General features: G+C 66.1%; 108 protein-coding genes and 1 pseudogene (2 of these 109 only partly in view). 48 read left to right on the top strand and 61 right to left on the bottom strand.

The window, feature by feature from the left end; translation table 11 throughout:
- Nucleotides 1–951: the 3' portion of a low temperature requirement protein A gene (locus AC5RUM_RS04555; protein ID WP_494033801.1), read on the top strand. Its footprint begins 312 nt before the window's first position; only the last 951 of its 1,263 coding nucleotides appear in the window; its start codon lies beyond the left edge, outside the window; it ends in the stop codon at nt 949–951.
- Here the strand turns inward: AC5RUM_RS04555 and AC5RUM_RS04550 are convergent.
- From AC5RUM_RS04550 to gluQRS, 3 genes are read right to left on the bottom strand one after another with little or no spacing between them, the layout of a single operon-like run.
- The gene (locus AC5RUM_RS04550; protein WP_494033800.1) at nt 926–1,942 is read right to left on the bottom strand and encodes an NADP-dependent oxidoreductase; all 1,017 of its coding nucleotides are present in this window, start codon (nt 1,940–1,942) and stop codon (nt 926–928) included. The genes AC5RUM_RS04555 and AC5RUM_RS04550 overlap by 26 nt on opposite strands.
- Nucleotide 1,943: 1 nt before the next feature.
- Nucleotides 1,944–2,594, bottom strand: coding sequence for an HD domain-containing protein (locus tag AC5RUM_RS04545; protein ID WP_494033799.1), 651 nt, complete (start codon nt 2,592–2,594; stop codon nt 1,944–1,946).
- Nucleotides 2,595–2,620: 26 nt separating this feature from the next.
- The gene (gene gluQRS, locus AC5RUM_RS04540) at nt 2,621–3,502 is read right to left on the bottom strand and encodes a tRNA glutamyl-Q(34) synthetase GluQRS (RefSeq protein WP_494033798.1); all 882 of its coding nucleotides are present in this window, start codon (nt 3,500–3,502) and stop codon (nt 2,621–2,623) included.
- A 357-nt stretch (nt 3,503–3,859) separates the two neighbouring features.
- Between gluQRS and AC5RUM_RS04535 the strand changes: the two genes are divergently transcribed.
- Nucleotides 3,860–4,318 carry an Lrp/AsnC family transcriptional regulator gene (locus AC5RUM_RS04535; RefSeq protein WP_400580777.1) on the top strand — a complete coding sequence of 153 codons (459 nt, stop codon included), beginning with the start codon at nt 3,860–3,862 and terminating at the stop codon, nt 4,316–4,318.
- Nucleotides 4,319–4,505: 187 nt separating this feature from the next.
- Nucleotides 4,506–7,247, top strand: coding sequence for an FG-GAP-like repeat-containing protein (locus tag AC5RUM_RS04530; protein ID WP_494033797.1), 2,742 nt, complete (start codon nt 4,506–4,508; stop codon nt 7,245–7,247).
- 87 nt (nt 7,248–7,334) lie between these two features.
- On the opposite strand, the gene AC5RUM_RS04525 is transcribed toward AC5RUM_RS04530, so the two are convergent.
- Nucleotides 7,335–7,790, bottom strand: a complete 456-nt coding sequence (locus AC5RUM_RS04525) for an Lrp/AsnC family transcriptional regulator (protein WP_494033796.1) — start codon at nt 7,788–7,790, stop codon at nt 7,335–7,337.
- 104 nt (nt 7,791–7,894) lie between these two features.
- Here AC5RUM_RS04525 and AC5RUM_RS04520 point away from each other — a divergent pair, with 104 nt between their 5' ends.
- The gene (locus AC5RUM_RS04520) at nt 7,895–8,542 is read left to right on the top strand and encodes a LysE family translocator (protein WP_494033795.1); all 648 of its coding nucleotides are present in this window, start codon (nt 7,895–7,897) and stop codon (nt 8,540–8,542) included.
- A 12-nt stretch (nt 8,543–8,554) separates the two neighbouring features.
- On the opposite strand, the gene AC5RUM_RS04515 is transcribed toward AC5RUM_RS04520, so the two are convergent.
- The 5 genes from AC5RUM_RS04515 to AC5RUM_RS04495 all read right to left on the bottom strand — a co-directional run bounded on the left by AC5RUM_RS04515 (nt 8,555) and on the right by AC5RUM_RS04495 (nt 12,699).
- Complete coding sequence (locus AC5RUM_RS04515) at nt 8,555–8,914, bottom strand: nuclear transport factor 2 family protein (protein WP_494033794.1); 360 nt, start codon at nt 8,912–8,914, stop codon at nt 8,555–8,557.
- 70 nt (nt 8,915–8,984) lie between these two features.
- Nucleotides 8,985–9,947, bottom strand: a complete 963-nt coding sequence (locus AC5RUM_RS04510) for a hypothetical protein (RefSeq protein ID WP_494033793.1) — start codon at nt 9,945–9,947, stop codon at nt 8,985–8,987.
- Between the two features lie 26 nt (nt 9,948–9,973).
- Nucleotides 9,974–10,477 carry a DUF456 domain-containing protein gene (locus AC5RUM_RS04505; RefSeq protein WP_494033792.1) on the bottom strand — a complete coding sequence of 168 codons (504 nt, stop codon included), beginning with the start codon at nt 10,475–10,477 and terminating at the stop codon, nt 9,974–9,976.
- A 136-nt stretch (nt 10,478–10,613) separates the two neighbouring features.
- Nucleotides 10,614–11,819 (bottom strand): NAD(P)-dependent malic enzyme, encoded by a 1,206-nt coding sequence (locus tag AC5RUM_RS04500; protein WP_494033791.1) that lies wholly within the window; start codon nt 11,817–11,819, stop codon nt 10,614–10,616.
- 280 nt (nt 11,820–12,099) lie between these two features.
- Nucleotides 12,100–12,699 (bottom strand): TetR/AcrR family transcriptional regulator, encoded by a 600-nt coding sequence (locus AC5RUM_RS04495; RefSeq protein WP_494033888.1) that lies wholly within the window; start codon nt 12,697–12,699, stop codon nt 12,100–12,102.
- A gap of 574 nt (nt 12,700–13,273) precedes the next feature.
- On the opposite strand from AC5RUM_RS04495, the gene AC5RUM_RS04490 reads away from it, so the two are divergent.
- A complete protein-coding gene (locus AC5RUM_RS04490; RefSeq protein ID WP_494033790.1) occupies nt 13,274–15,241 on the top strand; it encodes an FG-GAP-like repeat-containing protein in 1,968 nt (655 codons plus the stop codon).
- 54 nt (nt 15,242–15,295) lie between these two features.
- Here the strand turns inward: AC5RUM_RS04490 and AC5RUM_RS04485 are convergent, their stop codons facing one another.
- Entirely contained in the window at nt 15,296–16,597 is a 1,302-nt protein-coding gene (locus AC5RUM_RS04485; RefSeq protein ID WP_494033789.1) for an MFS transporter, read from the bottom strand.
- A gap of 158 nt (nt 16,598–16,755) precedes the next feature.
- On the opposite strand from AC5RUM_RS04485, the gene rraA reads away from it, so the two are divergent.
- The 5 genes from rraA (at nt 16,756) to AC5RUM_RS04460 (ending at nt 23,406) form a co-directional block, all read left to right on the top strand.
- Nucleotides 16,756–17,265, top strand: a complete 510-nt coding sequence (gene rraA / locus AC5RUM_RS04480; protein ID WP_494033788.1) for a ribonuclease E activity regulator RraA — start codon at nt 16,756–16,758, stop codon at nt 17,263–17,265.
- A gap of 107 nt (nt 17,266–17,372) precedes the next feature.
- On the top strand, nt 17,373–19,028 hold the full coding sequence (locus AC5RUM_RS04475) for an MDR family MFS transporter (RefSeq protein ID WP_494033787.1): 1,656 nt from the start codon (nt 17,373–17,375) through the stop codon (nt 19,026–19,028).
- Nucleotides 19,029–19,218: 190 nt separating this feature from the next.
- Nucleotides 19,219–20,658 (top strand): sugar porter family MFS transporter, encoded by a 1,440-nt coding sequence (locus tag AC5RUM_RS04470; RefSeq protein WP_494033786.1) that lies wholly within the window; start codon nt 19,219–19,221, stop codon nt 20,656–20,658.
- Nucleotides 20,659–20,848: 190 nt separating this feature from the next.
- Nucleotides 20,849–22,309: an amino acid permease gene (locus AC5RUM_RS04465; RefSeq protein ID WP_494033785.1), complete on the top strand. Its 1,461-nt coding sequence runs from the start codon at nt 20,849–20,851 to the stop codon at nt 22,307–22,309.
- Between the two features lie 104 nt (nt 22,310–22,413).
- The gene (locus AC5RUM_RS04460) at nt 22,414–23,406 is read left to right on the top strand and encodes a pirin family protein (protein WP_494033784.1); all 993 of its coding nucleotides are present in this window, start codon (nt 22,414–22,416) and stop codon (nt 23,404–23,406) included.
- A gap of 27 nt (nt 23,407–23,433) precedes the next feature.
- Here the strand turns inward: AC5RUM_RS04460 and AC5RUM_RS04455 are convergent, their stop codons facing one another.
- The 3 genes from AC5RUM_RS04455 to AC5RUM_RS04445 are packed head-to-tail and all read right to left on the bottom strand — an operon-like array spanning nt 23,434 to nt 27,413.
- On the bottom strand, nt 23,434–24,597 hold the full coding sequence (locus AC5RUM_RS04455; protein ID WP_494033783.1) for a mannitol-1-phosphate 5-dehydrogenase: 1,164 nt from the start codon (nt 24,595–24,597) through the stop codon (nt 23,434–23,436).
- Nucleotides 24,597–26,627 carry a PTS mannitol transporter subunit IICBA gene (locus AC5RUM_RS04450; protein WP_494033782.1) on the bottom strand — a complete coding sequence of 677 codons (2,031 nt, stop codon included), beginning with the start codon at nt 26,625–26,627 and terminating at the stop codon, nt 24,597–24,599. Before AC5RUM_RS04450 ends, AC5RUM_RS04455 begins: the two co-directional genes overlap by 1 nt.
- Nucleotides 26,628–26,684: 57 nt before the next feature.
- Entirely contained in the window at nt 26,685–27,413 is a 729-nt protein-coding gene (locus AC5RUM_RS04445; RefSeq protein WP_400580706.1) for a TetR/AcrR family transcriptional regulator, read from the bottom strand.
- Between the two features lie 160 nt (nt 27,414–27,573).
- On the opposite strand from AC5RUM_RS04445, the gene ptsP reads away from it, so the two are divergent.
- Nucleotides 27,574–29,259 (top strand): phosphoenolpyruvate--protein phosphotransferase, encoded by a 1,686-nt coding sequence (gene ptsP / locus AC5RUM_RS04440; RefSeq protein WP_494033781.1) that lies wholly within the window; start codon nt 27,574–27,576, stop codon nt 29,257–29,259.
- Between the two features lie 123 nt (nt 29,260–29,382).
- Here the strand turns inward: ptsP and AC5RUM_RS04435 are convergent, their stop codons facing one another.
- Complete coding sequence (locus AC5RUM_RS04435) at nt 29,383–30,195, bottom strand: alpha/beta fold hydrolase (RefSeq protein ID WP_494033780.1); 813 nt, start codon at nt 30,193–30,195, stop codon at nt 29,383–29,385.
- A 94-nt stretch (nt 30,196–30,289) separates the two neighbouring features.
- Between AC5RUM_RS04435 and AC5RUM_RS04430 the strand changes: the two genes are divergently transcribed.
- Both AC5RUM_RS04430 and AC5RUM_RS04425 read left to right on the top strand, forming a co-directional pair.
- A complete protein-coding gene (locus AC5RUM_RS04430) occupies nt 30,290–30,715 on the top strand; it encodes a helix-turn-helix domain-containing protein (RefSeq protein ID WP_494033779.1) in 426 nt (141 codons plus the stop codon).
- 95 nt (nt 30,716–30,810) lie between these two features.
- Nucleotides 30,811–31,137 (top strand): hypothetical protein, encoded by a 327-nt coding sequence (locus AC5RUM_RS04425; protein ID WP_494033778.1) that lies wholly within the window; start codon nt 30,811–30,813, stop codon nt 31,135–31,137.
- A 24-nt stretch (nt 31,138–31,161) separates the two neighbouring features.
- Here the strand turns inward: AC5RUM_RS04425 and AC5RUM_RS04420 are convergent, their stop codons facing one another.
- Nucleotides 31,162–32,379: a PucR family transcriptional regulator gene (locus AC5RUM_RS04420; RefSeq protein WP_494033777.1), complete on the bottom strand. Its 1,218-nt coding sequence runs from the start codon at nt 32,377–32,379 to the stop codon at nt 31,162–31,164.
- A gap of 236 nt (nt 32,380–32,615) precedes the next feature.
- Between AC5RUM_RS04420 and ald the strand changes: the two genes are divergently transcribed.
- On the top strand, nt 32,616–33,734 hold the full coding sequence (gene ald / locus AC5RUM_RS04415) for an alanine dehydrogenase (RefSeq protein WP_494033887.1): 1,119 nt from the start codon (nt 32,616–32,618) through the stop codon (nt 33,732–33,734).
- 373 nt (nt 33,735–34,107) lie between these two features.
- Here ald and AC5RUM_RS04410 read toward each other — a convergent pair whose 3' ends face one another.
- On the bottom strand, nt 34,108–37,245 hold the full coding sequence (locus tag AC5RUM_RS04410; protein WP_494033776.1) for an efflux RND transporter permease subunit: 3,138 nt from the start codon (nt 37,243–37,245) through the stop codon (nt 34,108–34,110).
- 634 nt (nt 37,246–37,879) lie between these two features.
- On the opposite strand from AC5RUM_RS04410, the pseudogene AC5RUM_RS04405 reads away from it, so the two are divergent.
- Nucleotides 37,880–38,148, top strand: a pseudogene (locus AC5RUM_RS04405) (IS110 family transposase); the annotation flags it as partial.
- A 183-nt stretch (nt 38,149–38,331) separates the two neighbouring features.
- Here AC5RUM_RS04405 and AC5RUM_RS04400 read toward each other — a convergent pair.
- Together AC5RUM_RS04400 and AC5RUM_RS04395 are read right to left on the bottom strand one after the other, a co-directional pair.
- Nucleotides 38,332–39,432: a Gfo/Idh/MocA family protein gene (locus AC5RUM_RS04400; protein ID WP_494033775.1), complete on the bottom strand. Its 1,101-nt coding sequence runs from the start codon at nt 39,430–39,432 to the stop codon at nt 38,332–38,334.
- Between the two features lie 9 nt (nt 39,433–39,441).
- Nucleotides 39,442–40,068 carry a TetR/AcrR family transcriptional regulator gene (locus AC5RUM_RS04395; RefSeq protein WP_494033774.1) on the bottom strand — a complete coding sequence of 209 codons (627 nt, stop codon included), beginning with the start codon at nt 40,066–40,068 and terminating at the stop codon, nt 39,442–39,444.
- 121 nt (nt 40,069–40,189) lie between these two features.
- On the opposite strand from AC5RUM_RS04395, the gene AC5RUM_RS04390 reads away from it, so the two are divergent.
- Entirely contained in the window at nt 40,190–40,756 is a 567-nt protein-coding gene (locus tag AC5RUM_RS04390) for an NAD(P)H-dependent oxidoreductase (protein ID WP_494033773.1), read from the top strand.
- A 214-nt stretch (nt 40,757–40,970) separates the two neighbouring features.
- On the top strand, nt 40,971–41,903 hold the full coding sequence (locus AC5RUM_RS04385; protein ID WP_494033772.1) for a GerMN domain-containing protein: 933 nt from the start codon (nt 40,971–40,973) through the stop codon (nt 41,901–41,903).
- A 57-nt stretch (nt 41,904–41,960) separates the two neighbouring features.
- Here AC5RUM_RS04385 and AC5RUM_RS04380 read toward each other — a convergent pair whose 3' ends face one another.
- The gene (locus tag AC5RUM_RS04380) at nt 41,961–42,830 is read right to left on the bottom strand and encodes an isocitrate lyase/PEP mutase family protein (RefSeq protein WP_494033771.1); all 870 of its coding nucleotides are present in this window, start codon (nt 42,828–42,830) and stop codon (nt 41,961–41,963) included.
- A 111-nt stretch (nt 42,831–42,941) separates the two neighbouring features.
- Between AC5RUM_RS04380 and AC5RUM_RS04375 the strand changes: the two genes are divergently transcribed.
- From AC5RUM_RS04375 to AC5RUM_RS04365, 3 genes are all read left to right on the top strand, one after another.
- The gene (locus AC5RUM_RS04375) at nt 42,942–44,255 is read left to right on the top strand and encodes an aminotransferase-like domain-containing protein (protein WP_494033770.1); all 1,314 of its coding nucleotides are present in this window, start codon (nt 42,942–42,944) and stop codon (nt 44,253–44,255) included.
- Between the two features lie 112 nt (nt 44,256–44,367).
- Nucleotides 44,368–44,799, top strand: a complete 432-nt coding sequence (locus AC5RUM_RS04370; RefSeq protein ID WP_494033769.1) for a universal stress protein — start codon at nt 44,368–44,370, stop codon at nt 44,797–44,799.
- 286 nt (nt 44,800–45,085) lie between these two features.
- On the top strand, nt 45,086–45,424 hold the full coding sequence (locus AC5RUM_RS04365) for a hypothetical protein (protein ID WP_494033768.1): 339 nt from the start codon (nt 45,086–45,088) through the stop codon (nt 45,422–45,424).
- Nucleotides 45,425–45,481: 57 nt separating this feature from the next.
- Here AC5RUM_RS04365 and AC5RUM_RS04360 read toward each other — a convergent pair whose 3' ends face one another.
- The 5 genes from AC5RUM_RS04360 to hisC form a co-directional block, all read right to left on the bottom strand.
- Nucleotides 45,482–46,084 carry a phosphatase PAP2 family protein gene (locus tag AC5RUM_RS04360; RefSeq protein ID WP_494033767.1) on the bottom strand — a complete coding sequence of 201 codons (603 nt, stop codon included), beginning with the start codon at nt 46,082–46,084 and terminating at the stop codon, nt 45,482–45,484.
- A gap of 88 nt (nt 46,085–46,172) precedes the next feature.
- Nucleotides 46,173–47,690, bottom strand: coding sequence for a dihydrolipoamide acetyltransferase family protein (locus tag AC5RUM_RS04355; protein WP_494033766.1), 1,518 nt, complete (start codon nt 47,688–47,690; stop codon nt 46,173–46,175).
- Nucleotides 47,691–47,766: 76 nt separating this feature from the next.
- Nucleotides 47,767–48,747, bottom strand: coding sequence for an alpha-ketoacid dehydrogenase subunit beta (locus AC5RUM_RS04350; protein WP_494033765.1), 981 nt, complete (start codon nt 48,745–48,747; stop codon nt 47,767–47,769).
- The gene (pdhA, locus tag AC5RUM_RS04345; RefSeq protein ID WP_494033764.1) at nt 48,747–49,979 is read right to left on the bottom strand and encodes a pyruvate dehydrogenase (acetyl-transferring) E1 component subunit alpha; all 1,233 of its coding nucleotides are present in this window, start codon (nt 49,977–49,979) and stop codon (nt 48,747–48,749) included. Before pdhA ends, AC5RUM_RS04350 begins: the two co-directional genes overlap by 1 nt.
- Before the next feature lie 147 nt (nt 49,980–50,126).
- Nucleotides 50,127–51,245, bottom strand: coding sequence for a histidinol-phosphate transaminase (gene hisC, locus AC5RUM_RS04340; protein WP_494033763.1), 1,119 nt, complete (start codon nt 51,243–51,245; stop codon nt 50,127–50,129).
- A gap of 70 nt (nt 51,246–51,315) precedes the next feature.
- Between hisC and AC5RUM_RS04335 the strand changes: the two genes are divergently transcribed.
- Nucleotides 51,316–51,744 carry a phage holin family protein gene (locus AC5RUM_RS04335; protein WP_494033762.1) on the top strand — a complete coding sequence of 143 codons (429 nt, stop codon included), beginning with the start codon at nt 51,316–51,318 and terminating at the stop codon, nt 51,742–51,744.
- Between the two features lie 37 nt (nt 51,745–51,781).
- Here AC5RUM_RS04335 and AC5RUM_RS04330 read toward each other — a convergent pair whose 3' ends face one another.
- Both AC5RUM_RS04330 and AC5RUM_RS04325 read right to left on the bottom strand, forming a co-directional pair.
- Nucleotides 51,782–53,257 carry a hypothetical protein gene (locus tag AC5RUM_RS04330; RefSeq protein WP_494033761.1) on the bottom strand — a complete coding sequence of 492 codons (1,476 nt, stop codon included), beginning with the start codon at nt 53,255–53,257 and terminating at the stop codon, nt 51,782–51,784.
- Nucleotides 53,257–53,562 (bottom strand): hypothetical protein, encoded by a 306-nt coding sequence (locus AC5RUM_RS04325; RefSeq protein ID WP_494033760.1) that lies wholly within the window; start codon nt 53,560–53,562, stop codon nt 53,257–53,259. The genes AC5RUM_RS04330 and AC5RUM_RS04325 overlap by 1 nt, the downstream gene beginning before the upstream one ends.
- 258 nt (nt 53,563–53,820) lie before the next feature.
- On the opposite strand from AC5RUM_RS04325, the gene purB reads away from it, so the two are divergent.
- The 4 genes from purB to AC5RUM_RS04305 all read left to right on the top strand — a co-directional run bounded on the left by purB (nt 53,821) and on the right by AC5RUM_RS04305 (nt 57,219).
- Nucleotides 53,821–55,263, top strand: a complete 1,443-nt coding sequence (purB, locus tag AC5RUM_RS04320; protein ID WP_494033759.1) for an adenylosuccinate lyase — start codon at nt 53,821–53,823, stop codon at nt 55,261–55,263.
- 113 nt (nt 55,264–55,376) lie between these two features.
- Nucleotides 55,377–56,042: a histidine phosphatase family protein gene (locus AC5RUM_RS04315; protein ID WP_494033758.1), complete on the top strand. Its 666-nt coding sequence runs from the start codon at nt 55,377–55,379 to the stop codon at nt 56,040–56,042.
- 172 nt (nt 56,043–56,214) lie between these two features.
- Nucleotides 56,215–56,718, top strand: a complete 504-nt coding sequence (locus AC5RUM_RS04310; RefSeq protein WP_494033757.1) for a GNAT family N-acetyltransferase — start codon at nt 56,215–56,217, stop codon at nt 56,716–56,718.
- Nucleotides 56,719–56,784: 66 nt separating this feature from the next.
- Nucleotides 56,785–57,219, top strand: a complete 435-nt coding sequence (locus AC5RUM_RS04305) for an acyl-CoA thioesterase (protein WP_494033756.1) — start codon at nt 56,785–56,787, stop codon at nt 57,217–57,219.
- 89 nt (nt 57,220–57,308) lie between these two features.
- On the opposite strand, the gene AC5RUM_RS04300 is transcribed toward AC5RUM_RS04305, so the two are convergent.
- Together AC5RUM_RS04300 and AC5RUM_RS04295 are read right to left on the bottom strand one after the other, a co-directional pair.
- Nucleotides 57,309–58,340, bottom strand: a complete 1,032-nt coding sequence (locus tag AC5RUM_RS04300; protein WP_494033755.1) for an FAD-dependent monooxygenase — start codon at nt 58,338–58,340, stop codon at nt 57,309–57,311.
- A gap of 166 nt (nt 58,341–58,506) precedes the next feature.
- Complete coding sequence (locus AC5RUM_RS04295) at nt 58,507–59,469, bottom strand: SMP-30/gluconolactonase/LRE family protein (protein ID WP_494033754.1); 963 nt, start codon at nt 59,467–59,469, stop codon at nt 58,507–58,509.
- A 204-nt stretch (nt 59,470–59,673) separates the two neighbouring features.
- Between AC5RUM_RS04295 and AC5RUM_RS04290 the strand changes: the two genes are divergently transcribed.
- The 6 genes from AC5RUM_RS04290 (at nt 59,674) to AC5RUM_RS04265 (ending at nt 65,991) form a co-directional block, all read left to right on the top strand.
- Nucleotides 59,674–60,552 (top strand): amino acid-binding protein, encoded by an 879-nt coding sequence (locus tag AC5RUM_RS04290; RefSeq protein WP_494033753.1) that lies wholly within the window; start codon nt 59,674–59,676, stop codon nt 60,550–60,552.
- 253 nt (nt 60,553–60,805) lie between these two features.
- Complete coding sequence (locus tag AC5RUM_RS04285) at nt 60,806–62,170, top strand: MFS transporter (protein WP_494033752.1); 1,365 nt, start codon at nt 60,806–60,808, stop codon at nt 62,168–62,170.
- 81 nt (nt 62,171–62,251) lie between these two features.
- The gene (locus AC5RUM_RS04280) at nt 62,252–62,935 is read left to right on the top strand and encodes a GntR family transcriptional regulator (RefSeq protein ID WP_494033751.1); all 684 of its coding nucleotides are present in this window, start codon (nt 62,252–62,254) and stop codon (nt 62,933–62,935) included.
- The gene (locus AC5RUM_RS04275) at nt 62,932–63,774 is read left to right on the top strand and encodes an aspartate/glutamate racemase family protein (RefSeq protein ID WP_494033750.1); all 843 of its coding nucleotides are present in this window, start codon (nt 62,932–62,934) and stop codon (nt 63,772–63,774) included. Before AC5RUM_RS04280 ends, AC5RUM_RS04275 begins: the two co-directional genes overlap by 4 nt.
- Before the next feature lie 49 nt (nt 63,775–63,823).
- Nucleotides 63,824–65,254 carry an amidohydrolase family protein gene (locus AC5RUM_RS04270; protein ID WP_494033749.1) on the top strand — a complete coding sequence of 477 codons (1,431 nt, stop codon included), beginning with the start codon at nt 63,824–63,826 and terminating at the stop codon, nt 65,252–65,254.
- A gap of 8 nt (nt 65,255–65,262) precedes the next feature.
- Nucleotides 65,263–65,991 (top strand): maleate cis-trans isomerase family protein, encoded by a 729-nt coding sequence (locus AC5RUM_RS04265; RefSeq protein ID WP_494033748.1) that lies wholly within the window; start codon nt 65,263–65,265, stop codon nt 65,989–65,991.
- Between the two features lie 94 nt (nt 65,992–66,085).
- On the opposite strand, the gene AC5RUM_RS04260 is transcribed toward AC5RUM_RS04265, so the two are convergent.
- The 6 genes from AC5RUM_RS04260 to AC5RUM_RS04235 form a co-directional block, all read right to left on the bottom strand.
- A complete protein-coding gene (locus tag AC5RUM_RS04260) occupies nt 66,086–67,006 on the bottom strand; it encodes a diacylglycerol/lipid kinase family protein (RefSeq protein ID WP_494033747.1) in 921 nt (306 codons plus the stop codon).
- Between the two features lie 161 nt (nt 67,007–67,167).
- Nucleotides 67,168–68,541 (bottom strand): NAD(P)(+) transhydrogenase (Re/Si-specific) subunit beta, encoded by a 1,374-nt coding sequence (locus AC5RUM_RS04255; RefSeq protein ID WP_494033746.1) that lies wholly within the window; start codon nt 68,539–68,541, stop codon nt 67,168–67,170.
- On the bottom strand, nt 68,538–68,885 hold the full coding sequence (locus tag AC5RUM_RS04250) for an NAD(P) transhydrogenase subunit alpha part 2 (protein ID WP_494033745.1): 348 nt from the start codon (nt 68,883–68,885) through the stop codon (nt 68,538–68,540). Before AC5RUM_RS04250 ends, AC5RUM_RS04255 begins: the two co-directional genes overlap by 4 nt.
- Nucleotides 68,885–70,069 (bottom strand): Re/Si-specific NAD(P)(+) transhydrogenase subunit alpha, encoded by a 1,185-nt coding sequence (locus tag AC5RUM_RS04245; RefSeq protein WP_494033744.1) that lies wholly within the window; start codon nt 70,067–70,069, stop codon nt 68,885–68,887. The genes AC5RUM_RS04250 and AC5RUM_RS04245 overlap by 1 nt, the downstream gene beginning before the upstream one ends.
- Before the next feature lie 288 nt (nt 70,070–70,357).
- Nucleotides 70,358–71,434: an ATP-dependent DNA ligase gene (locus tag AC5RUM_RS04240; protein WP_494033743.1), complete on the bottom strand. Its 1,077-nt coding sequence runs from the start codon at nt 71,432–71,434 to the stop codon at nt 70,358–70,360.
- 100 nt (nt 71,435–71,534) lie between these two features.
- Nucleotides 71,535–72,050: an OsmC family protein gene (locus AC5RUM_RS04235; protein WP_494033742.1), complete on the bottom strand. Its 516-nt coding sequence runs from the start codon at nt 72,048–72,050 to the stop codon at nt 71,535–71,537.
- A gap of 148 nt (nt 72,051–72,198) precedes the next feature.
- Between AC5RUM_RS04235 and AC5RUM_RS04230 the strand changes: the two genes are divergently transcribed.
- On the top strand, nt 72,199–73,170 hold the full coding sequence (locus AC5RUM_RS04230; RefSeq protein ID WP_494033741.1) for a TIGR03885 family FMN-dependent LLM class oxidoreductase: 972 nt from the start codon (nt 72,199–72,201) through the stop codon (nt 73,168–73,170).
- Nucleotides 73,167–74,861: an alpha-amylase family protein gene (locus AC5RUM_RS04225; RefSeq protein WP_494033740.1), complete on the top strand. Its 1,695-nt coding sequence runs from the start codon at nt 73,167–73,169 to the stop codon at nt 74,859–74,861. Before AC5RUM_RS04230 ends, AC5RUM_RS04225 begins: the two co-directional genes overlap by 4 nt.
- Before the next feature lie 13 nt (nt 74,862–74,874).
- Here the strand turns inward: AC5RUM_RS04225 and AC5RUM_RS04220 are convergent, their stop codons facing one another.
- Complete coding sequence (locus tag AC5RUM_RS04220) at nt 74,875–76,617, bottom strand: glycoside hydrolase family 13 protein (protein WP_494033739.1); 1,743 nt, start codon at nt 76,615–76,617, stop codon at nt 74,875–74,877.
- 237 nt (nt 76,618–76,854) lie between these two features.
- Between AC5RUM_RS04220 and AC5RUM_RS04215 the strand changes: the two genes are divergently transcribed.
- Complete coding sequence (locus tag AC5RUM_RS04215) at nt 76,855–77,091, top strand: hypothetical protein (protein WP_494033738.1); 237 nt, start codon at nt 76,855–76,857, stop codon at nt 77,089–77,091.
- A gap of 5 nt (nt 77,092–77,096) precedes the next feature.
- Here AC5RUM_RS04215 and AC5RUM_RS04210 read toward each other — a convergent pair whose 3' ends face one another.
- From AC5RUM_RS04210 to AC5RUM_RS04195, 4 genes are all read right to left on the bottom strand, one after another.
- Nucleotides 77,097–77,384, bottom strand: coding sequence for a MoaD/ThiS family protein (locus AC5RUM_RS04210; RefSeq protein ID WP_309994074.1), 288 nt, complete (start codon nt 77,382–77,384; stop codon nt 77,097–77,099).
- 9 nt (nt 77,385–77,393) lie between these two features.
- Complete coding sequence (locus tag AC5RUM_RS04205) at nt 77,394–78,545, bottom strand: WD40/YVTN/BNR-like repeat-containing protein (protein WP_494033886.1); 1,152 nt, start codon at nt 78,543–78,545, stop codon at nt 77,394–77,396.
- A gap of 74 nt (nt 78,546–78,619) precedes the next feature.
- Entirely contained in the window at nt 78,620–78,913 is a 294-nt protein-coding gene (locus AC5RUM_RS04200) for a hypothetical protein (RefSeq protein ID WP_494033737.1), read from the bottom strand.
- Between the two features lie 147 nt (nt 78,914–79,060).
- Nucleotides 79,061–79,912, bottom strand: coding sequence for a LysR family transcriptional regulator (locus tag AC5RUM_RS04195; RefSeq protein ID WP_494033736.1), 852 nt, complete (start codon nt 79,910–79,912; stop codon nt 79,061–79,063).
- An 86-nt stretch (nt 79,913–79,998) separates the two neighbouring features.
- On the opposite strand from AC5RUM_RS04195, the gene AC5RUM_RS04190 reads away from it, so the two are divergent.
- Nucleotides 79,999–80,868 carry an EamA family transporter gene (locus AC5RUM_RS04190; protein WP_494033735.1) on the top strand — a complete coding sequence of 290 codons (870 nt, stop codon included), beginning with the start codon at nt 79,999–80,001 and terminating at the stop codon, nt 80,866–80,868.
- A gap of 76 nt (nt 80,869–80,944) precedes the next feature.
- Complete coding sequence (locus AC5RUM_RS04185) at nt 80,945–81,844, top strand: helix-turn-helix transcriptional regulator (protein WP_494033734.1); 900 nt, start codon at nt 80,945–80,947, stop codon at nt 81,842–81,844.
- Nucleotides 81,845–81,875: 31 nt separating this feature from the next.
- Here AC5RUM_RS04185 and AC5RUM_RS04180 read toward each other — a convergent pair whose 3' ends face one another.
- Entirely contained in the window at nt 81,876–83,060 is a 1,185-nt protein-coding gene (locus AC5RUM_RS04180; RefSeq protein WP_494033733.1) for a pyridoxal phosphate-dependent aminotransferase, read from the bottom strand.
- A 45-nt stretch (nt 83,061–83,105) separates the two neighbouring features.
- Entirely contained in the window at nt 83,106–83,306 is a 201-nt protein-coding gene (locus tag AC5RUM_RS04175; RefSeq protein ID WP_400576808.1) for a hypothetical protein, read from the bottom strand.
- A 165-nt stretch (nt 83,307–83,471) separates the two neighbouring features.
- On the opposite strand from AC5RUM_RS04175, the gene AC5RUM_RS04170 reads away from it, so the two are divergent.
- The 4 genes from AC5RUM_RS04170 to AC5RUM_RS04155 all read left to right on the top strand — a co-directional run bounded on the left by AC5RUM_RS04170 (nt 83,472) and on the right by AC5RUM_RS04155 (nt 87,310).
- Nucleotides 83,472–83,981, top strand: a complete 510-nt coding sequence (locus AC5RUM_RS04170) for a universal stress protein (RefSeq protein WP_494033732.1) — start codon at nt 83,472–83,474, stop codon at nt 83,979–83,981.
- Nucleotides 83,982–84,255: 274 nt separating this feature from the next.
- Complete coding sequence (locus AC5RUM_RS04165) at nt 84,256–84,615, top strand: metal-sensitive transcriptional regulator (protein ID WP_494033731.1); 360 nt, start codon at nt 84,256–84,258, stop codon at nt 84,613–84,615.
- A gap of 59 nt (nt 84,616–84,674) precedes the next feature.
- Nucleotides 84,675–84,905, top strand: a complete 231-nt coding sequence (locus tag AC5RUM_RS04160) for a heavy-metal-associated domain-containing protein (RefSeq protein WP_494033730.1) — start codon at nt 84,675–84,677, stop codon at nt 84,903–84,905.
- 71 nt (nt 84,906–84,976) lie between these two features.
- On the top strand, nt 84,977–87,310 hold the full coding sequence (locus tag AC5RUM_RS04155) for a heavy metal translocating P-type ATPase (RefSeq protein WP_494033729.1): 2,334 nt from the start codon (nt 84,977–84,979) through the stop codon (nt 87,308–87,310).
- 30 nt (nt 87,311–87,340) lie between these two features.
- Here the strand turns inward: AC5RUM_RS04155 and AC5RUM_RS04150 are convergent, their stop codons facing one another.
- Nucleotides 87,341–87,613 carry a DUF2277 domain-containing protein gene (locus AC5RUM_RS04150; RefSeq protein WP_400576819.1) on the bottom strand — a complete coding sequence of 91 codons (273 nt, stop codon included), beginning with the start codon at nt 87,611–87,613 and terminating at the stop codon, nt 87,341–87,343.
- Between the two features lie 212 nt (nt 87,614–87,825).
- Here AC5RUM_RS04150 and AC5RUM_RS04145 point away from each other — a divergent pair, with 212 nt between their 5' ends.
- A complete protein-coding gene (locus AC5RUM_RS04145; RefSeq protein ID WP_400576823.1) occupies nt 87,826–88,089 on the top strand; it encodes a hypothetical protein in 264 nt (87 codons plus the stop codon).
- 83 nt (nt 88,090–88,172) lie between these two features.
- Here the strand turns inward: AC5RUM_RS04145 and AC5RUM_RS04140 are convergent, their stop codons facing one another.
- Nucleotides 88,173–89,201, bottom strand: coding sequence for an EamA family transporter (locus tag AC5RUM_RS04140; protein WP_494033885.1), 1,029 nt, complete (start codon nt 89,199–89,201; stop codon nt 88,173–88,175).
- Nucleotides 89,202–89,307: 106 nt separating this feature from the next.
- Between AC5RUM_RS04140 and AC5RUM_RS04135 the strand changes: the two genes are divergently transcribed.
- Nucleotides 89,308–89,853, top strand: coding sequence for a CGNR zinc finger domain-containing protein (locus AC5RUM_RS04135; protein ID WP_494033728.1), 546 nt, complete (start codon nt 89,308–89,310; stop codon nt 89,851–89,853).
- Nucleotides 89,854–89,889: 36 nt separating this feature from the next.
- Here AC5RUM_RS04135 and AC5RUM_RS04130 read toward each other — a convergent pair whose 3' ends face one another.
- From AC5RUM_RS04130 to AC5RUM_RS04120, 3 genes are all read right to left on the bottom strand, one after another.
- Nucleotides 89,890–90,261 (bottom strand): hypothetical protein, encoded by a 372-nt coding sequence (locus AC5RUM_RS04130; RefSeq protein ID WP_494033727.1) that lies wholly within the window; start codon nt 90,259–90,261, stop codon nt 89,890–89,892.
- A gap of 85 nt (nt 90,262–90,346) precedes the next feature.
- The gene (locus AC5RUM_RS04125; protein ID WP_494033726.1) at nt 90,347–90,943 is read right to left on the bottom strand and encodes a hypothetical protein; all 597 of its coding nucleotides are present in this window, start codon (nt 90,941–90,943) and stop codon (nt 90,347–90,349) included.
- A gap of 68 nt (nt 90,944–91,011) precedes the next feature.
- Nucleotides 91,012–92,364, bottom strand: coding sequence for an MATE family efflux transporter (locus AC5RUM_RS04120; RefSeq protein WP_494033725.1), 1,353 nt, complete (start codon nt 92,362–92,364; stop codon nt 91,012–91,014).
- 199 nt (nt 92,365–92,563) lie between these two features.
- Here AC5RUM_RS04120 and AC5RUM_RS04115 point away from each other — a divergent pair, with 199 nt between their 5' ends.
- A complete protein-coding gene (locus tag AC5RUM_RS04115; RefSeq protein WP_494033724.1) occupies nt 92,564–92,998 on the top strand; it encodes a DoxX family protein in 435 nt (144 codons plus the stop codon).
- Between the two features lie 112 nt (nt 92,999–93,110).
- Nucleotides 93,111–94,094 (top strand): acyl-CoA thioesterase, encoded by a 984-nt coding sequence (locus AC5RUM_RS04110; RefSeq protein ID WP_494033723.1) that lies wholly within the window; start codon nt 93,111–93,113, stop codon nt 94,092–94,094.
- A gap of 9 nt (nt 94,095–94,103) precedes the next feature.
- Here the strand turns inward: AC5RUM_RS04110 and dnaB are convergent, their stop codons facing one another.
- Complete coding sequence (dnaB, locus tag AC5RUM_RS04105; RefSeq protein ID WP_400576841.1) at nt 94,104–95,483, bottom strand: replicative DNA helicase; 1,380 nt, start codon at nt 95,481–95,483, stop codon at nt 94,104–94,106.
- A 696-nt stretch (nt 95,484–96,179) separates the two neighbouring features.
- Between dnaB and AC5RUM_RS04100 the strand changes: the two genes are divergently transcribed.
- The gene (locus AC5RUM_RS04100) at nt 96,180–96,617 is read left to right on the top strand and encodes a hypothetical protein (protein WP_494033722.1); all 438 of its coding nucleotides are present in this window, start codon (nt 96,180–96,182) and stop codon (nt 96,615–96,617) included.
- 4 nt (nt 96,618–96,621) lie between these two features.
- Nucleotides 96,622–97,188 carry a hypothetical protein gene (locus AC5RUM_RS04095; RefSeq protein ID WP_494033721.1) on the top strand — a complete coding sequence of 189 codons (567 nt, stop codon included), beginning with the start codon at nt 96,622–96,624 and terminating at the stop codon, nt 97,186–97,188.
- A 51-nt stretch (nt 97,189–97,239) separates the two neighbouring features.
- Here AC5RUM_RS04095 and AC5RUM_RS04090 read toward each other — a convergent pair whose 3' ends face one another.
- From AC5RUM_RS04090 to AC5RUM_RS04080, 3 genes are all read right to left on the bottom strand, one after another.
- Nucleotides 97,240–97,593, bottom strand: a complete 354-nt coding sequence (locus AC5RUM_RS04090) for a TFIIB-type zinc ribbon-containing protein (RefSeq protein ID WP_494033720.1) — start codon at nt 97,591–97,593, stop codon at nt 97,240–97,242.
- A gap of 46 nt (nt 97,594–97,639) precedes the next feature.
- The gene (locus AC5RUM_RS04085; RefSeq protein ID WP_494033719.1) at nt 97,640–98,266 is read right to left on the bottom strand and encodes an FMN reductase; all 627 of its coding nucleotides are present in this window, start codon (nt 98,264–98,266) and stop codon (nt 97,640–97,642) included.
- An 88-nt stretch (nt 98,267–98,354) separates the two neighbouring features.
- On the bottom strand, nt 98,355–99,215 hold the full coding sequence (locus tag AC5RUM_RS04080; protein ID WP_494033718.1) for a PhzF family phenazine biosynthesis protein: 861 nt from the start codon (nt 99,213–99,215) through the stop codon (nt 98,355–98,357).
- A gap of 50 nt (nt 99,216–99,265) precedes the next feature.
- Between AC5RUM_RS04080 and AC5RUM_RS04075 the strand changes: the two genes are divergently transcribed.
- Entirely contained in the window at nt 99,266–99,688 is a 423-nt protein-coding gene (locus AC5RUM_RS04075; RefSeq protein WP_494033717.1) for a DUF1801 domain-containing protein, read from the top strand.
- Nucleotides 99,689–99,833: 145 nt separating this feature from the next.
- On the opposite strand, the gene rplI is transcribed toward AC5RUM_RS04075, so the two are convergent.
- From rplI to AC5RUM_RS04050, 5 genes are all read right to left on the bottom strand, one after another.
- Nucleotides 99,834–100,286, bottom strand: a complete 453-nt coding sequence (rplI, locus tag AC5RUM_RS04070) for a 50S ribosomal protein L9 (RefSeq protein WP_400576855.1) — start codon at nt 100,284–100,286, stop codon at nt 99,834–99,836.
- A 17-nt stretch (nt 100,287–100,303) separates the two neighbouring features.
- On the bottom strand, nt 100,304–100,543 hold the full coding sequence (gene rpsR / locus AC5RUM_RS04065; RefSeq protein WP_003800144.1) for a 30S ribosomal protein S18: 240 nt from the start codon (nt 100,541–100,543) through the stop codon (nt 100,304–100,306).
- A 127-nt stretch (nt 100,544–100,670) separates the two neighbouring features.
- Nucleotides 100,671–101,258: a single-stranded DNA-binding protein gene (locus AC5RUM_RS04060; RefSeq protein WP_494033716.1), complete on the bottom strand. Its 588-nt coding sequence runs from the start codon at nt 101,256–101,258 to the stop codon at nt 100,671–100,673.
- A 54-nt stretch (nt 101,259–101,312) separates the two neighbouring features.
- Nucleotides 101,313–101,618, bottom strand: coding sequence for a 30S ribosomal protein S6 (rpsF, locus tag AC5RUM_RS04055; RefSeq protein WP_050683795.1), 306 nt, complete (start codon nt 101,616–101,618; stop codon nt 101,313–101,315).
- A 273-nt stretch (nt 101,619–101,891) separates the two neighbouring features.
- Complete coding sequence (locus AC5RUM_RS04050) at nt 101,892–104,468, bottom strand: Bax inhibitor 1 family protein (protein WP_494033715.1); 2,577 nt, start codon at nt 104,466–104,468, stop codon at nt 101,892–101,894.
- Nucleotides 104,469–104,587: 119 nt separating this feature from the next.
- Between AC5RUM_RS04050 and AC5RUM_RS04045 the strand changes: the two genes are divergently transcribed.
- On the top strand, nt 104,588–104,923 hold the full coding sequence (locus tag AC5RUM_RS04045) for a YnfA family protein (protein WP_494033714.1): 336 nt from the start codon (nt 104,588–104,590) through the stop codon (nt 104,921–104,923).
- A gap of 88 nt (nt 104,924–105,011) precedes the next feature.
- Here the strand turns inward: AC5RUM_RS04045 and AC5RUM_RS04040 are convergent, their stop codons facing one another.
- From AC5RUM_RS04040 to AC5RUM_RS04015, 6 genes are all read right to left on the bottom strand, one after another.
- Nucleotides 105,012–106,433 (bottom strand): amino acid permease, encoded by a 1,422-nt coding sequence (locus tag AC5RUM_RS04040; protein ID WP_494033713.1) that lies wholly within the window; start codon nt 106,431–106,433, stop codon nt 105,012–105,014.
- Nucleotides 106,434–106,681: 248 nt separating this feature from the next.
- Complete coding sequence (locus AC5RUM_RS04035) at nt 106,682–108,004, bottom strand: M18 family aminopeptidase (RefSeq protein WP_494033712.1); 1,323 nt, start codon at nt 108,002–108,004, stop codon at nt 106,682–106,684.
- Between the two features lie 21 nt (nt 108,005–108,025).
- A complete protein-coding gene (locus AC5RUM_RS04030; protein ID WP_494033711.1) occupies nt 108,026–108,937 on the bottom strand; it encodes an intradiol ring-cleavage dioxygenase in 912 nt (303 codons plus the stop codon).
- A gap of 91 nt (nt 108,938–109,028) precedes the next feature.
- Nucleotides 109,029–109,733 carry a response regulator gene (locus AC5RUM_RS04025; RefSeq protein ID WP_494033710.1) on the bottom strand — a complete coding sequence of 235 codons (705 nt, stop codon included), beginning with the start codon at nt 109,731–109,733 and terminating at the stop codon, nt 109,029–109,031.
- Nucleotides 109,730–111,052 (bottom strand): sensor histidine kinase, encoded by a 1,323-nt coding sequence (locus AC5RUM_RS04020; protein WP_494033709.1) that lies wholly within the window; start codon nt 111,050–111,052, stop codon nt 109,730–109,732. The genes AC5RUM_RS04025 and AC5RUM_RS04020 overlap by 4 nt, the downstream gene beginning before the upstream one ends.
- 21 nt (nt 111,053–111,073) lie before the next feature.
- A protein-coding gene (locus AC5RUM_RS04015; protein WP_494033708.1) for an ABC-2 transporter permease crosses the window boundary here: on the bottom strand, nt 111,074–111,724 show its 3' portion. Its footprint extends 225 nt past the window's final position; 651 of the gene's 876 nt are visible here — the last part of the coding sequence; its start codon lies beyond the right edge, outside the window — the gene reads right to left on this strand; its stop codon occupies nt 111,074–111,076.

The following is a 111,724-nucleotide window of genomic DNA, read 5'->3' as shown; positions in this document are numbered from 1 at the left end:
CTGGCCATGGGCATCGAACCCATGTTCCACTCGCTGGTGGAGGGGCACCACGTGGACAACACGGTCATCGTGGGCGGCTACGTCATCATGAGGCTGGCGCTGGTGTTCCAGTGGCTCCGCGCGGCACGGCAGGACCCCGCGCGCCGCCAGACCTGCCTGCGTTACGCAAAATACCTGGCCGTCGTGCAACTCGGCTGGATCGCTGTCCTGGTCATCCAAGCCGATGTCCCCACGACATTCCTGATGGCCGCACCCCTGTTCATCCTGGAGATGGCCACACCCTACGTCGCCGAGCGCTCCATGCGGACCCCGTGGCACGCGCACCATATCGCCGAGCGCTATGGGCTGCTCGCCATCATTGCCTTGGGTGAATGCCTGATCGGAGCCATCGAGACCCTCCGCGCGATCGTGACCAACCACGGCTGGAGCGTGGATGCCGCGTTGGTGGGCTTCGGCGGCACGGCCCTCGCATTCTGCATGTGGTGGATCTACTTCATCCTGCCCGCCGGCCCCGCCCTGCACCTCCAGCGGCACCGGTCATTCTTCTTCGGTTACGGGCACATGCCCATCTTCGCTGCCATCGCCGCAACTGGCGCCGGACTGCACGTGGCTGCCTACTACATCGACCATGGGGCCCACATCAGCGCCGCCATGGCCGTGGCCAGCATTGCGGTACCCGTGGCGCTGTTCAAACTCTCCCTGACGTGGTTGTTCAGCGTCATGATCTGCGTGGACCGCACCGTCATTGCCGTGGCTGTCGGCGTCGTGGTCGCGTTGGCGGGCAGCGTTGGACTTGCCGCCGCCGGGGTCTCAGTGCCCGTCTGCTTGCTTGTGATTGTGCTGGCGCTGGGCGTTTCGATTGTCATTGATGAGAAGCGCGGCACAGCGAAAATGAGCGCAGCGCTGGAGCAATTGGAACGGAGGGCTACTGGGGCGCGGCCGGCATTGTGACCACGATTTTCCCCTTGGCATGGCCCTGCTCCAGGGCGGCGAAGGCTTCAGCGATGCTGCCGAGCGGATACTCGCTGTCAACGACGGGCTGAAGCGCCCCCTTATCCACCAGCGTGGCGAGGAAGCGCAGGTCATCCGCGCTAGGATGCATGAAAAGGTAGCGGTAGCTTGCGCGCGCCCGCCTTGCCCGTAATCGGACCGGAAGGCTGATGGCCCAGAAGAGTGCCGCGACCCAGCCGGAAGCGGCCAGGTCCTTCCGCGCAGTCAGCGGCTCGGGGACTCCGGCGATCGACACCACCATGCCTCCCGGTTTGAGGATATTGAAGGACTGCTTCAGCGTTTCGCCGCCCACCAGGTCCAGCACGGCGTCATAGTCCCGAAGTTCGTCGCCAATGCGATTCCGGGTGTAGTCGATCACCCGGTCGGCGCCAAGTCTCCGCACCAGTTCATCGCCGCGCGGTGAGGCCGTGGTGGTCACCTCAGCGCCAAAGTACTTAGCCAGCTGGATCGCCAGAGTTCCGACACCGCCCGCGCCACCGGAGATGAAGAGGCTGGTGCCCTTCCCGACGGAGAGTTCGTCGCGCAGGGCCTGAAGTGCCGTAAGACCAGCCAGCGGCAGTCCGGCCCCTTCAACGAATCCCAGCGACACCGGCATGACGGCGACGAACCCCTGCGGCACGCACACAAGCTCTGCAAAAGCGCCGAGGGTGGCACTGTCCACGCACGCATACACACGGTCCCCGATTTCGAAGCCGCTCGTTCCGGGGCCCAGGGCGTCGACCCTTCCGGCCACCTCGCAGCCGGCAATGATGGGAAGCCGGTGGCGGCCTATGGGCCGCAGCTTTCCCTGGCGCAGCTTGTAGTCGACCGGATTGAGCCCTGCGGCAGCCACGCGAATCCGCACCTCCCCGGATCCGGGGCGCGGTTCGGGAACGTCCCGGAACTCCATGGCGTCCGCCGCGCCGTACCGGGTGAGGACGTACGCGAGCATGCTAGTCCCTGGGTGCGCCGCCCGGCTCGGCGGTCTCGCCAGGCTCCATCAGCGGCTTAGGCTCGGCCAGGGGCCCAGGCTCGACCGGCGGCTCCGGCCAGGGCGCGCCCGGCGTCTGGTCCAGTTCCCCAAGCAGCCACGGGTTGATCCGCTGCAGGATCTTCCGGACTTCCTCCTCGGGAACGGCGGCGTACAGCACGGGCCGGGCATCGGCATAGCGGGTGACCGGCGGCTTGTCCGGCCACTTCTCGGCCAAGGCATGCACGCGCTCCGGGAGGGAGTTGTGCGCGTTGTCGGCAATCTTCACGAGGGTGGCGTCATGGTCCTGGGCGATAAAACGGATGCCGGCCTGATAGTCGTCGGGGTCGTCGTGCAGCCGCTTCGTGACGCGCTCGATGATCCGCACGGCCCGTTCGGAGACGCCCATGTCAAGCAGCGCCTGCCTGGTCATGGGGGTGTCCTCCGCGATGTCGTGGAGGTACCCGGCGATACGGATGTCGTCGTCGAAGTCCTCCAGCGCATCCCCCACGGCCAGCACGTGCTCGCGATACGGGCGCTTGAGCTTGTCCTTCTGACGGTTATGCGCCACTTCTGCAAGGACCTTGGCGGTCTCTACGGTGAATCGTGCTTCCGGCAATCCTTGTTCTGGCATACCCTCAGCGTACCGACCGCCTCCAACTACACGCCCGGCCAGACCCAGGGCCCGCGCGGGAGGGCCGCAGGATCGAACGCGCCGAGTGCTGCCTCCAGGGAATCTGCCGGGAGATCCAGCGAGTCCAGGATCATCCGCCGGACAGCATCTGCCGGCATGCCGACGGCGGCGAGATCGCGCAGCGTGACGGCCCCGTCCCGCTTGGCCAGCCGTGCGCCGTCGGCGTTCACCACGAGCGGCACATGGACATATTCCGGAACAGGCATACTAAGGAGTGATGCGAGGTAGGCCTGCCGGGGCGTCGATGGGAGCAGGTCATCACCCCTCACCACCTGGTCTATGCCCTGTTCGGCATCATCCACCACCACGGCCAGGTTGTACGCCGTCACACCGTCGTTGCGGCGGAGTACGAAGTCGTCCACCACTCCGGTAAAGGTGCCGTGCATGGCATCCTGCACCGTCCACTCCGTGGCGGTGGACCGCAGCCGGACGGCAGCGGGCCGGACCGAGCGCCTGAACTCCAGTTCCGCCCTCGAGAGCCTCCGGCAGGTTCCCGGATATGCGCCCTGGGGTGCATGGGGCGCGGACGGCGCTTCCTGGATTTCCCTGCGCGTGCAGAAACACTCGTAAGTCAGCCCTGCGGCGGCCAGCCGGCCGATCGCGGCCGTGTACAGCGGCTCCCTGTCGGTTTGCCTCACGACGTCGCCGTCCCAGGACAGGCCGACGGCGGCCAGGTCGCGGAGCTGCTGTTCCTCCGCCCCGGCGCGGGCACGGTCCAGGTCCTCGACGCGCAGCAGGAAACGCCGGCCGGTGGACCGCGCAAACAGCCACGCGAGCATCGCCGTCCGCAGGTTGCCCACGTGAAGTTCACCGGACGGGCTGGGGGCGAAGCGGCCGGCACTAGTCATGTCGTCCAGCCTATGCCGAACAGCACAAGAGCCCCTCAGCTACCGCGCTGTCCCGCGTACGCGGGGCTCGGTGGCTCAGGGGCTCTTGCCGTACCGGTTCCTGGCTGCGGAAGTGCGGCACTGCTTGCGGAGTGACGATGCGTGAACAAGTGTCAATCAGCGGCGGCCTCCTTGCGGGAAGCGTCGTCCAGGAACCGGGTGGTGTGCCGGTAGTCCTGTGAGCCTGTGGGGTTTGGCGGTAGCCGCGCCCTTGTTGCCACTATTTGAGCAGAAGTCATACAGTAGGCGCAAAGGGCGCCCGTGAATGTGGTCAGACTGTTCACTGGCGGTGCGTCAGACCGACAGGGAGTGATCAGATTGCAGCAGCTGGATGCCACCGACCGGAGGATCCTCGCCGCGCTCGACGACGACCCCCGGGTCCCCATCATGGTCCTCGCCCAGCGCCTCGGCCTGGCCCGCGGCACCGTCCACTCGCGGCTGGAACGGATGACCGAGTCAGGGGCGCTCCGCCCGAACAGCAGCCGCGTGCTTCCTGCCGCACTGGGCCGTGGCGTGGCGGCGGCAGTCAGCGCCGAGCTGGACCAGAGCCACCTCAACGAGGCCATTGCCGCCCTCCGGGACATCCCGGAAGTGCTGGAGTGCCATGCACCGGCCGGTGACACCGATCTGCTGATCCGCGTGGTGGCCACCAGCCCGGACGATCTCTACCGGGTGTCCGAAGAGATCCGGCTGTGCCCGGGGATCGTCCGGACATCCACGAGCATGTTCCTTCGGGAGGTCATTCCCTACCGGACCACCGGTCTGCTCGGCGGCTGACGGCGTGCCTCACGCGCCACGCCGGACCTGCGCAAATCATGAGCTAAAACTGCGGCTATTCTGACGGCGGTCCTGCGGTGCCGACTGTAGCCTGAATCAGCACCTGCCGCCGGAGTCCGTCCCCTGGCAGCCGGTGCGCCCTCCATCCCAAGGTCTCAGCCAGGGTTCGGTCTCACTAAGGAACTCCATGCGCTCATTTTCCCGTTCAATCGCCGCAGCGACCGGGCTGCTGGTCTTCGCCGCCGGATTGGTCTCCCTTCCCGCGAGCCCCACGTTCGCTGCATCAACCGATCAAACGGCGGATCACGCCACCGATGCTCCCGCGACACAACTCGTACCCGGCACCCCGCACGGGGAGCACATGTACGAATCAGCGCCGGGCGTCCCCATGGACACTCCGCCGGCCGGAACGGCCCTCCAGGCAGAAGCCGGGGTCCTTGCTTCCGCGCCGATGACGGTGAAGCTCGTGACAGCGAAGCTCGCCGACAACAAGAACGCCGTCTCCATGACGGCGGCGGACCAGGCGATCGTAGCCACCAGCAATTACTGGAAGGCTATGTCCAACGGGCGCATCTCCATGACCGTCACGAGCCGGCTCGCGGGGCACCAGTCGGCTGCCACATCCTCGATGTCCTACTACGACATGATCAACAAGATCACATCCGAGCTGAAGTGGACCTACAGCACCAACACCGCGCTCGTGGTCTTCGTTCCCACCGCCACCCTCTCCTACGGTGCACTGGGCGCCGGCTTCAGCAGCAACGGCAACAGCGGCCGCGTCCTGATGCCGCAGATCAACACCACCTTCACCAAGAGCGTTCTCACCCACGAGTTCGGCCACGTGCTGGGTGCCATGCACGCGGACGCCCTGCAATGCGGCAGCGGCGCCAGCGACGTGGGGACCACCAGCACCGGCCAGTTCAAGGACTCCAGCTGCTACATCCGTGAATACGGCGACACCACCGACCTGATGGGTGCGTCGCGGTACAGCATGCCCGTGGTCAGTTCCCCCTTCTGGGACTCTCGGGGACTCGGCCGGGGCGATGAGGTCCGCGACCTGGGGATTGCGTCAGGCATCAAGAGCTACACGCTGCGGCCGTGGGGCGGCGCACTGGCGAATCGGGCCCTCAAGTTCACCGACCCCGTGAGCCGTGAGACCTATTACCTCGAGCTGCGGCAACCGGTGGGCTACGACAGCTACCTGAGCAGTGACTACGCCGGCAACCGGGGCGTGAAGATCGTGCAGCGCGGCGGAGCGACTCCTGTCTCATCCCTGACGCTCATGCCGTCCACCGTTCCCTTCAGCGGCTACTACAGCGCGAACCACGCCTGGCAGGCCGGACGCACGTTCACCACGCACGCCGGGACCACGGTGACGATCAACACCGTCACTGCCGACTACGCCACCGTGACCATCAACGCCGATCCCGCGCTGCGGGCAAAGATCCAGTTCTCCGCCGGCGACTTCAACGGCGACGGGCGTGCTGACGTGCTCTCCCGCGAGTCCGACGGTTCCCTCATGCTGCTCGCCGGCCAGGCCGGGAACAAGCTCGGGGCACCCGTCCGGTTCGCTGGCGGCTGGAACATCTTCAACACGGTGGTCGGCGACGTCGACTTCACCGGGGACGGATTCCCGGACGTCTTCGGCCGCACCTCGGCGGGCGAGTTCTGGCTGTACCCGGGCAACGGCAAGGGCGGTTTCCTTCCCCGCATCCGCATCGGGGGCGGCTGGCAGATTTTCCAGCGCCTCGTCACTCCCGGCGACGTGACCGGCGACGGAAAGGCAGACCTGGCCGGCATCAAATTCGATGGAACACTCTGGGTGTACCCCGGCAACGGCAAGGACGGCTTCCTGCTCCCCAGCAATGTGGGCGCCGGATGGGCTACCTTCAACGCCGTCGCTCCAGCCAATGGGTTCAGTGGCACCCGCGGCGGGCTGTTCGCGCGCAGCCAGAGCGGATCGCTCTACTTCTACCCGGCAAACGGGGCCGGCGGATTCCTCGCACCCACCAGCCTGGGGGGCGGCTGGGGTTCGTTCAAGGACCTCATCGGCGGACACGACTTCACCGGGGACGGGCAAAGGGACCTGCTGGTCACCACCGCAACAGGCCCCGCCTCGCTCTACCCCGGAAACGAGACCGGCCGCTTCGCCACCCGGGTCACGGTTCCCGGCGTGGACTGGGACGAGTTCCGCCAGGTCTGGGAAGCCGGCGACGCCACGGGTGACGGCCGCGCGGACATCTTCGCGCTAACACCGCAGGGAACGCTGTGGCTCCACCCCGGCAACGGGTCCGGCGCTTTCCAGACTGCCCGGCAGCTCAACTCCGGATGGCAGACCTATGACCAGATCTTCAGCGCCGGCAACTTCGACGGAGCCGGCGGCCTGGACCTGATAGCGCGGGATGCGGCCGGCGTGCTCTGGGTCTACCCCACCGACGGGAGGGGCACCATGCTGCCGAGAAAGCTCCTGGGCAGGTCCCTGACCGGCTTCAGCCGGTTCCTGTCTCCGGGGGATTTCACCGGCGACGGAAAGAGCGACCTCTTTGCCCAGTCACCGGACGGCCAGCTCTGGCTCTACCCCGGCAACGGTGTGGGCGGCCTGCAGCCGCGCAAGGCGCTCGGATACGGATGGAACGCCTTCGACCAGATTGTCAGCGCCGACGACTTCACCGGAGACGGCAGGAACGACATCATGGCCCGCACCCCCGCCGGCGCGCTGTGGCTCTATCCAGGAAACGGCGGAGGCGGTTTCCTTCCGAGAAAGCAGCTGGGCAGCGCCTGGAACATCTACAAGTCCATAGCGAATGTGGGCCGGTTCGCCGGGACCGCCAGCCCTGGCCTCATCGCGACGGCGCCGGACGGCAAGCTGTGGCTGTACGCGGGCAACAGGCAGGGAGGCTTCCAGGCGTCCGTCCTGAACCCCCGCTAGAGACCGGTCGCCCAACAAAACACCACAACGGCAGGCCGCGGAAGATCCCCTTCCGCGGCCTGCCGCGTTTAACCTGCCGTGTTTAAGCTATACCGGCGGCCCGGCATTGGACTTGAGGTTCTTCATCACCAGCGTTGACGTGAGCCGCTCGACGCCGGGCAGCACCGTCAGTTCACTGTCGTAGAACCGCTGGTAGGAAGGCAGGTCTTCCGCTATCACCTTGAGCAGGTAGTCCGGCGAGCCGAACAGCCGCTGCGCCTCCACGATGTTGGGGTTCTCGGCAACCCGGTTCTCAAAGATCTCCATGGTGGGCTGGTCCACCTGCCGCAGTGTCACGAAGACGATGGCTTCGAACCCCAGCCCGACGGCGGACGGGTCAATGTCCGCCTTGTATCCGCGGATCACCCCCGAGGCCTCCAGGTCACGGAGCCGGCGGTGGCACGGTGCCACGGTCAGCCCCACCTTTGCGGCGAGCGCCGTGGCCGTCATCCGGCCATCCTCTTTGAGGTGGCGCAAAATATTTCTGTCAATGTGGTCGATCACGCAAAGATCTTACCCGGACGATGGCGGCCTGCGCGAAATCAGGGAACACTTATGGCGGCAAATTTCCTAGGCTTTTCGCATGCCCGTCAACGAGGAGCCCCGCCATGAATCCTGAGCTTTTCCTAGCCTTCGTGGTGGTCGCCGCGGCCTTGGCCTGCACGCCCGGTGTGGACTGGGCCTACACCATCGCGGCCGGGCTCGGACGCCGCAGCTTCGTGCCTGCGGTGGCGGGCCTGTGCAGCGGTTACGTGCTGCATACGGTTCTCATGGTGGCCGGGCTGGCAGCCCTGCTGGCGGCCCTGCCGGGGCTCCTCGGATGGATCACGGTCGCCGGGGCCGGCTACCTACTGTGGTTGGGAAGCGCAACCATCCGGTCCTGGCGGAGTGCGAGCTTCACCATCGCCGGTGCAGCGGATAATTCCGGCAGTAACCAGCTCCGGTCGTTCTTCCAGGGGATGGGGACCAGCGGCATCAATCCCAAAGGCCTGCTGTTCTTCATTGCCCTCGTGCCCCAGTTCGTCAGTGCCGAGGCACCGCTGCCCGTGCCGGTGCAGTCGGGGCTGCTTGGCATGACGTTCGTGCTGCTGGCGGCCGTCGTCTATACCGCCGTGGCCCTGCTGTCCCGGAGGCTGCTCCAGTCCCGGCCGGGCGCCGCCCGCCGGGTGACACTGGCGAGCGGAATCATCATGGTGTGCCTCGGCGCCGCGCTCCTCTTCGAGCAGCTGGTGCCCCTCCTCGTGGGGCCCGCCTAACAGCAAAAGGCCTCACGTCTTGCGCTCCATGAACCACTCGGTGAAGGCAGTCGCCCGCCCGTCCGGTGCCAGCCGGATGACCCATAGGTTTTCGTAGCTGGGCCGGTCGTCCAGGTAGGTGGTGCGTCCCTGGACGAAGGCGAGGTCGCCGTCGGATCCGAGCACGGACCACTCGAACCTCCAGTCCTCGGGTTCGTCGCCGGAGGCGATCCACCGGTCCACGATCTGCTCACGGCCGCGCCAGGCGTCCGGGTCGTACGGGCGGGTTGCGTAGACGGCGTCCTCGGTGAAAAGCGCCCGGATATCGTCCGGCGCATTCGTTTCCCACGCTGCGATGTACTTTTCCATCCATTGCCTGATTGCGTCAGTCATTTGTCCGTTGTACCCCCGGGCCAACCCGCCGACAAGAGCCACGGGGTGGAGACTGGCTGCGACGGCGCCGTCAGCCGCCGTCCAGCTCCTTCCACTCCTGTTCCCAAAGCCTGCGCGCCTCCACGTCCTTGCGGATGACCTCGAAGGTTTCGAGCTCCGCGCGCCGCCGCCGCCAGTCCCGTGGGTTCAGGGATTTCCGGCCGTTGTCCAGCACGAGCAGGGCGCGGTCCGTGATGGCGTCGTTGCGCAGCGCCAAATTGGTTTTCCGCCGCCGCAGGACTTCCTTCAGCGCCCGCTGCGCGTGCTCATGGGCGCCGAGGCGGCGGAGGGAGCGCCCCCGGAGCAGCAGCAGGGCCGCGGAGAGGTCGTCGGCGTTGAGCAAGCCTTCAGTCCAGACAACCACTTCCTGGTCGCGCCCCAGAGTGTAGGCCAGGGCGCACCTCGCCAGGGCGGTTGGCAGCGACGGCGGAAGCATGGTCAGCGCTTCAAGCGCGGCTTCAGTCTGGCCCGTCTCGCGCAGGGACTGCGACAGTGCGAGGAACACGGACTCCTCACTGAACAGCACCGGAACCTCGATGCGCTCGGCGACCTCCACCCGGGTGACAACGCGCGTGAGGTAGCTGGCCGCGAACTGGTTCGCTTCGTCGTCGTTCCTGATGCTGAGGCCGCGCTGCAGCAGCTCCACCGCGCGCAGGTACCCGCCCTGCTTGTGCGCGAGCAGGCCGGCCATGACGTAGCACAGGCCCGCCCAGCCGGGGCACTCCCGGCCCACGGCGATCAGCCGGTTCGGGTCGGTGTTGTTGAAGATGGCGTCGTAGACCGCCTTGGCGGTTTTGCCGGGGAGGAGCTTCAGCCTGGGGACGCTGCCATCCACGCCGATCAGGGCGGCATCCCGGCCGCCCAGCACCCCATGGATCAGACCGCCGACGCCCTCGGCGATTTCCCGTACAGGCGTCCGGATCAGCCCGGCGCCAAACGGAGTGAGGTCACGGGTGTCACGGTAGATCGGTCCTGGAATCTGCCCGGCGCTCATTCTTCCATGCTAGTAGCCGCACGAATCTAGCCCGAAGCCATACCAACCCACACGCCGATCACCCAGGTGCTGGCCGCAAGGCAGGCGAGGCCAAACTCCACGAGGATGCCCAGTCCGGTGGCTTTGAGGGCGGCCCAGCTGGTTGTCAGGGCCGTGCCGAAGTTCCGCGTCCGGTGCACCTCGCTGAGCAGCAGCCCGGCGGCGAAACCCACGAAGAGGCCCACCACGGGGATGAGGAACATGCCAGCGATCCCCAGTACGATGCCCGCTGCCACACTCCGGTTGGGAATTTTGTGCTGTTTGAGCTTTCGCCCGGCCAGCACGGCACTCGCTGCCATCCCCGCCAGCACGAAAATCATGCCAATCCCGAACACCACCCAGCCGATGGCCCCTTCACCTCCCCAGATGGCCCAAGCCAGCAGGCCCAGTCCGATCAGGAAGCCGCCGGGCAGCACGGGGATAACGGTTCCGGCCACGCCCACAACGATGGCCAGGCCGCACAGGATGGTCACTAGGGTCTGGGCGTCCATGCCCCCAGTCTAGGGTCCGGCGGCGGGCGACCTCACCGCTGCCTTGAGGTCCCCTCTCCCTTAAAGAATGACGACAGCGGCGCCGCCCGGCAAGGGGGCGGCACCGCCGTCGTGATCCTCAGTCAGATCCGCCGGTTCAGACGGCGTCTTCCGCTGCCGCGGCGGCGACGGCCGCCGTCACGGCCGGTGCCACGCGCGGGTCCAGGGGGCTGGGCACGATGTAGTCGGCGGACAGGTTCTCCGCAGCGAGTTCAGCGATGGCGCGGGCCGCGGCAAGCTTCATGGCCGGGGTGATGCGGCGGGCGCCGGCGTCGAGGGCTCCGCGGAAGATTCCGGGGAAGGCCAGGACGTTGTTGATCTGGTTGGGGAAATCGCTGCGTCCGGTGGCGACGACGGCGGCGTAGCGGGCGGCAACGTCCGGCAGGACTTCCGGGTCCGGGTTGGACAGCGCGAACACGATGGAGCTGTGGTTCATCAGCTTCAGGTGCTCCTCGTCCAGCTTGGAGGACGACACGCCGACGAAGACATCTGCGCCGAGGAGGGCCTCGCCGGGACCGCCGGTGATGCCGCGCGGGTTGCTGCGCTGCGCCATCTCGGCCTTCTTGCTGGTGGGATCGGCGGCGATGTCGGCGCGCTCGGCGCTGATGGCGCCGCGGGAGTCCAGCAGCACCACGTCCTTGACGCCGGCCGTGAGGAGGATCTCCGCGACGGCGATGCCTGCGGCTCCGGCACCGGAAACCACCACGCGCAGGCCTTCGAGTTCGCGGCCGGTGACCTTGGCGGCTCCCGTCAGCGCGGCGAGAACCACGACGGCGGTGCCGTGCTGGTCATCGTGCATCACGGGGCAGTCGAGGGCTTCAATGAGTTTTTCTTCGAGCTCGAAGCAGCGCGGTGCGGAGACGTCTTCGAGGTTGACGGCGCCGAAGCTGGGACGGAGCCGGACCAGCGTTTCCACAATCTCATCCACGTCGGTGGTGTTCAGGACCAAGGGAATGGAGTCCAGCTCACCGAATGCCTTGAAGAGGGCGGACTTGCCCTCCATGACCGGAAGGGATGCGCTGGCGCCGATGTTGCCGAGACCCAGAACGGCGGTGCCGTCGCTGACCACGGCGACGAGGCGCTGAGCCCAGGTGTGGGTCTTCGCAAGCTCGGGATCGGCGTGGATGGCGCGGCTCACCTGGGCGACGCCGGGCGTGTAGGCGATGGAAAGGTCGCGCTTGTTGTCGAGCGGGACGGTGCTGGTGATGGAAAGCTTGCCGCCCTCGTGGGAGGCAAAGATTTCCTGCTCCGTCAGCGCCTCGGCCGCGGTGTTGTCGATGGGGGCAATCGTTTCAGTGGACACGTCGTTGTCTCCTTGGCTAGCCGTGGGCGCACGGCACAGTATGGCTCAAGCGTGGGAGGCTCAAGATGGTCAGGTGCGCGCTTCGCTGACGGGCCCACAAGGTGGCGGGGCCTGTCCGGAAGCCCGCGTGGTGCGGGTTGCTAGCCACTCCGGTCCTGCAATGGTAAACAGTGCTGGACGCCGCTTTTTGCCAGATGAGGCCCGCGGGCGGGATTAACACGGATGTTGTGCCCAAATTCACCCGATATAGCCCCATTTCGGGGCCAATGGTCTAGACCGGTTACGCTGTGTGGCGCATGGAGCGCGGCCTCGGAACCAGCAGCGCGCAGGCGTTCTTCAGGTCTTCCTCCGCCTCGAAGAGCGACAGCCGGCGGCAGCGGACCGACTGGACTAGACCGGTAACGGTCAGCAGCAGCACCCGCGAGATGCCGGCGTCGCCGCTGGCAGAGGTCACCGCCCGCTCGGACAGGGTGTCGATTTCACGAAGCAGCGCGGTGGTATCCCGGTCCTTGATGTACACGCCCTTGCTGAGGCAATGCTCCACGGCGGGCTGCATCACGCGCATGTGGAAAATCTCCATCACAACGCCGGACAGGGCGTGGACGCGCACTGTCCCGGCGCCGGGCCAGCTGCCCACCTTGAGCTCGCTCAGCTGATGCCGGTACAGCGCAAGCATGAGGTGCGTCGCGGACGGGAAGTAGCGGTACAGGGTGCTGAGGGGGACATCAGCCTTGGCGGCAACCTCGGGCAGCGTGACGGACTTGATTCCCTTGCGCGCGAAGCCCGCCGCGACATCCAGGATGCGGGCATACCGGGCCTGCTGCCGGGGCAGGGAAGGAGGAGCGGCCATGGGCGGAAGATCTGGATTAAATTCAAGCATCATCAGTCCGGAGGTTGAGATTCCTGGCAGCCAGGAGAGTCCCCATCCCGATCCTGCCCGCAATTCGCCCCCAACTATACGGCACCGTTTTCGGCCACCGGCCGCTGGCCGGAAAGCAGGCCGAGGCGGCCAGGCAGCGCGGCCCAATGCGTGTGCCAGGGAATTCCGGGAAACCGCCCAGAATGTCGGCGCTGCGGAGTAGTCTCGTCTCACTGGTCTTGTCCGGCCGTTTGCGGCCCGGTCTTCTTTGGGGGAAATTTTGGGGTCGTCTATCTCTGCTGTGCGTTATTTGGCGTCGGCCCGCCGGGTCACCGGTAAGGCGGCTTCATTCCGCCGGCGGATGGGACTGATCCTCTCCTTGGCCCTGGTAGCGCTCCTACTGGTTCCGGCCGCGCCGGCCGCTGCTGCCGACGAACCCGCGCTGACGTCATTCGAACGGACGTCCCCAGCGGTGTTGGAGGCAGGGGGCACGGTCAGTTTCAGCTTCACGACCTCAAAGCCTGTCAGCAGCGTACGTGTGGGGTTGAAGGACGCGGCCGGAAGCCTAGCGGCCGGGTTCTACAACGCTCAGGGCGTGACGTCCGGAACAATTTCCAGGGTGTCGGATGCAGCAGCCTGGCCCAGCGGGGCCGTTCAAGTGCTGGAGGTCACTGTCCGCCTGCTGTCCGGGTCCTACCAGACCTACTACCGAAGCGGTGCAACCACTCCCGCCATGACCATACCCACGACTCTCGGCGCCCTTGCAAGCCAGGACTTCGAGATGAACAACCCGCAGCTGATATTTCAGGATCCTCGGCTGACACTCCTTCGCCCGGCACAGTCTGATCCATACACGCCGGGACAAACTGCAGCCATAGATTTTTCCCTGACCCAGGGCGCCAAGGAAGTCCTGCTCGTTTATACGAACGCGTACGACACGTCGCAATACTCGCTTAAGTGGCAGGACGCCTCAGCAGCGAACCCGGTCAGCGGTGCCGCGACCGCCGCAGTCACCCAAGACTGGACCCCCGGCACATATCAGCTGGACTATGCACGCGTGACGTACCTTGGCGGCCGGGGAGTCACCCACTACTACCGTGACGGCAGGGTAACGCGGATTCCGCGCGACGCACCCAGCTCCGAAGAACCGCTGGCAGCTATAGCCAAAGGTGACTTCACAGTCGACAACCCATCCAAGATCTTCAAAACCATGCAGAGCACCACACCGCCGTGGATCAGTGGGACGGCAACGTCCGCCGACCCCAAGCTGACCGCACAAGAGGGCGCCTGGGATGCACCGGGAGTGGTGTGCTGCACATATCAGTGGCTTCGAAACGGTGTTGCCGTTTCGGGGGAAACGCACAGCGATTACTTTGTGAGCCGTATGGACAGTGGCGCAAAGATCTCGGTACGCGTTACCGCACGGGCTCCCGGGTACCACCCTGCAGCAGCAACGAGCGCCGCCCTCGGTCCACTGCCGCGCCACGTGGAGGCGTACCCGCCGGAAGTTGTCGGTGATTCCTCCGTTGGCGGCACAATACGGGCGGTTCCCAGTTATTCGAGTGTCTTCCCGGCCGGCGGCAAGCCGTCCTACACGTATGCCTGGAAGCGGAACGGCGCGCCGATCCCGGGCGCGACGCGCGGCAGCTACGTCCTCACCGCTGGGGATAAGGGAAAAACCATCACCGTCGACCTGACCGTAAACTACGACTCTGCCAGCAGGACCACGGTGTCCGGCCTGCTGCGTACTGCCATCGCCAACAAAACCAAGGCGCGGGGGTTCAACGCCGACGGCACGCCGGATCTATTTGCCCGCGACAGCGCCGGCAATCTCTTTCTCTATCCAACGAACGGAAGGGCCGGCTGGCTGCCGCGCCAAAAGGTGGGCGCCGGTTGGAACGGATTCGACAAGCTGCTCGCCACGGGTGACTTCAATGGCGACCTCAACAATGACGTGATGGCTCGCGACCGGTCCGGCCGGCTCTTCCTCTACCCCGGCAACGGAAAAGGCGGCTGGCTGGCGAGGGCACAGATCGGCGCCGGCTGGGGAAAATTCAAGGACGTCATCGCCCCGGGAGACTTCACCGGCGACGGCAACAACGACCTCATCGCGCGGGATACCGCCGACAGGATCTGGCTCTACCCGGGCAATGGCCGCGGAGGCTGGCTTACAGCCTTACTTATCGACTCGGGCTGGGGTGAGATAAACCCAATCGCGGCCTCCGGAAAGTTTTCGGGCTACAACACCGTGGACGTCATTGGCCGCGACAGCTTCGGGTACCTCCGCCTCTTCCCTGGCAACGGAAAGGGACAGTTCGCCCTGGATGCGCCGAGTACTTACTTTCAGATCGGCCAGGGCTGGGGCGGCATTCGCGGGTTCGATGCCGCGGGCGATTTCAACGGCGACGGCGACGAGGATATCTATGGCGTCAATGGCGCCGGGAGCCTAACGATGTATTACGGAAACGGCCGGCATGTGTCCACTCACGGCTTGGACAGCCAGGTGTGGAAGGGGCAGGCGGTTGTGGGCAACGGCTGGGGAGGCTTCACGGCGGTGTTCTAATCCGCGGACGAGCCTTCCCCTGTCGGAGCCGGAAAGCAGGCCGGCCAGCGGCTCTCAGTCCACGCCCTTGATCTTCACCACGAACACAGCGCCCAGCAGGCCGATCACCGCGGCGGCGACATAGAGCGCAACGTATCCGCCCCAGAACGCAACGAAGGGCCAGGCAAGGACCGGCGCGATGACCTGCGGCAGGGAGTTGGCAATGTTGATCACACCCAGGTCCTTTCCGCGGTCGCCGGCGCTGGGGAGGACCTGGGTGATCAGGGCGAAGTCCACCGCGAGGTACGCGCCGAACCCGATGCCCAGGACGCTGGCACCCACGATGCCCCCGATCCAGGTGGGAGCAAAGGCGAGGATCAGCGACGCGGCCGCAATGATGGCGGAGGAGGCGATGACCAGGGGCTTGCGCTTGCCCATGCGGTCGCTGAGCCGGCCGCCGATCACGCTCGTGATGATGACGAACACGGCGTACAGCCCGGTCAGCACCAGCACGCCGAACGCCGGCTCGAGTCCTGTGGTTTCCTTCAGGTGCACAGCGTCGGCGAGGAAGAACAGCAGGTACAGCGTGACCATGTGGTTGCCGATGTTGACGAGCAGCCGCGTGATCCACGCCCACGCGAAGTCGGAGTGGCGCAGCGGCCGGATGAAGCTGAGCATGAAGGCACCCCAGTTCAGCGAGGGCCTCACTGCCGCCGGGAGCGGCGCATCGTCGCTCTTGAACAGGTACATGACGACGCCCGCCACCAGTGCTGCGGCGCACACCACGTAGCCTAGGGCGAAATTCCCGCTGACCACGGCGGCAATCACCGCACCGAGAAGGATGCCCACCGTCTGGCCCATCGCTGCCAGGCCTCCGACGGTGGCGCGCTGCGGCACGGGCACCCGGTCGGGGACGGCGGCGGTGATGGCCGCGTAGGCGCCGTTGCATCCTGCCTGCACCAGGCACCACAGGAGCGTCATGACGGCCACGTTCGGCGCCCCGGCAAGGCCAATCAGCGCAGCGGCCCCGAGGATCGCGCCCGCGAGCACCCATGGGACGCGCCGGCCGAAGCGGGACGTGGTCCGGTCGCTGAATGCGCCGAAGAGGGGGTTTGCCACCAGCGACACCGCCGCACCGGCGCCCGTCACCAGTGCCAGGATCGCTTCCTTCTGGCCGGGGTCGAAGTGCTCGGCCTGCTGGCCCAGCAGAACCTGGATGGGACCGAAGAAAGCGGCGTTGATGCCGAGGTTGACCAGGACCACACCGGTGGTCCACACGGGCCTGACCCGGACTGTCGGCTCGGCGAGCGCAGTGCCCTGCCGTGAGCCCACCAGCCCGGGCTCGGGAACTGCACCTGGAATGTCCGACAGACTCATGGCGGGCTCCCCCTGGAACGGTATTGATCGTGTGGAATCAGACTATCGTGGGAGCACAGAGCAGCGGGGCTCATCGGAGCCGAATTTCCTCGTCACGACGAGGCACTAAAGCATCGCCCCGCCTCGGATGGAACCTGCACCTACGCCAAGGAGAACCAATGACCGCTTCCCCTGCCAACGATGCCACGGCCCACCAGGCGGCAGCCATCAGCACGGCCGACCTCTACGACGAACGGGGCGAGGAGCTGGCCTCCATTGCCCTGCAGTTCCAGTCCCTGGGCGGCCACTCCCATTTCAGCGGCCCGGTCCGGACCATCCGGTGCCTTGAGGACAACGCACTCGTCAAGTCCACCCTTGGCTCGCCTGGCAACGGCGCCGTGCTGGTAGTGGACGGCAACGGCTCCCTGCGGACCGCCCTGATGGGGGACATGATCGCGGCGAGCGCCGTGGCAAACGGGTGGGCCGGCGTCGTCATTCACGGGGCCATCCGCGACCGCGAGGCGATCGCGGACCTGCCGCTCGGCGTCAAGGCTTTGGGGAGCAACCCGCGCAAGAGTGCCAAGGCGGGCGCCGGGGAGACCGACGTTGACCTGCTCATCGACGGCGTGACCATCCGGCCCGGCGCCACGATCTGGTGCGACCCGGATGGCATTCTCGTTGAGCGTTAGATAGTCGAGCAATAAATAATTGTGCCCTGCGGGAACAAAGCAGAAAGTAATATAGTTACTGAAAGCAACTATCAATTGCGAGCCCCCTTTCTTCCCTTGGAGCACCCATGTCCAAAACCACCGCCGGACCCGCACCCGGAGAGGTCCTGACCAAGCGGCAAACCATCACCGTCATGGTGGGGCTCATGCTTGGCATGTTCCTCTCCTCGCTGGACCAGACCATCGTCTCAACGTCCATCTACACCATCGCCAACGACCTGGACGGCCTGTCGCTGCAGGCCTGGGCCACCACCGCCTACCTCATCACCTCCACGGTTACCACCCCGCTGTACGGGAAATTGAGCGACATCTTCGGCCGCCGCCCGCTCTACCTGGCCGCGATCGTGATCTTCCTCGCCGGCTCCCTGTACGCCGGCTCGGTGCAGTCCATGACGGAGCTGGCCATCGCCCGCGGCATCCAGGGCATGGGCGCCGGCGGCCTGCTGGCCCTCGCGCTGACCATCATCGGCGACATCGTTTCGCTCAAGGACCGGTCCAAGTTCCAGGGCTACTTCATGTCCGTCTTCGGCATCTCCTCGGTCCTTGGCCCCGTGGTGGGCGGCGCCTTCGCAGGTTCCGCCAACATCCTGGGCTTCGACGGCTGGCGCTGGGTATTCTTCATCAACCTGCCGATCGGCCTGGCTGCACTCGTTGTGGTCTTCCTGTACCTGCACCTGCCCGCCAAGCACGTGAAGCAGAAAATCGACTACTGGGGCGCCGCAGCCATCACCCTGGCTATTGTTCCGCTGCTCCTGGTGGCCGAACAGGGCCGCAGCTGGGGCTGGACCTCGGCGGCATCCCTGCTGTGCATCGGCCTGGGCGTCATCGGCATCGTGGCGTTCCTGGCGGCCGAGAAGCGCGCCGGGGACTACGCGCTGATCCCGCTCCGGCTCTTCCGCAACCTCACGTTCGGCCTGTCCTCGCTGCTGAACTTCATCATCGGCATCGGCATGTTCGGCGCCATCGCCATGCTCCCCATGTACCTCCAGCTGGTCAAGGGCCTCACCCCCACCGAGGCCGGGCTGATGATGATCACCTTCACCGTGGGCATCCTCTCCGGTTCCATCACCGCCGGACGGACCATCTCGGCATCGGGAACCTACCGGATCTTCCCGATCACGGGCACCGCCGTCCTCACCGCGGCCGCCGTCGTCATGGGACTCTCCCTCGGCGCAGACACCGAGCTTTGGGTCCCCGGCCTGATCGCGGTGTTCTTCGGCCTGGGCCTGGGCTTCTGCATGCAGCCGCTCACGCTGGCCATGCAGGTCTCCGTCCCGCCGAAGGACATGGGTGTGGGCACCTCCTCCGCAGCGTTCTTCCGCTCCATGGGCGGCGCTGTGGGAACCGCGGTGTTCATCTCCATGCTGTTCAGCCTTGCGGCGGACAAAATCGGCACCGGCATGAAGGACGCCATGCAGAGCGCGGAGTTCCTCAAGGTTCTCAAGGACCCCGCCGTGGCCGCCGATCCCGCGAACGCCAAGCTGTATGAGTTCTTCGAGAACGGCGCCACCAACGACTCCCTCAACGACACCAGCTGGCTCCACTCGGCCAACCCCGTGCTGACCCGGCCCATCACCGAGGGCTTCGCGCACTCCATCGACGCGGTGATGCTCACCGCCGCGGTCCTCACCGGCATTGCATTCCTGATCAGCTTCGCCCTCCCGAACAAGAAGCTCACGGACCCGAAGGCAGCTGCCGCCAAGGAACCGGTGGCGGCCCACTAACCACCCGGACAGCAAGACGCAAAGAACGACGACGGCGGGACGCCCGCCGTCGTCGTCTTCTGTCCCGAAGTGGAACAGCGCGCCGTGACGTGCCACACTGTTAGGCGCGTGTGCGCCGGCCCTCTGGCCGGTACCGCAGCCGACGACGTCCGCACCGCAGAAACCAACCCCCAAAAGCCAAGGGAGAACCATGTCCACCGCCACCGAGCAACCTACCGCCAAGATCCCGAAACGGGTCATTTGGCTGGCGCTTGCCGGCGCCGTTGGAGGCTTCCTCTTCGGCTTCGACTCCTCAGTGGTCAACGGCGCCGTCGACGCCATGAAGGACGAATTCGCGCTGAGTGAAGCCGTGACCGGCTTTGCCGTGGCGGTCGCCCTGCTCGGATGCGCCGCCGGCGCCTACATGGCCGGCAAGGTGGCCGACCGCTACGGCCGCATCCCCGCCATGAAGCTGGGCGCGCTGCTGTTCCTGGTCAGCGCAGTGGGCACCGGCTTCGCCTTCAGCGTCTGGGACCTCATCTTCTGGCGCCTCGTCGGCGGCCTCGGCATCGGCCTGGCCTCGGTGATCGCCCCGGCCTACATCTCCGAGATCTCCCCCAGGCACGTCCGCGGCCGCCTCGCCTCGTTGCAGCAGCTCGCGATCACCACGGGTATTTTCGCCGCCCTGCTGTCCGACGCGCTCTTCGCCACCTCCGCCGGCGGAGCCGACCAGCCGTTCTGGCTCGGCATCGAGGCCTGGCGCTGGATGTTCCTGGGCGCCGCCCTGCCCGCCGTGGTCTACGGCTGGATCTCCTACACGCTGCCCGAATCCCCCCGGTTCCTCGTCATTCAGGGCAAGGAAGCCGAAGCACGCAAGGTCTTTGACTCCATCGCACCCAGCGAGGACACCGACCGCCACCTCCGCGAAATCCGCGAGGCCATCGAGGAGGACCAGCTCGCCGGCAAGAAGGGTTCCCTGCGCGGCAAGACCTTCGGCCTCCAGGCCGTCGTCTGGATCGGCATCACGCTGTCCGTGCTGCAGCAATTCGTGGGCATCAACGTGATTTTCTACTACTCCACCACGTTGTGGAAGGCCGTCGGATTCCAGGAGAAGGACTCGCTCACCATCTCCGTGGCCACCTCCATCACCAACATCCTTGTGACACTCGTGGCCATCGCCCTCGTCGACCGGATCGGGCGCCGGCCCATCCTGCTGGCCGGGTCCATCGGCATGGCCATCTCCCTGGGCGCCATGGCCGTGGCCTTCGCCTCCGCGCGGGGCACCGGGTCCGAGATTTCGCTGCCTGGCGCATGGGGCCCCGTTGCCCTCGTTGCCGCGAACGTGTTCGTCATCAGCTTCGGCGCGTCCTGGGGCCCGCTCGTCTGGGTGCTGCTCGGGGAGATCTTCCCGTCCAGGATCCGTGCCCGCGCCCTGGGCCTGGCTGCCGCCGCCCAGTGGATCGCCAACTTCGCCATCACGCTGAGCTTCCCGGTGATGGCCGCCGGTTCGCTGCCGCTGACGTACGCAATGTACGCGCTCTTCGCCGCAGCATCATTCTTCTTCGTCATGTACAAGGTGCCGGAGACGAACGGCATGTCGCTGGAACAGGCTGAAACCCTGTTTGTTCCGAAGGGGTCCGTTAAGGCCTGACCGGCTCTTAGCTCCCGGACATGTGGAGGCGCCAACGTTCCCAAGGAATGTTGGCGCCTTCTGCCGTCTGAAGCTGGTCCGGACAGGCGGCCCGCCAATACGGTTCCCTGCGCGGGCACCATGTAGGTTGGAAAGGCTGATTTTGTAACCGCCGCCACCCTCGCGGCGGTCCTTTCAAAGGATTTTGCACATGTCTGAGCAGACAACCACTGGGCAGAGAACTGCCTCCAGCCGGGACAGCGAGCCCCACCTATCACGCTCGCTGAGCAACCGGCACATCCAACTGCTGGCCATCGGCGGCGCCATTGGGACCGGCCTCTTCATGGGCTCCGGCAAGACCATTTCGGTGGCCGGCCCGTCTGTGATCTTCGTGTACATGATCATCGGCTTCATGCTGTTCTTCGTGATGCGGGCCATGGGTCAGCTCCTGCTGTCCAACCTGAACTACAAGTCCTTTAGCGACTTCGCCGGCGACCTGCTGGGCCCCTGGGCCGGCTTCTTCACCGGCTGGACCTACTGGTTCTGCTGGGTGGTCACAGGTGTGGCCGACGTGATCGCGATTGCCGGCTACGCCAATGAACTGTGGCCCGGCATCCAGCTGTGGATCCCTGGCCTGGCCACGATCATCATCCTGCTGCTGCTGAACCTGCCTACGGTCAAGGCCTTTGGTGAGACCGAGTTCTGGTTCGCGCTGATCAAGATCGTGGCCATCGTGGCACTGATCGCGGTGGGCCTGGTCATGATCTTCACCGGGTTCCAGTCCGACGCCGGCACGGCCAGCTTCACGAACCTCTGGAGCCACGGGGGCTTCTTCCCCCGGGAGTTCATGGGCTTCGTGGCCGGTTTCCAGATCGCGGTCTTCGCTTTCGTGGGCATTGAACTCGTGGGTACGGCTGCGGCTGAAACCAAGAACCCCGAGCACAACCTGCCCCGCGCCATCAACGCCATTCCGCTCCGCGTGATGCTCTTCTACGTGGGCGCCCTGATCATCCTGATGTCAGTCACTCCATGGACCGAATTCAAGGCGGGCCACAGCCCGTTCATCGGCATGTTCTCCCTGGCGGGACTGGGCATGGCGGCCATGGTGGTGAACCTCGTGGTGCTGACCTCGGCCATGTCCTCGGCAAACTCCGGCATATATTCCACTTCGCGCATGGTCTTCGGCCTGGCAAACGACGGCGACGCCCCCAAGCTGTTCGGCCGGCTCTCCACCCGGAAGGTCCCGCAGAACGCACTGTTCCTTTCCTGCGTCCTGCTGCTCGCGGGCGTAGCTCTCCTCTACGCGGGCAAGGACGTCGGAGTGGCGTTCGACATGGTCACCACCGTCTCCGCCGTCTGCTTCATGTTCGTCTGGTCCATCATCCTGGCCAGCTACCTCGTGTTCCGGAGGCGCCGCCCCGGGCTGCACAAGTCCTCGCCGTTCAAGATGCCCGGTGGCATTCCCATGGTCTGGGTAGTCTTCGCCTTCTTCGCGTTCCTGGTCTGGGCCCTCACCACGCAGCCGGACACGCTGACGGCGCTGCTCGTCACACCGCTCTGGTTTGCAGTCCTCGGCGTCGCCTATGCGGTGGTCCGCCGCTCCCCGCTGCACCAGGCGCGCGTGGCTGAGTGGAAGGCCATGGCGGACGCTGAGATGGCGTCGGCCAGTTAGCCGGAGCCGGTTTCGCCTGAGTCAGGCCGATTTGCGCCCGATCCCGGACGGCGGTGTTCCAACTGCCGTTCGGGTTCGGGCGGAGCAGGGCTAGGCTTGACCCCATGAGCAACACCGAAGCCGTTCCCCGGGAAGTGCTTTGCGAAGCGGCGGGCACCGCCGTCGATATCGAAATACTCGTGCCCCGCGCAGTACCGCTGGGCGGTCCAAGGGCCATGGACGTGCGCCGCACCCTGCCCCAACGCCAGCGCAGCCTGATCGGTGCCTGGTGCTTCCTGGACCATTACGGTCCGGACCATGTCGGTGCGACCGGGGGAATGCAGGTCCCCCGCCACCCCCATACCGGCCTGCAGACTGTCAGCTGGCTCTTCACCGGCGAGGTCGAGCACCGGGACTCCGCCGGGTTCCACGCGATGGTTCGGCCGGGCGAGATCAACCTGATGACAGCAGGCCGGGGCATCAGCCACTCCGAATACTCCACCCCGGAAACAGACGTGCTGCACGGCGCCCAGCTCTGGGTGGCCCTCCCCGACAGCGCCCGCCACATGGAGCCCACGTTCGAGAGCTACCGCCCGGAACCCCTCACGGGAGCGGGCTGGACGTTGCGCGTCTTCCTGGGCTCCCTGGCCGGCAGCACGTCGCCAGTCACGACGCACAGCCCGCTCCTCGGGGCCGAGATCCTGCTCGAACCCGGGGCGACGCTGGAGCTTGCAACGGACCCCACGTTCGAGCACGGCGTGCTGCTGGACGCGGGCTCTCTGCACCTGGACGTACATCCGCTCGCCACGGACCATCTGGCGTTCCTGCCGGTGGGCCGGTCGTCGCTGACCCTCACCGCCGGCACCGATCCCGCGCGCCTGCTCCTCATCGGAGGCGAGCCGCTGGGCGAGAAGATCCTCATGTGGTGGAACTTCGTGGGACGCAGCCACGAGGAAATCGTCAGCTACCGGGAGCAGTGGCAGACCGAGATCGGCGTGGAGAAGCCGGCCGCGCCGGGCACGGGTGGCACGCTGCGCTTCGGCACGTTCCCCGCCGGTGAACCCCCTGCCCTCCCCGCCCCTGCGCTTCCCACCACGCGGCTGCGGCCCCGAAACTAAGCGCGTTCCCCGCACGACAGGTACCGCCTAGACGGTGGCGGTGACGCCTTCCGCTTTGCGCTCCTCAACCAGGCCGCAGACGGCCGCGAAGAGCGGGTGATCGGGCGTGAGCCCTGTGATCCGTTCGGTCGCTTCCGCCGGCTCGGAGGAGGCCAGGATCTGTCCCAGCTCGACCGCTTCAACGTCGGCCGGGTCATTGAAGCGCAGGGCGGCGGCGATCGCTCCGAGCAGCGCTTCGGGCACGATCCCCCGCTCGGACAGTTCAGCGGCAGGGCCGATGAACCGTTCGTGCCGGCTGAGCTTGCGCAGCGGCGCCCTGCCCACACGGTGCACGGTGTCCGGCAGGTGGGGGTTGGTGAAGCGGCCCAGGATTTTCTGCACGTACGCTTCCTGCTCGTCGTGGCTGAACCCGTGCTTGGCCACCAGCAGCTGCTTGGTCTCGTCGAGCACGGCCCGCACATCCGCCGCGACGTCCTGGTCCGCCATGGCCTCGGAGATCTTCTCCAGCCCGGCTTCGAAGCCGAAATATGCGGCTGAGGCGTGGCCGGTGTTGACCGTGAACAGCTTGCGCTCGATGTATGGCCCGAGCTGGTCCACGAAGGTGGCACCAGGGATGACGGGGGCTGCGCCTCCGAAGGGTGTGCGGTCGATGACCCACTCGTAGAACGTCTCCACCGTGACATCCAGCCCCTGGCCGGGTTCCTGGTTGGGCACGATCCTGTCCACGGCGGTGTTGGCAAACACCGCCAAGGACTCGAGCTGGCCGGCGGCCGGATCCCATTGCGCAGCCACCTCATCACGCAGGATGTCCGTGGCGTTGATGGCGTTCTCGCAGGCCATCACCTGGAGCGGCGCCTGGCCGGGGGCCCGGGCTGTAATGCCCTTGGCGATTGCAGGGGCCACGAACTTCAGGATGTGCGGCCCCACGGCAGTGGTGAGGATGTCCGCCGTCGCGATCTCCTCGATCAGCTGCGCTTCATGCGTGCTGGAGTTGATCGCCCGGAAGTTGTCCACGGTGCTCACTGCCGGGTTCTCCCCCACCTCGTGCACCTGATAGCTGTCCGCGGCGGCAAGCTGGGTGATCAGGTCATCCGCAACATCAGCGAACACCACCTCATACCCGGCCTGGTGCAGCAGCAGCCCCACAAACCCCCGGCCGATGTTTCCGGCTCCGAAATGTACTGCCTTCACTATGCGTTGACCTTTCCGAAGAGTTCCAGGACCTCGTCCACAGATGTTGCCGCCTCAAGCTGCGCCACCTGCGACTTATTCGTGAAGACCTTCGCGATCGAGGACAGGATGTGGAGGTGCTCGTTGTTCACGCCGGCCACGCCCACCACAAACTTGACCTGCTTGCCGTTCCAGTCGATGCCTTCCGGGTACCGGATCACCGAAACAGCGGACTTCATGATGTGGTCCTTGGCGGCGTTGGTGCCGTGCGGGATGGCCAGGAAACTGCCCATGTACGTGGACACGGATTCCTCGCGCTCGTGCATCGCGAGGATGTAGTCGTTGTCCACGGCTCCCCGTGCCAGCAGCAGCTGGCCCGCTTCGTCGATGGCGGCGTCGCGGGTGGTGGCGGAGCCGTTGAGGACCACGCTCTCCGCTACCAGGATGTCCGACGGCACGGCGGCGGTTTTGGCGGCCGTCTCGGCTGCCTCACCTGGAGCCTCGGCGGCAGGTGCCGCAGCGGCGGGAGCGGCTGCGCCACCGTCGGCGGTTCCTGTCGTGTTGCTGCGCTGGACCAGTTCCACGATCTCCTCATAACGCGGGCTGTTCATGAAGTTGTCCACGGAGACGTGCACGGCGCTGGAGGTGACGGGCTTGGCGCGTTCGGTGAGGTCCTGGTGGGTGACCACGACGTCGTAGGTGTCGCTGAGGTTGGCGATGGAGGCATTGGTGACCTTGACGTCCGGGAAGCCGGCATCCTTGATCTTGTTGCGCAGCACCGAGGCGCCCATGGCGCTGGAACCCATGCCGGCGTCGCAGGCGAAGACGATGTTCTTGATGGGGCCGGCCATCACGGCAACGCCGCCTGCACCGGCGCCGGTCAGGGCAGAGGACACGGAGCTCTTCTTGCCCTTCATGGCCTCCATCCTTGAGGTGGCGGCGCTGAGGCTGTCTTCCTCGGTGTCACCGACGGGAGTCTTGCTGGCCCGCAGGATTACCGAAGCGATCAGGAAGGAGACGGTGGCGGCGAGCAGGACAGAGAGGATCACTCCGACATAGCTGTCGCGGGAAGTCTGGGCGATCACAGCAATGATGGACCCTGGAGCCGCCGGTGCCACGAGGCCGGAGTTGGTGATGGCCAGTGTCGCGATCCCGGTCATGCCGCCTCCAATCGCGGCGAGGATGAGGATTGGCTTCATCAGCACGTAGGGGAAGTAGATCTCGTGGATGCCGCCGAAGAAGTGGATGATGGCAGCACCGGGGGCCGATGCCTTGGCCAGCCCCTTGCCGAAGAACATATAGGCGAGCAGGATACCTAAGCCCGGGCCGGGGTTGGCTTCAAGCAGGAACAGGATGGACTTGCCTTGCTCAAGCGACTGCTGGATGCCCAGCGGTGTCAGCACGCCATGGTTGATGGCGTTGTTGAGGAAAAGCACCTTGGCAGGTTCGATGAAGATGCTGGTCAGGGGCAGCAGCCCGTTGTTGACCAGGAACTGGACCACATTGCCCGCGCCCGTGCTGAAGGCCGTGACCAACGGGGAGATGCCGTAGAAGCCGAGCATGGCGAGCAGCGCACCCCAGATGCCAGCGGAAAAGTTGTTCACCAGCATTTCAAAGCCGGGCCGGATCTTACCTTCCCAGATCGAGTCGATCTTCTTCATGGTCCAGCCGCCGAGGGGGCCCATGATCATGGCACCGATGAACATCGGAATGCCGGCACCGATGATCACGCCCATGGTGCCAATGGCGCCAACAACGCCGCCCCGGACGTCATAAACCATCCGGCCGCCGGTATAGGCAATCAAGAGAGGCAGCAGGTAGGTGATCATGGGACCCACGAGTCCCGTGTTCGCTACCCCCTCCGCATTGGTGCCGAAGCCGCCAAGCTGCGGGACCGGAATCCAGCCCTTCTCGATGAAGAGCGCGGTAATGAGGCCCCAGGCGATGAAGGCGCCGATGTTGGGCATGATCATGCCTGACAGGAACGTCCCGAACTTCTGGACGCCTACGCGCATGCTGGTGCGGGGTTTTGCAACTGTCTCTGTTGCCATGTGATTTCCTAACCGTGATTCCTGCTGCTCCGCAGGATGGTCCGATATTTTCAACGACTAACTGTTCGGACCCGTGGAGATCCGGTGGAGCCATTCGAGAAAGAGCTTGAGTTCCGAGCTGGAGAGCTGGTCGGAGTGCGATGCCTGCAAAGCCGCGTTCAGGGCGATGGCAGCCACCACCACTGACGACTTCCCGGATTCGTCAGGCCCGGCTTTCCTTGCCTGGTCCGTGGACACCGCGAAGATCATGGCGTCCCGGGTCATGGCGGACAGTTCGAGGTTCCTGTCCGTGGCCGGTTCCGAGATCAGCATGAGCGTGACGCCCACGTTGGCCGCCAGGATGCTCCTGGCGGCTTCCCGCGGCTGGACGTTCAGCTGCCCCGCCGCGGCGGCTTTGTTCAGCATCTCCTCCATCAGCGCCTCGGCATCGGCAACGATGGCGGGGCGGCTTTCCGGGCGGATGTTACCGAACATGACCAGATAAAGTTCCGGCTGGTTCAGCCCGAACTGCACGTGGTTGTCCCACATCCGCCGGATGTCTTCCAGCGGCTGGCCGGACGGGGCGAAGTCCCGTTCACCCGCCACATACTCTTCAAATCCTGCGGAAACGACGGCGTCAAACAGGCCCTCCTTGTCACCGAAGTGGTGGTACAGGGTTGGCGCAGTCACCCCCGCAAGCTGGGTGATCTGCCGGGTGGAGACGGGTGCCCCCGCGGAATTGGCCAGCAGTTCGGCTGCCGCACGCAACAGCCTCATCTTGGGCGGCAACTGGCCATCGAAACTCATAACCGCTACCCTATCACCTATAGCAACGCTATATGAACTGCATCACATACAATTTTTTCAGGCACCGCAGAACACCGTCGGACACAGCTGTTCCGAACGGCCCGGAGAGTCCGGGCGCAGACAGGCGGGCCTGGCTACCGGCAGAGAACGAGGACCTTCAGTGCAGAACTTCCCAGGAGTTGGCGTCAGCCCAGGCCGCATCATCGGAACCATCCGCCAGATGCCCAAGCCCATCAGCGAACCTCCGGCCGGCGAGCAGCTGCCGGCAGGCACCACCCCCGAGGAGGCGACGGCGGCACTCAAGGCAGCAGCCACCGCCGTCCACGATGAACTGAAAGCACGGGCCGACCACGCCACCGGCGACGGCAAAGCCGTTCTGGAAGCGACTGCGCTGATGGCCAAGGACACCATGCTGATCAAGGGTGCCGCGAAGCTCATCGCCCGCGGCACGTCTGCCCAGCGAGCCATCTGGGAGTCGGGCTCCTCGGTGTCCGAAATGCTGCACAACCTGGGTGGCTACATGGCGGAGCGCGCCACGGACATCCTGGACGTCCGCGCCCGCATCGTGGCTGAACTCCGGGGCGTGCCCGCCCCCGGGATTCCCACTTCGGAAACCCCCTTCATCCTGGTGGCCGAGGACCTGGCCCCGGCGGACACCGCAACCCTGGACCCGAACAAGGTCCTCGCCCTGGTCACGGCAGGCGGCGGCCCACAGTCCCACACCGCGATCATCGCCCGCTCCCTCGGCCTGCCGGCCGTGGTGGCCGCCGTGGGAGTTGACGAACTGCCGGACGGCACCGAGGTCTATGTGGACGGCGCCGCAGGCTCCATCACCGCGGATCCGGACGAGTCGCTGCGCTCCGCCGCGGAGGCCTGGGCGGCCACGGCATCCCTCCTCGCCGAGTTCAGCGGCACGGGCGCGACGGCGGACGGTCACCTGGTCCCGCTCCTCGCCAACGTTGGCGGGGCCAAGGACGCAGTGGCCGCAGCGAAACTCGGGGCGCAGGGCGTGGGCCTGTTCCGCACCGAATTCTGCTTCCTGGAACGCGACACCGAACCGACGGTCGAAGAACAGGCCGCCGCCTACAAGGGCGTCTTCGACGCCTTCCCCGGCAAGAAGGTGGTTCTCCGGACGCTGGACGCCGGCGCCGACAAGCCGCTTCCCTTCCTGACCGACTCCACGGAGCCCAACCCCGCCCTCGGCGTCCGGGGCTACCGCACGGACTTCACCACGCCGGGCGTGCTGGACCGCCAGCTCGAAGCCATCGCACTTGCCGAAAAGCAGTCCGAGGCCGAGGTCTGGGTCATGGCCCCCATGATTTCCACGGCCGAAGAGGCAGCCCGGTTCGCCTCCATGTGCGCCGACGCCGGCATCAAGACGCCCGGAGTGATGGTGGAGGTCCCGTCCGCCGCCCTCACCGCGGACACCATCCTTCGCGAGGTTGGCTTCGCCAGCCTGGGCACCAACGACCTGACGCAGTACGCGATGGCCGCCGACCGCCAGCTCGGCCCCCTTGCCGGCCTGAACACGCCCTGGCAGCCGGCCGTGCTGCGCCTCGTGGGGCTCACCGTGGAAGGCGCAGCCGCGGAAGGCCACAACAAGCCGGTGGGCGTGTGTGGCGAAGCAGCCGCTGACCCGGCCCTCGCCGTCGTCCTGACCGGCCTCGGGGTGACCACGCTGTCCATGACGGCCCGATCCCTGGCCGCGGTGGCCGCCGTCCTCAAGACAGTCACGCTGGCCGAGGCCCAGGAACTGGCCAAACTGGCCCTGTCCGCGCCCAGCGCCACCGAGGCGCGCGCGTGGGTCCGGGAGAAGCTTCCCGTCCTCGAGGAGCTCGGCCTGTAACCCGGCGGGCGACCTCTATTGCCGAGCCTGATTGCCGGGCCTGATTGCCGAACCTGTTAGTCGGCCGGGCCGGTGCCTGGATTTTTCGGGTGCCGGCCCGGCCGCTGCAGCGGCGTGCACTTCTTAGGCCGTGACGCCGCCGGCCGCCGTACTGGCCCAGTGGACAATGGCTTGGGCCACGGCCTCCGGGGCGGTGTCCTGGACGACGTGGCCGCGCCCCAGCACGTCCGCTATCGTGCCGTGTTGGGCTTGGGAAGCGAGGAACTCGCACCAGGGGCGGCGGGCGATCGGGTCCCGGCTGCCCCGGAGCACCAGCACGGGCTGGGCCACGCCGCAGACCCTCGTCTCCAGCGGATAGCCCAGCATCACGGGCAACTGCGTCAGGTACCAGCGGAGCCCGGTCTTGAAGTAGTCGCTGAACACCACCACGTTGGTGGGCGGACTTTCGCTGAACAGCGCGTCCTTCATCAAAGCCAGAGAGTGCCAGGCTGCGCTCCGCCGGGCGGGATCCACCACCGGGCCCATTAGCACCACGCGGCTGACCAGTTCCGGTTCCTGCAGCGCGAGTTCCACGGCGAACTGCGCCCCCATGGAGTGGCCCACCACCACGCAGGAGCGGACGCCGGCGTCGGAGAGGACGGCCGCGACGAAGGCGGCGTATTCGCCCACCGATACTTGGTGGTCCGGGCGCTTCGCATCGCCGAAGCCGGGCAGATCAAAGGAATAGACGACGGCATCGCGCGCCTGCCTTCCGCTCGCCAGTTCACGGTGCAGCCGGGCAAAGTAACGGTGTGAAACCCCAATGCCGTGGAGCAGCACGAACACGGGCCGGTCTACCTTGGACGTCTCGGCAAGCCGGCCCCGACCGGCCTCAGAGGCGTACAGGCGGCCGGTCAGGCCGCGCGCCGTCACATCTACTCCGCCGCCAAGTTTCATCCGCCGAGCATACCCGCCTTGGAGGTGATCCGGCGGGGCTCGGGGAGCGCCGGCTGGTCACGGGAAGCCGGATGGCAACAGTTAGGCTTCTGCCATGGCATTGATAGCTCCCAGAGTGGCGGGCGCACTTCCCGCCGAAGACGCGCAGAAACTCCGGCAGGCGCTCGACGGCGGCACGGACATCACCGTGTTCGTTGACGGCACGGTCCATCGGCTGCCGCCCCAGGCGCGGGACGCCGTCGTCGACCTCCTCGCCAGGTTCAGCCGCGGCGAGGCCGTGACGGTGAGCAGCGTGGAGGAAATGCTCACCACGTCCCAGGCGGCAGAGCTGGCCGGGATTTCTCACACTTACTTGCGGAACATGACGGACCGGGGCGAGATACCCGTGGAATACCGCGGCACCCACCGCCGGATCCGGCTGGCCGCCATCATGGCCTGGCTGGACGGCCAAAAGAAAAAGCAGGCGGCCGAAGGCACTCCAGCGGACGATGCACCGGAGGCAGACAGCGGGCAAAAATGACGCGCCGCTGCCCGTCGGTGACGGCGTGATAAGGATAAAGCAACGATCCGGCCCTGGGAGGGAAACGATCCGCTGACCGGGGTTACTCTTTATTCGTGTTGAGATTCCGGGGGTTGCACATTGTGGCGGGCATTGCCGCCATGGGTGTTGCCGCCGTCCTCGGAATGGTCATGGATCTGAACAATACGGCCATCTTCACATCCAGCTGCGTGGCCTACGTGGCCGTTTCCATGTGGACGGAAAGCAGGATTGCCCGGTACCGGAACCGGGAACAGCCCACGCGTGAGCAACTTGTCAGCGAACAGCCAGGTGAGCAGCGCGCCAGCGACCAGCGCGTTAGCGAACAGCGCCCGCTTGAATCCCGCGGCGGGGAGCAGCCCAGCGGCGACCAGCGCCCGCGCGGCGAAGGCAACGCCGCCTGACGTTCCCGGCGAGATCCGCCCCTGCTAAATCCGCGGCCTCGCCGCCCACCGCCGCGCCTTGAGCGTGGCATGCAGCTCCAGCCGGACCATGCCCTTCAGCGGATCCACCCCCAGCAACTGCCGGATGCGGCCCAGCCGGTTATAGATGCTGCTGCGGTGAAGATGCAGTTTCGCGGCAACGTCCTGGACCGAACCGTCGTTGTCGTAGAGCAGTTCTAGGACAGGCAGCAGCTCGCCGTTGCGGTCGTGGTCTTCCAGAGCCTGGAAGTTCACGGACCCGGCATCACCCCAGACGCCGGCGCCCCCGCCGGCCGAGGCCAGGAGCTGGTAGACGCCCGTGGCCCGGCAATCCACAAGTTCGCCCAGCTGCGCGTCCACCGCCGCGGCCTGGGCGGCCACCCGCGACTGCCGGTACGCCTCGGCCAGCTCCTTGGTGCGCGTGAAACCTTCGCTGATGCCGAGGATGATGCGGTCAACCGGGCGTCCCGCCCTTTTGGCGAGTTCCAGCTGGTAGTGCACCAGCACCTGCGCGTGGCTGGCCCTGCCTGTCGATTCCCGGAACAGCACGACGGCGTGGGTTTCGGTGCCCGCGCTGAAGAGTACGGCATCGACGCCAATGGTTGCCTGCAGCGCCGCAGACCGGTGGATCAGCGTAGACGCTATGGGATCCGGCCCCGCGGCCCAGCCGTCGGCATCGAGGACTGTCACCAGCTGCCACGGTCCACGGTCCTGCACTTCCTTCCAGCCGGCCACGGCGGCCACAGCGTTGGCCTCACCCGCGCAGGCCGCCAGGAACTCACGTTCGCGGCCGCGGCGGAATTCAGATTCGGCCGTGTTGGAGTCCAGCAGCAGGCCGGAAAGCAGGTCAAGCTCCTCCCGGACGTCGGGCAACTGGGTGAGAATCGCCGTCGCGCTTTCCTCCTCAAGGTCCTGCTGGACCCAGAGGTAGCCCACGCGGAAGCCGCGGACCATCAGCGGGACGCAGACGCGCCCGAGCATGCCCAGCTCCTCGTTGGCGGGAACGACGACGGGGCGCACCGCAGTGGCGATCCCATGGGAGAGCTGCCACGCCTTCACGTCTACGGGAACGCGCTTGCTGAGCAGGAAGTTCACCCTGACCCGGTCGGCATGCGACTGGTTGGAACTGTATGCGAGCAAGAGTCCGTCCAGGTCCTCGAGCGACAGACCCCGGCCCAGCTTCTGCGCCACCCGCTCCACGAGCTGCTCCACATCCTGCTGCATGCAGCAAGACTACGTCCCGGAAGGCATTCGGGGCGAACGGACAGCAGGCGACACTTGACGCTCCCAGCCTCGACAAATGTCTAACCGTTTCGAGGAAAAACCCCGGAATTCTGCGGTTTTCGCTGCAGGCCCGCGGCCCCCAACCTGTCGCCTGCCTCACAGCCGGATCTATTCTGGAAGCACAACTCCCCCGCAAACCTTGGCCCACACAGCCATCGAACATGGAGCCCAAAAAAATGATCATCGGTATCCCCAAAGAGATCAAAAACAACGAATTCCGCGTCGCCATCACCGCCGCCGGCGTTCACGAGTTCCGCACCCACGGCCACACGGTTCTGGTGGAGCGCGGCGCAGGCCTGGGCTCCGGCATCACGGATGAGGAATACGCCATAGCAGGCGCCGAGATCGTCGCCGAAGCCGACGACGTCTGGGCCCGGGCGGACATGGTCATGAAGGTCAAGGAACCCATTGCCGCGGAATACCACCGCTTCCGGAAGGGCCTGATCCTCTTCACCTACCTGCACCTCGCTGCCGAGCCCGAACTGACCCGCGAGCTCATCAACTCCGGCGTCACGGCGATCGCGTACGAAACGGTCCAGGAAGGCCGCACCCTTCCCCTGCTGGCCCCGATGTCCGAGGTCGCCGGCCGCCTCTCCGTCCAGGTCGGAGCCACCTCGCTCATGGCCCCGGCCGGCGGCAAGGGCGTGCTCCTGGGCGGCGTTCCCGGAGTCCGTCCGGCCAAGGTCGTTGTCCTGGGTGCCGGCGTGGCGGGTACCAACGCCGCCGCCATGGCCCTGGGGCTCGGGGCGGACGTCACCATCCTGGACATCAACATCAACCGCCTCCGTGAACTCGATGCCCAGTACCAGGGCCGGCTGAAGACCGTCGCGTCCAACAAGTACGAGATCGAAAAGTCAGTAGTGGACGCGGACCTGGTGATCGGCTCCGTGCTGATTCCCGGCGCCAAGGCCCCCAAGCTCGTGACCAACGAGCTGGTGGCCCGCATGAAGCCCGGCTCGGTCCTCGTGGACATCGCGGTGGACCAGGGCGGCTGCTTCGAGGACACCCACCCCACCACGCACCAGGAACCCACGTACAAGGTCCACAACACGATCTTCTACTGCGTGGCAAACATGCCCGGCGCCGTTCCGAACACGTCCACCTACGCACTGACCAACGTCACCCTGCGCTACGGCGTGGCCCTGGCAAACCTCGGCGTCAGGGCCGCGTTCGAAAAGGACCCCGCCCTCGCCGCCGGCCTGAACATCGCAGCAGGCCACGTGGCACACCACTCCGTCTCCGAGGCGCACGACCTGCCCCTCGTGGCGGACTGGCACGAACTGGTTTCCGCCTAACACCGGGAGAAGATGCTGGAACATTTCATTGCCTTGGTCCCAGGTCAGCGTGCGGCGCAGCGGCAGCGGTAGCCGGGCGTATGCGTGATGAGCGCGTTGGCCACAGTCGTGGCAGCTGGTCGCTGGATAGCCGTAGGAGCAGGGTGAAGCGGGTCTTGCGTTCCTCCATGGCGCCGGCTCTCCACGTGGGCGGGCCTGGTACGGATCGGGCGAACTCCGGCGTCTACATGGTGTTGATGTCCGGTTCATGGGAACGCCGTGGGATAGTTGCTGTCGATTTGGGTAACAGGTGCCAGGCAGGTGGACCGGTGGGCGACAAGAGTCAGCAATGCCGTGGCAGCAGCTACGGGTAGGGGTGATCCCCCTGAACGATTCATACTTTCGTCATTGCATGCACCTTCGCTGCGGGCTGCCGTCGTTCCTTGGGTTTGGCGAACCTCAGGTAGAGGGACGGCACCACGAAGAGGTTAAGCAGCGTGGACGTCACCAACCCGCCGAGAATGACTGTTGCCATGGGATGCTCGATCTCGTGGCCCGGGATTTCGCCGAGGACCACCAGCGGAACGAGGGCCAGCCCCGTGGCGAGGGTGGTCATCAGGATCGGTGAAAGCCGCTCGCCCGCACCGCGCAGCACCAGTTCGGGCCCGAACTTCATGCCCTCATTTTTCTCCAGGTGCTGGCAGTGATTGATGAGCAGGATGCCGTTCCTGGCCGCGATGCCCATGACGGTCAGGAAGCCCACGATCGAGCCCAGTGACAGCACGCCCCCTCCGAGGTAGGCGGCGAACACGCCGCCGACAAGGGCGATTGGCAGCGTGAGAATGACCAGTGTGGCCAGCCGCCAGCTTGAGAAGGCTACCTGCAGCAGCAGGTAAATCACGGCCAGTGCCACGGTGGCGAGGGTCAGCAGCGTGGCGGTTGCCTCTTGGCGTTCCTTGTATTCGCCCAGGAGCTCGGTGCGGAAGCCCGGAGGCAGCGCCACCTTCTTGAGCCCTTCCTCCATCGCCGCAACAACCCTGCCCAGGGATCCTTCTGTCACGTTTGCCTCGATATCGATACGCCTGGAGTGTGCATCACGCTCGATGACATTGGGCGTTGGTGCAAGCTCGACGCGTGCCACGTCGGACAACAGGATCTTCTGCCCGTTGGGGGTATCGATGGGGAGGTTCGTGATGCTGGTTGTGTCCGAGCGCATGCTCGGGGAACTCCAGATTCTGACGTCGTAAACTTTTCCGTCCCGGTAAAGGTCACCGACTTCTTCACTGCCAACCAGCGTCGCGGCCGCCCTCCGGACGTCACCCGGCTTCAGCCCGTACTTCTGCGCCTTCTCCAGATCGACCTCGATATTGATCTGTGGAATGTCCTTCTGCAGTTCGGTGTGGACGTCGATGGCTCCCTCTGTCCCGTCGAAGATCGCCTGGATTTCGGCGGCCTTTGAACGCAGGAGCGCCAGGTCGTTGCCGTAGAGCCTGACGACGACGGCGTTGCTGGCGCCCGTCAGAACCTCGCGGATCCTCTCCTTCAGGTAGGTTTGAACGTCGCGCACGATGCCGGGATAACCTTCGACGACTTCATGGACTGCGGCCAAAGTCTTGTCATAGTCCACGGCGGGGTCGATGCTGATCCAGTTCTCACCGAAATACACCCCCACGACTTCGTCGGCGTTGAAGGCCTGCCCGATATGGGCGCCGCAGTTCCGGACGCCCGGGATGGTCAGCAGTTCCGCGCAGGCCTTCTGACTGATGCGGTATTCCTCCTCCAAGGATGTGCCGGGCTGGGTCAGCCAGTGCATCAGGAAGTCGCGTTCCTTGAAATCAGGCAGCAGCGACTGCCCAAGCAGCGGTGCAGTGAGGGCACCGACGGCCGCCATGGCGCCGAACGTCGCGTAGCCTGCCACCGGACGACGGATGATCTTCCTCAGGATCCGGTGATAGCCTCGTTTGAGCACGCGGACGAGGGGCGGCTCCTGCTCCTTCAACGGAACCTTGCGCATGAAGATCAGCGCCAGGGCCGGTGTGACAGTCAGCGCCACGACCATTGAGGCCAGCACGGCCAGGGTGTAGGAAATGGCCAGCGGTCTGAAGAAGGCGCCGGTAAGTCCCTGAAGGAAGAAGATCGGCACAGCGGCGGCGATGATGATCAGCGTGGCATAGACGATCGGTCCGCGGACCTCCAGGGAGGCCTCCAGCACAACCGAGGCAGTAGAACGTGTTCCGCCCTCCGCCCGGTGCTGCCGGAGTCTTCGGATGATGTTTTCGATGTCGATGATCGCATCATCCACCACCACTCCGACCGCAATCACCAACCCGGCCAGGACCATGGTGTTCACCGCGGTGCCGGTCAGATAGAGGACGGACGCCGCCGTCACCAGCGACAGCGGGATCGCGATCAGGCTGATGAGCGCGGTCCGCCACTGGAACAGAAACGCCCCGAGCACCAGCACCACGAGGATGCAGCCCAGCAGCAGCGCACGGCTGAGGTTGTCGAGCGATTCCTCAATGAAGGTCGCCGGACGGAAAATCTCGGTATCAATGGTGATGCCGCTAAGCCCGGGCTCCATCTGCTTGAGGGCTGCCTCCACACCCTTGGTGACCTCCAGGGTGTTGCCCCATGGAAGTTTCTCCACAATGAGCATCAGCCCGGGGCCCTGGTTGATCACTGCGTCCCCAATGAGTGCCTGGTGGTCTTCCACCACATTGGCGACGTCCCCGAGGCGGAGCGGCTTCCCGTTCCGTTCCTCGATAACGATCTCCGCGAGGTCCTGCGGCGTCGCGATCGGCAGCACGTGCTGGATGCTGAGCCGCTGGTTTGGCGTCTCTATGTGGCCCCCGGTGCCGACGAAGGCCCCGGGCGAATACTGCAGAAGGCCGGCGTCGAGCGCGTCGGCTGTGACTTCCATGACCTGGTTCAGCGTGACGTCGTTCGCCTTCATCTTCTCTGGGACGGCGTGCACCATGAGCATTTGCTTTCTTTGGCCCCAGATGGCGATGTTGGCCACGCCCGGGACACGCAGCAGGTGCTGCCGGATCTTCCAGTAGGAGATCATGGACATTTCAATCAGGGAGCGTTCATCCGACGTCAGGCCGATTTTCATGACCCGGCTTGTGGATGAAAGCGGCTGCAGCATCATCGGCGGCGTCGCCCACGTGGGCAGCGACGGCGTGACGGTGGCTAGCCGCTCCGAGACGAGCTGGCGGGCCTTGAGCAGGTCCGCCCCCGGAGCGAAAATGAGCACGATCGAGGACAGCTGTTCCACGGATTTGGAGCGGATTTCCTCCAGCCCCTCGACTCCGTTGAGGGCGTCTTCGAGCGGAACGGTCACCAACTGCTCCACCTCGGCAGCGGTCAGACCGATGCAGCTGGTCTGGATCTCTACCTTCGGCGGCGCAAACTCGGGAAAGACATCCACAGAGGCGGTGCTGAGCTGAACGCCGCCGAACGCCATCATTGCCACCGCAATGGCCACCACCAAAGCGCGGAACTTCAGACTGAACCCGACAATCCGGCGCATGTCAGTGAGCGCCCGTCAGGAACTCGGCAGAGGACCGTTCCGCAGCACCCAGGGTAACAACGTCGGTTCCGACTGGCGGACCGGAACCTAACGGGACCACGGGTACCGTCGCCCAACGGAACCTAAAACTCCGTCCAATTCGCCAATCGGTCATAACCTCAGCCCCCATGTAACTGGTGCCGACAGCATTGTCGAGTCCAATTACTCGTACGACTATTCAGGAATGCCTACAGCGGTGCCAAGCTGCGGGCAAAATGGCGGGTTTCCTCCCAGCAACCCTGCACGCCCCCTAACCAAGAGACGTGGAAAATGGCAGTTTGGTTCAGGACCGGTGTGACGGCTTGAACCAGGACCACCCACGACTCGCCGGTCACTGATGGTTGAGTCAGGACCACCCCTTACGTTGTTGTTGTGGGTGATTTGGCAGCTGTCGTAGTGTTTCGATCACCCTCGGGTGGCGGGTATGGCACAGGTCTCCCTGCCGCTTGGACGGCTCACTGGGAATGGCCGCCCGCTGCCCGCCGATGACTCGACCGCTGAATAAGACTTACGACATTGATCGTTGGGTAAGGACGTGCCGGCATAGTTATCGACAGCGCCACCGAATAATTGAGCTGATCGAAGGGGATAAGGCATGCCGGCGGTGTGGGCGGGGAATCGACTCGGGCAAGAGGGCTCATCATTGTGTAGTGATCGATCAATCCGGGACGGAGCCGCTCTCGAAACGGGTTGAAAACGGAGCTGTTGGCCGCGCACGGGCAGCAGCTGTTCTATACCCCCGGACGGATCGTGCACCACGGCGCAGCAACGTACCGCGGCGATGGCAAGACCGATGCGAAAGACGCCAGGATCATCGCCGACCAGGCGCGCAAGCGCAGCGATCTACAGCCCGTCCGCGGTGGGAGAAAGCCCTCGAGGCCGCGAACGCCCAGCACACGGTCCTGCCAACACAATCCACGGGCTCGGCCCTCGTCGTCCGGCTGGCCGAGCAGATCAGCGCAATCGACGCAGAGATGCCGACGTCGATACGCAGATCACGGACTTGTCGAAACCGCACCCACGTTTCGGCTCAACCAGCGGTTTCATTTAAGCGATGGCCCGGGCCTGTTCGATCAGTTTGAGGACTTCCACCGGGCCTGCCGGATCCACCGGAAGCGGAAGATCGGAGGCGGCGCCGCCGTCGGTGATCTTGTCCGCAAGGATGCGGTAGAACTCCGGGTAGGCGCCGCGTTCGGTGGACACCCGGTCAAGGTGGCCGTCGCGGCCCAGCTGCCCGGCCCACTCCGGATCCTCCAGACCGTACTCCTCGTCCAGCGGGCCTCCGCCAGCCACAATGTACGGTTCCTGCGGATCCACGCCGTGCTTGGTGAAGGCGCCCTCAGAACCCAGCACGCGGTAGCGCGGCCCCTGCTGGGCGCACAGCATGTTCATCCAGAGGTGGCTGAGCACGCCGGATCCGTGTTTCAGGACGAGGAAGCAGTCGTCGTCCGTGTTTTCACCGGGCCGCCGGGCGTTGAGCTCCGCGTGCACAATCTGGCCGGGCCCGAACAGTTCCAGCGCCTGGTCCAGCAGGTGGGTGCCCAGGTCGAACAGGACGCCTCCGCCGGTCGCTGCGGTGGCCTCCGCTTTCCAGGCCTTGGACACTTCCGGGGACCAGCGCTCGAAGCGTGATTCGAACCGCATCACCTGCCCCAGTGCCCCGGCGTCGAGCAGACCTTGGACGGTCAGGAAGTCGCCGTCCCAGCGGCGGTTCTGGAAGACGGTCAGGACCCGATGCAGCCTTTCTGCCAGCGCCGTCAGCTCCACGCCCTCGGCGCTGGTCACTGTGAACGGCTTGTCCACGACGACATCAAGCCCTGCCTCGAGCGCGGCCTTCGCCAGCGGGTAATGGGTTGCCGGGGGCGTCCCCAAGACCACAAGGTCAAGGTCCCCGGCCATGGCGAGGACGGCGTCGGCGTCCGGAACCGTTTTCACACCCGGATAGCGGTCGACGGCGGCCGCCTGGCGGCCGGCGTCCGACGTCGCGATGACGTCCAGTGAGTATCGGGAGTCGGCAGCGATCAGCGGGGCGTGAAAAACGCTTCCGGAGAGGCCAAAACCCACGACGGCGGTGCGGATAGGTCCGCGTTCACCGGACGGCTGCCGTCCCGACGGAGAGAGGGGCGAGGAGGGGGATGCGGTGCTCATGGTGCAACGCTACTCCGGGATCCCGCCCTCCGCAGATCCGACCACGCGCGTGACCAGCTCGCGCCAGGACTCCTCAAGCCGCTCCGGGGAAACTCCGTGCACGCGGACGGTGTGGAGCAGCCGTTCCGCATCCAGGGTGGCACTCAGCGACATGGCCATGAGCCACGCGTCCGCGTCGAAGCCTGCGTCGAGCAGCAGATGCTCGATATGCCTGTGCCACAGCACCACGGCGGGAACCTCAAAACGGTTGTACACAGAATGGTCGGCAGCCCGGGCGAGGTCGCCGTATTCCAGGATGTAGCCAATGCGGCCGGCGCCGAACGCGATGAGCCGTTCGAGGGGAGGCGCCCCCGGGCCCAGGGGCGGAGGGCCGAACATGAAGCGGCCCTGGAACTCGGCCTCGGCATCACTGAGCAGCGTCATCATGAGCCCGGCCCGGCTGCCGAAGCGTCGGAAGATTGTTCCCTTGCCCACGCCTGCCCGTTCCGCCAGTTTGTCCATGGTGAGGCCATCCGCGCCGCACTCCTCGATGAGCTGCCGGGCTGCACACAGAAGCAGTTCCCGGTTGCGGGCGGCGTCGCGGCGCTCCGGACCGGAGCCGCCGGGCATTCCGGAGCGGATTGGGATGAGGCTCACATAAATCATTCTAGACTGGGGAATAATATCCGGACCGTAGTCCGTTTAGTATCGGTGAAGGCAAAAAACGCCTCGACAACCAGCCGCCGCGGACGCTCCGCGGCTGACACTAGGAGTTCACATGTCCAAGAACACCGTACTTGCCCTGGTCGGCAGCCTTCGCGCCGATTCCCACAACCGCAAACTCGCCGAGGCTATCCAGCTCAACGCCCCGGAGGATCTCGAAATCGTCATCCACGAGAGCCTTGGCAACCTCCCCTTCTACAACGAGGACATTGACGTCGAGGGCCAGGTCCCGGAGGCCGCCGCCGCCCTCCGCGCCGCAGCGAATGACGCCGACGCCCTGTTGCTGGTCACCCCCGAACACAACGGAACCATGCCGGCGTCGCTCAAGAACGCCATTGACTGGCTGTCCCGCCCGTACGGCGCCGGCGCCCTTGTCGGCAAGCCCACCGCCGTCGTCGGCACCGCCTTCGGCCAGTTCGGCGGTGTCTGGGCCCAGGACGAGGCCCGCAAGGCCGCCGGCATCGCCGGCGCCCGCGTCCTCGAGGACGTCAAGCTCGCCGTTCCGGGCTCCATGGTCCGCTTCGCCGAGACCCACCCGAAGGACGACGCCGAGGTTGTCGAGCAGATCCAGGGCATCTTCAGCGCCCTTGCCGCCGCCGAGAAGGCAGAGGCCGCAGCCTAGCCCAAGCCACACCTCCCATCCCCCCGAGGCGCCCCTGGCAACGTGACAGTTGCCGGGGGCGTTGGCGTCCCGGCGCGCACCGGCCGGCGCCGTGCAGCGCAACCATTCCGTAACTGAGCTGCGGCCGAACTGTCACCGGCACTCCGTTCCACGCCGACTTCCACCGCACTACCGTTGATATACGGGACGCGCGAGCGGGAAGTGCGGTGCAGTCATGAGGACCAGTCAGTGCGGCAGGACGCTGACGACGGCGGCTGTTGCCCTATGCCTGCTGCTTCCGTTGGGGCTGGGCTCTTGCGTGTCCGTCCCGGCCTCACCGGGCGGGAACGCTGTGGAACAGGCTCCTGCCGGCGGGCAGGGCCTGACCGCCCCCGACCCCCGACCCGCCCCGGCACCGGAACCTGCCCCTGAGGGTGCTGCGCCTGCGGCACCGCCGGCGGTTCCGGGCGGAAAACCGGCCCAGGGATCCGGCGCGGAGTCGGCCCTCGGGTCAGGCGCGGGCACGAATTCCGTCCCGCAGGACTTTGCGACCCCGGTTCCGCCCGCCGTCATGCCACCGGAACCGCCTGCGGAGGGATCCGCTGAGGGACCGGTTGCAGGATCCGCAGGCGGACCAGCCATCCACGAGCAGCCTGCAATTGGGGCACCAGGCCCTCCGGCGCCGGGCACGGGGACTGAAGGTTCGGCAGCCGGACCTGCTGCGGGCTTCGGAACGGGCGCCGGGAGCGGCCCAGGCGGGGCAGAGGGAGTCCCCGCCGGCACGGCAGTGTACTACGTGGCCGTGGACGACGGCGGCAGTTCCGGCGTGCGCTTCGGCTGCAACGACAGCCTCGTCCCCGTGCGCCACACGGACCCCGCGATCCGCGAGCCGCTTCAGGCAGCCATGAGCCAGCTTCTGTCTGGAAGCGGGACACCGGCTGGGCTGTACAACGCCCTGGAGTCATCCGCGCTGAAGTACGTTTCCGGCTTCCTGGACGGGGAGACGGTGGTGGTCAACTTGAGCGGAGCGGTTCAGCCCGGCGGCACCTGCGATATCCCGCGGATTGAGGCCCAGCTGACCCACACGGCCGTGACGGCCGTCGGCGCCGTCCGGGCGGAGATTTACGTCGACGGCGTCAGGCTGGCAGACGTCCTGAGCCTGCGCTAAGCACACGCCGCCTGATTCACCACATGCGAGTCACGCACATGCGTCACCAGGCGCGCGTCACTCACGTGCGTTGGCCCGGGTGAAGAGAGCGTCCATCTCGGCATGGCTTCGAGCTCCGGCCAGCTTGGACCAGTTGCCGTCGCCCAGGACTTCGGCAGCCACCCTGGACACCGTTGCGTAAGCCGCCTTCGCGGTATTGCCGCCGATACTGATCCGCCGCACGCCGGCGTCGTGCAGTTCCCCGACTGAGGGGGCCCCCACGCCCGCCAGCGCGTTCAGCGGCGCAGGGATCCGCCGGGAGAGCTCGTGCAGGACATGCAGGTCTGTTACGCCGGGGACGAAGATCCCGTCCGCACCGGCCGCCAGGTATGCCGGGGCCCGCCGCAGCGTTTCCTCGAAGGCCGATTCCGGAAACCGCCCGGACAGGTAGGTGTCCGTCCTGGCGTTAATGAAGAGCCGCACCCCATGCTCCTCCGCCAGCCTCCTGACGGCCCCGATCCTGCGGGCCTGCTCCGCGACGTCGGTGAGCGGCTCACCTCCGGAGTCCTCGATATTCACCCCCACAGCCCCGGATGCCAGGACCGCCGAGATGGTCTGCTCCAGCTGGGCATCGTCGAAGGCGCCGTCCCTGCCGGCGTACCCCGTTTCGATGTCGGCCGTCACCGGCAGGTCCGTCGCGGCCGCAATCCTGTTGAGCGCCGCCACGGCGAGGGCACGGGGCAAATGGTTGCCGTCCGGAAAACCCAGGCTCCAGGAGATAGCTGAGCTTGATGTGGCCAGAGCCTGCGCACCGGCCTGCTCCACGAGCTTGGCCGAGGCCGCGTCCCACACATTCACCAGCACCAGCGGCACCGGCCCTTCAGCGTGGAGTTCCCGGAAGGCTGCGGCCTTGTCCGACTGGGCAGGAAAGGACTGGTACGTGGTCATGGCTCCATTCCATGCCCTCGGCGTGCCCGCGTAAAGGACCTGGGCTTCGAATAGCGCATTTCGTGAACAATTGTTGCCTTACTGACAACAGCTGGTTGTATCCTAGGGACTGTGACCCACGAGACACTCGACGCCGCCGCAGCCGTCCTCCCCGCCGAAGCCATTGACGCGATTGAACGGGCGGCAACGTCCTCGCATCGCCACGAAGGACTTTTTTCGGAGCGCGCCGCGAACATCAAGCAGTCGGCTGTCCGAGACGTCTTCGACATCTCGCTGCGCCCTGGGCTCGTCTCCCTGGCGGGCGGCAGCCCCTACCTCCAGTCGCTGCCCCTGCAGAGGCTGGGCCAGACCGCTGCAGCGATCATCGCCGAACAAGGCCTGACCGCCCTGCAGTATGGCAGCGGGCAGGGCACGGAAGAGCTTCGCACCCAGATCTGCGAGGTCATGGCCGCCGAGGGCATCCTGGACGCGCTGCCCGAAAACGTGGTGATCACCGCCGGCTCCCAGTCGGCCCAGGACGTGGCCACCAAGGTTTTCTGCAACCCCGGGGACGTCGTCCTCGTCGAGGAACCCACCTATGTGGGCGCCCTGAACACCTTCGAGGCGTACCAGGTCCAGGTTGAGGCCGCCGCAATGGACGACGACGGCCTGGTGCCCGAGCTTCTCGAGGCCAGGATCGCCGAACTCCAGGGCGCCGGGAAAAACATCAAGTTCCTCTACACGATCCCCAACTTCAACAATCCCTCGGGAATCACCCTGGCGCAGGAGCGGCGCCAGCGGATCGTCGATCTCTGCCGCCGCGCCAACATCCTGGTGCTCGAGGACAACCCCTACGGCCTTCTCCGCTTTGAGGGGAAGCCACTGCAACCGCTGCGGGCCGCTAATCCGGACGATGTCATCTATATGGGGTCGTTTTCCAAGATCTTCGCGCCGGGGCTGCGCATCGGCTGGGCGCTCGTCCCCGCCCATTTGCAGCGCCGATATTATCTGGCAGCCGAGGCCGTGACGCTGTGCCCGCCCACGCTGAACCAGATGCTGGTTTCGGCTTACCTCAGGGACTACGACTGGAAGGGACAGATCGAGACGTACCGGGGACTGTACGCGGAACGCTGCCACGCCATGCTTGCTGCGCTGGAGAAGTACATGCCGGACGGGCTGACATGGACACGGCCGGAGGGCGGCTTCTTCGTGTGGGTGACACTTCCGGAGGGCGTGGATACGTACCCCCTGCTCCGCAAGGCGATCGATGCCGGCGTCGTCTTCATCCCGGGAGCTGCCTTCAGCCACTCGGCCGAACCTTCCAATAAGCTTCGCCTGGCCTTCAGTGCTGTGCCTCCGGAACGCATCGCCGAAGGTGTGCGCCGGCTTGCGCCGGTGCTAAAGGAAGCCATCGAGCCACAAGCCACAGGGCACCCGGCCAGTTGACCCGCGCTGCGTGTCGGGCCGGCGCTGTAGCCTAATGATGGACACCAGCCGGGCAGACGCAGGATGCGAACATGCAGCCCGCCCGGATGCTGCGAACGAAAGAGAGTGGATCATGAGTGGAATCATTGTTGTCGGCGTGGACGGCAGCGCCACAGCACGCAAGGCCGCAGAGGCGGCCCGGGACCTGGCAGTGGCGCTGGGGGCGACCCTGCACGTCGTGTCGGCTTTTGATACCGACCGGACCGAGGTTTACGGCAGCGGCACCGATAAATGGATCGTCTCCGATGCCGGCGCGGCCGAGAAAGTTGCCAAGGACGTTGCCGCTGGCCTCGCCGTCGCGGGGCTCACTGTGACCTACTCGGCGGCCCGCGGCAAGCCGGCCGAAGCCCTCGTTAAAGAGGCGGAACGCTCCGACGCGAGGATGATCGTTGTAGGCAACCGCCGCATGCACGGCCTGGGACGGGTGCTGGGCAGCATCGCCAACAGCGTTGCCCACACTGCGTCCTGCGACGTCTACATCGCCAACACCTACGGGGCAGACTAGGCCAGGACAGACACACATCGTATCGGGAGGCCGTGCCGACGGGGCACGGTTATTCCCGGATCATGGTGCGGGGCCAGCCGGCCGGGGCCGTGCCGCAGTCGGTGAGGCGGGCACCCGGGTATTGAAGGGGACCAAGAGGCCACGCCCGGCTTGACCGGCGTCACGCCTCTTGGTGGGCAGTCTCACCCGGCTTTCCGGGCATTGGCGTGTGGTCCAACGGTAAAATTAATGGTGCCCCCGATGGTGCGGACAGCCCAGCACCTACCAGCGCCAGGACCCAAAAAAAATGCTTACGCTTCAGCGACGCCAGCTCGTCGGCCACGACATCCTTCTTGCCCGCCACGGCAACCACATCTGCTCGATGCGGCTGGACCGCAGCTCGGGACGGGTCATCGCCCTGCTGGACGACGGCTCCGTGGACAGCGCGCCGAACCTCATCTCGCCGGACCTGCAGCTTCCTGAAACCATGCAGAGCGTCCTGCGGAACGACTGGAAGTTCCTGGCCACCGTGTCCGGCTGCGTGGCCGGCCTCGCCGGGGTCATGATCGCCGCCGCATTCAGCCTCGCCGGCCTCTCTGCCGATCCCGCTCTGGCGGAACTGATGACCACGTACCAGGCGTACTAAACAGCTCTCCAACGCATGCTCCTGGCACGGACGTCAGATCCCCGGTGACCTACGGGTTCAACGAGCGAGGATCATCAGCTCCCTCAGCAGCCACCACAATCCGGACGCCACACCGCCGCCAACCAGCACGCCCATCACAACCTCGGCCACGGTATGTGCGCGCAGCACCACACGGGACCAGCTGACTGCAGGGATCAGCAGCATCAGCGGAAGCCACGGCGGGCCCAGCATTAGGACGGCGATGCCCGTAGAGAGCGCGATCGCTCCTGCGTGCCCGCTGATTTTCCAGAAGAGGCTAATCACGGCAAGCAGCACCACGCTCCCGACGATCGTCAGGACCATGACAATCACGCTGACGGGCGCGTTGACGACGCTCAGCACGCCCAGGCCAGCCAGCAGCGACAGCATGGCCATGCCCATCACCGGTGCCCGCTGGCGGCGTTCACTGACGTGATGATCCGTGACCTTGCCCAGCCGCACCAGCAGCAACACGGCGGCGAACGGCAACACACAGACAAACAGCACGGCCAGCGCGCCGAACCAGATGGTCCCCGGGAAACCCGGTTCAATCACCGGGCTGAGCATCAGCAGCGCAGCCACGGTGACCGGCGGCTGGAAGACCGCCGAGAGGAACAGCGCCACGCGGTTGCGGATGACCATGACCGTTTGCTCTCGCCCCGCGCGGGGACCCTCCGTCATCCGGTGAACTGACGCCGCAGGCCGGGCTCCCGGCGGGTCAGGAAGCCGATCAATCCAGCAGGAGGGCAGGCTCTTCAAGGATGGCGGCGACGTCAGCCATGAAGCGCGCGGACAGATCTCCGTCCACAACACGGTGGTCGAAAGACCCGCCAAGAGTCGTGATCCAGCGCGGAATGACCTCGCCGTCCAGCACCCAGGGTTTCTGCTTGATCGTCCCGAATGCCACGATGGCCACCTCGCCCGGATTGATGATCGGGGTTCCGGTATCGATGCCGAGGGCACCGATATTCGTGATGGTCAGCGTGCCACCCTGCATCTGGGCAGGCTGGGTCTTGCCGGCACGCGCGGTGGTGGCAAGATCATTCAAAGCCAGCGCCAGCTCCTTCAGAGAGAGATCCTGGGCGTTCTTGATGTTCGGAACCATCAGTCCGCGCGGCGTGGCCGCGGCAATGCCCAGGTTCATGAAGTGCTTGACCTGGATCTCAGCCGAATCACCACCGGGGTTGTCCACCCAGGTGGCGTTGACGCTGGGGTTGCGGGCCGCAGCCCAGATGACCGCCTTGGCCAGGATCAGGAGCGGTGAGACTTTGATGCCCTCGAAATCTCGCGAGGCCTTCAGCCGCTTGACGAACTCCATGGTCCGGCTGGCGTCCACGTCCACGAAAATGCTGACGTGCGGCGCGGAGAAGGCAGAGTCCACCATCGCCTTGGCAGTGGCCTTGCGGACGCCCTTCACCGGGATCCGTTCGATCCGCTGCTCCTGTGGCCGGCCCGACCTTCCCCAGAACGTGTCCGCCTTGTCCAGCTCCGCGTCACGCTGGGCCTGGTAGCTGACCAGATCCTCCCTGGTCACCTCACCTCGGGCGCCGGTGGGAATCACATCGGCCAGATCGATTCCCAGGTCCCGGGCGATCTTGCGAACCGGCGGCTTGGCCAGCACCTTGTTCACCAGTCCGGTGATGGCGCCGCCCAGTGTGGGCTTCTCTGCGGCGGAACCGCTATGCGAGCCCGTCGAAATCCCGGGCTCGGCCAGTGGAGCGGGACCGCGGGTCTCACTCGGCCCGGCCGCCGGGGCGGCACCGCCGGTCTCGACCGGCCCGGCCACAGGCTGGGCAGAAGCCTTCCGCGGACGGCGCTTGACGGCGTCGGCCTTTGGGCCGGAACCCACCAGCGGACCGCCGGCCAGCCCGCCGGCCGCGGCGCCGCCGTCGGAAGTGGTTGGATTGGTGTGCGGGTGCTCGTGCAGCTTCCCGTACATGAGCGGCTCGGGCTCGCTCTCCTGCAAGGCGGGCAGCGGGACGTCGGCGGGAGTGGGATCCCCGGAGACGGCGTCGGAGACGCTGATGATGGCCGTGCCGACGTCGACGGTCACTCCCTCGGGAACCAGCAGTTCCGTGACGGTGCCGGCGAACGGGGAGGGCAGTTCGACGAGGGACTTGGCGGTCTCGATCTCGCAGAGGACATCGTTGATGGCCACCGTGTCGCCCGGCTTGACCTTCCAGGAAACGATCTCGGCCTCGGTCAGGCCTTCGCCCACGTCGGGAAGGTTGAACTTGTTAGTCGTCATGGGGTCCTCGGGTTTCGAAAGCTCAGGCTGGCCGGTGCCCGGAGGCGACCGCAGGCATAAACGTCAGTGCGAAGCGTCAGTAGCTAAAAGCCCGGTCCAGCGCCTCAAGGATGCGGTCAATGTCCGGAAGATAGTCCTCTTCCACCTTGGCCACGGGGTATGGCATGTGGAAGCCGCCCACGCGGATGACTGGGGCTTCGAGGGAATGGAAGGCGCGCTCACCGATCCGGGCGGCGATTTCGCCGCCGATGCCACCGAACGTCGGAGCCTCGTGGGACACGATAAGCCTGCCGGTTTTCTTTACCGACGATTCGATCGTGTCGAAGTCGATGGGGGAAATGGAGCGGAGATCGATGACTTCGATACTGCGTCCGTCCTCCGCGGCGGCATTTGCCGCGGCGAGTGCCACGGGAACCAGCGGACCGTAGACCACCACGGTGGCGTCGGTGCCTTCCCGGACCACGTGGGCCTTGAAGGGGTCCTCGGCCAGTCCCGCCGTCGTCGTGTCGACTTCACCCTTGAGCCAGTAGCGGCGCTTGGGTTCGAAGACGATGACCGGGTCCTGGCAGTCCACGGCCTGCTGGATCATCCAGTAGGCATCGTGGGGGTTGGACGGGGTGATGATGCGAACGCCGGCGGTGTGCGCAAACAGCGCTTCCGGCGACTCCGAGTGGTGCTCGATGGATCCAATGCCGCCGCCGTACGGGATGCGGATGACGACGGGGACGGTCAGGTTTCCGTTGCTGCGCGAGTGCATCTTGGCGAGCTGCGTGGTGATCTGGTTGAAACCCGGGAAGACGAAACCGTCGAACTGGATCTCACAGACCGGCAGGTAGCCCCGCAGCGCCAAGCCGATGGCCGTGCCGATGATTCCAGATTCGGCGAGCGGGGTATCAACTACGCGGTCCGCGCCGAACTCGCCGATCAGGCCATCCGTCACCCGGTAGACGCCGCCGAGGGGCCCGATGTCCTCGCCCATCAGCAGGGCCTTGGGGTTGTTGCTCAGCGTTGCGCGCAGGCCCTCGTTGATGGCCTTGGCAATGGTCATGGTGGTCATCAGTGGCCAGCTCCTTCTGCGGTGTCCTCGCCGGCGAAACCAGCGGTGTACTCCTCGAACCAAGCCAGTTCCTCCGCCACAAGCGGATGCGCCTCGACGTACGTGTTGGCAAAGGCCGTGCGGATGTCCGGGGTTTCCAAATCGTAGGTGGACTTGCGGATGTAGGCTGCCAGCTCGTCGCCCTCAGCCGCCACCTGCCTGAAGAATGCATCATCGGCCATGTCCTCGGAGCGGAGGTACTTCTCCAGCCGCTCCAGCGGATCCTTGGCCCGCCACAGCGCTTCCTCGGAGGATTCGCGGTATTTCGTGGGGTCGTCAGCTGTGGTGTGCGCGCCGACGCGGTAGGTGAAGGCCTCGATCAGCACCGGCCCGTTGCCCTGCCGTGCGTGCTCCAGCGCCCACTCGGTGACGGCGTGCACGGCAATGACGTCGTTGCCGTCCACCCTGATGCCCGGGAAGCCGTAGCCCTTGGCCCGGTTGGACAGCGGGATGCGGGTCTGCACTGCTGTGGGCACGGAGATGGCCCAGTGGTTGTTCTGGCAGAAGAAGACCACGGGCGCCTTGTAAGACGATGCAAACACCATGGATTCGTGAACGTCGCCCTCAGAGCTGGCGCCGTCGCCGAAGTAGACCATGACGGCAGCCTTCGGCTCGGCCGCTCCGGACTCCGCCATGCCGTTGGCCTCCGCGAGGCGCTGGTCGCGCTGAATGCCCATGGCATAGCCGACGGCGTGGGGTGTCTGGGCAGCCAGGACCAGTGTGTACAGGTGGAAATTGGTGTCCTTCGGATTCCAGCCGCCATTGGAGATGCCACGGAACTGCCGCAGGAGCTCGGCGAGGTCGACGTTCCGCGTGAGGGCCACACCGTGCTCGCGGTACGTGGGGAAGATGTAGTCCTGGGGCTGGCTGGCCCGCCCGGAGCCTATCTGCGCAGCCTCCTGGCCGGTCAGCGGAACCCAGAGCGCCAGCTGGCCCTGGCGCTGGAGCGCTGTGGCCTCCTGGTCGAAGCGCCTGATCGCGGCCATGTCGGCATAAAAGCCGCGCAGCTTTTCCGCATCCAGCCGTTCGGCATACTCCGAAAACATGGCGTTCGTTCCGAGCTTGCCGTCCGGGCCAAGCAGCTGGACCATCTCGACCGGCGGCTCGCCCAGGGCAGCCTCGGCCTCGGCCTCTAGCTGGTCATCCACTTCTGTTCCGTCGAACTCGGTGGAGGGCAGATGTGTGGCGCCCATACCGTCTCCTTGCTTGCCGCATCCGGATGCGTTGCAATGTCGCTGGGATATATGCCCCGCACGGAATGCATTCCATGTGCGGCATATATTTTGGCTTACTGTTCCTTACTTTATCCGGCGTAACTACCGTGGGGCAGTTGTTAACCGCTAGGAACGCCTCGGGGGTTTTGTATAAACCGCACAGAGCTCGAGGAAGCGGGTATTCGCCTCCACCTCGCCGATGCTGACCCGGACGCCCTCGTTACCGAAAGCACGCACCGAAAGCGCCCGCTCCCCCGCCAACTGGGCGAACTCGGCGCTATTCTCGCCCAGATCCAGCCAGACGAAGTTCCCCTGAGCCTCCGGAACGAACCAGCCCAGATCACGGAGACCGGCTGTTACGCGGTCCCGCTCCTCCACCAGGCTTTGTACCCTTTCTACAACCTGATCGAAATTCTGGAGGGACACCACGGCGGCCTGTTCCGCGATCTGGGACACCGCGAAGGGTGTGGCGGCCACGCGGAGGTACTGCGTCAGTTCCGGCTGGGAGATGCTGTAGCCCACTCGCAGCCCGGCGAGGCCGTGTGCCTTGGAGAAGGTCCGAAGCACCACGACGTTGGGGTATTTCCGGTACATCCGAATGCCGTCCACGGCGTCATCCGCCCGTATGAATTCCTGGTAAGCCTCATCGATGACCACCACCACGTCCGAAGGCACTGCCCTGATGAACCGTTCCGTTTCCTCGGCCCTCAAGATCGGACCGGTGGGGTTGTTCGGCGTGCACAGCAGGATCACCTTGGTGCGCGTGGTCACGGCGGCCGCCATGGCCTCAAGATCGTGACGGCCGTCCGCGGTGAGGGGAATACGCACACTCTGGGCGCCGGCCAGGCCAACGCAGATGGGATACGCCTCGAAGGAACGCCACGCGTAGATCACTTCGTCGGCTTTTCCGTCGTCGTTCTGGCCGGCGAAGGCGCTCAGCAGCTGGTTGAGCGCCCCAAGGCTTCCTGCGCCGGTGACGATGTCCTCGGCCGGCACCTCGAGGAAGTCCGCGAGCGCGGTCCGGAGCTTGGTGCTCAGGGGGTCCGGGTAGCGGTTGAAGTCGGTCTGCGCAGCGATGGCCTCGGCTACGGCCGGAATCGGCGGCAGCGGGTTCTCGTTGGACGACAGCTTGTAGCTGGCCAGGCCGTCAACGGCGACGGGTGGCTTGCCTGCGGCATAGCGGGGCAGCCGGTCAACAACCGGCCTCGGCCTGACACCGCCAGCCATAGTCTCTGATGAAGTCATGCCAACTAGCCTACTTCGCCCGTCTGCCGCGGGTGCGCCCGCATCCCGCGAGGTATGACAGCATGGGCGCATGCGTTCTTTCATCGTTCGGGTGCTCATCAACGGACTGGCACTGTGGATTGCCAGTTGGATTCTCCCCGGGCTGGACATCACCACTTCGGCAACGACCGATGCGGTGGCTAACGCCGGCGTCAGCCAGGGGACCGATGCTGCCGGCATAGTCCTGGCTTACCTCTTTGTCGGACTGATTTTCGGGCTGGTCAATGCTTTCGTTCGTCCGATCGTCAGTTTCCTTTCGCTGCCCATCACCATCCTCACCCTGGGGCTCTTCACGATCGTCATCAACGCGGCCATGCTGTACCTGACATCGTGGATCAGCAGCTACACACCGGTGGACTTCACGATTGACTCCTTCTTCTGGACTGCGGTGCTGGCGGCAATCATCATCACCATCGTTTCCCTGGTGGCCGACAGGATCCCGGGGGCACGCCACCGGTAATTGCAGGCCGCTGCGGACCGTCCACACCGGGAGCCGGCTACCGACCACCGGGCGGGCGGATGTCTAGCTGTTCCACAGGGCGGGCGGGCGCACCTTGGCGCCCTGATTCCTGCGGCTTCGGGGTGCGGACGAGCTGGAAGCGCGTTGCCGTGGCCGCCCCGCCGGAACCCACGACCCCGGCGAGCACGCCTGTTGACGCCATGAGGGACGGATCGCTGCTTGCGGAGACCGCCCGGGCACCGGCTTCATAGTTCGTGAGCCTGTGGCCCGGACCGAGCCCCGGAGCCTCGCCTGAGGGCGTCAGCACCCGGTTCTCGAGCGTGACGGTGACGCGGTCCCGGGTGTCCGGGTTGATTGCCCCCTCGCTCCCTGGAACCCAGTCCTGCCGGTGTTCCAGGTGCAGGCTGCTGATGCCCGGCTCAGGATGGATTCCGCCTACGGGGGAGCCCGCGGTCAGCACGTACTTGAGGTCGTACTCCGCGAGGAAGGCCTTGTCCTGGCTCAGGTTCATGGCGTGGATCCCGCCCTGGCTGTAGCCAACGGCGACCACCTGGGCGCCGGCCTCTGCCCCTGCCTCCTGCAGCGCGGACCGGATGGCGGCACTCGTATGCTCCGAGCCGTACCCGAGTGCTTCGACGATTCCGGCCTCATCGAACGGGTTGGGGCCGCCCGCGTCTCCTGGCTGCGTGCCGGGAACGATGACGACAAAGGCCTCGTGATCCCCGCTGCCCGTCCTGAGGATTTCAATCGTGCCCCGGCCCTCCTCATCAACGGACCGCGCCCTGGACAGGAGCCCGGCAGGGGAGGCATCGAGGACGACATCCGTGCTGGGACCTCCGATCGCTTTGAGGTCGCGGGGTTTCAGGTGGGGCGCCAGACCCTCAGCCAGCGCACGGACAACGATAGGGATGCCCGAACCCTGCATCCCGGTCGCTCTCGCCATGTGGATGGCCTCGGTCACCCGCTCGGGCCTCGCCCCCAGAAGGGCCACGATGAACGGATAGTTGCCTGCGAGCGCCTCTGTACTGTCCCTGTTCAGCAGCCGGCTGAGGTCAGGACTGTAGGGGTTAGGGAACCCGCCGAGGAGCATATCCAGGAACTGCGGCAGCCACAGCTTCAGGGAGTCCGTGCCCAGGCGCAGGTTGGACAGGGTTCGCTGTTCGGCCCCCTCGTACTCCTGCAGACAGGCTTGCACCTGGCTTCCGATGTCCTGCAGTTCCTCCCGCACTTTCGCCACAGCACGCCGCCCTTCCCCTGTGGCGTTGAGCGCTTCGACCCCGCTGGACGGTGGATCGTTTTGATATTGCCCCAGCTCCGCCCAGATCCTGTGCGCAGCGATCTCCACTGCCGCCAGGTCCCCCGCGAGGCCGTCCAGGCCCCGCACTCCAGCGTCCAGCTCCTCCAACTGAAAGGCGATGCCCCCTACTCCGCCCCGGACCGAAAAATGGCCGTCCGGCTCCGGCTTCAGTGGCCGGAGCGGCCCGCCGCTCCCCCACGGCGTCACCTCAGCCATCAGTAGTCCCCTGTTCCGGTCCGCATCGACGACAACGACACGTTCCGGGCATGCCGACGGATGACCTGCGCGGCGAGTTCCATACGCTCCTTGGCCCTCCGCAGGGCAGCTGCCTGCAGCCCGATGCTCGCCCTGTACGCCGTGCCAGCAGGGGACTGCCAGTCCTCCAGCTGCAACTGCGAAAGCCGGACCAGAACAGCATCGAGCTGTCCCGCACAAACGTCGGCCCTCCCCGCCAGGAGCTGCACCTCAAACTGCCGCGAAGAGCACGACGCCGCGTCCGCGGCGGTAATGCTGGCGCTCATTCAAGTTCCCCCTCTCCTTCCGGCTGCCGACGCTGTCTGTCCGCAAACCTGTCCCAGACCTTGCCGGCGGACCTGACGGCAGATCCTGCCGGCGGCCGCGCTTTCTGCCTCTTGCGGACAAAACTAGGGCGCCCTGTCCCCCGCCGGAACACCCGCCGTCGGCTATGTGGACAGCCGCCCAGGACGCAGGCTGGGGAGGGCAAGTCACAAGCAACCGCGTGCTTCAGCGGGCAGCGGAGTTCATGAAAGAATCAGCTCATGCCTGAAACTGCCGCCACAGCTGACACCCGTACGCCCTCCGGACGCCTGGCCCTCGCCGCGTCACCGGAACAGATCGCGCTCGGCCCGCTGGACGGCCGCTACCAGTCCGCCGTCGCGCCGCTCGTTGACTACCTGTCCGAGGCCGCCCTCAACCGTGACCGGGTCGCCGTCGAAGTAGAGTGGCTCATCCACCTGACCAGCAACAACGTCCTCCCGGGGGCCGGCCCGCTGACCTCAGACCAGCAGGACCAGCTCCGGGCGATCGTCACCGAATTCGACGCCGCCTCCGTCTCCGAGCTGGCCGAAATCGAAGCCGTGACCGTCCACGACGTCAAGGCAGTGGAGTACTATATCGGCCGCCGCCTGCCCGCCATCGGCATCGAGCACCTGACGGCCATGGTGCACTTCGGCTGCACGTCCGAAGACATCAACAACCTCTCCTACGCGCTCGGCGTGAAGGGTGCTGTGGAGGACGTGTGGCTGCCGGCCGCACGCGCCCTCGTGGACCAGATCAGCGAGATGGCCGAGGACAACCGCGCCGTCCCCATGCTGTCGCGCACCCATGGCCAGCCCGCCACCCCCACCACGCTGGGCAAGGAACTCGCCGTCATCGCGCACCGCCTCACGCGGCAGCTGAACCGCATCGCCAAGACCGAGTACCTCGGCAAGATCAACGGCGCCACCGGCACGTACGCCGCGCATGTGGCCTCGGTCCCGGGCGCCGACTGGCAGCAGGTTTCCAAGTCCTTCGTCGAGGGACTGGGCCTCACCTGGAACCCGCTGACCACGCAGATCGAAAGCCACGACTGGCAGGCCGAGCTGTATGCCGATGTCGCGCGGTTCAACCGGATCCTGCACAACGTCTGCACGGACATCTGGAGCTACATCTCGATCGGCTACTTCGCCCAGATTCCTGTTGCGGGTGCCACCGGCTCCTCCACGATGCCGCACAAGGTCAACCCGATCCGCTTTGAAAACGCCGAGGCCAACCTGGAGATTTCCTCCGGGCTCCTGGACGTGCTGGGCTCCACGCTGGTCACCTCCCGTTGGCAGCGGGACCTCACGGATTCCTCCAGCCAGCGCAACATCGGGGTGGCGTTCGGCCACTCGCTGCTGGCCATCTCCAACGTGGCCAAGGGCCTGGAGCGGCTGGACGTAGCGGAAAGCGTTCTCGCAGAAGACCTGGACACCAACTGGGAAGTCCTGGGCGAGGCAATCCAGATGGTTATGCGCGCCGAGGCGATTGCCGGAGTCGAGGGTATGGAGAACCCGTACGAACGGCTCAAGGACCTCACCCGCGGGCAGCGCGTCGACGCCGCACGCATGAAGGAGTTCGTCCAGGGCCTGGGCCTCTCCGCTGAGGCCGAGGCGCGGCTGCTGGCCCTGACGCCGGGCAAGTACACCGGCATCGCGGACCAGCTGGTGGACCATTTGAAATAAAGGACGACGGCGGTGCCGGGCTTCGCGGTCCGGCGCCGCTTCCTTTCCCGGCCTGCTTTCGGAAAAGCGCCCCGGATCCCTACCTTCCCGACGATGACAAGGACATGTGAATCATGAGGCTGCTGCTCATCCGCCACGGTGAAACTCCCGGGAACGTGTTGGGGCAGCTGGACACAGCGCACCCCGGACCCGGGCTGACGCAGCTTGGAGAACGCCAGGCGGAAGCGTTGCCGAGGGCGCTCGTGAATGAGCCGATCAATGCTCTTTACGCCTCAACGCTCCTCCGGACCCAGGTCACCGCTGCGCCGCTGGGGCGTGAGCTCGGCCTGGACGTGAAGGTGTTGGACGGGATCCATGAAATCGAGGCCGGCGCCCTTGAGAAGCTGACCGACCACGAGGCGCACCGGCGGTACATGACGACGGTCTTCGCCTGGAGCGACGGTGACTTCGACCGCCGGATGCCTGCAGGGCCCGACGGGCACGCGTTCTTTGAGCGCTACGACGCTGCCATCGCCAAGGTGGCCGCCGCTGCTGACGACGCCGGCGCCGTCGCCGTCGTTAGCCACGGCGCCGCCATCCGCGTCTGGGCGGGCCTGCGGGCAGACAACATCGACATGCAATTCGCGGCAAGGCACGTGCTCGCAAACACCGGCATCGTAGCCCTGGAAGGGGATCCCGATGCCGGCTGGACTCTCATCCACTGGGACGCCAGCCCGGTGGGCGGCCTGGCCCTGGCGGATCCGACCGCCGAAGACCCGATGGGTCGCTCCGCGGGATAGCCGTACTGCCGGCCGGCCGGCTGTTGGGTACCGGACCTGAGGTTGTGCCCCGGTATTGTCTGGACAGCATTGTCTGAACAGTGTTCTCTGGACGCTTACGCACGGGAAACACAGTGGTAACCACGCGTCCTTACCGTTGATGTGCATAACCCTTCGGCGAATCGAGGCAGAGATGCAGACCAACCCCAGGCTCAACATCCGCAAAGTCAGCTGGTCCAACCCGGTGGGTGCCGACCTGCGGGCTGCCCAGCAGGCAGAGCTCGATGCACGCTTTGGCAGCACCGATCACGAGCCCGGGCCTAAGCCGTCTGAAGTGGACACCGCTGTCTTCCTGGTGGCCTACGACAAGGGGTCGGGCCAGCCCGTAGGCTGCGGGGGCCTGCGGCTGCTGGATTCCTCCACCGCCGAAATCAAGCGCCTGTATGTTCTCCCGTACACCCGCGGCTCCGGCGTGGCCAGCTCCATCCTCGCAGCCCTCGAGGCGGAGGCGTACGCCCAAGGCATCACCCGCGTCACTGCAGAGGCAGGCTCGGCCCAGCCCGACGGCAGGAACTTCTACGAAAACTCCGGCTTCGAACAGGTTCCCAACTTCGGTCCCTACATCGGCGTCGAGCACTCCTACTGCTATGCCAAGTCCATCAACGCCCGCAGCGCGGCGCATACGGCCATGGCCTGACCCGGTCCGGACCTGGGCGTACGTCACACTCGGAACTGGCCGTCCGCCGTCGACTAATCTCGCAGTATGGCAACCGCAGACATAACTTTCCGTACCCGCAAGTGGGTCCGCCCCGAGGACCTCAACGCCAACGGCACGCTGTTCGGCGGGAGCCTGCTGAAGTGGATTGACGAGGAAGCGGCCATCTACGCCATCCTCCAGTTGGGCAATGGCCGGGCCGTCACGAAGTACATCTCCGAGATCAACTTCGTCAGCTCCGCTGTGCAGGGCGACCTGATCGAAATGGGCCTGACAGCCACCCGGTTCGGCCGCACGTCCCTGACCATGCGGGCCGAGGTCCGCAACATGATCACGCGCCAGAGCATCCTCACCATCGAGGAGATCGTGTTCGTGAACCTTAGCCCCAACGGCAAGCCGGAGCCGCACGGCTACACCGAGATCACCTACGACCGCGACCGCATTCCCACGCACCACCTCACCGAGACGCGCGCGCGGGACTAGCGCACCGCCGTCGTCCGCCCTCCCGTTGAACGCCTCGCCCGCTGGGGCGGGCCCGCCTGCTTTTCGTGCCGGTTGCTGCGCCGGCGTGCTTACCGGGCCCCGAGCCGGAGCAGCCGGTCCCGCAGCGGCTGTGCCTGTTCGGCGAGGGCGAGGCGCGTCATGGCGGAGGAGGCCACCCGCAGGATCCGGGTCCGGAGCAGCCTCTGTCTGTTGTATTCCCTGAGGGCCTCGCCCACCGGCCTGGTGTTGAGGAGTTCGGCGAGCGTCACGGCGTCGACGAGCGCTTCGCACGCGCCGCGGCCCAGGTTGGGCGTCATCCCGTGCGCCGCGTCGCCCACGAGGACAGCCCCTGGCTGCACGAAGCTGCCGAGGTCCGGAGCTGTCCAGATCCGCTGCGCGAGCGTTGATTCCGGCGTGGCCTGCTCCAGCACGTTCCTGACGGCCGAAGCGCCGGCGTCGCACCGTTCCCGTGCACGCGCCAGCGCTTCAGCGGCCCCGACACCTGCCGGCCCGAGTTCCGAGCGGAAGGAGGCATACCAGTACGTCCTGCCGCTGGAGGCCGGGGTGATGCCAAAGAGCTGCCCGCGCCCCCAGTACTCACCGCCGGCGTTCGCCTCAACGGGCACGGGAAGAATACCGCGCAGTGCCACGTAGGGCGTCAGCCTGGCGTTGGCCTTTGGACCCCAGAATGCGCGGCGGACCACGCTGTGGACACCGTCCGCGCCGACCAGCAGGCCGGCGGCCAGCGGTCCTGTGGCGGGGATGTCGTCCACCTTGCCCTCCGCCCGGCGCACGTTCCTGGGTACGGCGGCGTCAAGGATTCTGATCAGGTCTGCCCGGGACACACCCAACACGCCGCGGACTTTCGGTGATACCCATGCGTCACCCCCGGCATCCCGCAGGGCCATCCCGCCGAAGGTGGCGCCGACTGCCCTGATCTCCGGAAGGATCCCGAGAACGGCCAACGCGCCCTGCGCCTCCGGCCACATGGCGAGGGAGGTTTCCACCGTCGGCAGACCGGGCCGCTGCTCGTGGATGGTCACGTCGAAGCGGTGCGGGTCGAGACCTGCCGCAAGTGCAAGGCCGGCAATGCCTCCGCCGATGATGGTTATGGCTTCCATGGACCGATGTTAAGCCCGACGGCGGCTGGCAGCCCTTCGGATCCAGCCCGCTCGGAGCGGCCCTCTTCCACACGACCGGCCCTCAGCCGCATGACCGGCCCGGGCCGGGGCCGGTCAAGCGGACCGCGGCCGGTCATGCGGGGAGAAGCCGGTGACGAGCGGTCAGCTAGGAACGGGCCTTGACCACGACCACCTCAAACGTCTTCGCATTCGGGACCATGAACTTCGCGTTCACGGCGGCGAGCTTATCCCCAAACAGGGCCGCCGTCGTCGGAATGTTGAAGTTCTTGTTCTTGATGACCTCCCTGACTGTTCCTGAGAGCGCGCGGAAATCCACGGAGACGCGGCTGATCTGGTTGGAGAAGTTCTGGACGGCCCAGATGGTGCTGTCCTTCACCACGATGCCGTCGACATTCGGGAGGGTCAGGCCCTTGATCTGGGCGCTGGCTCCGGTCCTGGGGTTGACGGTGTACAGGGCCTTGTTGCCGGAGTGGGCCACCACCAAGGTGCGATCATTCCGCGCACTGGCGATGCCGTTCAGGTTGAACTGATCAGCTGTGTCAGATGCGGGCCCCGTCAGTTTCAGCGTCCGGACCTTGCCGAGATTGCCTTCGTCGCCAACGGGCACGAAGTAGAGCTCGGCCTGCCGCGAGTTGGTGAACCAGGCGCCGCGGTCGGTGAGCGCGACGTCATTGATGAAGGCTGCCTTCGTCGTCAGCTGGATCGTCTTGACGGTCCTGCGGTCGTCCGTGTCATACACATAGGCCTTGCCGGACGCGCCCCCGGCCACGAAGAGGAGGTCATTCTCGTTGTCAGCCTTCAGCCCCACGGCAACCCTGCCGTCAGGCACATCAATGAACTTCTTGGCAGTTCCCTTGCGGATGTCGCCGCGGAAAATGTCTCCTGTGGCGAGGTCACCCGCGTAGAAAGTGCTGCCTTCGCCGGCCGTAATGCCTTCCGCCCCCTTGGCGCCGGGAAGGACGATGACCGGGAGCCGGTCTTTGGTGTTGTCCTCGCTGACAGATGCGGCCGATGCGAGCGGAGCCGGGACGAGAAGAGCCGCGAGGGCGGCCAGACCGGCGGCTGCACGACGGCGTGCGGAACCTGAATTTTTTGTACTGAGGCGCATGATGCTCTCCGGAATTGGGTGATTTTCCGTGCGAGCTGGCCGTTGTACGGGAGCTCCGCACGTTGGTCCCTTCAGTGTAGATTCGGCCGATATGCCTGACCAGATGTGCCGGGAAACCGCAATCCAGCGGCACAAAACCATTCGTTCCCCAGTTCGGAACGCCGGGGCAACGCGTCCGTAACACCGGCACGGCAGGATGCAACCATGAAGCCCAAAGCACCGCTCCCTGCCACGGCTGACCTGAGCTGCGAAGTCTGCGGGCAGATGCCCGAGCCTCCAAAGTCCCGCCTCACGGTGGCCAACGTTGCCGTGATGCTTCCCATCGAACTGCTGGTGCACGCCCTGGTGGTGCAGACGCACCTGCCCTATGTGGCGAAGGTACTGGTCCTGACACTCACCGCCACCGTCCTGGTGATCTGGGTGGCGGAGCCCTCCGCGGCACGCATCCTGCGGCGCTGGCTCCACGCTCCGGCGCTGCGGCACCGGCGGCGTCTCGGCACCGCCCCCGCCCTGTGGCGGGCACGGACCATCCTGCGGGACCAGCCCGGTTCCCTGAAGAAAATTACACGGTCACTGGAGTTGCTCGACACCAACATCCTGAGCATCCACGTCCACCCGGTGCGCGGCGGCGTCATGGATGAGTTCGTGCTGTCGGCCCCCGGTGAACTCAGCGAGCGCCAGCTGCTTGACGCACTGGCGGACGGAGGCGGCAGGCAGTCGCAGGTGTGGCCGACCACCGCATTGGCGATGGCGGACGGCCAGACCAAGGCGCTGAGCCTGGCTGCCCGTATCGCGGCAACGCCCGATGAACTTCCGCTGGCCGTGGCGGAACTGCTGTCCGCCCGGATACTTGATCCGGGGTCGGAAACCGCCCGGATTCCCGGGGAAACGAACGACGCCGGCACGCTCCTTAAGATCCCCACCGCCTGGCACGGCCCCATCACCTTCTACCGCCCCGGGGAACCGTTCACGCCCGCAGAATCCGCCCGGGCGCACAGGCTCGCGGAGCTCGCCGAGATCCTTGCCCACGTGCCCTCATCCACGGCTGAACCGGATGCGGATCCGGTACCGGCGGGGTCATAGCCGGAAACGGCAGTCACAATCTGTGATTAGCGGCCATTCGGCCCAACTTCGCCAAAACCCTTGACAGTGTGACGGGTCACTTCTAACTTAGATTTTGGGATCCCAAAACGGGATCCCAAAATGAGCGCAAGGCGCTTCCGGAATTGCCGCTACAGGCCCGCTTAAAGTTTTCCGCCGCTCAACCCGCGGCCGCTTATTCGAATCATCAAGACCCGTTTCCCTGTCCGTAAAACTTCCCTGAAAAGGAGAAGCTGTGTCTATCCCCAATACCGAAACAGCGACTACAGAGGCTCAAGGCACCACAGAAGCCTCCGCTGGCCAGAAACCCGGCAAGGACGGCGTGCAACGGCGCACCACCGTCCGCTGGAAGCTCTTCCTGCTCCTACTGGTGCTTGTCGCCGTGAACTACATCGACCGCGGGTCGATTTCCGTGGCGCTTCCCATCATCCAGAAGGAATTCAACCTTGCACCGGAGCTGGTCGGCCTGCTCCTGTCCGCCTTCTTCTGGACATACGCCCTGATGCAGATTCCCGTGGGCTGGCTGATCGACAAGTTCGGCCCGCGCAAGGTCATGACCGCATCGTGTGTCGGCTGGGGCGCGGCGACGGCCGCCTCCGGCTTGGCCGGCGGATTCCTGAGCATGTTCATCGCCCGGATGGGCATTGGCGTCACCGAGGCCGGCGTCATGCCGGCCGGCGGAAAGCTCAATGCCATCTGGATGCACAAGTCCGAACGCGGCCGCGGTGCCACCATCCTGGATGCCGGCGCTCCGCTGGGCGCAGGTCTCGGCGGCATCATCATCGCAGGCCTGATTGCCTCCACCGGCAGCTGGCGCATGGCCTTCATCATCGCCGGTGCCGCCACGGTCCTCATGGGACTGGCGGTGTGGTGGTACGTCAGGGACAACCCCCGCGAGCACCGCGGCGTCAACGATGCCGAGGCCAGCTACATCGAAGCCTCCCATGCAGCAGAGGATGCGGAGGCTGAGCTGGACGGCAGCAAGGGCAAGCGCGCCCTGCTTCCCTACCTGAAGTTCCGGTCCTTCTGGGCCATGTGCTTTGGCTGGCTCGGCTTCAACGGCGTCTTTTACGGCCTTCTGACCTGGGGTCCTCTCTATCTGGCGCAGGCCAAGGGCTTTGACCTGAAGACCATTGGCTGGTCCACGTTCGTGATCTTTGGCGCCGGCTTCGTCGGCGAAATCCTGGGCGGCAGCATCGCCGACAAGTGGCGGGCAGCCGGCGCCTCGGCCAACCGCGTCATGCGGACGCTGCTGGGCATTTCCAGCGCAGTGGTCATCGGCGGCCTGGTCGGGGTCACCGTGGTGCCCGACCCCACCACCGCCGTTGTCCTGCTCTCGTTGGTCATGTTCTTCCTCCGCTGGGTTGGCCTCTTCTGGAGCATTCCCTCCATCCTGGGTGGCAGGACCAACGCCGGCGTATTGGGCGGGGCCATGAACTTCAGCGGCAACATCTCCGGCTTTGTCACACCCATCGCCGTCGGCCTGATCGTCGGCGCCACCGGCTCATACACATGGGCGCTGCTGTACTTCGTGGGATCCGCCATCGTGATGGGAGTGTCCGTGCTGACCCTCAACTACAACAAGCGGCTTCCTGTCTAAGCTGGCAATCCTAAGCCAGCCACGCAGTGCCACCTCCCGCCGCCGGGAGTGCAAGCCATACAAGAATCCGAATGGAGCACCATGCTTACCGCAGAAGAGACCCAGGACAAGGAACGCCCCCTTCGCGAGGCTGTCCGGGACACCCTCCGCACCCGGATATTTGAAGGGCATTACGCTCCCGGCACGCGGCTGGTTGAACGCGACCTCGCCGCGGAATTCAACGTGTCACGGCTCCCTGTCAGGGAAGCCCTGCGCATGCTCCGCCAGGAAGGCCTCATCAGCGACCGGGGAGCCCGCGGCGCGGAAGTCAGCACCCTCAGTCCCAAGGACGTCGAGGACCTGTTCGATGTCCGGCAGTCCCTGGAAGTGCTGGCCTGCCGGCTGGCCGCCGTCCGCGCCACGCCTGAGGAGCTGTCCCACCTCAAAGGTCTGCTCGACGAGGCGGAGCTTTGCCTCGCCAGGGGTGCCGTGATGGAAGCCCACCGGGCCAACAGTGAATTCCACGATGCCATCACCGGCATCGCCGACAACAACTTCCTCAAATCCGCACTGGAACCCCTCCAGGGACGCATGCACTGGCTCTTCCGCCATGTCAGCGACCTGCCGGAGCTGATCCAGGAACACCGCGACCTTTACGATGCGATCGCCAGCGGCGACCCCGACCGGGCGGCCGCCCAGTCGGCGTCGCACATCGGCAAGTACCGGGAGCAGTTCCCCGAGGACTTCCAGAAAACCGAACCCACGCTGCATCGGAAGAAGAAATGAAACTGCTCGTCATCAACCCCAACATCAGCGACGACGTCACCGCCCTCATAGAGTCCGAGGCCCTGCGCTCCGCAGCCCCGGGCACGGAACTGACGGTCCGCACGGCCGGCCACGGCGTGGAGTACATCGAAACCCGTTTCGAGTCCCTCATCGCGGCAGGCGCCGTCGCGGAGATCATTGCCGAGTACTGCACCGCTGTCGACGGCACTGCAATCGACGCCCCTGCTATCGACGCAGCTCCTGTCGACTGCGTCGTGGTTGCCGCCTTCGGCGATCCCGGCATGCCGGCGCTGAAGGAACTCACAGACGTGCCGGTCATCGGCATCACGGAGGCGGCGCTCTGCGCGGCCGCCCTGCAGGGGCACCGCTTCTCCATCATCGCCATCTCGGACCGGATCCGGCCGTGGTACCTGGACTGCGTGGAGCGGTTCGGCCTTGCCGGCAGGCTGGCCTCCATCCGCTCAATCAATGAGTCCCTGAATGCCATCGGCTCCGTGCAGCAGGACTTCAAGGAAACCCTGCTGGCACTCAGCCGGCAGGCCGTCGCAGAGGACGGAGCCGACGTCGTCATCCTGGCGGGTGCTCCCCTCGCCGGGCTTGCCCGCGACCTTCGGGGTCAGATTCCTGTCCCCGTGGTGGACGGCATTTCGGCCGGCGTCCGCATGGCAGAGGCCGTGGTGGGGCTCCAGTCCGGGCCGCACCGCGCCGGCGCCTTCGCCCCTCCACCGGTCAAGGCCCGCAAGGGACTTTCCGAAAACCTCGACGCCGCGCTGGCGGCAGCCCAGACAGCAGCCCATGCCGCCGCTCCCGCAGCTCCGGCCGCGACCCCTGCCACCTAGGGCGCCGGCCAGCCCGTCCAACCCGCTTCCCCCGATAAGGAGGACAATGATGTCCCACACCCCAGAACTCGTGGTCGCCAACGGCACCGTCGTCAACAGCTTCGGCCGCCAAAACGCCCACGTCGTCGTCCACGACGGCAAAATCGCCAGGCTCGTCGACGCCTCGGAGCCGGTCCCCGAGGCTAGGCGCACCATCGACGCCGCCGGCCGGCTCGTGATCCCCGGCGGCGTGGACGGGCACTGCCACGTGGCCCAGGTGACCGGACGGTTCCGCACCCTGGACGACTACAAGACCACCTCCACAGCAGCGCTGTGGGGCGGCACCACCACGATCATCGACTTCGGCATCCCCCGGGACGCCCGGGAGACCCCGCTGGCCGCCGTGCTGAACAAGAAGGAACTCGCCCGGGAGTCACGCTGCGACGTCGCACTCCACGGTTCGGTGGTCAGCTGGGATGAGACCGTGCCGTGGCAGCTCGAACAGCTCACGGCCGAAGGCGTGCGGTCGGTCAAGATGTACACCACCAACCGCGGCACCACCATGGCCGACGGGGACACCATCCTCAAGGTGATGCGCGAGATGGTGCGGTTGGACGGCCTCACGTACATCCACGCCGAACACGACCCCATCATCGCGGACTGCACCGCACAGCACGCCGACGACGGCCGGATCGGCATCGAGCACCTGCACCGGACCCGCCCGGAGCTGGCCGAGGAAACCTCGGTCAGGGAAACCCTGGCCATGGCCGAATACACCCGGGCTCCCGTGTACTTTGTCCACCAGTCAACCCCCGGAGCCGTGGACCTCGTCACCGCTGCCCGCAGCAGCGGTCAGGAGGCGTACTCCGAGACGTGCCCCCACTACCTCACCCTCGATGATTCCGTCTACGGTTCGGCCTTCCCCGAATGGTATGCCTGCTGCCCGCCGATGCGGAGTGCCGAAACTGTTGCCGCCCTCAAGGAGCGCCTTGCCGACGGCGCCGTCCACACCGTCTCCTCGGACCACTCCTGCTACGACCTCTCGCAGAAGCGCGAACGCACCGATGACATCCGGGCCATGCCGCACGGCCTGCCCGGCGTGGAAACGCGGATGCCCGTCACGTTCACGGCCATGATGGAATCCCCCCGCAACACGGTGGAGGACTTCGTGGAGGTCTTCTCCGCCGGCCCCGCCCGGATCAACGCGGTTCCCGGCAAGGGGACCATCGCCGAGGGCTTCGACGCCGACCTCGTGATCTTCGATCCCGCCGAGGAACGCACGGTCGACGGCGGGAGCCTCCACATGGGCACGGACTTCTCCCCGTTCGACGGCGTCCGGCTCACCGGCTGGCCCGCCGTCGTGGTTTCCGCCGGGCGCGTGGTGGTGGACGCCGGCAGCTTCCACGATCCCGGCCCGGTGGGCCGCTTCGTGGCCCGCAACGGCTTCCGCGAACACACAGCAGCACCCGCCACGCCGGCGACGGTCCCCACAACGTTTTAGGAGCACCCATGCCTTCCGCAACACGCAAGACCCGCATCGGCATGATCGTGCCGTCTTCCAACACTTGTCTTGAACCGCAGAGCTACCGCATCCTGGGTGGCCGGGACGACGTCACCATCCACTTCACCCGGATCCCCGTGACCCGGATTGCCCTGGACGACTCCTCCGATAAGCAGTTCGATCCGGCCGTCATGCGTGATGCGGCTGCGCTCCTCGCGACGGCGGACGTGGACGTCATTGCCTGGAACGGCACCTCGGGGTCCTGGCTCGGAGCGGACCACGACCGTGAGCTGGTGCGGGAGATCTCCGAAACCACCGGCATCCCGGCCACGACGTCAACGCTTGCCTATCTGGAGGCGTTCCGGTCGTTCGGCACGGAGCGGATCGGGCTGTTCACGCCATACACGGAGGACGTGAACCTTGCCGTCATCACCTCCTATGAGCAGGACGGCATCAAAACGGTGGGCCACCGCGCCCTGGGCCTGAGCGACAACGAGTCTTTCGCACGGGTCACCGACGAGGAGATGCGCCCCGGTTCACTGGAACTGGCGGCAGCGGCGCCGGACGCCCTGGTCTACCTGTGCACCAACCTGTACGGTGCCAACATCGCGGCCGAAGTCGAGGCCGAAACCGGTGTTCCCGTACTGGATTCCGTGGCTGTGACCCTGTGGCACTGCCTCAAACTTGCCGGGTCCCCCTTGCTCGCACCAAGGTGGGGCAGGCTGCTCGCGGACTGACACCAGCCCGCCGATACAGCAGCCCGGACAAGACAGACGGCGGCGGGACGCCCACTGGGAGCGGCCCGCCGCCGTCGACACTTAAACCCTTGCGCTACATGCGGATCCTGAGCGCACCCGGCTCCAGGCGGATGGCCATGTGCTTACCGGCGCCGACGTGGTCACCGTCGAGCTGGAACTCCTGCTCATGCTCCAGGGTGACCTCCGCGCTCTTGCCCTGGAAGTACTCCGCTGATTGCCTCTTGTTCTTCCTGCGGCCGAAAATGCCTGCTATGACACCCAGCCAGCCGAACCTGCCGCGCGGGGCCAGGACCAGCAGGTCAAGGAGGCCGTCGTCGATCTTCGCCTCAGGAAAAATCTCTATTCCCCCCATGAGCCGGCCGCAGTTGCCGATCATCACACTGCGGATCCGGCGCTTGACCGGGTGCTTGCCCTCCATGCGAACGGTGGCCCTTATGGGCTTGCCGGGCAGCTTGCGGATACCCGCTTCGACGTAAGCGAGCCAGCCCATGCGGTCCTTGAGGACATCCACTGTGTCCGCCATGATGGCGGCGTCGTAGCCCACTCCGGCCATCACCAGGAACACGTTCTCGCCCTCGGAGTGGTCGAAGCTGCACCTGACCACGTCCACGGTGCGTTCCGTGCCATTCAGCACGTCATACGCTGCAGAGACGGGGTCGCTGACGTCCAGGCCGAGGTTGCGGGCCAGCAGGTTGCCGGTTCCGAGCGGCACCAGCCCCAGCGGAGTGTCGGTTCCTGCGAGCACCTCCGCCACACAGCGCACGGTGCCGTCGCCGCCGGCGGCGATAACGACGTCGACCCCGGCCTCCACCGCCTGGCGGGCCTGGCCAATGCCCGGATCCTCAACGGTGGTTTCCAGCCACAGCGGTTCAGCCCAGCCCTGCGTGTCGCACAGCCGGACCAGCGCGGCGCGGAGGTCTGCGCCAGCGGCGACCTTGGCGGGATTGATGACCACGGCGGCCCGTTGCGGCGGGGAGGCGTTGTTCGCTGGCATGATGTCCTTCGACTGATGAGGGCGGCAAAGCCGCGGAACTCAAATGGTAGCCGGATTCCCTGAAATTACGCAGCATGCTTCGTAAATCCTGCCGCCACGAGCACAACACGTGTTCTTCACCGGACGGGTGCCCGACGGGTGCTCTCAGCGACGGCGCGCTCCTACAGCGCCTTGACGGCACCCAGCACCTTCGTGAGCGACTCTTTGGCGTCGCCGAACAGCAGGGTGGTCTGCGGCTCGTACATGAGGTCGTTTTCGATCCCCGCGAAGCCCGGGCGCAGCGAGCGCTTGAGGAACACCACCTGCCGCGCGTCGGCCACCTCGAGGATGGGCATGCCGTAGATCGGCGAACCGGCGGACGTCTTGGCCGCGGGATTGACGACGTCGTTCGCGCCAACGACCAGCGCTACGTCGGCGGTCCGGAACTCGGAGTTGATTTCACCCATCTCCTTGAGCGACTCGTACGGCACATTGGCCTCGGCCAGCAGCACGTTCATGTGCCCCGGCATGCGTCCGGCCACCGGGTGGATGGCGAAGTCCACGCTGATGCCGCGGGACTCCAAGGCCAGGGCGAGCTCCGCGGCGGTGTGCTGTCCCTGCGCCACCGCGAGGCCGTACCCGGGCACGATGATTACCCGCTGCGCATAGCCCAGGAGCACCGCCACGTCCTCCGCGCTGGAGGAGCGGACGGGGCGGTCGCTGACCGCCGTCGATCCCGCCGTCGAACCTCCCCGGAACGCCCCGAAGAGTATGCCGGCAACGCTGCGGCCCATGGCCGCCGCCATGGCCCGGGTGAGAATGGTGCCCGAGGCGCCCACCAGCGTGCCCGCCACCACCAGGAGCACGTTGCCCAGCACCAGGCCGGAGGCCGCGACAGCGAGGCCGGTGAACGCGTTGAGCAGGGAAATGACGATCGGCACGTCCGCGCCGCCCACCGGCAGGACCAGCAGCACGCCGGCCACCAGTCCGAGCAGCAGGAGCACCAGCGCGAGCGCCAGGGAACCGCCCAGAACGACGGCGGCCCCGGCCCCCACCGCCGCCAGCAGCACCGCGCCCATCACGGCAGGCAGACCCGGGAACACCACCGGGCGGGTGGTCATCAGCTCCTGCAGTTTGGCGAACGTGACGCCGGAACCGGAGAAGGAGACGGCACCTACGAGCAGGGTAAAGACGACGGCAAGGCGCATCCAGGTGTCCTCGGCGTGGGGCAGTTCGAGCAGCGCCACCAACGCGGCCGCACCGCCGCCCACGCCGTTGAAGAGCGCCACGAGTTGCGGCATCTGGGTCATCTGGACGCGGCGGGCCACCGGAGCTGCCACGCCGGATCCCACGGCGATGGCGCCCACGATCCACGGGATGTTGTCCAGCCGGACGGAAAAGAAGACCGTCACGACGGCGACCAGCGCACCAAAGGCGCCAATGAGGTTGCCGCGGCGTGCCGTGCGCGGCGAGTTCAGGCCCTTGAGGGCGAGGATGAAAAACACGGCCGCCACGAGGTAGAGCAGCGACGTCAGCGTGGGGTCAAGGAGTGTCATTTAACGCTCTCCTGGCCTTCGCGGGACGCGCCCTTGCCGGATGTTCCTGGCTGTTTTTCCGTCTTGCCCGAGCGCCCCCGGAACATTTCCAGCATCCGGTCCGTCACCACGAAGCCGCCGACGAGGTTCGCGGTGGCGAGAACGACCGCGAGGAGTGCGACGGCGAGCACCCACGGGTGTGCTGCCTGGCCCGCAACAATGATGGCGCCCACCAGGATGATGCCGTGGATGGCGTTGGCCCCGGACATCAGCGGGGTGTGCAGCGTGCTGGAGACTTTGGAAACCACTTCAAAGCCCACGAAGACCGCCAGCACGGTGATCGTGAGCAGGCTGATGCCGTCCATCAGACCACCCCCTCGTTCTCGGACGCCTTCTCGTTTTCTGCCGCGAGCGCGGCGAGCGCCTCCGCCGTGGGCGGATGCCGCACCACGCCGTCGTGCGTCAGGCAGGCGCCGGCAATCACATCGTCGTCGAAATCCGGCGCCACTGTGCCGCCGCGGGTCATCAGGGCCAGCAGGTTGGCCACGTTCTTTGCGTACAGCCGGGAGGCGTCGGTGGGCATGGCGGACGGCGCGTCCTTCAGGCCGACAACAGTTACGGCGCCCCGGCCGTCGGCGGTCGGGAACTGGACGTCCCGTCCCGGCAGGGAACCCTCCACGTTGCCGCCGGACTCCGCGGCGAGGTCGACGACGACAGACCCCGGGCGCATTGCCTCCACCATGTCCCGGGTCACCAGGAGCGGTGCCCGCCGTCCGGGGACGGCCGCCGTCGTGATCAGCACGTCCGCTTCGGCGACGTGCGGCGCCAGCAGCCGGCGCTGCAGGGCACCGCGGTCGGCGCTGAGCTCGCGTGCATAACCGCCCGACGCCTCCGCCGTCTCAAGGTCCAGTTTGATGAACGTGCCGCCCATCGAGGTGACTTCCTCCGCGGAGGAGGGACGGATGTCGTTGGCCGAAACACGGGCACCGAGCCTCTTCGCAGTGCCGATGGCCTGCAGCCCGGCCACGCCGACGCCGAGCACCAGGACCCGCGCGGGCGGGACGGTTCCGGCGGCAGTCATGTAGAGGGGAAAGAAGCGGGGCAGCCGGATGGCCGCCTCCAACACGCAGCGGTAGCCGGCCACAAGCGCCTGCGAGGACAAGGCATCCATGGACTGGGCGCGCGATATCCGCGGGACAAGCTCCAGGGCGAACGATGTGATGCCTCCTTCGGCGAGTTCCCTCACGGTGGCGAGTTCGGACGACGGCGAGGCGAGTCCCACAGTGACGGCCCCCCGGCGCAAAGCTGCCGCCGTCGGAAGCTCGAGCGGACGGACATGGGCGTACACATCGAGTTCGCCGAGGTCCAGGTCCTGAACCACCAGGGCGCCGGCCTGCAGGTAGTCGTCGTCACCGTGCCCCGCGAAGACCCCCGCCCGGGACTCGACCAGCACCTCAAGCCCCAGTCCGGCCAGCTGTTTCACGGTCTCTGGCGTCGCGGCGACCCGCCGTTCGCCTTCCCTGCGCTCCCGCGCGATGCCCAGCTTCACCCGCCACTTCCTTCCAACGGGTGCAGCGGCGCTTGCACTCCTCGGGTCCCGCCCAGGGCAGGATTCACGGAGCGGCGCTGCTGCACGTAGTTGGCTAGAGTCTATGGCCCCGGGAGGCCGGGCGGTACGTCATTCATGGGGGCAAATTTCAGCTGTAGCCGCTGGTTTGCCCCAGGTTCAGAATGACCGGCGCAGGTGCGTCCCGCCGTCGTGACCCCTTTTGCCTGCCAAACGCCCCATGACACGGCGAGTCCCCCGCCTATTCGGCCGGATTAGCTTCAAAGAAGGTCACGACGGCGGCCCTGCCAGCACTTCTGCGAGATCGAACTTCACCGGCTCCTCCAGCTGCTCATACGTGCACGATTCCGGTTCGCGGTCCGGGCGCCAGCGGACAAACTGCGCCGTGTGCCGGAACCGCTCGCCCTCCATATGGTCGTACTTCACTTCCAGCACCCGTTCTGGGCGCAGCGGGGTGAAGGACAGGTCCTTTCCCGCGCTCCAACGGCTGCCCTCGGCATTGCGCGGCGTGCGGGTCCCTTCCTCCTGCTTGGCCCAGGCCCACGGGTGGTGGTCAAAGTCGGTCACCAGCGGCTGCAGCTCCTCGAAAAGCTCCTTCCGCCGCTGCATGGGTAAGGCGCCCACCACCCCTACGCTGGCCAGTTCGCCGTCGGGCCTGTACAGGCCCAGGAGCAGGGATCCGATGGCAGCCGGGCCGCTCTTGTGCAGCCGGTACCCGGCCAGGACGCAGTCTGCCGTGCGCTCATGCTTGACCTTGAACATGACCCGCTTGTCCGGCTGGTATACGCCGTTGAGGGGCTTGGCGATGATCCCGTCGAGGCCTGCGCCTTCAAACTGGTGGAACCATTTTCCGGCCAGCTCCCGGTCCTGCGTGGCGACGGTCAGGTGCACCGGAGCGCTGGCGGCGGTGAAGACTTCCTCCAGGGCTGCGCGGCGCTCCGCGAAGGGCCTGCCGCTGAAATCCTCATCGCCCAGTGCCAGCAGATCAAAGGCCACGAACTTGGCGGGCGTCTGCTCGGACAACAGTTTCACGCGGCTCGCGGCCGGGTGGATCCGCTGCTGCAGGGCGTCGAAGTCGAGCCGGTCCCCGGAAGTCCCCACCAGCACGATCTCACCATCGAGCACGCATTTTGGCGGCAGATTCGCCTTCAGCGCTTCCACGAGCTCGGGGAAGTAGCGCGTCATCGGCTTTTCGTTGCGGCTGCCGATCTCCACGTCGTCGCCGTCACGGAAGATGATGGACCGGAACCCGTCCCACTTCGGCTCGTAGCTCATGGCCCCGTCCGGGATGGCGGCCACTGATTTGGCGAGCATCGGAGAAACGGGAGGCATGACCGGCAGCTGCATAGGCCCCATTCTTACCCGCGGCCCGCTCCCGCGCCACCCCCTCCGTGGCAACCGGCCGGTTGCCTAGGGGGCAGCGGGCGACGGCAAGGCCCACGCCGGATCAGCCGATGTCCACCCGGAGTTCCACGGGGACGGCACGCCTCACGGCATCGTCAACGGGGCAATGGGCCACGCCCCAGCTGATGATCGCGCGCAGTGTCTCCGCGTCAACGCCGGCGGCAACTGCCCGAACGCCAACCCCGGCGCTGATCGGCCCCGCAGGGATGTCTGCTGCAATCCCTAGGATGCCCCGGTCGTCAGACTCGCTGTCCACCGTGACCTCCAGCCGGTCCAGGGTGATCCCCGATTCTGCTGCCCGCATCGCAATGAGCGTGGCCACGCAGGACGCGTAGGCCGCGCGGAAAAGCCAGCCCGGGGACGGCGCGGTCCCGCCACCACCCACGCCCGCGACCATGTCCGTCACGGTGGAGGCACCGTCGTCGCCGGTGATCTTTATCCGCAGGCCGTCCTCAACCACAGCCGTGGCAGCACTGTCCCGGTAGCGCGCCTCTTCGGGGTTGGCGGTGAGATATTCGCGCGCAGCCTTTATGGCGGTGGCTATTTTGTCCTGTCCCATGGGTAGCGCCTCCGTTTGCTTCTCGCGCCGTCGTTCAGCGGACGGCCGTGTAATCGCCTGTGCTCCTGCCCGATAGGTTAGGGCTGAATCGGGAGCGCGGCCAGAGGTGGCCCTCGACACTGGCAACGGCCGCCGGTAGACATTAACGATGGCAGCCATCGGTTTTCACGCATCGCATGAACAGATCAGCCCGGGACAGCTCCTGAAGGATGTCCAGCACGCAGAGGAGGCCGGCTTCGACGCCGCCATGTGCTCGGACCACATCGAACCCTGGTCCGCGCGGCAGGGGCATTCCGGATTCGCCTGGTCCTGGCTGGGGGCGGCGCTGGCAACTACGAGGATGCGGTTCGGAGTGGTCAACGCCCCGGGCCAGCGCTACCACCCCGCCATCATCGCCCACGCCTCAGCCACGCTGGCCTCAATGTTCCCGGAGCGGTTCTGGGTGGCTCTGGGCAGTGGAGAGAACATGAACGAGCACATCACCGGGGACCCATGGCCGCTGAAGGAGACCCGCCAGCAGCGCCTGGAAGAGTGTGTCAGCGTCATCCGCCGCCTGCACGCCGGCGAGGAGGTCACGCACCATGGGCTGGTCACGGTGGAGCAGGCACGGATCTGGGATGTTCCGGAGCCCGCGCCGCAGCTCATCGCGCCTGCCATCAGCGTGGAGACGGCCCGACGCTCCGCCGCATGGGCGGACGGGCTGGTCACCGTGAACCAGCCCCATGACAAGCTCCACGAAATGCTTAGCGCGTACCGGGACCACGACGGCCGGGGCAAAGCGATCCTGCAGATCCACCTGTCCTGGGCCCCCACAGAGGAGGAAGCCGTGGCCATTGCCGGGGACCAGTGGCGGTCCAACGTTTTCGCCCCGCCCATCCCCTGGGATCTGCCCACCGCCGCCCATTTCGACGGGGTCAGCGCAGAGGTGGGCGAGGAACAGCTCCGCCGATCGGTGAACATCTCCGCCAGCCTGGACCAGCACGCCGAGTGGCTCGGGGAATACGCGGACCTCGGCTTCGACGAGCTGTATCTCCACTTCGTGGGCCAGCAGCAGGCTCCGTTCATCGATGCGTTCGCCGGCAAGGTGTTGCCCCAGCTGAAGGAGGTGCGCGCGGCATGAAAATCGCAGCGACCTCGGACCTGTGGTGGAAGAACGCCGTCATCTACTGCCTCGACGTAGAGACCTTTTTCGACGACGACGGCGACGGCACCGGCGATTTCGCCGGACTCACCCAGCGTGTGGACTACCTCGCGGCGCTGGGCGTGAGCTGCATCTGGCTCATGCCGTTCTACCCGTCGCCCGACCGGGACGACGGCTACGACGTCACCGATTTCTTCAGCGTGGACAGCCGGCTGGGCACCATGGGCGATCTGGTGGAGTTCATCCGCACGGCGAAGGACCGCGGCATCCGGGTGATCGCGGACTTCGTGGTCAACCACACCTCGAACCAGCATCCGTGGTTCCTGGAAGCCCGGAAGTCCGTGGACAACCCGTACCGCGACTTCTATGTGTGGCGCAAGGACACCCCGCCGGATACCTCCTCGGAAGTGGTGTTCCCGGGGGAACAAACGTCCATCTGGACCCAGGATGACGCCACCGGCGAGTGGTACCTGCACATGTTCAACGAGCACCAGCCGGACCTCAACGTCACCAACCCCAAGGTCCGGAACGAGATCGCCAAGGCCATGGGCCTGTGGCTGGAGCTGGGTCTGGAGGGTTTCCGGCTCGATGCCGTGCCGTTCTTCCTGGAAACCCGCGGGCAGCCCAAAGATGAGGCCGCCAACATCGATCCGCACGACTACCTGTCCGCCCTGCGCAGTTTCCTCGACCGGCGCAAGGGCAGCGCGGTGCTGCTGGGCGAGGTGAACCTGCCATACAAGGAGCAGCTGGAATACTTCGGCGGGGCCGAGGGCAACGAGCTGAACATGCAGTTCGACTTCATGTCCATGCAGCACCTCTACCTTTCGCTGGCACGGAAGGATGCCCGGCCATTGGCGGAAACGCTCAAGGCCCGGCCGCCGCTAAATCCGGACAACCAGTGGGCCATGTTTGTCCGCAACCATGACGAGCTGACCCTAGACAAGCTCAGTGACGGCGAGCGGGAGGAGGTCTTTGCCGCGTTCGGCCCGGAGAAGAACATGCAGGTATACGGCCGGGGCCTCCGGCGCAGGCTGCCGCCGATGCTGGGCGGCGACGCCGGCCGGATCCGGATGGTCTACTCGCTAATGTTCTCGCTACCAGGAACGCCAGTGCTGTACTACGGCGAAGAAATCGGGATGGGTGAGGACCTGCGGCAGAAGAGCCGGGCTGCAGTCCGGACGCCCATGCAGTGGACCAGCGAGAAGAACGGCGGGTTCTCGGATGCCAAGGCCTCCGACCTGATGGCTCCTGTGGTGCGCGGGGACTTCGGTCCGGACAACGTCAACGCGGCAGCTGCCAAGCGCGACCCGGAGTCACTGTGGAACTTCATGGCCACCCTCATCCAGCGCTACCGCGAGTGCCCCGAACTGGGCTGGGGAGAGTTCGCCGTCATCGACCAGCCCGAGCCGGCAGTCTTCGCGCACACCTGCAGCTCGGCCGGGACCACCCTGGTGCTGCTGCACAACTTCGGCGAGGACACCGTAAAGGTCAGCGGGAACGTGGGGCCCAAGGATGGCCCGCCCAGGGCTTTCAAGAGCGCGGTCCTGATGGACCTGCTCGACGGCGGCAACGAAGACCTGGAGCCCGACGGCGGGTTCACCGTCGAACTGGGACGCTACGGCTACCGCTGGTTCCGCGTGCACAGGCCTGGCGACAGACCGGCTCCTTAGCGGTGCGGCACACCTACGGCGTGCGGCGCAGCACCTTCACTTCCCAGGGCCGCAGCCCAAGTCCGGGCGCGGGCGGATAGTTCCCCAGCACAAGCTCCGCGCCCTCCCAGTCGGCGAGGTCCACGCGGGCGATGTCCACGTGCTGGTCGCTGCCCGAAAAGTTGCCCAGGACCAGCAGTTCGGCGTCCGGGAGTGAGCGCCGGAATGCGTAGACGTGTTCGTCGTCGGGCAGCAGCATGGTGAAGTCACCGTAGGCCACCACGGGGTCCGTATGGCGCAGCGCGATCACCTGGCGGTAGAAGCTGAAGACCGACGCGGGGTCGTCCACCTGCGCTGCGGCGTTGATGGTGTTGGCGTTGGGATTGACCGCGATCCACGGCGCGCCCGTGGTGAAGCCGCCGTGACGGCTGGCATCCCACTGCACGGGCGTCCGGGCGTTGTCCCGGTTCAGCGGAGCCAGTGCCGCGAGAACCTCGGCGTCGGTGTGGCCGAGGTGCGTGGTCGCCTCCCGGTGGTGGTTCAGGACCTCGATGTCGCGGTAGTCGCTGATGGCGCCGAATGCCATGTTCGTCATGCCCAGCTCTTCGCCCTGGTACACGTACGGGGTGCCGCGGTGCAGGTGGAGAACGGCCGCCAGCATCTTGGCGGACTGCTCGCGGTATTCTCCGTCGTCCCCGAAACGGGATACCGCCCTGGCCTGATCGTGGTTGCCCCAGTAGAGGCTGTTCCAGCCACGCTCCCCCAGGGCTTCCTGCCAGCGGCCCAGGGACTGCTTCAGGTCGGCGAGCCGGAGTTTCTTGGGACGCCATTTGTTGCCGCCCTCCTGGTCCAGGGCCACGTGCTCGAACTGGAACACCATGTCCACTTCCCTACGCCCCTGGTCGGTGAACAGCACGGCGTCATCCACCGTCACCCCCGGCATTTCACCCACGGTGAGCAGTTCCTTGTCGCGCCCGGCAAACACTTCCCGGTGCATCTCCTGCAGGAATTCATGGATGCGGGGACCGCAGATGTAGTGGGGCCCGCCGTCGCCGTAGAGCATGCCCTCGGCGACGGGGCCGTCCGGCAGGGACTGGTCCTTGGAGATGAAGTTGATGACGTCCATCCGGAAGCCGTCCACGCCGCGGTCCAGCCACCAGTTCATCATGTCGTACACCGCTGCCCGCACGTCCGGGTTTTCCCAGTTGAGGTCCGGCTGCTTCCTCGAAAAGAGGTGGAGGTAGTACTCGCCGGTCGCGGCGTCGTACTCCCAGGCAGGGCCGGAGAACGCTGACCCCCAGTTGTTGGGCTCTGCCCCTGCGGTGCCGGGCTCCACGCCATCCCGCGGCGGCCTCCACCAGTACCAGTCCCTCTTCGGGTTGTCCTTGCTCGAGCGCGACTCCACGAACCAGGGGTGCTCGTCGGAGGTGTGGTTGACGACGAGATCCATGACCAGCTTCATGCCGCGGGCGTGCAGGCCCTCGAGCAGTTCATCCAGGGTGTCAAGGCCGCCGAAGACGGGGTCGATCTCGCGGTAGTCGCTGATGTCGTAGCCGTTGTCATCCTGCGGCGAGCGGTACACCGGGGAAAGCCAGACGACGTCGACGCCGAGTTTTTGCAGGTAGTCCAGCTTGCCGATGATCCCCTTCAGATCCCCCACGCCGTCGCCGTCGGAGTCGGCGAAGCTGCGCGGGTAGATCTGGTACACCACCGCGCTCTTGAACCATTCCCTGCCGGCGCGGTAGGCCGTTTCTGCCTCGGTCTCCTCGATGGTCATGGCTGGTTCCTCCCGGTCGGCGTGCGGACTGCTGGCCCACTGAAGAGTCTTGTGAAAGAAGATTGCCGGGTCAATCCCTGCCTGCGGACCGACCGGACGAGGTTCTTTCGGCGAAACCGGCCCGGCGCCTGAAACTAACCGGGCCCTAACGGGCAGGAAACGAAGGCGCAACAATGTCCCGCCAGACTGGTGGTGCCAGCAACAGCAGGCACCAGCTCCAGCTCAGGAGGCCATTCCATGTTGAAGGAAGCCAAACCCCATTCAAAGCGCGTCCGCGCCCTGGACCAGCTCCACCGCGGGGATGAGATCGAAGCCCGTCTCTCGGTGGGCCCCAATTACGATGACGTCATCATCCGCCGCGGCAGCGTCGAGGAGACAGCGCCCGGGATCGGCGTCGTCTGGATCATGGACCATCACACGGGCATGCGCAAGGCAATCAATGCCGATGAGTGCAGCGTTTGGCGCGTCGCCTGAGCCAGCTATCCCCCGGCCACCGACTGGATGATCAGCACTTCCTGGCCGGCGGCAACTTCCGTGTCCAGGCCCTGGAGACGCCGGACCTCGTCGCCGTTCACGTAAATATTCACGTAGCGGCGGAGGGCCCCGGTTTCGTCCCGCAGGCGCCTGGCAAGCACCGGGTAATCCCCGGTCACGGCATCCAGCAACCAGCCCACAGTCACCGTCCCGTCGGCGGGCGCAGTCAGCAAGGACTGCCCGCCGGCGAGCGGCTGGAGGACACTGGGAAGCACCACGCTGATCTCAGCCACAGGCGGACCTCATGCCGGGGCCGCGACCGTGGCATCCAACACGGCATCCGACGCGGTGGCATCCGACACGACAGCAGCGCGGACGCACAGGACGTCAGGCAGGTGCGCTGCCACCTCCGTGAAGGTTTCGCCCTCGTCGTCGCTGGCGTACACGGCACCCCCGCGCGTGCCGAAGTAGACGCCGACCGGCTCGGCAGCATCCACCGCTGCGGCGTCGCGGAGCACGGCGTTGAATTCGGACTGCGGCAGGCCTGCGTCCAGCCGCTTCCAGGTTCCGCCGGCGTCGTCCGTGCGGTGCACGGCGAGCTTGCCCTCGGGCGGGATCCGCTCGCCGTCGGCCTTTAGCGGAACCACCCACGCTGTGCCGGCCCTCCGCGGATGGGTCAGCATCACAAACCCGAAATCGGCGGGCAGGCCTTCGGCGATGGATTGCCAGCTTTCGGCGTTGTCGTCACTGCGGTAGACGCCGTGGTGGTTCTGCGCATAGAGGCGGCCCTCGACGGCGGCATCTGCGGCGATCTTGTGCACGCACTGGCCGAATTCCGGGTTGGGGTCCGGCATGAAGTAGGCGGAAATGCCCCTGTTCCGGGGCTCCCAGGACGTGCCGCCGTCCAGTGACCGGTATACGCCGCCGGTGCTCATGGCCACATGGACGTTCTCGCCGGAGGGGTTGACGACGATCGAGTGTGCGGCGGCGCCGCCGTAGCCTGCGCCCCATTCGCTGCGGTGCGGGTGGTCCCACAGTCCGCGGTTGAGTTCAAAGTGTTCGCCGCCGTCGGTGGACTTCCAGACGGAAATCGGCTCGGCCCCGGCCCACACCACGCCGGGCCGCGACTCGGCGTCAGGGTGGATCTGCCAAATACGTTCCACCGCGGCGTCGGTGCCCTCGGGAAACTTGATGGCACCCTGCTCCGGTTCTGTCCAGGTGGCGCCGAGATCATCGGAATGGGCAACGGTTGGCCCCCAGTGTTCGGACCGCACCCCCACCATGATCCGGGTTCGACCGTCCCTGGTGTCGATTCCGATGCTCGGTATCTCACTCATCAGGAAGTGCGGGCCGGAGAAGGACCATCGCCTCCGGTCCTGACTGGTCGCCAGCCAGAGTCCCTTTTTGGTCCCGATCGCTAACAGATACGTCTCTGGGGTAGCCATGCAGCCCATCGAACCACTCCAGCCGGGCGGCCGCAATGGTTTTACCGGCATCAGTGGACAGTGCCGGCATCAGTGGACAGGGCTCAGCCCTTGGAGGCCCGGTTCCTGGATCGGAAGCGCGTCCGGGCCTCGGCACGCAGCGCACCGCGCCGCCGCTTGCGCCACCAGCGGCGGACCAGGTCGACGGCGGCCAGCAGTCCGGCCATCGGTGACAGCACAGCAACGGCGTACACGAACAGCAGCCAGGTCAGTGTCGCCAGGGGCGGCTGGCTCCTGCTCAACAGCGACAGGCCGCCGAATAAACCCGCGGTCCAAAACAGCACCACAAACGCCAGCACGGCTGCCGCGGGAAAGTACTCATTCCGCACGACTCTCATCAGGCTCCTCATGCCCGTGCCCCACCCTTTCCCCACAAACGGCTTCTTCGTTCCAGTATGCGGCGCTTCGGGCGGACTTCATGCCGCGCCACGGTTGGATGTGGGCAAAGGGGCCTTCCGGCGGTGGTTAGGTCAGGACCGGGCACGTCAGGCGTAGAGACCGGAGAGGAGTCCGATGATCTCGGTGAGCTCACGGGGCGGGTCGGTCCTGGACCACGCCACATAGACAGGCACCGGCGGCGCATCGCGCACAGGCCGGTAAGCAACGCCCCGGCGCCTGTACTGGTGGGCCGTTGATTCGGCAGAAACGCCCCGCGCACGGCCGCTCCCGATGACCGTCAGCCAGTCGTCAATGTCATCAATCTGGACAACGTGCCCGGGCCGCTCGCCTTCCGGCCAAAGGTCAAGTCCGGTGCTTCCCGTGCGGGCATCCAGGGCAAGCGGACGCTCCGCGACCTGGGCGAGGGAGACCGACCGCTTCGCGGCCAGGGGATCGTCGGCTGCCATTGCGCAATAGCGCTTCTCGAGGCCCACGAGGACAACATCAAAGGCCGCGGTATCGGGGACGCGTCGCAGGATCGCGAAGTCACTCCTTCCCTCGGCCAGGCCCGCCGTGGCACTGTTCGTCCGCACCAGGAGGAGTTCAATGTTCGGGAAAGCAACAGCCCACCTGCGCTGGAACTCGACCGTGTGTTTCCCCAGCGCAGACCAGGCATACCCGATCCGGATCGAGTCCCTGCCGGTCCGGGCGTCACGTTCAAGGAGCTCAAGGACCGAGAGCGCCTGCCGCGCGTGGCGCACGGTGCGCTCCCCCGCGGGCGTCAGCCGGACGCTGCGCGTGGTCCGCTCCACCAGGCGGACACCCAGGGTTTCCTCAAGCGCCGCCACATTCCGGGAGACCGCTGCTTGGGACATGTTCAGGTCTATGGCGGCGTCGGTGAACGTTCCTGCGTCGTTTACGGCAACCAGGCACCTCAGCTGGCGAAGTTCGACACCCATATTTACCATCCTATTCATGCATCCGGCGCATGAGTGCCGCGTTCTATGCATTTCCCGTATTGTCCGGCCGAGCACATGCTTTCTCCATGAGCACATCCAGCAAGGGACCATCGGCACGGCGGACGGGAACCGCTACCGTCATTGCCAGCGCCCTCTCCACCCAACTCGGTGCCGCCACCGGGTCGCTGGCGTTCCCCGCCATGGGACCGGTCGGCGTCGTGGCGGTACGCCAGGTCATTGCGGCGGCCGTCCTCCTGCCGCTTGTGCGGCCGCGCCTGCGCACGCTGACCTGGGCGCAGTGGTGGCCGGTGCTCCTGCTGGCCGTCGTCTTCGGCACGATGAACCTCGGCTTGTACGCAGCCATTCAGCGCGTTGGGCTGGGCCTGGGCGTGACGCTTGAGTTCCTCGGGCCCCTGGCCGTCGCCCTGTCCGGGTCCCGCAGCAGGGGCACTGCCGTGTGCGCCGTCGCTGCCGGCGCCGGTGTTGTGGCCGTCACCCAGCCGTCGGCCTCCACCGATTACCTCGGCGTGGGGCTGGGCTTGCTGGCAGCAGGGTCCTGGGCGGCCTACATCCTCCTCAACCGGACCATTGGGGAGCGCATACCGGGCATCCAGGGAGCTGCAGCCGCCACCGGCATTTCCGCCCTGCTGTTCCTGCCCGTCGGGCTCGCCATCTTTTTAAGCAGCCCACCCAGCACCTTTGCCGTGGTGTGCGCTGTGGGCGCCGGGCTGCTCGCCTCCGTCGTGCCGTACCTGGCGGACCTGCTGACGCTCAGGCAGGTCCCCGCCACCACGTTCGGTGTGCTGATGAGCATCCACCCCGTCTTCGCCGCTCTGATCGGAGCGGTCGCACTGCACGAAGGGATCAACGCACTCACTTGGGCCGGCATAGGACTCATCGTGAGCAGCAACGCCGCCGTCCTGCTGCTACCCGCCAGGCCTGTTCACGTGCCCTGATTATCCGGGTTCTGCCTGCTTATCCGGGTTCTGACAGTACCTCCCTCCGGCCTGCTGCTGCGGGTAGCGTTGAGGAGTGGACAACAGGATGGAAGTGCGGGAGTTCCTCGCCTCGCGGCGGGCCAGGATCACCCCGGAGATGGCGGGCCTTACGTTCGTGCACGGCCGACGCCGGGTCCCCGGCCTGCGCCGTGAAGAGGTTGCGATGCTTGCCGGGGTGAGCGTGGACTACTACACGAAGCTTGAGCGAGGGAATCTGGCCGGCACCTCCGAAAGTGTTCTGGACTCCATCGCCAGGGCGCTGAAGCTGGACGACTCCGAACGCGAGCACCTCTACAACCTTGCCCGTGCAGCCGGACCTTCCGCCAGGACCCGGCAACGCCCCCTTCGGAGCGGAACGGTCCGTCCCACCCTGCAATTCATGCTCGACTCCATCACAACGTCGCCGGCCATCATCGGCAACCACTACCTCGACATCGTGGCGGCCAACCAGCTCGGCTATGCCCTGTACTCGGAGATGTACCGCGGATCCGCAAAGCCTGCCAACCACGCGCGGTTCATCTTCCTCGACCCCCTGGCCCGGGACTTTTACCCCGACTGGGAGCTGGCGGCCAACACCACCGTGGCGTTGTTGCGCACGCAGAGCGGACGCAACCCCTTCGACAAGCGCCTGGCCGACCTGGTTGGGGAGCTGTCCATGCGCAGCGAAGACTTCCGTAAGCGCTGGGCAGCCCACAATGTCCGGAGCCATCACGCCGGGACGAAAGTTTTCCGCCACCCGGTGGTAGGAGAACTAGAACTCGCTTACGAGTCCATGGAGCTCGCCATGGACCCTGGCTTGAGTCTGATCATCTACCCCGCTGTACCCGGATCCCCCTCGGATGAACGGCTCCGCCTGCTTGCCAGCTGGGCCGCAACCGAACGGATCCAGGATCAGGCTGGCGCAACGCGGCCACACGACGTGCACCGCCCCTGAACCCTGGCACTCTTGCCGGGGGCCGGGCACTTTAGCCGGGCATCCCGTTCTGATGGGTGACGTCGCTCATTGCGGCGCGGAACCTCTCACTCAGCAGCTCGAGCCGTTCCACCGGCTCGTTGCTGAAGACCAGCCGCAGGTGGCGGTTCGCGATTTCCCCTCCCCAGCCCGTCATGGCCGTCGCAGCGACGCCGTGCCGCAACAGGGCCCGTGAAACGTCCGCCGGCTCCGCGCCGTGCTGCACAGTGTCCACGATCTGGGACCAGCCACCGGCCGCCGGGACGATCGCGTAGCCCTCAAGAGCCGCAGTGACGGCGTCTCGGCGGTGCTGCCATTCAATGACGCAGTCGGCCAGACCGTCGTCGGGCGCTTCCAGCGCTGCGATCAGTCCGGCCTGCGCAATTCCACCCGGCGTGATGCCGTTATAGATATGCACCACGGAGAGGTCGGGCATGACGGCGGCCGGTGCCACGATCCATCCAAGCCGCCACCCGATCATCCGCTGCTCCATCGAAGCAGCTCCCAGGATGACGGTGCGTTCCCGCATCCCCGCAAACGACACCGGGCTGATCACCTTTCGCCCGTCGTACAGGATTCCCTCCATAAACGACCAGTACAGCAGCCACAGGTCATGCTCGATGCAGAGTGAGGTGACCGCGGACCATTCTTCCTCGTTCAGGAGGTAGCCGGAAGGGAACGACGGGTTCTGTAGGAAGACGGCACGGGTGCGCGGTGAAACGGACTCGCGCAGGGCATCGAGATCCATGCGCCATTCGCCGTCGCGAACGGCCATGGGGACCAGGCGGGGCACGCCACCGGCCAGGCGGACACGGTTGAGCATGCCTGCGTAGGTGGGATCCGTGAGGATGACTTCGTCGCCAGGATCACTGAGGGCAAGAAGCGCGTCCAGGAGGCAGTCGCCGTCGCTCGCTGTGACCACGACCTCCGTTTCGGGATCGTAGCTGATGCCGCTTCGCGCAAGGATCCGGCCGGCGACGGCCTTCCTTGCGGCCAGCTGGCCGTTGAAGGGCAGGTACGAATTGGCGGAGTCGACGCCCACGGCGGCGCGTGACGCCGCGATGGCCGGTGCGGGCGGCGCAAGGTCCGTGTCGAGGTTCTCCAGCCGGAGCATTCCGGGATTCTGGTCCGCGGCCGCAGCCACGGCGTCAATGCTGAATCCCGCCACATGCTCAAGGCGAGCTGGCCTGGTCCTCATGATTTGCCCCGTTCACCGAAGGAACTTCGCCGTCAGAGGCGAGGGTCAGTCCACGAATTCCGACTGGGTCTCGATGAAGTCCCACTCGGCTTCGGTCAGGACGCTCTTCGGGGAGTCCGGATGCGGGCCCCCGGCTTCGGCGATTCCCTGCATGACAAAGAGCGGAAGCTCCTCGGCACGCAGGTGTTCCCGGAGCCACTCCTTGCTCTTCAGGTCCAGATCAAGCCACCACATGTAAATTTGCATGTCCGCCGCCTCTCTACGACTCCACGCTATGCGTGCCGCACTCCGGATTCAAGGGAGCCGCGGCATTCGGCCCTCCCGCCTGCCGGAGTCCCCACCGGGCCTCTTCGGGGACAAACGCCCAGCTCAAAGGCTAGTCATTACCCGCAGCGGGGAACACAATTGAGTATGCCTCCAGAGCGATTCAGTGGCCAGTCTCCCCTGCTCGTCGGCGTAGTTCCCGGCCAGCATCCCGAAGTACTTCAGACGGCCGTCGCACTCGCCCAACGGCTGACAGCCCCACTGCTCTTTGCCTTCGTTGATGAGGCCAGCTACCTCGTGGAGTGGGATCCTGCGCGGTCCACGCACCGCCTTTCCCTTCATCCGGACAAGAACGACGACGAGATCAGGTCGGTCACCGAGGACCTCAAATCAGTCATTGCCTCCGCCGTCCGGCCCGGGACACCCACGGAGTGGACCCTCCGCACGCTTGCCGGCGATCCCGCCAGGGCGCTCGGCAGGCTCGCGGCGGAGGTGGACGCCCCCATGATTGTCGTGGGAACCCCGGAACGCGGATTCGGGCACCGCATTACGGAGCTCCTCAACGGCTCAGTCGCCGCCTGGCTCACCCACCATCAAAGCCGTCCGGTCCTGGTCGTGCCGTACCGGAAGCCCGCCCACCAAGAGGAGCCGGAGTGACGCTTTGCCCGAGGGAAAACCCGGCAGTTCCGCGGTCCTGTAAGTAAAGTGAAAGTAGTTATTCGAGGTGGTGGCACACACCGCCAGGCCCAAGTAAGCTGGTGACCGCAGGTTGATACGAAAGCCTGCCAATGACCGCTCCGGAGTGCGTATCCCCCAATAACGCACTCCGGAGCTTTTTTGTGCCCGGACGCGCCCGGCCGCCCTGCCTTCGCTGGAGATGCGGGGCGCAGCCCTCGTTGACTGATACCCCCTAGGGGTATATTGTGGAGGTATGAACACTCCCGAAGGACCGTCATCGGCAGTGACCGAAGAACCGGCCGGCGAAGAATCACCGCCCCAGCACGGCTACACCGCAGACAAGGACGCCTACTTGCGCAGGCTCCGCCGCATCGAAGGACAAGTGCGGGGAATCGCGCGCATGGTGGAGGAGGACAAGTACTGCATCGACATCCTGACCCAGGTCGCCGCCGTCACCAAGGCGCTGCATGCGGTCAGCCTTGGCCTCGTCGAGGAGCACATCGGCCACTGTGTCATCGGTGCAGCCTCCGAGCCCGACCCCGGCCTGCGGGCCGAGGCCATCGACCTCAAAGTGAAAGAAGCCGCGGACGCCATCGGACGCCTGCTGCGGTAGCGGCAAAACCAACCACCATGCAGCCGGCCTACCCGTCGGCCAATCACAAGGAGCCTCGAATGAGCACCATCTCCACCACCGTCCACGTTTCCGGCATGACCTGCGGACACTGCGTGTCGGCCGTCAGTGAAGAGCTTGAATCGCTCGACGGCGTCGAGGAGATCGACATCGATCTCAACGCCGGCGGGCTTTCCAAGGTCACCATCACCTCAACGCAGGAACTCTCGCCGTCCGAAATCGGCGAAGCCGTGGCTGAGGCCGGCTACCTCGTTGTCGCCAACGAGGCCTGAACCCACTTCCCGCAACGCGCACAAACGACGCCCAAAAGACGCACAACCGACCCACAGCGCCAGGAGCCGAGATGAGCACAGATCAACTGCCCCACCACCCAGACAACAGGGTGGTCGAACTCGACATCGAGGGCATGACCTGCGCATCGTGCGTCAACCGGGTGGAAAAGAAGCTCGGCAAGCTCGAGGGCGTGCGGGCCACGGTCAACCTTCCGCTGGAATCGGCCCATGTCACGGTTCCGGCGGGCATCACGGACCAACAGATCACGGACCAGGTGGCGTCGGCGGGCTATAAGGCCAGGATCAAACCGGTCCAGCACCCTTCGGGCGGCGACGCCGGAGGTATCCGGCATGCCAGTCAGGCGGATGCGGCAGGAGACCACGAAGACCACCTGGCGCATGGCGGCACCGCCCAGTCACTCAGGCCCCGCCTGATCGCCGCGGCGATCCTGACCGTCCCCGTCTTCCTGATCTCGATGATTCCGGCCTTCCAGTTCCCGAACTGGGGATGGGTTGCCGCCGCGTTGGCCCTCCCGGTGGTCAGCTGGGCCGCATGGCCTTTCCACCGCGCGGCGGCCATAAACGCCCGGCACCTGGCATCCACGATGGACACGCTGGTGTCCCTCGGCGTTATCGCCGCCTACGCCTTCTCGGCGGGGCAGCTGCTCGCTGATCCGCGGCTGACCGAGCACCCCGGCATGGAAGGGATGAACGGTTCGGGCGGCCTGTACTTCGAGGTCGCCGCCGTGGTCACCACCTTCCTGCTGCTGGGCCGCTTCCTCGAGGCGAACGCCAAGGCGAAGGCAGGCGATGCCCTCAAGGCGCTGCTCAACCTCGGGGCCAAGGACGCCACCGTACTGGTCAATGAAACCGAGGTGAAGATCCCTGCTGACCAGCTCGCGGTCGGCGACGTCATCGTGGTCCGCCCCGGCGAGAAAATCGCCACGGACGGCGTCGTCGTGGACGGTTCATCCGCCGTCGACGCCTCCTTGGTTACCGGCGAAGCTGTTCCCGTCGAAGTAGGCCCGGGCAGCCCCGTCACAGGTGCCACCATCAACACCTCCGGCCGGCTGCTGGTCCGCGCCACGCGTGTCGGCTCCGAAACAACGCTGGCCCAGATGGGCCGCCTGGTGGCCCAGGCACAGACCGGCAAGGCTCCGATCGCGCGACTCGCGGACCGCATCAGTGCGGTCTTCGTCCCCATCGTTCTCGCCATCGCGGTCCTCACCTTTGCGGCCTGGCTGCTGCTTGCGGGTCCGGACATCACGGACCAGGAGTTGCGCGCGGCGTTCACGGCGGCGGTCGCGGTGCTCGTAATCGCCTGCCCCTGCGCCTTGGGACTGGCCACTCCGGTGGGCCTCCTGACCGGCACAGGCCGGGGCGCCCAGCTCGGCATCCTGATCCGTGGCCCGCAGGTGCTGGAGGATACCCGCACCGCGGACACCATCCTGCTGGACAAGACCGGCACCGTCACGAGCGGCCACCTGGCCGTCGATTCCACAGTTGCCTTCGAACCGTTCAGCGATGCCGACGTCCTGCGCTTCGCCGGTGCGGTGGAAGCCGCCTCCGAGCACCCGATCGCGCACGCCATTGCCGCAGCCGCGCGCGCTGCCGTCCCTGCGCCAGTGGCAGCCGACGGCGGCCGCCTCCCCGCCGTCGTCGGCTTCCGTTCCGCTCCGGGCGGCGGAGTGGCGGGAACCGTGGAAGGGCGGCCGGTGGTTGCCGGGCGCACCGGGTGGCTTCACGAGAACGGCGTGTCCCCGGCTCCGGCTCTCCTCGACGCGCTGGCGGCCGCCGAGGACTCAGGGGCCACGGCCATCTGGGTGGCCGTCGACGGCGAGCCCGCGGGCATCATCTCCCTGCGGGACACGATTAAGCCGGGATCCGAAGCCGCGATCAGCCGGCTCAGGCGGCTGGGCCTGCGGCCCATCCTGTTGACCGGTGACAACGCCGCCGTGGCCGCCCACGTGGCCGCCGCCGTCGGGATCCCCGCGGAGGATGTCTTTGCGGGTGTGCTGCCCGAAGGCAAGGTGGACGCGGTCCGGCGGCTGCAGGCCGGCGGTGCGACCGTGGCCATGGCCGGCGACGGCGTTAACGACGCCCCTGCCCTGGCACAGGCGGACCTGGGCATCGCCATGGGCTCCGGCACGGACGTGGCCATTGAGGCTGCGGACCTGACCGTCATGGGCAACGACCTCGGCCAGGTGGCAACCGCGATCGAACTGTCCCGCCGCACCCTGGCCACCATCAAGACCAACCTCTTCTGGGCGTTCTTCTACAACGCCGTGGGCATCCCGGTGGCCGCGCTTGGGCTGCTCAACCCGATGATCGCGGGCGTAGCCATGGCAGCCAGTTCGGTGCTGGTGGTGGCGAACTCCCTGCGGCTGCGCGGCTTCGGCAGGTAGATCCCCGCGCGTCGTTCCCCGGGCCGCCGTTCAGGCGGCGCCGAAGCGGACGGCCGCCCTGGCCTTTGCCTTCGCGGCTTCCTCGGCCCGGTCCTTCGCCGGGGCGTGCGTCACGAGCGATTCCAGCAGGTGCTGCGTCGCGTGTGCTATCTCATGGACTGCACGGTCGAACGCTTCTTCGTTGGCCTTGGAGGGCTTGGTGCTGCCGCTGACCTTGCGCACGTACTGGAGCGCGGCGGCATAGACCTCCTCGGACGTGGCGTGCGGTTCATAGTTGTGGAGGGTTCGGATGTTCCGGCACATACCCCCATGCTAGGCTCTGGATCGCCTGCGATCGACCCTCCGGACCGTTCGGCAGGGGCGCCGGCCACCATGGGGAGGACTGCATGGGGAGCGGTGCCCATCGACACCTTTTTGTGTTGGGGGATAGCTTGTAGGCAATGGATCTTCCGGACGAGCCGGAGGCCGCTGGGGATGCCGACTGGATCGGGTCCGTTGATTAAAGGAGATATCGAATGGCTATTTGGGGTGCAGACATTGCTCAGCTGAAAGACCTGGGCACCAAGCTTCAGGCTGGTTCAGCTGAGATCGAGAAGCAGAAGAACATGCTGGGCCGCGTCCTCCAGAACACCGACTGGAAGGGACCGGACGCCGACAAGTTCCGCAGCGAGTGGAACGGCCAGCACGCCAACGCCCTTGCCAAGGTTGCGCAGGCGCTCGAGGAAGCCGGGAAGCAGGCTTCCCGCAACGCCACCCAGCAGGAGGAAGCTTCCCGCTAGGGGACTCACCGGGAGGGCCGGACGCCATGGCGTCCGGCCCTCCCGGCGTTTAAGGAGTGCAGACGAGTGCCGCGGTGCAAAGCCTAGGGAACGGGTTCGACGTCATTTGCGTGGTCAAGCGGTGCGCCCACCTGGGTCCCCGGTCCCGTCCCCCGCTTGGAGCCTCTCAGCTCGTCCAGCCTGACGAGCACAACGCCGCCCACGATAAGGGCGCCGCCTGCCAGCTGGATGACCGCCGGCAGCTCCCCCAGCAACAGCCAGGCCCAGATCACAGCGAACAGCACCTCGGTCAGCGAAACGAAGGAAGCCACCTTCGAACCCAGGGCGCGGGCGGCCATGATTCCGGAAACGTAGGCCAGGACGGTGGCAAGGACCACGAGTCCGGCAAGGGCAACCCACCAGGGCGTGGTCCATGGCCCAAGTTTGGTGTCCGCGGTGCTGAAGGCCATGGGAAGGAGGCCGGTGGCTGCAGTCAGCCATATCACCACCGCGCCCACCATGAGACCGCCCGAGGCCAGGACGATCGGCGGAAGGGTGTCATTTTCCTTGGCCGTGATGAAGAAGTAGATGGCCAGGCAGACGGCCGCCGCCACGCCCCACAGCACACCTGCGAAGTCCACCTTGACGGCGCCTGTCAGGTCCAGGACCAGCACCAGGCCGCCCAGCGACAACAGAGACCCGGCGACGGTAAGCGGCCGCGGCCGCTTCCTGCTGGCCACCCAGAGCCACAACACGATCAGGACCGGGGCGAGGTACTCCAGCAGCAGCGCAACGCCCACTGACAGCAGGGAAACGGCGTTGAAATAGAACAGCTGGCAGGCGGCCACACCGATCAGGCCGAACAGCACGATGGTCAGCCAGTTCGATCGCAGCTGGTGCCAGCGTCCGCGAAGGGCGGGAACGGCCGGGACCGCCAGGATGAGTGCGGCGCCCGTCAACCGGAGCGCCACAGCTGCGCCGGGGGTCCAGCCTGTTTCGAGGAGAGCCTTGGCAAAGGAGCCCGAAAGCCCGAACACGGCAGAGGAAAAGAGGGCAATCCCAAGGCCGGACGCCAGGAAACTCCGCGCAGAAGCGGTTTTTGGGGCAGCCGCAGCCGAGACCTGCCCGGCCACGGGCGAAATGCTGGCGCGGTTGCTGGCTGCAGACACGGCATTCTCCTGTCAGGAGTAAAGTGGGGTATTGGTCATGACAGTACGCCTGACCAAGTAAGGAGTCAAGATGGTTTTTGCCCCTGACACTGAGGTCGCGTTGCGCACCGTGGTGCACCTCATCAACAGCGCCGCGAACGGGGAGGAAAAACTGGCCACCGTGGCGGACCTCGACCGGTTCCTCGAGGCGGAGGGCTTCAGCGGATCACGGACCAGGGACGCGGCCGAACTGGCCAGCGTCCACGCTCTCAGGGCGGAGCTCGCCCGGCTTTGGGCCGCCGATGAGGACACGGCCGTGGAAGGGGTCAACCGGCTCCTGCGCGAAGCCCATGCCCTCCCGCAGCTCCTCAAGCACGATGGGTGGGACTGGCACCTTCACGCCACTACCCGCGACGCTCCACTGGCTGACCGCGTGGGCACGGAAGCCGCGATGGCACTCGTGGACGTGATCCGCACCAAGGAAATGGACCGAATGCTGGTCTGCGCGGCAGACGACTGTGATGCCGTGGTGCTGGATCTCAGCCGCAACCGGTCAAAGCGGTACTGCGACACTGGAAACTGCGCCAATCGTGCGCACGTGGCGGCGTATCGGGCCCGCCGCGCCGCAGGCGAGTAGCCGCCGGCGAGCAGGCAGCAGGTGAGCCGGCAGGCGCTAGGACTTGTCGCCGTCGGGCGTTGATCCGTCGGCGGAGCCGGAAGCGCCCGGAGGCGTCTGGGTTCCGCCGCCGCTGTATCCGTGCGGGGGCCTCTTGGCCGAGCTGAGGTTCACGCCGGATCCCTTGCCCAGATGTTCGGCGTTGTCCTTGTAGCTCATGGACAACATGGCCGCGATGACCAGCGTGACGATGAAGGCAATGCCGGCGCCGGTGAACGCGAGGTCGAAGCGAGGGACGCGGGAGCTGCCGCCGGAGGCGAAGATCAGCACGGCGAAGAACGCCACCACGGCCCAGAAGGCGGAGAACATCAGCGGTCCCTTAACCGAGGTCCGCAGATTGCGCGGTTCTCCTGGTTTCTGGTTTGCCACGGCGTGTCCTCTCATGCGGGCGGCGACGGTCGGGCCAGCCCGTTGTGATGTGTGTTTGTTCTACAAGGAGTAGAACCCTTGCCTTCTAGTTTACGGCCTTCGCAGGGCCCGTCCGCGCATCATGCCTGAGCGAAAGGCCAGCAAGGATCCAGAGCACGCCGGAGATAATGGCACCTCCGCCGGCAACCCCCAACAGGGCATGCGGGCCAAGCGGAACGAAGAACGGCAGGGCAACCGCCGTCCCCAGCCCGATGACGCCCGAGGCGAGCCAGTCCCGGGCGAGGACATGCCGGCCCCGGAAGCGCCAGCCCAAGTACAGTTCAACTGCGGCGAGCAGGCCGATTCCCAGCGCCGCGATAACGGCGAACAGCAGGTTCCCCTGCAGGACCATCAGCGTCACACCCGCGCCGATGAGGATGGACGCCGCCGCCGACATGGCCCTGCCGGGCGACCCGTCGCGGCGGAGGCCGTTCAGGGGGATACCCCGGAAAAGCGCTGCGCCGGTGGCCAGCAGGTACAGCCCTCCGGCAAATCCCATGCCCGCCACCGACGGCGCCGCCCAAAATATGGTCACGGCACCGAACGCCAGGGCGGCCGCCGCGCGGAGCAGTACGGGCTTCCACAGCTCCGCTTGATGGGCAGCGGCAGAGGCCGGCTCGGCAGGATTCAAGGGGAAAGTCACCGCTCCAGTTTAGTGCCGCCGCCTGCGTCGTCGAATTCTGCACTTCCCTCAATTCGGGACAGCCGGATTCAGGAGCCGAGCACCATCCAGCGGTCCGTCCGCGCCCTGAGTCCCAGGGTCACTGCGCGGGCCAGCATGTAGCCCAGCGAAAAGGCAACCCACACCCACACGAGTGCCGCCGCGCCGGTTGTCCCGGTGAGCGGGACCGCAATGAGCAGCGGCAGGTACACCGCCAGGTTCACGAGGCCGGCAAGCGCCAGGTACTTCGCGTCACCCGCTCCGATCAGGACGCCGTCAAGGACGAATACGTATCCGGCGATCGGCTGCCCGGCGGCCAGCACCCAGAGCGCGAGCGTCAGCACGGACTGCACACCGGCGTCGGAGGTGAACAGCGCGCCCGTGAAGGGCGCCGCAACCGCGAGCAGCACTCCCGTCACCACGCCAAAACCTGTGCCCCAGCGGATCATGGTGCGGGTCAGCAGCCGCGCCTTCTCCGGATTGGAGGCGCCCAACTCCTTGCCGATGAGGGCCTGGGCAGCGATCGCCAGGGCATCCAGCGCAAAGGCAAAGAAGGTGAACATGGTCATGGCCAACTGGTGCGCGGCGAGGTTTACCGCACCCTGGCCGGTGACCACCAGCACCGTGGCCAGGATGCCGATCCGCAGACTGAGGGTCCGGAGCATCAGCCAGGAGCCCACCTTGCTCAGCGCCCGGATCCCATGCCAGTCGGGCAGGAGGGAAACGCCGTGGCGCCGGGCGTTGCGCTGCACCATCACCAAGTAGACGGCTGCCATGGCCCACTGGGCGATGCTCGTGCCTACAGCCGATCCGGTCACGGACCAGTTCAGCCCGTAGACCAGCACTACGTTGAGCACGATGTTCACGGTGAAGCCCGCGGTGGCCACCACCAGCGGGGTCCGCGTGTCCTGCAGACCCCGCAGCACGCCTGTTCCGGCGAAGATCAGGAGCATGGCCACCAACCCGGGCATGGACCAGCGCAGGTAGTCCACAGCGAAGGAGCGGACGTCGCCGCCGGCGCCCATCAGGCCCACCAGGGGCTCCGCTGCAAACCAACCCGCCGCGGCCAGCACGACACCGAGCAGCAGGGCGAGCCAGACGCCGTCGCGTCCGGCGGCGAGGGCCCTGGCGAACTGGCCGTCGCCCACAGCCCGCGCCACTGCGGGTGTGGTGGAGTAGGCGAGGAATACCATCAGGCCAACCGCCGTGTGCAGCACCGCGGATGCCAGTCCGACGCCGGCGAGCTGGGCCACGCCCAGGTGGCCAACGATGGCGGAGTCAGCCAGCAGGAAGAGCGGCTCGGCGATCAACGCGCCGAAAGCCGGAACGGCGAGGCGCAGGATGTCCCGGGCATGGCTCGCAGGCTTCACAGCCGGCACGGCGGCGGCAGGGGAATCAGGCACGGTTTTAGCCTAGCCGCCCGCCCGACGGGCAGTCCCTTCGCGGGGCATTCACTCGGCGTGCTCATACATCTGGAAGCGTGCGGATCGTCACAATTGGTTGACTCTTCAACCATTGTGCGCGACAGTGGAATGGAAGCATCAGGCGGCGACCGTCGTCCGACCACAAGACCGATTGCAACCGACCCGAACGGTAACCTCCATGAACCAGTCCACCCTGACCACTACCGCATTGACCGTCCTGCGCGTTGTTGCAGGTTTCCTGTTTGCTGCACACGGCTGGCAGAAGTTCAACGAATTCACCATCGCAGGCACCCAGGCAGCCTTCGCGAAGATGGGCGTTCCCGCAGCTGAGGCGGTGGCCCCCATCGTCGCCACGCTTGAGCTGGTCGGCGGCATCGCTTTGATCCTCGGCGTGCTGGCCCGCGTCTTTTCCGCCCTCCTGGCGCTGAACATGCTCGGCGCCTTCTTCCTGGTGCACGCTCCGGCCGGCGTCTTCGCCACGAATGGCGGCTACGAACTGGTCCTCCTGCTGGCCGCCGCCGGCCTTGCTGTTGCCCTGACCGGAGCAGGCCGCCTCTCCGTGGACCGCGCCCTCTTCGGCCGGCCGGGCTCCAAGCTGGGCGTCCTCGCCTAGCCTTCCCACCGGGCAGTCTTCCGGTACAAGCGGACGACGGCGGCTGTGCACCTTTGGTGCTCAGCCGCCGTTTTCGTTGGGCCAGTTCGCCGCTTGGCCATAAACTCACAGCATGAGCGAACGCCCCGCCAATTCCGTCACCCTCCGCTTCCTGGCCGCTCCCACCGACGTCGGCCACAGCGGCTCCGTGGATGCCGGCACCGTCCTGGAATGGGTGGACAAGGCTGCGTACGCAGCCGCTGTCGGGTGGTCCAAGTCCTATTGCGTCACTGCCTATGTGGGGAACATCCACTTCGCGGACCCGGTCAACAGCGGGGACATGGTGGAAGTCACCGCCACCATCGTTTACACAGGCCGCTCCTCCATGCACATCCGCACCGTGGTGTCCTCCGGAGACCCCAAGGGCGGGGCCGCTACGATGCGCAGCCAGTGCATGGTGATCTTTGTGGCCGTGGGCGAGGACGGCAGGCCTGTCCCGGTGCAGCAGTTTGAGCCCTCCACCCCCGAGGAGCTGGAACAGCGAGACCACGCCTTGGCCCGCATCCGGATCCGGGAACAGATCGTGGAAGCTATGAACGCCCAGGAATATACCGACGCCGGCACTGCCGAACGCGTAGTGCTCCGCTTCATGGCAGCGCCCACGGACGTCAACTGGGGCGGAAAGGTCCACGGCGGCATCGTCATGAAGTGGATCGACGAGGCGGCGTACGTCTGCGCATCGCGCTACTGCGGCAAGGACACCGTGGCGGTGTTTTCCGGCGGCGTCCGGTTCTACCGCCCGCTCCTGATCGGGCACGTGGTGGAGGTGGAGGCGCGGCTCGTCTACACAGGCGCCAAAAGCATGCACGTGGCGGTACATGTCCGCTCCGGGGACCCCAAAGGCGGTGAGCTGAACCTGACCACGTACTGCCTCACGGTCATGGTTGCCCGGGACGCCGAGGGCACGTCGGTTCCGATTCCCCAGTGGGTGCCGGTTTCAGACGAGGACAAGCGCCTCCACTCCCATGCCCGGCACCTCCTGGAAATCCGCGCAGCCGCGCCGGGGAACCGGCTTCCCAACCACCTGCTGCAGGCGGGGCAGCAAGCCGCCGGTTAGAAGCGCCGGTTAGAAGCCGCCGCCTCCGGCGTCCGCGGCCATGTTGGCGAAGCGGGAGTAGTGGCCCTGGAAGGCAACCACGATGTCCTTGGTGGGGCCGTTACGGTGCTTGGCGACAAGGATGTCCGCTTCGCCGGCACGCGGCGACTCCTTGTCGTAGACATCCTCGCGGTGCAGCAGAATGACCATGTCGGCATCCTGCTCGATTGATCCGGATTCCCGGAGGTCCGAGACCATGGGCCTCTTGTCCTGGCGCTGCTCGGAACCACGGTTCAGCTGGGACAGGGCAATGACCGGGACCTGCAGTTCTTTGGCCAGCAGTTTGAGGGCACGGGAGAACTCAGACACTTCCTGCTGGCGCGACTCCACCTTCTTGCCGGAACTCATAAGCTGCAGGTAGTCAAGGATCACGAGTTTCAGGTCGTGCTGCTGCTTCAGGCGGCGGCACTTGGCGCGGATTTCCATCAGTGACATATTTGGGCTGTCGTCGATGAACAGCGGGGCATCATTCATGCGGCCCATGGTGGTAGCGATCTTGGACCACTGCTCATCCTTGATGGTGCCCTTGCGGAGGTCCTGAAGGCCGATGGTGGCCTCGGCCGACAAGAGCCTCATGGCGATCTCGTTCCGGCCCATTTCCAGGGAGAACATAACAGTCGCGAGATTGTTCTTGATGGCTGCGGACCGGGCGAAGTCGAGGGCGAAGGTGGACTTGCCCACGGCGGGGCGCGCCGCAATGACGATCATCTGGCCCGGGTGAAGACCGTGCGTCAGTTCGTCCAGCTCGTAGAAGCCGGTTGGAACGCCCACCATGCCTTCCCCGCGGTGGCCGGAGGCCTCAATCTCGTCCACGGTGGACTCCATGACGTCCTTCAGGACCACGTAGTCTTCCGCGGTCCGGCGCTCGGCCACGGCATAGACCTCCGCTTGGGCCTGGTTGACGAGGTCTTCGACTTCGCCGTCCTGGCCGTAACCAAGCTGCACGATCTTGGTTCCTGCGTTGACCAGCCGCCTGAGGACGGCGCGCTCGGCCACGATTTCGGCGTAGTAGCCGGCGTTGGCTGCCGTAGGGACTGTCTGGATGAGCTCGTGCAGGTAGGCGGGCCCGCCAATCCTGTTGATCTCGCCACGTTTGGTCAGTTCGTCCGAAACAGTCACCGCATCGGCGGGTTCACCACGGCCATAGAGGTCAATCACGGCCTCGTAGATGGTCTCGTGGGCGGGACGGTAGAAGTCCTGGCCCCGGAGGATCTCCACGACGTCAGCAATGGCGTCCTTGGAGAGCATCATGCCGCCCAGGACGGACTGCTCGGCCGGAATATCCTGCGGAGGCTTGCGGCTGCCCTCGGTGCGGGTGCCCTCGATTGAGTCCAGGTGCGTAACTGACAAAACTGCCGTCCTCCATAGTGTCCGCAGTCCCTCACGAGGCCTGCGGCAAGTCTGCCTGTGCCGTTTGGATGCGCCCCGCCGTGGAAGCTGCTGCGCCGGCTAAGGCAACTTCTACCAGCCGGCCCCGACAATTTCCGCGGAGGCCGCGAGTCCAGGGCGACGCCTCATCCACAGGTTTTCCACAGGGCATAGCCCATCAACGGAGGCCCTGGAAAGGAGCCCCCAGATCCGGTTGACTGTTGTGGCCCGCATGTCCTGAATCGGTGTCTCCGCTACGTTAGCGCCCGCCGGGCAACGCACAAAGCGGCAGGTTTTGCACGTCTGTGGATAACCTGTGCACAATGCCTCCCTGCTTGTGCACAGTCTGTGGGCGAAGCTGTGGATACTAAATTTCTTTCACCCAAATATGGCCTCTGACCTGCAGAAACGTTCTTCGCAGCCTGTGGACTCAAAATTCTTTTCCTGAACCTTCATCCACAGGCTCAACCCTTGCGCTGGGGATACCGGCCGGTAGATTCACGGTTTTCGGCGTTGAATATGCCCGCGATGTGATCAATCTCGCTGGCCTTAGGCAGCGGATGCCGCGCAGCTCCCGCTCCTCCGCGCGACAAGCGCCCAGCGCGGCTCGCTTTGGGAAGCCGCATACGCATACCTGCATATGCTGTGGACAACGCGTAACTGGCCTAAGCTCTAGATATGGGCGACGCATTGATAGTCATACTGCCTGTCCTCGTTCTCGGTGCGGTCCTGTGGGCCCTGTCCACCGCGCTGAGGCCGCGCAATTCCGGAATGTCGGAGGCGGAACGCTATCAGTTGGACCTGGCCATGCGGTCACAGGCCCACTATGCCGCCCAAGTCCAGGCTGCCACCGCGGCGCGTGCCCTGGTGGACGCGGCCACACGTCCCAGCCAGAACGAACAGCAACATACGCAGCAGCAGGATCACGCCCGGGAGGCGGTCCTGGCCCAGGCCTACCGCGGGGCAGCTTTGCCGGGCGGCCAGCTGGACCCACAGCTGGCTCTCCAGCTGCAGTCAATGGTGCGTAACGGGCAGAAAGTCCAGGCAATCAGGCTCCTGCGCCAAGCAACCCGTTCGGACCTCTTAACCGCCAAGCAATATGTAGATCGGCTTTAGAACCATGGAATCGCTTGTGATCCCCCTCCTGATCCTCGTGGCCGTCACCGTCGCCGTGACCCTGGCCGCTCGCGCATGGAACCGTCGGCAGAAGCCTGCCGACGGTCCCGCCCAGGCGCCGCCGGAGTCCGCTGAGCTGGCCAGGATGGCTGCTGCCAGGCTTTCCGAGGACGAGCACCGCAGGCTCTATGCCCTGATTGCCCAGGGCCAGGCGATGGCCGCGATCAAGCTCTACTACGAGGTTTCCGGACTTGGGCTGCGTGCCTCCCGGGATGCCGTTGCCGCGCTGGCCGCCCACCCGCAGCCTTACCGTGCCGAGCCGGCGGCGGCCACTGAACCGGACCCTGACGACGAACCTCCCCAGCGGTTCCCCTACCGGTACCGGGCGATCGCCAGCAAGGGCGACGTCACACGCGAAGTCAGCAGCAACATGCTCAATGACGAGATTTACGGCCGCATCCGCACCTTGGCCAAAAGTGGCAACACCGAGGCTGCCGCCACCGCCCTCACGAAGCATTCGGACATCACCATGAAGCAGGCGCGTGAATTCATCGCCCTGCTGGATGACTAGCGTCTGCTGGATGACTAGCCCGTGCTGCCTGACCGGTCAGTAGGGCGCCCGTCAGAAGTCGAAGAGCTCGCCCAGCCAGCCCTCCTTCTTCTTCGGCCGGCGCCGGTCGTGGTCGCGGTCGTAGCCCTTGCCGTAGCTGCGGTCGTCGTACCGCGGCTTGTCGTAGCGCGGCTGCTCCCGCCGCAGGTCCGGGTTCGGATACAGGGGAGGCGGGACCATGCCCGGCGCCGGCGGCGCGGGCGGGGGAGATGCCGCCGCGGCACCGGCGAAGGAGTCCGCACGGTCAATGATCTTGTCCAGCTCGCCGCGGTCAAGCCATACACCTCGGCACTGGGGACAGTAGTCAATCTCCACACCGCTGCGTTCGCTCATGATCAGGTCAACAGAATCCACAGGACATTTCATGTCCCCCACAACGAGCGGGTGCCGGGAATAGTTCGCCGGCCCGGCCCTAGCGTCCGGTGCTGATTCCGGCCAGCAGCTGTTCAAACGGCAGGGACTCCAGCGGCGGCTGCTTCCTGCCCGGCTGTACGCCGTCGAGAAGGCGGTAAAACTCATCCGCCGCACGCCCGATGCGGGCCGAAAGGGGATTTCCGCCGTCGTCCGTGTTTCCCCAGTCCTGGGGGCCGGCGAAGACGGCCGTCGCGGCCACGCGGGCGCGCAGGTAGCTGAAGAGCGGGCGCATGGCGTAGTCGAGCACCATCTGGTGCCGGTCGGTTCCGCCGGTGGCCCCCAGCAGCACGGCCTTTCCATCGAGCGACTTGGGATCGAGCACATCGATGAAGGACTTGAAGAGCCCGCTGTACGACGCGCTGAAGACGGGCGTCACGGCGATGATGCCGTCCGAGGCCTCCACTCCTGCGATGACCTCGGCGAGGCGGGGGCCCGCGTAGCCCGTGACGAAGTTGTTGGCCACGTCCACGGCCAGGTCACGGAGTTCCACCACATCGACCGTGACCTCGTAGCCGGCCGCCGAAAGCTTCCGGCGCGCCTCGTCTGCCAACTGGTCGGCCAGCAGCCTGCTCGACGACGGTACTCCCAGGCCGGCGGACAGAACGGTAATGCGGCGGGTCTCCACAGTGGTCTCCTCAGGGTCGGACCGTCTTCACGGTACATGCGTTTGCATCTAATGTGTCCAACCGGGCGGGTCCGGTGTTTATTCCGGCTCAGAGATCGACGGCTCCCCGGATGCAGGTCACGGCATTCCCGCCAACCCAGACGTCGTCCCCGTCGTATTCAATGTGGATGCGCCCCTTCCGTCCCAGCACGGTGCCCTGGGAGGCAACGTACGACGCTGGTGCACGCCCCGTGCCGATCAGCCACTGCGCCGCGCCGGCATTGAAGCTTCCCGTCACGGGGTCCTCGGGGGCAGCAGCCCCGGGTATGAAGGTGCGGACCTCGAAGGTGGCGGGGGCTCCCTCCTCATACGGGCCTATGACGCCAACGGTGAGCCCCTCCATGGCGGCGTAGTCGGGTCTTAGTGCCAATACCTGCTCAGCGGACTCCAGCAGCACGCCGATCCACTCGGGGCCGTTGACGAGCCAGGAGGCATCCAGCAGCGCCTCCCGCGGCAGCCCGAGGCCCGCAGCGATCCGCTGCAGGTCCTGCTCAACTACGGGTCCTGACCGCGTCAGGGGCGGAGCGGCGAAAGCCAGCCTGCCGCCGTCGTATCTGACCCGCACCAGCCCCGCTCCGCATTCCTGGACCAGCACCCCGCTCTGCTGAGGCACGCCGCCGGAGTCCAGCCAGGCGTGGGCGGAGCCAAGCGTGGGGTGGCCGGCAAACGGGAATTCCTCGCTGCCCGTAAAGATGCGGACCCGGTAATCGGCCTCCGGCACCGTGGGCTTCAGCAGGAACGTGGTTTCCGACAGGTTGGTCCAGTTCGCGAACCGCTGCATGAGTTCAGCGGTGAGCTCGTCGGCGTCCATCACGACGGCGAGGGGATTTCCCCGGTACGGCTCGCGGGTGAAGACGTCCACCTGGGCAAAAGGACGACGGCGGACGGCTGTTCCGGTTTCTGGGGTCACCGGAGCAGGCTACCAGCCAGCCCCCATGGCGATGGACGTACACTGCGTCCATGGCAGAAAACAAGACACAAGTGACGGGTGCCTCGGCGGACGAATTCCTGGCAGCCGTGGAACACCCTGTCCGGCGCCAGGATGCACTCCGGCTCCGCGAACTCATGGCCGAGCTCACGGGCGAGGAACCAGAGATGTGGGGTCCGTCCATCGTGGGATTTGGCCGGTACCACTACAAGTACGACAGCGGGCGCGAAGGGGACGCGGCGGCGGTGGGCTTCTCGCCGCGGAAGGCCAGCCTGTCCCTCTATGGCCTGAGCGCCGCGCCGGAGGCGGCTGAACTGCTCGCCCGGCTGGGCAAGCACAAGGTCGGCGCTGGCTGCGTCTACGTCAACAAGCTCGCGGACGTCGATGAAGATGCCCTTGCTGCCCTGATCAGCGCCGGTTACACGTACTACACCACCGTGGTCCACCACGCCTGAGCCTGTCGGCGGCCTAGTCGTCACTGGCTCGAACGTCGTCGGTTTAACGCGAAAGCCCCCGCTGCCGAAATTCCCGGAGGAATCCGACAGCGGGGGCCGTCAGCAGTTCAGGGCTGCGCAGCAATCAGGCGGGAGGCCGGAAAGACTACTTGCCTGCGACTACGTCGAGTTCGATCACAGCGGCAACGTCGTCGTGCAGACGGACGTTGGCCTGGTAGGAACCAACCGACTTGATGTGCGTCGGCAGTTCAACCTTGCGCTTGTCGATGCGGCCAAGGCCAGCAGCCTCAACAGCGTCGGCGACGTCGGCCTGCTTGACCGTGCCGAACAGCCGGCCGCTTTCGCCGGCCTTGACGACCAGCTTGACCGGCTTGGCGGACAGAGCGGAGGCCTGCTTCTGAGCATCTTCCAGGGAAGCGTGCTCGCGGGCGACGCGGGCAGCCTTGATGGACTCAACCTGCTTCTCGCCACCCTTGGTCCAGGTCAGGGCGAAGCCGCGGGGCAGCAGGAAGTTACGTGCGTAACCGTCCTTGACCTCGATGACGTCGCCTGCAGCACCGAGACCGGTGACTTCGTGGGTCAGAATGAGCTTTGCCATGTTAGTTAATCCCTTCCTTAGCCGCGGCCAGCGCCGGAGTAAGGCAGCAGAGCAACTTCGCGGGCGTTCTTGATTGCCTGGGCGATCTTGCGCTGTTCCTGCACCGTGACGCCAGTGACGCGACGGGCGCGGATCTTTCCGCGGTCGGAGATGAACTTGCGCAGCAATGCTACGTCCTTGTAGTCGATGACGGTGATGTCAGCGGCCTTCAAGGGGTTGGACTTTGGTTTGGGCTTACGGAGTTCAGCCTTAGCCATCGTGGAGCTCCTTTTCTATGGAGCCCGTGGATATTGATCCACGGGATGGTGGTGGTCCGACGGCGGCAGGCACCTCGGTGCCTTAGGCACCCGGGCGGTCCCGGCGTCGGGCCTTTAATGTGTTGTTTTAGAAGGGAGGTTCGGAATCCGGGCCGTTGCCCCAGCCGCCGCCCGCGTTACTGACCCCGGGCGTTGCCCAAGGGTCTTCCTGCGCTGCGGGCTGGTTGCCGCCCCATGTTCCTCCGGTGTTGCCGCCCTGGTTTCCACCCTGGCCGCCACCGAACCCACCGCCGCTGTTGCCGCCGCCGAAGCCGCCCTGCGCGCCGTTTCCGGCACCCCCACCGCCGGAGCGCTGGGTGCGGTTGACCTTGGCATTGGCGTAGCGCAGGCTCGGGCCGATTTCATCGACTTCGAGCTCGATAACGGTGCGCTTTTCGCCTTCTTTTGTTTCGTAGGAACGGCTCTTCAGCCGGCCGGAAACGATGACGCGCATACCCTTTGTCAGGGATTCTGCAACGTTCTCGGCTGCTTCCCGCCACACCGACGCGCGGAGGAACAGGGTTTCCCCGTCCTTCCACTCATTGGACTGGCGGTCGAACGTGCGGGGCGTAGAAGCGATGGTGAAGTTCGCTACTGCCGAACCTGACGGGGTGAACCTCAGCTCGGGGTCATTGGTGAGATTACCGATGACCGTAATAGTCGTTTCGCCTGCCATCTACTGCCTCCTTGTTCGTTCCTGCGGGGTAAAGAATAAAAGCCGGGAGCTGAATTACTCAGCAACGACCTTCTGCTCTTCGGGGCGGGTGATCTTGGTGCGCATGATGGTCTCGTTGAGACTCAGCTGGCGGTCAAGTTCCTTGGCGGTGTCCGGCTTGGCGGTGAAGTTCACCACGGCGTAGATACCTTCGGACTTCTTCTTGATGTCGTAAGCCAGGCGACGGCGGCCCCAGATGTCAACCTTTTCGATGGTTCCACCATCGTTGGTGATGACATTCAGGAACTTCTGAAGCGACGGCTCTACGGTACGCTCTTCGACCTCGGGGTCGATGATTACCATCAATTCGTAAGGACGCATATGTGAACCCACCTCCTTTGGGCTAAGCGGTTACGGCATTTCCGTAACAGGAGGTTCATTTGCGGTGCTGTGCATGCCCTTCCCCAAATTGGAGGCAGGACGCAGCACAGACTTCACTATCTTAGTGCATCGGGGAGGAATTCCGCGATTCGTGCGCTGCCTTGAGGCTAGCGCACGAGTGACCCGGGCCGGAGCAGCGGAGACTCCTATGTGGAAAACCGGACCGCCTGGAAATCCAGCGCACTTCCGGCCTCCGCTGCCGTGAACGGGACGTCAGAACGGCGAGAGCTTTACCTGCACCGTGTCCGCCGCCACCAAGACGCTGCCACGGAGGTAGAAATCCACCTGGTCGGTCTCCTTCTCCCACTCGGGGCTGGTCCTGCTGAAGGACGCATTCCGCTCGTACGTCACGGAAGCTTCCCCAGGCGTGGCGCCGCTGAGCCGCCACGTGCCGTCGAAGGACCGTTGCATCGTGTAGTCCGGTTCGGAGGTGATGGACCACTTCACGTTCCGGACGTCACCGAAGGCAAACCCCGAAAACGGGCAGCCCTGCGGATCCATCTCCGTGGATTTCGCGCAGGCGGCCAAGGCGGCGTCCACTTGGCGGGATGTCTCGGCCTGGAGGTGCTCCGAAGCCGTCACAGTGAGTTTCGCATCCTCCGCAGCCTGGGGCGCAGAGCCGACGGCCACCAGCACTTCCTGTTTGGCGGCCGCAAGGTACTTTTCATCTTCGGGAAGGCCGACGGAGTACGAGCCCGGGAAAGCCGGAACGCTGAAGTACGTGGAGAAAGCGTTTTCGTTCTCCTGCCCTGTCGGCACGGTGACACCGTTGATTGAGAGGGACTTCACGGCGGCATCCGCGGTGACGGCGACGCGCTGCAGCGGAGTGCTGCCGAACGTCCAGTTGTCATCGAGGAGTTCCGGCTGGTTTTTGCGCAGGCTGAACGCCTGCTCGTGCTTCCGCCCGCCCTGCCTGAGCTCGACGTGCACCACCGCTGACTCGCCGGACACCTTGCTTGACAGCACCTCGAAGCCCTCCACCCGGTTCCCGGCCGCCCGGAAGACCTCGTTGGTCAGCAGGACCCTCTCCTCGTTGGGAATGTCTGGATCCAGAATGCCCAGGGCCTTCTCGGCATCTCCGTCCACCAAGGCCTGAACGTATTCCCGCACCAGCTGGTCCGGACCGGACTTGACCGCGTTGACCGCCACAACAGATCCGATGGCCAGCACAACGACCGCTCCGAGAGCGGACAGCGCCACCAGCGCGCGCTTCTTTCCCTTGGCCGAAAGCTCCCGGGCCATGCCGGACTCGTGGGCGGGACCGGATTCCGGGGCGGGACCGTAGCCGTAACTGCTCCCGGGCGCGGTGCCAGCGGCCGCTTCCGGGCTGGCCTGGCCCGGCCCCGAGGGCGCTGCCGCGGCCTCTGCGGACCGGGGCGGAAACACGCGGGCAAGCCGCTGCAGCCCGGCCGGCACGAAAGGCAGCAGGTAAGGGGCGAGGAAGCGGCCCACCACTTCCACCAGCAGCCCCCACCCCAGGAAGACCGCAGGCGACCACCAGGCCGGGGCCAGAAGAAACTGCCCAGAAGCGAGTCCCGGGACGTCGAAACCCGCCTGCGCGGTGAGCAGCGGCATCAGCAGCAGTCCCAGGACAAGGAACGCCGCGGGCACAGGAATCCACGACAGAATATCGGTGGCCCTCGCGCGCCCCCGGCGAAGCAGAACAGCAATGCCTGTAACAACCGTGCAGGCCAAGGCCAGCGCCAGGGCGGCCCAGGCACCGGCTGCCGCATCACTGCCGGCCACATCCGCTCCGAACCCGTACACCAGATGATCATCGCTCCGGCTCTCCCGTCCGCCCAAGATCTGTGACGTCTCCGTGAGTACACGCAGGCCTCCGAGATGCCCGGCCACGAGGCCGTAACCCACCGCGTTGCCGATCCACAGGGGACCGGACAGCAGGGCGCTCCAGCCCCCGGACACCGCGGCTGTGATCCATGCAGCGGGAATGGCGACGGCAGCAAAGCAGGAAGCATGGAACGCAACCGCCGCGAGGGGCAGGTTCAGTGTGCCAAGAACGCGTGTCGGACGAGCGGGCGGGGTGCGGCGGGCCAGGACGCCGCTTCGGGCCGCCGCGGACATCCCCGCGCCGATGACGAAGGCCACGAAAACCGACCAGGGATTGCCGGCGGACAGTGGCTCGACAGTGAACGCTTCGGTGTCGGGATACCGGATGGAGGCTGCTGCCGCCACACCATTGACCAGCAGGGAATAGACCACACCGGTAACAACAGACTGGAGGAGGAGCTGGGGCCTGCCAGCCGAGGGGAGTCTCTGTTCGGCGACGCGGCTGCCGAAGTAGACACACAACGCGCTGGCCAGCAGCAACGTCACGGGAACCACATAGGCCATCCCGTCCCCGCGGATCGTTCCGAAGAAGGGCACAGCACCCTGGACCACAGTATCGACGGCGCCCAAGTGCGCCATGGCCACGAGTTGTGCTGTGAGCTGGCCCAGCTGTGACCAGGCATCCGGCGTTTCCTCCGCGGGCAGGGCTCCGTCAAGCGCCGGGACCAGGGTGCCCTGGCTCGCGGCAATGCCGGCAAGCGTGAGCACCAGCAAGGCAAGGCTGAAGATCAACAGAGCCAGGTAGGACGCTAGGGAGACAGCGGCACCTGCCCAGAGCCGGCCGATATCCAGGGCAGCGGAACCCCGGGGCGGCTCGGGAGCCGTTCCGGGCTGAAGGAACTCCGGCGCCTGTCCGGGCTGAAGAGCTTCCGGAGGTGTTCCCGGCTGGTTCGGCGGCAGTTGCGGCGCGGCGTGCGCGGAAACAGGTGGTTGATGCGACATTTTCCCCAATTTTCTGTCGGACTCCGAGTGTCGCTGTGAATCTAGAGGGAAAACTGCCGTGGTGCCAGTCATATGACGGCCAGATGTGGATAAGTTCCACAGAACGAAATACTGGAGCCATGACGATTTTGAAGTCGGTTCTGCTTTTCGCCCTTGCCGCTGCCGCCGAAATCGGCGGAGCCTGGCTCATCTGGCAGGCGGTGCGGGAAGACAGGGCGTGGTGGTGGGCCGGGCTCGGCGTCATTGCCCTGGGAATCTACGGCTTTATGGCCGCCTTCCAGCCCGATGCCAATTTCGGGCGCGTCCTGGCTGCCTACGGCGGGGTGTTCATCGTGGGTTCGCTGCTCTGGGGCGTCATCCTGGATGGCTTCAGGCCGGACCGCTGGGACCTCGTCGGCGCAGCCGTGTGCCTGGCCGGGGTTGCGCTGATCATGTTCGCGCCCCGCCAGGCCTGACCAGACAGGGCTGACCCGCCCGGCGTGCCGTTGCGGCCCGCCGGGCGGACCGGTTCATTTCAGAGATGGAGCCTCATTCAGGCGGAAACTACGACGCCGGTCCTGCCCCCACCTTGGCGGGTTCCGCTTCTGGAGCGGTCGCCGCGGCGTGTCCGGCACCGGGAGCGCCCTTGCGGTAGCGCCAGACGCCGACGCCCACCACTACGGCGGCCAGGGCGGTGGACAGCAGGAGCGACTCCCGCGTGGATTCGAGGATCACCATGCCGATGATGAGCGCGACGATGCTGCCGATCGCCAGCCAGGTCAGGTAGGGGAACAGCCACATCTTCAGTGCGAGATCCTTGGCGCCGGCACCCATCCTCTTGCGGAGGATCAGTTGGGAAGCGGAGATGACCAGCCAGACGAACAGGGCGATCGCGCCGGAGGTGTTCACCAGGAACAGGAACACGGTGTCCGGGGCGATGTAGTTCAGTCCTACGGTGATGAAGCCCACCACTGTCGAGGCAAGCACGGCTGCAGCCGGGACGCCGCGCGAGGAGATCTTCATCCATGATTTGGGGGCGTCGCCGCGGCGGGAAAGCGAGAACAACATGCGGCTGGCAGTGTAGAGGCCGGAGTTCAGGCACGACAGCACAGAGGTCAGGACCACAACGTCCATGATGGTGCCGGCACCAGGGATCCCGAACAGTTCAATGACGGCCACGTACGGGCTCTTGGCAACGTTTGCCGAGTTCCACGGCAACAGCGTCACGACAATGGCAATCGAGCCGATGTAGAAGACCAGGATGCGCCAGACGGTGGACTTGACGGCCTTCTTGACGGCATCGACCGGATTCTCGGATTCGCCGGCAGCGATGGTGGCGATCTCCGCGCCGAAAAAGGCGAAGACCACCACGAGGATGCCGGCGAGCACGGCGCCCGGCCCGTTCGGCAGGAAGCCTCCGTTGTCCACCAGGTTGCTGAGCCCCGGGGCCGGAACGCCCGGGACAAGGCCGAGGATTGCCGCGACGCCGAAGACCAGGAAGAGGACAATGGCGGCGACCTTGATGGAGGCGAACCAGAACTCGAACTCGCCGTAGGACTTCACTGAACCGAGGTTGGTGATGGTGAGCAGCACCATGAGGATCAGTGCCCAGACCCACTGGTCGATGCCGGGCACCCAGCGGTGCATGATGGCGGCGCCGGCAGTGGCTTCGATTCCCAGCACGATGATCCAGAACCATGCGTAGAGCCAGCCAATGCTGAAGCCCGCCCACCGCCCAAGTGCCTTGTCGGCGTACGTGGAGAACGATCCGGTCTCGGGATGGGCCGCGGCCATCTCGCCGAGCATGCGCATGACCAGGATGACCACGATTCCCGCGGCCATGTACGCCAGCAGGATGCCCGGGCCTGCCTGCTGGATTGCGGCCCCGGAGCCCACGAACAGCCCTGCCCCAATGACACCTGCGATGGCGATCATGGACAGGTGCCGGGGTTTCAGGGATTTCGAGAGCTGCTGGTCAGCGTGCATGGATGCGCCGTCCTCTTGTTGATGTCAGGTCTTTACTGTGGGAGGCCGGAGCCGGCAGGGGGCGTGTGCCGCGTCCCACAGGGTGCGTTTCACACTAAGTGAGCTGCGGGCCGCGAAGTCTTATGCAATCGCACAGTTTACGCCCCGCCAAACCGGGCAGACTCCCAGGCTGAAGCACTAGCAGACAACGAAAGTTTACCCGAGTGTACTTTTGTAACGGACCGGAAATGTTCGCCCGGAAGGCAGAACTACGCCGCTGCCCCGAAGAAACGCTGTGCCACCTTAGCAAGGCCAAATGGATCCTCCACGCCGCACAATTCCCTGGCGGAGTGCATGGACAGGAGGGGCACGCCCACGTCCACGGTCCTGATGCCGAGCCGCGTGGCCGTCAGCGGTCCGATTGTGGAGCCACATGGCATCACGTTGTTGGACACGAACTCCTGGTACGGGACGCCAGCCTCACCGCTGAGGCGCGCCCAGAGGGCCGCACCCGCAGCGTCCGTGGCGTACCGCTGGTTCGCGTTGATCTTCAGCAGCGGCCCCCCGTTCAGGACGGGGCGGTTGACGGGATCGTGGCGTTCCGGATAGTTCGGGTGGACCGCGTGGCCGGCGTCGGCGGAAACGCAGAACGACGCCGCAAACGCCTGCCGCCGCTGGCCTGCCGAGGCTCCGAGGCCGTCGGAAATGCGGGTCAGGATGTCCTCGAGGACCGGTCCGGAGGCGCCCGAGCGTGACGCTGAGCCGATTTCCTCGTGGTCGAAGGCGGCCAGCACCGCAATCGGGGCGGCTCCGCCTTCATGAGTGCCGCTTGAGCTGGCCGAGGAGTGCGCGGCAAGGGCGGCCAGTCCGGCATGCGTTGCCGAAAGGTTGTCCAGGCGGCCGGAGGCGAAAAACTCACTCTTCGCCCCGAAAACCGCAGGTGGCTGGGTGTCTGCAACGACGACGTCGTATCCGCCGATCTGCGCAGGGTCAACAGGGCCGGTGCCCGTGACGCGCTCGGCCAGGAGCCCCAGCAGGTCCTCGCCGGCGGGGTCTCCGAGTCCGAAGACCGGGTTCATGTGCTGCTGCTTGTCCAGGGTGAGGCCCTCGTTCACCGCCCGGTCCAGGTGGATGGCCAGCTGGGGAAAGCGCAGGAGCGGGCCCGTGGCAGTGAGATGCTGGGTCCCGTCCAGCAGAACGAGGCGCCCGGCGAGCTGCAGTTCACGGTCCAGCCATGAGTTCAGCAGGGGTCCGCCGTAGATTTCCACGCCCGCCTGCAGCCAGCCGAACTTGCCGGTGGTCGGCTTGGGCTTGAGCTTGAACGACGGCGAGTCCGTGTGCGTGCCCAGGATGTTGAATCCCGTGGTGGGGCCTGCGCCTTCCGGGGTTACCCATGCGATCAGGGCGCCGTCCCGGATCACGTAGAACTTGCCGGACACCTCATTCCAGGATTCCCGCTCGGCCAACGCGGAGAAGCCTGCCTCCTCCAGCCGTCGCGCCGCTTCGTGGACTGCATGGAAGCTCGACGGCGAGGCGCTGACGTAGTCGCCGAGGTCCCGGATGTGGTCTGCGGCTGAGGAGTGGAGAGGCATGGCTCCGAGTCTAGCGCTGCCCTAGATGGTGACGTTGAGGCCGGCGGTGTACCCGGCCGATGCCGATCCTGACATGGTGGCCAGCTGGTAGATGCCGCCGTCATCACCGAAGACGTTGTCCGACTGCAGCGTGGTGTTGGGAAAGTTCCGTGCGCTGGTTTCATATCCCGCGGACGCGTAGACGTCCTTGCAGGCAGCGTCTGTCATGGCGATCTGCGAGACGGCCAGGACCTGCCCGGCCGCCGTGGCGTTGTTCATGGATTCGAAGACTTCGAAATGGATATGCGGCCAACGGCCGTTGTAGGCTCCCGGGTAAATGGTCTTGAACGTGACCTGCCCGTTGGCGTCAGCCTCCTGCACCGCGCGGAGGTAGTTCTCGTTTTCCAGCCCGGAATCGTACAGGGAGTACCTGCCCTCGCGGTCGCAGTGCCAGGCGTAGACGGCTGCGCCGGCGAGGGGCACGCAGCCGTTGGCGTTGTCGAGCAGGGTCAGCGTGACTGTCAGCGGCACGCCGTCGGCCTTGGTGCTGGACGTGCCGAAGCTGGACGTCATGTCCTGCCGCACCACACCGGACGCTTCCAGGACGTTTGGCCCGTTGGACCCGTCGCCCGGGTACGGTCCGGCCGTTTCCTTGGGAATCTCCACACCGCACTCGGCGATAGCGCGGGTCACGGTGGGAGAAGCCGCGGGCGCCGTCGTCCCCGCCGTGGACCCCGGGGCGGCAGACGTTGTTCCGGCAGGGGAAGAAGGGCCGGAGCCGGATCCGCCCGGGGTGCACGCCGCCAAAGCCGCGGCAGCTGTCCCGGCGCCGAAGAACAAGCCCAGGGAGCGGCGGGTCATGAGCGTGGAAAGGTCAAATTCGAGACCGCGGTCATGGTTGGGATGTGGTTCGTGCGGGAGCTGCTGCCCGGCCGGGGTACGTGATGTGCTCATGGATCCATGAAACGCCAGTCAGCTATGGCCGGGATAGGGCAATCCTGTGGAGAAGCTGTGAGCGCAGCGCACTCACGGCCAAACAGCCGGCTCAGTAGTCCGGATTGCTGGGCGTCACGAGCCCCGTCTCATACGCGTAGACCACTGCCTGGACCCGGTCCCGCAAGTGCAGCTTCGTGAGGATCCGCCGGACGTGGGTCTTGACCGTGGCCTCCGAGAGGAAGTACCTGTGCGCGATCTCAGCGTTGGACAGTCCCTCGGCCATGGCCTCCAGCATTTCCGTTTCCCGCGGAGTGAGGTCCTCCAGCAGCGGATCCCGGCGGGCAGGCGAACCGGCGGCGGACGGGGCAGCCGCACCGCCGCCGCGGACGTACATCTCCAGGAGGCGCTGCGTGACGCGCGGCGCCACGACGGCGTCGCCGCTGGCCACTACCCGCACGGCCTGGACGAGCTCGGACGGGGCAACGTCCTTGAGCAGGAACGCCGATGCTCCGGCCTGCAGCCCGGCGAAGGCGTACTCGTCGATGTCGAAAGTCGTGAGAATGATGATCCTGGCCCGCGAACCGGAGCCGGTGATGGCGCGGGTGGCCTCGATCCCGTCAAGGACCGGCATCCGCACATCCATGAGCACGACGTCCGGGTCGAGTTCGCTGACCTGCCTGACGGCGTCGGCCCCGTCGGAGGCCTCGCCCACCACGTGGAAACCGTTTTCTCCCTCCAGAATGAGCCGGAAGCCCATCCGCAGCAGTGGCTGGTCATCCGCCAGCAGAACCCGGACCTGTCCGGTTTCACTCATTCTTCCCCCTTGGTGCCGTTCAGCGTCAGGACGGCCCGCACCCGCCAGCCGCCGTTCGCGGTCCGCCCCGCCTCCACCGTACCCTCGTAAATCCCCGCCCGTTCCTTCATCCCGGTCAGGCCCTGCCCGCTGCCCAATGTGCTGCCCGGACTGCCTGTGCCGGCGGCTCCGGCGCTGCCGGCGGCGGTTCCCGCTGTGCCGCGGCCGTCGTCAACCACTTCGATAGTGACCTTGGAACCCTCCCGCAGCACCATGACGTCCACGCGGCTCAGCGCCCGGCCGTAGCGCAGTACGTTGGTCAGCGACTCCTGCACTATCCGGTAGACCGTCAGCTGGAAGGCGGCGTCCGGGGGCAGGGCAGGCCCGGTATGGGAATAATGCACAGGAAGGCCGGCCGTACGGAAGCCCTCGAGAAGCGTAGCGAGGCTGTCGGAGGCCAGCGGCTGGCGCGGCGCCTTCCCGGCTGAGCCGTCGTCGCGCAGGACGCCGAGGACCCGTCGCATGTCGGCCAGGGCTGTCCGCCCGGTCCTGGATAATTCGGCAAGCACGTCCGCGGCGCGGTCAGGGTTTTTCCCGACCACGACGGCGGCCCCGTCCGACAACGTGACCATGACGGTCAGCGAATGGGCCACGATGTCGTGCATTTCCCGTGCGATGCGGTTCCGCTCATTGACTGATCCCAGGCTGGCTGCCTGGGCAGCCCACGCCGCGACTTCCTGTTCGTGTTCGCGGCGCTGGCGGACCGTGATCCCGATGCCGGTGGCGACGATGTTGGAAAGCGCGATGCTCGTTCCCGCGGCAATGCTGGAAACCACCTGAAACTCTTCGGGTGACGCCGCATGGGCCGGCAGTTGCCTCTCTAGCGGACCCACAGTGGCGAAGAAGTACAGCAGCGCGAGCGGGGCGGTCGCAAGGGCAAGGGTGACCAGCGCAAAGCGCCGGGTGTGCACCACGGCCACTGCGTAGAGCGAGAACCAGAGTCCTGCCGAAACGTTGGAGCCCCAGGGATGCAGCAAAGTGACGGCCACTTCCACCAGCGCGATAAACGCGACGAGGGCAACCGGATGGCTCCGCCGGAAAAACAGGGACAGTGCGACGGCAACGAGCAGGCCCGCCGCCAGCCAACCGCCGTCGCGCACTGCATCAACCATTGTCGGTGTCACGAGCAGCAGGTAGCTGGCGGTCACCACCGCATCCATGAGCCGCGGATGCCGGTGCAGGTAGCGGCGGACACGGCCGCGGCGCCGGGCGGAAATCTCGGCGAAGGACGCGCCGGCCAGGCCGGCCGGCGCGTCCCTCACGGGAACAGCTTCAGTCATGGATGGAGGGCGGGTGCGGGCCTACACATCACGTTTTTTCAGCAGGACCATGGCGATGACCAGCGGCACCACAACCCAGGCGCCCAGCACTAGGGCCGCCTGCCAGGCTTCGAGCGTTTCCGGGACGTGCTCCACGGCGGTCATCGGATTGATGGTGTTGCCCGGCAGGTACTTGCGGGCTTCCTCGAAGAACTCGCCGGGAATCAGCTGGAAGGCGATGGGGGCCACGAAGAACAGTCCCACCAGGCTCATGATGCCGCCGGCCGAGTTGCGGACCAGGGTCCCCATTGCCATGCCGATGGCTGCCACGGCCGCCACGTACGCGCTGTTGACGAGCAGCAGCTTGACGGACTGCGAGCTGCCCAGGTCCAGTGTGAGTCCGTAGTTGTCCAGGATCGGAACAGATACCAGGCCGGCAATATACGTCGACACGGCCGTCAGGAGGAAAGCACTGACCATCACGACGACGAGTTTCGCGACGAACGCCGGAATCCGCTTGGGGACGGCGGCGAAGGTGGAACGTGCCATTCCGGTCGTGAACTCCGAGCTCATCAGCAGCACACCCAGTGACCCGAGGATCAGCTGGGCGAACGCAATGCCGGACGTGGGAACGGTGACCGCCAGGTCCCCGCCCTGGGCCGCAATGGCCTCCGCGGCCTGGGGATCGGACGC

The organism is Arthrobacter sp. B2060, from assembly GCF_059090445.1.
The sequence above is the reverse complement of the archived record's forward strand: the minus strand, read 5'-3'. Positions and strand labels throughout refer to the sequence as shown.

Coding starts and splice junctions, on each gene's coding strand:
- AC5RUM_RS04325 (WP_494033760.1), bottom strand. CDS start 53,562: ATGAGCGCCAGCATTACCGCCGCGGACGCGGCGTCGTGCTCTTCGCGG.
- AC5RUM_RS04460 (WP_494033784.1), top strand. CDS start 22,414: ATGAGCAACACCGAAGCCGTTCCCCGGGAAGTGCTTTGCGAAGCGGCG.
- AC5RUM_RS04315 (WP_494033758.1), top strand. CDS start 55,377: ATGAGGCTGCTGCTCATCCGCCACGGTGAAACTCCCGGGAACGTGTTG.
- AC5RUM_RS04465 (WP_494033785.1), top strand. CDS start 20,849: ATGTCTGAGCAGACAACCACTGGGCAGAGAACTGCCTCCAGCCGGGAC.
- rraA (WP_494033788.1), top strand. CDS start 16,756: ATGACCGCTTCCCCTGCCAACGATGCCACGGCCCACCAGGCGGCAGCC.
- AC5RUM_RS04165 (WP_494033731.1), top strand. CDS start 84,256: ATGAACACTCCCGAAGGACCGTCATCGGCAGTGACCGAAGAACCGGCC.
- AC5RUM_RS04330 (WP_494033761.1), bottom strand. CDS start 53,257: ATGGCTGAGGTGACGCCGTGGGGGAGCGGCGGGCCGCTCCGGCCACTG.
- AC5RUM_RS04090 (WP_494033720.1), bottom strand. CDS start 97,593: ATGAAATGTCCTGTGGATTCTGTTGACCTGATCATGAGCGAACGCAGC.
- AC5RUM_RS04240 (WP_494033743.1), bottom strand. CDS start 71,434: ATGCAGCTGCCGGTCATGCCTCCCGTTTCTCCGATGCTCGCCAAATCA.
- AC5RUM_RS04235 (WP_494033742.1), bottom strand. CDS start 72,050: ATGGGACAGGACAAAATAGCCACCGCCATAAAGGCTGCGCGCGAATAT.
- AC5RUM_RS04495 (WP_494033888.1), bottom strand. CDS start 12,699: ATGCTTGAATTTAATCCAGATCTTCCGCCCATGGCCGCTCCTCCTTCC.
- AC5RUM_RS04265 (WP_494033748.1), top strand. CDS start 65,263: ATGCCTTCCGCAACACGCAAGACCCGCATCGGCATGATCGTGCCGTCT.
- AC5RUM_RS04050 (WP_494033715.1), bottom strand. CDS start 104,468: ATGTCGCATCAACCACCTGTTTCCGCGCACGCCGCGCCGCAACTGCCG.
- AC5RUM_RS04515 (WP_494033794.1), bottom strand. CDS start 8,914: ATGACTGACGCAATCAGGCAATGGATGGAAAAGTACATCGCAGCGTGG.
- AC5RUM_RS04380 (WP_494033771.1), bottom strand. CDS start 42,830: ATGACCACGTACCAGTCCTTTCCTGCCCAGTCGGACAAGGCCGCAGCC.
- AC5RUM_RS04450 (WP_494033782.1), bottom strand. CDS start 26,627: ATGGCAACAGAGACAGTTGCAAAACCCCGCACCAGCATGCGCGTAGGC.
- AC5RUM_RS04200 (WP_494033737.1), bottom strand. CDS start 78,913: ATGAGAGTCGTGCGGAATGAGTACTTTCCCGCGGCAGCCGTGCTGGCG.
- AC5RUM_RS04365 (WP_494033768.1), top strand. CDS start 45,086: ATGCTTACGCTTCAGCGACGCCAGCTCGTCGGCCACGACATCCTTCTT.
- AC5RUM_RS04040 (WP_494033713.1), bottom strand. CDS start 106,433: ATGCACGCTGACCAGCAGCTCTCGAAATCCCTGAAACCCCGGCACCTG.
- AC5RUM_RS04190 (WP_494033735.1), top strand. CDS start 79,999: ATGAGCACATCCAGCAAGGGACCATCGGCACGGCGGACGGGAACCGCT.
- AC5RUM_RS04195 (WP_494033736.1), bottom strand. CDS start 79,912: ATGGGTGTCGAACTTCGCCAGCTGAGGTGCCTGGTTGCCGTAAACGAC.
- AC5RUM_RS04485 (WP_494033789.1), bottom strand. CDS start 16,597: ATGAGTCTGTCGGACATTCCAGGTGCAGTTCCCGAGCCCGGGCTGGTG.
- hisC (WP_494033763.1), bottom strand. CDS start 51,245: ATGACTTCATCAGAGACTATGGCTGGCGGTGTCAGGCCGAGGCCGGTT.
- AC5RUM_RS04510 (WP_494033793.1), bottom strand. CDS start 9,947: ATGAGCGCCGGGCAGATTCCAGGACCGATCTACCGTGACACCCGTGAC.
- AC5RUM_RS04205 (WP_494033886.1), bottom strand. CDS start 78,545: ATGGGCTGCATGGCTACCCCAGAGACGTATCTGTTAGCGATCGGGACC.
- AC5RUM_RS04135 (WP_494033728.1), top strand. CDS start 89,308: ATGGTTTTTGCCCCTGACACTGAGGTCGCGTTGCGCACCGTGGTGCAC.
- AC5RUM_RS04280 (WP_494033751.1), top strand. CDS start 62,252: ATGCTTACCGCAGAAGAGACCCAGGACAAGGAACGCCCCCTTCGCGAG.
- AC5RUM_RS04255 (WP_494033746.1), bottom strand. CDS start 68,541: ATGACACTCCTTGACCCCACGCTGACGTCGCTGCTCTACCTCGTGGCG.
- AC5RUM_RS04220 (WP_494033739.1), bottom strand. CDS start 76,617: ATGACCATCGAGGAGACCGAGGCAGAAACGGCCTACCGCGCCGGCAGG.
- AC5RUM_RS04335 (WP_494033762.1), top strand. CDS start 51,316: ATGCGTTCTTTCATCGTTCGGGTGCTCATCAACGGACTGGCACTGTGG.
- AC5RUM_RS04275 (WP_494033750.1), top strand. CDS start 62,932: ATGAAACTGCTCGTCATCAACCCCAACATCAGCGACGACGTCACCGCC.
- AC5RUM_RS04410 (WP_494033776.1), bottom strand. CDS start 37,245: ATGCGCCGGATTGTCGGGTTCAGTCTGAAGTTCCGCGCTTTGGTGGTG.
- pdhA (WP_494033764.1), bottom strand. CDS start 49,979: ATGGGCGCCACACATCTGCCCTCCACCGAGTTCGACGGAACAGAAGTG.
- AC5RUM_RS04115 (WP_494033724.1), top strand. CDS start 92,564: ATGAACCAGTCCACCCTGACCACTACCGCATTGACCGTCCTGCGCGTT.
- AC5RUM_RS04360 (WP_494033767.1), bottom strand. CDS start 46,084: ATGGTCATCCGCAACCGCGTGGCGCTGTTCCTCTCGGCGGTCTTCCAG.
- AC5RUM_RS04230 (WP_494033741.1), top strand. CDS start 72,199: ATGGCAGCCATCGGTTTTCACGCATCGCATGAACAGATCAGCCCGGGA.
- AC5RUM_RS04045 (WP_494033714.1), top strand. CDS start 104,588: ATGACGATTTTGAAGTCGGTTCTGCTTTTCGCCCTTGCCGCTGCCGCC.
- AC5RUM_RS04180 (WP_494033733.1), bottom strand. CDS start 83,060: ATGAGGACCAGGCCAGCTCGCCTTGAGCATGTGGCGGGATTCAGCATT.
- AC5RUM_RS04145 (WP_400576823.1), top strand. CDS start 87,826: ATGGCTATTTGGGGTGCAGACATTGCTCAGCTGAAAGACCTGGGCACC.
- AC5RUM_RS04530 (WP_494033797.1), top strand. CDS start 4,506: ATGCGCTCATTTTCCCGTTCAATCGCCGCAGCGACCGGGCTGCTGGTC.
- AC5RUM_RS04075 (WP_494033717.1), top strand. CDS start 99,266: ATGGCAGAAAACAAGACACAAGTGACGGGTGCCTCGGCGGACGAATTC.
- AC5RUM_RS04550 (WP_494033800.1), bottom strand. CDS start 1,942: ATGCTCGCGTACGTCCTCACCCGGTACGGCGCGGCGGACGCCATGGAG.
- AC5RUM_RS04400 (WP_494033775.1), bottom strand. CDS start 39,432: ATGAGCACCGCATCCCCCTCCTCGCCCCTCTCTCCGTCGGGACGGCAG.
- AC5RUM_RS04445 (WP_400580706.1), bottom strand. CDS start 27,413: ATGAGTTTCGATGGCCAGTTGCCGCCCAAGATGAGGCTGTTGCGTGCG.
- AC5RUM_RS04035 (WP_494033712.1), bottom strand. CDS start 108,004: ATGCCTCTCCACTCCTCAGCCGCAGACCACATCCGGGACCTCGGCGAC.
- AC5RUM_RS04225 (WP_494033740.1), top strand. CDS start 73,167: ATGAAAATCGCAGCGACCTCGGACCTGTGGTGGAAGAACGCCGTCATC.
- AC5RUM_RS04175 (WP_400576808.1), bottom strand. CDS start 83,306: ATGCAAATTTACATGTGGTGGCTTGATCTGGACCTGAAGAGCAAGGAG.
- AC5RUM_RS04260 (WP_494033747.1), bottom strand. CDS start 67,006: ATGCCAGCGAACAACGCCTCCCCGCCGCAACGGGCCGCCGTGGTCATC.
- AC5RUM_RS04470 (WP_494033786.1), top strand. CDS start 19,219: ATGTCCACCGCCACCGAGCAACCTACCGCCAAGATCCCGAAACGGGTC.
- AC5RUM_RS04155 (WP_494033729.1), top strand. CDS start 84,977: ATGAGCACAGATCAACTGCCCCACCACCCAGACAACAGGGTGGTCGAA.
- AC5RUM_RS04300 (WP_494033755.1), bottom strand. CDS start 58,340: ATGGAAGCCATAACCATCATCGGCGGAGGCATTGCCGGCCTTGCACTT.
- AC5RUM_RS04150 (WP_400576819.1), bottom strand. CDS start 87,613: ATGTGCCGGAACATCCGAACCCTCCACAACTATGAACCGCACGCCACG.
- AC5RUM_RS04215 (WP_494033738.1), top strand. CDS start 76,855: ATGTTGAAGGAAGCCAAACCCCATTCAAAGCGCGTCCGCGCCCTGGAC.
- AC5RUM_RS04390 (WP_494033773.1), top strand. CDS start 40,190: ATGTCCAAGAACACCGTACTTGCCCTGGTCGGCAGCCTTCGCGCCGAT.
- ald (WP_494033887.1), top strand. CDS start 32,616: ATGATCATCGGTATCCCCAAAGAGATCAAAAACAACGAATTCCGCGTC.
- AC5RUM_RS04520 (WP_494033795.1), top strand. CDS start 7,895: ATGAATCCTGAGCTTTTCCTAGCCTTCGTGGTGGTCGCCGCGGCCTTG.
- AC5RUM_RS04305 (WP_494033756.1), top strand. CDS start 56,785: ATGGCAACCGCAGACATAACTTTCCGTACCCGCAAGTGGGTCCGCCCC.
- AC5RUM_RS04160 (WP_494033730.1), top strand. CDS start 84,675: ATGAGCACCATCTCCACCACCGTCCACGTTTCCGGCATGACCTGCGGA.
- AC5RUM_RS04505 (WP_494033792.1), bottom strand. CDS start 10,477: ATGGACGCCCAGACCCTAGTGACCATCCTGTGCGGCCTGGCCATCGTT.
- rpsF (WP_050683795.1), bottom strand. CDS start 101,618: ATGCGTCCTTACGAATTGATGGTAATCATCGACCCCGAGGTCGAAGAG.
- AC5RUM_RS04095 (WP_494033721.1), top strand. CDS start 96,622: ATGGAATCGCTTGTGATCCCCCTCCTGATCCTCGTGGCCGTCACCGTC.
- AC5RUM_RS04370 (WP_494033769.1), top strand. CDS start 44,368: ATGAGTGGAATCATTGTTGTCGGCGTGGACGGCAGCGCCACAGCACGC.
- AC5RUM_RS04100 (WP_494033722.1), top strand. CDS start 96,180: ATGGGCGACGCATTGATAGTCATACTGCCTGTCCTCGTTCTCGGTGCG.
- AC5RUM_RS04420 (WP_494033777.1), bottom strand. CDS start 32,379: ATGCAGCAGGATGTGGAGCAGCTCGTGGAGCGGGTGGCGCAGAAGCTG.
- AC5RUM_RS04020 (WP_494033709.1), bottom strand. CDS start 111,052: ATGACTGAAGCTGTTCCCGTGAGGGACGCGCCGGCCGGCCTGGCCGGC.
- AC5RUM_RS04355 (WP_494033766.1), bottom strand. CDS start 47,690: ATGACGACTAACAAGTTCAACCTTCCCGACGTGGGCGAAGGCCTGACC.
- AC5RUM_RS04290 (WP_494033753.1), top strand. CDS start 59,674: ATGAAGCCCAAAGCACCGCTCCCTGCCACGGCTGACCTGAGCTGCGAA.
- AC5RUM_RS04475 (WP_494033787.1), top strand. CDS start 17,373: ATGTCCAAAACCACCGCCGGACCCGCACCCGGAGAGGTCCTGACCAAG.
- AC5RUM_RS04250 (WP_494033745.1), bottom strand. CDS start 68,885: ATGGACGGCATCAGCCTGCTCACGATCACCGTGCTGGCGGTCTTCGTG.
- AC5RUM_RS04545 (WP_494033799.1), bottom strand. CDS start 2,594: ATGCCAGAACAAGGATTGCCGGAAGCACGATTCACCGTAGAGACCGCC.
- AC5RUM_RS04385 (WP_494033772.1), top strand. CDS start 40,971: ATGAGGACCAGTCAGTGCGGCAGGACGCTGACGACGGCGGCTGTTGCC.
- AC5RUM_RS04170 (WP_494033732.1), top strand. CDS start 83,472: ATGCCTCCAGAGCGATTCAGTGGCCAGTCTCCCCTGCTCGTCGGCGTA.
- rpsR (WP_003800144.1), bottom strand. CDS start 100,543: ATGGCTAAGGCTGAACTCCGTAAGCCCAAACCAAAGTCCAACCCCTTG.
- purB (WP_494033759.1), top strand. CDS start 53,821: ATGCCTGAAACTGCCGCCACAGCTGACACCCGTACGCCCTCCGGACGC.
- rplI (WP_400576855.1), bottom strand. CDS start 100,286: ATGGCAAAGCTCATTCTGACCCACGAAGTCACCGGTCTCGGTGCTGCA.
- AC5RUM_RS04435 (WP_494033780.1), bottom strand. CDS start 30,195: ATGAAACTTGGCGGCGGAGTAGATGTGACGGCGCGCGGCCTGACCGGC.
- AC5RUM_RS04310 (WP_494033757.1), top strand. CDS start 56,215: ATGCAGACCAACCCCAGGCTCAACATCCGCAAAGTCAGCTGGTCCAAC.
- AC5RUM_RS04110 (WP_494033723.1), top strand. CDS start 93,111: ATGAGCGAACGCCCCGCCAATTCCGTCACCCTCCGCTTCCTGGCCGCT.
- AC5RUM_RS04030 (WP_494033711.1), bottom strand. CDS start 108,937: ATGAGCACATCACGTACCCCGGCCGGGCAGCAGCTCCCGCACGAACCA.
- AC5RUM_RS04430 (WP_494033779.1), top strand. CDS start 30,290: ATGGCATTGATAGCTCCCAGAGTGGCGGGCGCACTTCCCGCCGAAGAC.
- AC5RUM_RS04270 (WP_494033749.1), top strand. CDS start 63,824: ATGTCCCACACCCCAGAACTCGTGGTCGCCAACGGCACCGTCGTCAAC.
- AC5RUM_RS04060 (WP_494033716.1), bottom strand. CDS start 101,258: ATGGCAGGCGAAACGACTATTACGGTCATCGGTAATCTCACCAATGAC.
- gluQRS (WP_494033798.1), bottom strand. CDS start 3,502: ATGACTAGTGCCGGCCGCTTCGCCCCCAGCCCGTCCGGTGAACTTCAC.
- AC5RUM_RS04295 (WP_494033754.1), bottom strand. CDS start 59,469: ATGCGCCTCAGTACAAAAAATTCAGGTTCCGCACGCCGTCGTGCAGCC.
- AC5RUM_RS04350 (WP_494033765.1), bottom strand. CDS start 48,747: ATGACCACCATGACCATTGCCAAGGCCATCAACGAGGGCCTGCGCGCA.
- AC5RUM_RS04025 (WP_494033710.1), bottom strand. CDS start 109,733: ATGAGTGAAACCGGACAGGTCCGGGTTCTGCTGGCGGATGACCAGCCA.